The 115,343-nt window shown below is 40.2% G+C and carries 94 protein-coding genes, 3 tRNA genes and 1 other RNA gene; 38 read left to right on the top strand and 60 right to left on the bottom strand.

Translation table 11 applies throughout. The annotated features are described in order from the left end of the window. Positions 1-83 precede the first annotated feature (83 nt). The 7 genes from AB4153_RS06560 to AB4153_RS06530 all read right to left on the bottom strand — a co-directional run bounded on the left by AB4153_RS06560 (position 84) and on the right by AB4153_RS06530 (position 8,966). Entirely contained in the window at positions 84-995 is a 912-nt protein-coding gene (locus AB4153_RS06560) for a DMT family transporter (RefSeq protein WP_371996779.1), read from the bottom strand. Between the two features lie 208 nt (positions 996-1,203). Further along, positions 1,204-1,809, bottom strand: coding sequence for a LysE family translocator (locus tag AB4153_RS06555; protein ID WP_371996778.1), 606 nt, complete (start codon positions 1,807-1,809; stop codon positions 1,204-1,206). A gap of 99 nt (positions 1,810-1,908) precedes the next feature. After that, entirely contained in the window at positions 1,909-3,114 is a 1,206-nt protein-coding gene (gene prpF / locus AB4153_RS06550; RefSeq protein ID WP_371996776.1) for a 2-methylaconitate cis-trans isomerase PrpF, read from the bottom strand. Positions 3,115-3,238: 124 nt separating this feature from the next. Then, entirely contained in the window at positions 3,239-5,848 is a 2,610-nt protein-coding gene (gene acnD, locus AB4153_RS06545; RefSeq protein ID WP_371996775.1) for a Fe/S-dependent 2-methylisocitrate dehydratase AcnD, read from the bottom strand. A 128-nt stretch (positions 5,849-5,976) separates the two neighbouring features. Then, positions 5,977-7,101, bottom strand: a complete 1,125-nt coding sequence (gene prpC / locus AB4153_RS06540; protein WP_102528322.1) for a 2-methylcitrate synthase — start codon at positions 7,099-7,101, stop codon at positions 5,977-5,979. A gap of 191 nt (positions 7,102-7,292) precedes the next feature. Then, complete coding sequence (gene prpB / locus AB4153_RS06535; RefSeq protein ID WP_102528321.1) at positions 7,293-8,171, bottom strand: methylisocitrate lyase; 879 nt, start codon at positions 8,169-8,171, stop codon at positions 7,293-7,295. Positions 8,172-8,291: 120 nt separating this feature from the next. Beyond that, positions 8,292-8,966 (bottom strand): GntR family transcriptional regulator, encoded by a 675-nt coding sequence (locus tag AB4153_RS06530; protein WP_229368397.1) that lies wholly within the window; start codon positions 8,964-8,966, stop codon positions 8,292-8,294. Between the two features lie 246 nt (positions 8,967-9,212). On the opposite strand from AB4153_RS06530, the gene AB4153_RS06525 reads away from it, so the two are divergent. Together AB4153_RS06525 and AB4153_RS06520 are read left to right on the top strand one after the other, a co-directional pair. Continuing rightward, positions 9,213-10,298 (top strand): acyltransferase, encoded by a 1,086-nt coding sequence (locus AB4153_RS06525; RefSeq protein ID WP_371996773.1) that lies wholly within the window; start codon positions 9,213-9,215, stop codon positions 10,296-10,298. Between the two features lie 317 nt (positions 10,299-10,615). Next, positions 10,616-11,617 carry a D-alanine--D-alanine ligase gene (locus tag AB4153_RS06520; RefSeq protein WP_371996771.1) on the top strand — a complete coding sequence of 334 codons (1,002 nt, stop codon included), beginning with the start codon at positions 10,616-10,618 and terminating at the stop codon, positions 11,615-11,617. Here AB4153_RS06520 and AB4153_RS06515 read toward each other — a convergent pair. Then, positions 11,614-11,919 carry a hypothetical protein gene (locus tag AB4153_RS06515; protein WP_102528317.1) on the bottom strand — a complete coding sequence of 102 codons (306 nt, stop codon included), beginning with the start codon at positions 11,917-11,919 and terminating at the stop codon, positions 11,614-11,616. The genes AB4153_RS06520 and AB4153_RS06515 overlap by 4 nt on opposite strands. Positions 11,920-12,356: 437 nt before the next feature. On the opposite strand from AB4153_RS06515, the gene AB4153_RS06510 reads away from it, so the two are divergent. After that, complete coding sequence (locus AB4153_RS06510; protein ID WP_229368400.1) at positions 12,357-12,776, top strand: hypothetical protein; 420 nt, start codon at positions 12,357-12,359, stop codon at positions 12,774-12,776. 21 nt (positions 12,777-12,797) lie between these two features. On the opposite strand, the gene AB4153_RS06505 is transcribed toward AB4153_RS06510, so the two are convergent. From AB4153_RS06505 to AB4153_RS06465, 9 genes are all read right to left on the bottom strand, one after another. Next, entirely contained in the window at positions 12,798-13,535 is a 738-nt protein-coding gene (locus AB4153_RS06505; RefSeq protein ID WP_303516591.1) for an ABC transporter substrate-binding protein, read from the bottom strand. Then, positions 13,525-15,363 (bottom strand): ABC transporter substrate-binding protein, encoded by a 1,839-nt coding sequence (locus AB4153_RS06500; protein ID WP_371996769.1) that lies wholly within the window; start codon positions 15,361-15,363, stop codon positions 13,525-13,527. The genes AB4153_RS06505 and AB4153_RS06500 overlap by 11 nt, the downstream gene beginning before the upstream one ends. A gap of 173 nt (positions 15,364-15,536) precedes the next feature. After that, positions 15,537-16,136, bottom strand: a complete 600-nt coding sequence (locus AB4153_RS06495) for a cytochrome c3 family protein (protein WP_229368403.1) — start codon at positions 16,134-16,136, stop codon at positions 15,537-15,539. A gap of 8 nt (positions 16,137-16,144) precedes the next feature. After that, positions 16,145-16,615 (bottom strand): nitrate reductase cytochrome c-type subunit, encoded by a 471-nt coding sequence (locus AB4153_RS06490; RefSeq protein ID WP_102528768.1) that lies wholly within the window; start codon positions 16,613-16,615, stop codon positions 16,145-16,147. 11 nt (positions 16,616-16,626) lie between these two features. Further along, positions 16,627-19,116 carry a nitrate reductase catalytic subunit NapA gene (napA, locus tag AB4153_RS06485; protein ID WP_229368468.1) on the bottom strand — a complete coding sequence of 830 codons (2,490 nt, stop codon included), beginning with the start codon at positions 19,114-19,116 and terminating at the stop codon, positions 16,627-16,629. A gap of 2 nt (positions 19,117-19,118) precedes the next feature. Next, positions 19,119-19,379, bottom strand: coding sequence for a chaperone NapD (locus AB4153_RS06480; RefSeq protein WP_102528769.1), 261 nt, complete (start codon positions 19,377-19,379; stop codon positions 19,119-19,121). 39 nt (positions 19,380-19,418) lie between these two features. Then, positions 19,419-19,577 (bottom strand): periplasmic nitrate reductase, NapE protein, encoded by a 159-nt coding sequence (locus AB4153_RS06475; RefSeq protein WP_102528770.1) that lies wholly within the window; start codon positions 19,575-19,577, stop codon positions 19,419-19,421. 536 nt (positions 19,578-20,113) lie between these two features. Next, positions 20,114-21,043: a class I SAM-dependent methyltransferase gene (locus AB4153_RS06470; protein WP_371996766.1), complete on the bottom strand. Its 930-nt coding sequence runs from the start codon at positions 21,041-21,043 to the stop codon at positions 20,114-20,116. A gap of 53 nt (positions 21,044-21,096) precedes the next feature. Then, a complete protein-coding gene (locus AB4153_RS06465) occupies positions 21,097-22,263 on the bottom strand; it encodes an AI-2E family transporter (RefSeq protein WP_102528772.1) in 1,167 nt (388 codons plus the stop codon). A gap of 529 nt (positions 22,264-22,792) precedes the next feature. Between AB4153_RS06465 and AB4153_RS06460 the strand changes: the two genes are divergently transcribed. Further along, positions 22,793-23,692, top strand: coding sequence for a TIGR01777 family oxidoreductase (locus tag AB4153_RS06460; protein ID WP_371996764.1), 900 nt, complete (start codon positions 22,793-22,795; stop codon positions 23,690-23,692). A gap of 175 nt (positions 23,693-23,867) precedes the next feature. On the opposite strand, the gene AB4153_RS06455 is transcribed toward AB4153_RS06460, so the two are convergent. The 4 genes from AB4153_RS06455 to AB4153_RS06440 form a co-directional block, all read right to left on the bottom strand. Beyond that, on the bottom strand, positions 23,868-24,746 hold the full coding sequence (locus AB4153_RS06455; protein ID WP_371996763.1) for a LysR family transcriptional regulator: 879 nt from the start codon (positions 24,744-24,746) through the stop codon (positions 23,868-23,870). Positions 24,747-24,968: 222 nt separating this feature from the next. Then, complete coding sequence (locus AB4153_RS06450) at positions 24,969-25,262, bottom strand: antibiotic biosynthesis monooxygenase (protein ID WP_102528775.1); 294 nt, start codon at positions 25,260-25,262, stop codon at positions 24,969-24,971. A gap of 34 nt (positions 25,263-25,296) precedes the next feature. Next, complete coding sequence (locus tag AB4153_RS06445; RefSeq protein ID WP_102528776.1) at positions 25,297-27,780, bottom strand: ABC transporter permease; 2,484 nt, start codon at positions 27,778-27,780, stop codon at positions 25,297-25,299. Further along, positions 27,780-28,511, bottom strand: coding sequence for an ABC transporter ATP-binding protein (locus AB4153_RS06440; RefSeq protein ID WP_102528777.1), 732 nt, complete (start codon positions 28,509-28,511; stop codon positions 27,780-27,782). Before AB4153_RS06440 ends, AB4153_RS06445 begins: the two co-directional genes overlap by 1 nt. 67 nt (positions 28,512-28,578) lie before the next feature. Between AB4153_RS06440 and AB4153_RS06435 the strand changes: the two genes are divergently transcribed. The 4 genes from AB4153_RS06435 (at position 28,579) to AB4153_RS06420 (ending at position 34,681) form a co-directional block, all read left to right on the top strand. Beyond that, positions 28,579-29,142: an arylesterase gene (locus AB4153_RS06435; RefSeq protein ID WP_198589586.1), complete on the top strand. Its 564-nt coding sequence runs from the start codon at positions 28,579-28,581 to the stop codon at positions 29,140-29,142. A gap of 191 nt (positions 29,143-29,333) precedes the next feature. Then, a complete protein-coding gene (locus AB4153_RS06430; protein WP_102528779.1) occupies positions 29,334-30,401 on the top strand; it encodes a DUF3083 family protein in 1,068 nt (355 codons plus the stop codon). A 265-nt stretch (positions 30,402-30,666) separates the two neighbouring features. After that, positions 30,667-33,315 carry a parallel beta-helix domain-containing protein gene (locus AB4153_RS06425; protein ID WP_371996761.1) on the top strand — a complete coding sequence of 883 codons (2,649 nt, stop codon included), beginning with the start codon at positions 30,667-30,669 and terminating at the stop codon, positions 33,313-33,315. Positions 33,316-33,445: 130 nt separating this feature from the next. Further along, a complete protein-coding gene (locus tag AB4153_RS06420; RefSeq protein ID WP_371996760.1) occupies positions 33,446-34,681 on the top strand; it encodes an SO2930 family diheme c-type cytochrome in 1,236 nt (411 codons plus the stop codon). 76 nt (positions 34,682-34,757) lie between these two features. On the opposite strand, the gene AB4153_RS06415 is transcribed toward AB4153_RS06420, so the two are convergent. The 3 genes from AB4153_RS06415 to AB4153_RS06405 form a co-directional block, all read right to left on the bottom strand. Next, positions 34,758-35,786, bottom strand: a complete 1,029-nt coding sequence (locus tag AB4153_RS06415) for a helix-turn-helix domain-containing protein (protein WP_371996758.1) — start codon at positions 35,784-35,786, stop codon at positions 34,758-34,760. A 12-nt stretch (positions 35,787-35,798) separates the two neighbouring features. Further along, a complete protein-coding gene (gene sohB, locus AB4153_RS06410) occupies positions 35,799-36,812 on the bottom strand; it encodes a protease SohB (RefSeq protein ID WP_198589587.1) in 1,014 nt (337 codons plus the stop codon). A 121-nt stretch (positions 36,813-36,933) separates the two neighbouring features. Further along, complete coding sequence (locus tag AB4153_RS06405; RefSeq protein WP_371996757.1) at positions 36,934-39,423, bottom strand: VolA/Pla-1 family phospholipase; 2,490 nt, start codon at positions 39,421-39,423, stop codon at positions 36,934-36,936. Between the two features lie 259 nt (positions 39,424-39,682). Here AB4153_RS06405 and AB4153_RS06400 point away from each other — a divergent pair, with 259 nt between their 5' ends. Continuing rightward, positions 39,683-40,420 carry a YciK family oxidoreductase gene (locus AB4153_RS06400; RefSeq protein ID WP_371996756.1) on the top strand — a complete coding sequence of 246 codons (738 nt, stop codon included), beginning with the start codon at positions 39,683-39,685 and terminating at the stop codon, positions 40,418-40,420. Between the two features lie 114 nt (positions 40,421-40,534). Here the strand turns inward: AB4153_RS06400 and AB4153_RS06395 are convergent, their stop codons facing one another. The 6 genes from AB4153_RS06395 to pspA all read right to left on the bottom strand — a co-directional run bounded on the left by AB4153_RS06395 (position 40,535) and on the right by pspA (position 45,137). After that, on the bottom strand, positions 40,535-40,873 hold the full coding sequence (locus AB4153_RS06395) for a helix-hairpin-helix domain-containing protein (RefSeq protein ID WP_229368416.1): 339 nt from the start codon (positions 40,871-40,873) through the stop codon (positions 40,535-40,537). Between the two features lie 186 nt (positions 40,874-41,059). After that, positions 41,060-42,154 (bottom strand): TIGR01620 family protein, encoded by a 1,095-nt coding sequence (locus AB4153_RS06390; RefSeq protein ID WP_371996755.1) that lies wholly within the window; start codon positions 42,152-42,154, stop codon positions 41,060-41,062. Beyond that, positions 42,154-43,596, bottom strand: a complete 1,443-nt coding sequence (locus AB4153_RS06385; protein ID WP_371996754.1) for a YcjX family protein — start codon at positions 43,594-43,596, stop codon at positions 42,154-42,156. Before AB4153_RS06385 ends, AB4153_RS06390 begins: the two co-directional genes overlap by 1 nt. A gap of 204 nt (positions 43,597-43,800) precedes the next feature. Next, positions 43,801-44,196, bottom strand: a complete 396-nt coding sequence (gene pspC, locus AB4153_RS06380; protein WP_102528789.1) for an envelope stress response membrane protein PspC — start codon at positions 44,194-44,196, stop codon at positions 43,801-43,803. Then, on the bottom strand, positions 44,183-44,422 hold the full coding sequence (gene pspB, locus AB4153_RS06375) for an envelope stress response membrane protein PspB (RefSeq protein ID WP_102528790.1): 240 nt from the start codon (positions 44,420-44,422) through the stop codon (positions 44,183-44,185). Before pspB ends, pspC begins: the two co-directional genes overlap by 14 nt. A gap of 19 nt (positions 44,423-44,441) precedes the next feature. Next, positions 44,442-45,137: a phage shock protein PspA gene (gene pspA / locus AB4153_RS06370; protein ID WP_102528791.1), complete on the bottom strand. Its 696-nt coding sequence runs from the start codon at positions 45,135-45,137 to the stop codon at positions 44,442-44,444. A gap of 178 nt (positions 45,138-45,315) precedes the next feature. On the opposite strand from pspA, the gene pspF reads away from it, so the two are divergent. From pspF to fabV, 7 genes are all read left to right on the top strand, one after another. Beyond that, the gene (gene pspF / locus AB4153_RS06365; protein WP_371996753.1) at positions 45,316-46,443 is read left to right on the top strand and encodes a phage shock protein operon transcriptional activator; all 1,128 of its coding nucleotides are present in this window, start codon (positions 45,316-45,318) and stop codon (positions 46,441-46,443) included. Positions 46,444-46,516: 73 nt separating this feature from the next. Further along, complete coding sequence (locus AB4153_RS06360) at positions 46,517-48,145, top strand: ABC transporter substrate-binding protein (protein ID WP_303516630.1); 1,629 nt, start codon at positions 46,517-46,519, stop codon at positions 48,143-48,145. Continuing rightward, a complete protein-coding gene (locus AB4153_RS06355) occupies positions 48,145-49,173 on the top strand; it encodes an ABC transporter permease (RefSeq protein ID WP_102528794.1) in 1,029 nt (342 codons plus the stop codon). The genes AB4153_RS06360 and AB4153_RS06355 overlap by 1 nt, the downstream gene beginning before the upstream one ends. After that, positions 49,163-50,053: an ABC transporter permease subunit gene (locus AB4153_RS06350; protein WP_102528795.1), complete on the top strand. Its 891-nt coding sequence runs from the start codon at positions 49,163-49,165 to the stop codon at positions 50,051-50,053. Before AB4153_RS06355 ends, AB4153_RS06350 begins: the two co-directional genes overlap by 11 nt. Positions 50,054-50,056: 3 nt before the next feature. After that, positions 50,057-51,064 carry an oligopeptide/dipeptide ABC transporter ATP-binding protein gene (locus AB4153_RS06345; RefSeq protein WP_102528796.1) on the top strand — a complete coding sequence of 336 codons (1,008 nt, stop codon included), beginning with the start codon at positions 50,057-50,059 and terminating at the stop codon, positions 51,062-51,064. After that, positions 51,045-51,830, top strand: coding sequence for an ATP-binding cassette domain-containing protein (locus AB4153_RS06340; RefSeq protein ID WP_303516634.1), 786 nt, complete (start codon positions 51,045-51,047; stop codon positions 51,828-51,830). Before AB4153_RS06345 ends, AB4153_RS06340 begins: the two co-directional genes overlap by 20 nt. 105 nt (positions 51,831-51,935) lie before the next feature. After that, a complete protein-coding gene (gene fabV, locus AB4153_RS06335) occupies positions 51,936-53,138 on the top strand; it encodes an enoyl-ACP reductase FabV (protein WP_371996752.1) in 1,203 nt (400 codons plus the stop codon). A gap of 304 nt (positions 53,139-53,442) precedes the next feature. Here fabV and AB4153_RS06330 read toward each other — a convergent pair whose 3' ends face one another. Continuing rightward, positions 53,443-55,215, bottom strand: coding sequence for a flavocytochrome c (locus AB4153_RS06330; RefSeq protein ID WP_371996751.1), 1,773 nt, complete (start codon positions 55,213-55,215; stop codon positions 53,443-53,445). 377 nt (positions 55,216-55,592) lie between these two features. On the opposite strand from AB4153_RS06330, the gene AB4153_RS06325 reads away from it, so the two are divergent. The 3 genes from AB4153_RS06325 to AB4153_RS06315 all read left to right on the top strand — a co-directional run bounded on the left by AB4153_RS06325 (position 55,593) and on the right by AB4153_RS06315 (position 58,979). Next, positions 55,593-56,657, top strand: coding sequence for a porin (locus AB4153_RS06325; RefSeq protein WP_371996750.1), 1,065 nt, complete (start codon positions 55,593-55,595; stop codon positions 56,655-56,657). A gap of 177 nt (positions 56,658-56,834) precedes the next feature. Continuing rightward, complete coding sequence (locus AB4153_RS06320) at positions 56,835-57,710, top strand: LysR family transcriptional regulator (RefSeq protein WP_371996749.1); 876 nt, start codon at positions 56,835-56,837, stop codon at positions 57,708-57,710. A 36-nt stretch (positions 57,711-57,746) separates the two neighbouring features. Then, the gene (locus tag AB4153_RS06315; protein ID WP_371996747.1) at positions 57,747-58,979 is read left to right on the top strand and encodes a DUF819 domain-containing protein; all 1,233 of its coding nucleotides are present in this window, start codon (positions 57,747-57,749) and stop codon (positions 58,977-58,979) included. Positions 58,980-59,179: 200 nt separating this feature from the next. Here the strand turns inward: AB4153_RS06315 and AB4153_RS06310 are convergent, their stop codons facing one another. The 11 genes from AB4153_RS06310 to AB4153_RS06260 form a co-directional block, all read right to left on the bottom strand. Further along, a complete protein-coding gene (locus tag AB4153_RS06310; protein ID WP_371996745.1) occupies positions 59,180-60,070 on the bottom strand; it encodes a GyrI-like domain-containing protein in 891 nt (296 codons plus the stop codon). A gap of 93 nt (positions 60,071-60,163) precedes the next feature. Then, complete coding sequence (locus AB4153_RS06305; protein WP_102528567.1) at positions 60,164-60,754, bottom strand: HAD-IB family hydrolase; 591 nt, start codon at positions 60,752-60,754, stop codon at positions 60,164-60,166. 121 nt (positions 60,755-60,875) lie between these two features. Further along, complete coding sequence (locus AB4153_RS06300; RefSeq protein WP_371996743.1) at positions 60,876-62,747, bottom strand: SurA N-terminal domain-containing protein; 1,872 nt, start codon at positions 62,745-62,747, stop codon at positions 60,876-60,878. Between the two features lie 219 nt (positions 62,748-62,966). Then, on the bottom strand, positions 62,967-63,239 hold the full coding sequence (locus tag AB4153_RS06295) for an HU family DNA-binding protein (protein ID WP_055023877.1): 273 nt from the start codon (positions 63,237-63,239) through the stop codon (positions 62,967-62,969). A gap of 266 nt (positions 63,240-63,505) precedes the next feature. After that, positions 63,506-65,857 (bottom strand): endopeptidase La, encoded by a 2,352-nt coding sequence (lon, locus tag AB4153_RS06290; RefSeq protein ID WP_102528569.1) that lies wholly within the window; start codon positions 65,855-65,857, stop codon positions 63,506-63,508. A 130-nt stretch (positions 65,858-65,987) separates the two neighbouring features. Next, on the bottom strand, positions 65,988-67,268 hold the full coding sequence (gene clpX / locus AB4153_RS06285; RefSeq protein WP_102528570.1) for an ATP-dependent protease ATP-binding subunit ClpX: 1,281 nt from the start codon (positions 67,266-67,268) through the stop codon (positions 65,988-65,990). Between the two features lie 129 nt (positions 67,269-67,397). Beyond that, positions 67,398-68,009, bottom strand: a complete 612-nt coding sequence (clpP, locus tag AB4153_RS06280) for an ATP-dependent Clp endopeptidase proteolytic subunit ClpP (protein WP_102528571.1) — start codon at positions 68,007-68,009, stop codon at positions 67,398-67,400. Positions 68,010-68,097: 88 nt separating this feature from the next. After that, positions 68,098-69,402: a trigger factor gene (gene tig / locus AB4153_RS06275; RefSeq protein ID WP_303516650.1), complete on the bottom strand. Its 1,305-nt coding sequence runs from the start codon at positions 69,400-69,402 to the stop codon at positions 68,098-68,100. A gap of 284 nt (positions 69,403-69,686) precedes the next feature. Continuing rightward, positions 69,687-69,762, bottom strand: a tRNA-His gene (locus AB4153_RS06270). 7 nt (positions 69,763-69,769) lie between these two features. Further along, positions 69,770-69,846: transfer RNA gene (locus AB4153_RS06265), tRNA-Arg, on the bottom strand. A gap of 108 nt (positions 69,847-69,954) precedes the next feature. After that, positions 69,955-70,031 (bottom strand) — tRNA-Pro (locus AB4153_RS06260). 254 nt (positions 70,032-70,285) lie between these two features. Here AB4153_RS06260 and folD point away from each other — a divergent pair. After that, positions 70,286-71,140, top strand: coding sequence for a bifunctional methylenetetrahydrofolate dehydrogenase/methenyltetrahydrofolate cyclohydrolase FolD (folD, locus tag AB4153_RS06255; RefSeq protein ID WP_102528573.1), 855 nt, complete (start codon positions 70,286-70,288; stop codon positions 71,138-71,140). A gap of 118 nt (positions 71,141-71,258) precedes the next feature. Here the strand turns inward: folD and cysS are convergent, their stop codons facing one another. After that, positions 71,259-72,641: a cysteine--tRNA ligase gene (gene cysS, locus AB4153_RS06250; RefSeq protein ID WP_102528574.1), complete on the bottom strand. Its 1,383-nt coding sequence runs from the start codon at positions 72,639-72,641 to the stop codon at positions 71,259-71,261. 142 nt (positions 72,642-72,783) lie between these two features. On the opposite strand from cysS, the gene AB4153_RS06245 reads away from it, so the two are divergent. Both AB4153_RS06245 and AB4153_RS06240 read left to right on the top strand, forming a co-directional pair. Continuing rightward, complete coding sequence (locus tag AB4153_RS06245) at positions 72,784-73,278, top strand: peptidylprolyl isomerase (RefSeq protein WP_303516654.1); 495 nt, start codon at positions 72,784-72,786, stop codon at positions 73,276-73,278. A gap of 6 nt (positions 73,279-73,284) precedes the next feature. Further along, entirely contained in the window at positions 73,285-74,007 is a 723-nt protein-coding gene (locus AB4153_RS06240) for a UDP-2,3-diacylglucosamine diphosphatase (RefSeq protein WP_229368440.1), read from the top strand. A gap of 102 nt (positions 74,008-74,109) precedes the next feature. Here AB4153_RS06240 and miaE read toward each other — a convergent pair whose 3' ends face one another. Further along, positions 74,110-74,862 carry a tRNA isopentenyl-2-thiomethyl-A-37 hydroxylase MiaE gene (miaE, locus tag AB4153_RS06235; RefSeq protein ID WP_371996738.1) on the bottom strand — a complete coding sequence of 251 codons (753 nt, stop codon included), beginning with the start codon at positions 74,860-74,862 and terminating at the stop codon, positions 74,110-74,112. A 333-nt stretch (positions 74,863-75,195) separates the two neighbouring features. Between miaE and AB4153_RS06230 the strand changes: the two genes are divergently transcribed. After that, entirely contained in the window at positions 75,196-75,792 is a 597-nt protein-coding gene (locus AB4153_RS06230; RefSeq protein WP_102528578.1) for a Yip1 family protein, read from the top strand. Between the two features lie 103 nt (positions 75,793-75,895). Continuing rightward, on the top strand, positions 75,896-76,930 hold the full coding sequence (locus AB4153_RS06225; protein WP_371996737.1) for a glucosaminidase domain-containing protein: 1,035 nt from the start codon (positions 75,896-75,898) through the stop codon (positions 76,928-76,930). Positions 76,931-77,053: 123 nt separating this feature from the next. Here the strand turns inward: AB4153_RS06225 and glnS are convergent, their stop codons facing one another. The 15 genes from glnS to AB4153_RS06150 form a co-directional block, all read right to left on the bottom strand. After that, complete coding sequence (glnS, locus tag AB4153_RS06220; protein WP_102528580.1) at positions 77,054-78,724, bottom strand: glutamine--tRNA ligase; 1,671 nt, start codon at positions 78,722-78,724, stop codon at positions 77,054-77,056. Positions 78,725-78,880: 156 nt separating this feature from the next. Then, positions 78,881-81,175 (bottom strand): Fe(2+) transporter permease subunit FeoB, encoded by a 2,295-nt coding sequence (gene feoB / locus AB4153_RS06215; protein ID WP_371996735.1) that lies wholly within the window; start codon positions 81,173-81,175, stop codon positions 78,881-78,883. Next, positions 81,168-81,407: a FeoA family protein gene (locus AB4153_RS06210; RefSeq protein ID WP_102528582.1), complete on the bottom strand. Its 240-nt coding sequence runs from the start codon at positions 81,405-81,407 to the stop codon at positions 81,168-81,170. The genes feoB and AB4153_RS06210 overlap by 8 nt, the downstream gene beginning before the upstream one ends. Positions 81,408-81,626: 219 nt before the next feature. Next, positions 81,627-82,169 (bottom strand): GNAT family N-acetyltransferase, encoded by a 543-nt coding sequence (locus tag AB4153_RS06205; RefSeq protein ID WP_371996733.1) that lies wholly within the window; start codon positions 82,167-82,169, stop codon positions 81,627-81,629. 75 nt (positions 82,170-82,244) lie between these two features. Then, a complete protein-coding gene (locus tag AB4153_RS06200; protein WP_102528584.1) occupies positions 82,245-82,523 on the bottom strand; it encodes a peptidylprolyl isomerase in 279 nt (92 codons plus the stop codon). 97 nt (positions 82,524-82,620) lie between these two features. Beyond that, positions 82,621-84,456, bottom strand: coding sequence for a DUF885 family protein (locus tag AB4153_RS06195; RefSeq protein WP_303516665.1), 1,836 nt, complete (start codon positions 84,454-84,456; stop codon positions 82,621-82,623). Positions 84,457-84,663: 207 nt separating this feature from the next. After that, positions 84,664-85,914: a tetratricopeptide repeat protein gene (locus AB4153_RS06190; protein WP_303516667.1), complete on the bottom strand. Its 1,251-nt coding sequence runs from the start codon at positions 85,912-85,914 to the stop codon at positions 84,664-84,666. Continuing rightward, positions 85,914-86,534 carry an energy transducer TonB gene (locus tag AB4153_RS06185; RefSeq protein WP_102528587.1) on the bottom strand — a complete coding sequence of 207 codons (621 nt, stop codon included), beginning with the start codon at positions 86,532-86,534 and terminating at the stop codon, positions 85,914-85,916. The genes AB4153_RS06190 and AB4153_RS06185 overlap by 1 nt, the downstream gene beginning before the upstream one ends. Position 86,535: 1 nt before the next feature. Further along, positions 86,536-86,940, bottom strand: a complete 405-nt coding sequence (locus AB4153_RS06180) for a biopolymer transporter ExbD (protein ID WP_102528588.1) — start codon at positions 86,938-86,940, stop codon at positions 86,536-86,538. A 14-nt stretch (positions 86,941-86,954) separates the two neighbouring features. Further along, positions 86,955-87,482 carry a MotA/TolQ/ExbB proton channel family protein gene (locus AB4153_RS06175; protein ID WP_102528589.1) on the bottom strand — a complete coding sequence of 176 codons (528 nt, stop codon included), beginning with the start codon at positions 87,480-87,482 and terminating at the stop codon, positions 86,955-86,957. Beyond that, positions 87,482-88,837 carry a MotA/TolQ/ExbB proton channel family protein gene (locus tag AB4153_RS06170; RefSeq protein ID WP_102528590.1) on the bottom strand — a complete coding sequence of 452 codons (1,356 nt, stop codon included), beginning with the start codon at positions 88,835-88,837 and terminating at the stop codon, positions 87,482-87,484. Before AB4153_RS06170 ends, AB4153_RS06175 begins: the two co-directional genes overlap by 1 nt. After that, positions 88,837-89,619: a DUF3450 domain-containing protein gene (locus AB4153_RS06165; RefSeq protein WP_102528591.1), complete on the bottom strand. Its 783-nt coding sequence runs from the start codon at positions 89,617-89,619 to the stop codon at positions 88,837-88,839. The genes AB4153_RS06170 and AB4153_RS06165 overlap by 1 nt, the downstream gene beginning before the upstream one ends. Before the next feature lie 348 nt (positions 89,620-89,967). After that, the gene (locus tag AB4153_RS06160; protein WP_303516670.1) at positions 89,968-92,832 is read right to left on the bottom strand and encodes a TonB-dependent receptor domain-containing protein; all 2,865 of its coding nucleotides are present in this window, start codon (positions 92,830-92,832) and stop codon (positions 89,968-89,970) included. 455 nt (positions 92,833-93,287) lie between these two features. Continuing rightward, positions 93,288-94,475 (bottom strand): porin, encoded by a 1,188-nt coding sequence (locus AB4153_RS06155; RefSeq protein WP_248955944.1) that lies wholly within the window; start codon positions 94,473-94,475, stop codon positions 93,288-93,290. A gap of 223 nt (positions 94,476-94,698) precedes the next feature. Continuing rightward, complete coding sequence (locus AB4153_RS06150; protein ID WP_371996729.1) at positions 94,699-97,218, bottom strand: DNA polymerase II; 2,520 nt, start codon at positions 97,216-97,218, stop codon at positions 94,699-94,701. A gap of 235 nt (positions 97,219-97,453) precedes the next feature. On the opposite strand from AB4153_RS06150, the gene dinG reads away from it, so the two are divergent. Genes dinG through AB4153_RS06120 form a run of 6 tightly spaced genes read left to right on the top strand, consistent with a single transcriptional unit; the run spans position 97,454 to position 102,999 of the window. After that, positions 97,454-99,529 carry an ATP-dependent DNA helicase DinG gene (gene dinG, locus AB4153_RS06145; protein ID WP_102528596.1) on the top strand — a complete coding sequence of 692 codons (2,076 nt, stop codon included), beginning with the start codon at positions 97,454-97,456 and terminating at the stop codon, positions 99,527-99,529. An 8-nt stretch (positions 99,530-99,537) separates the two neighbouring features. Next, entirely contained in the window at positions 99,538-100,311 is a 774-nt protein-coding gene (locus AB4153_RS06140; protein ID WP_102528597.1) for a TSUP family transporter, read from the top strand. Next, positions 100,308-100,973 (top strand): primosomal replication protein, encoded by a 666-nt coding sequence (locus AB4153_RS06135; RefSeq protein ID WP_102528598.1) that lies wholly within the window; start codon positions 100,308-100,310, stop codon positions 100,971-100,973. Before AB4153_RS06140 ends, AB4153_RS06135 begins: the two co-directional genes overlap by 4 nt. A gap of 9 nt (positions 100,974-100,982) precedes the next feature. Then, positions 100,983-101,690: a DUF2057 domain-containing protein gene (locus tag AB4153_RS06130; protein WP_102528599.1), complete on the top strand. Its 708-nt coding sequence runs from the start codon at positions 100,983-100,985 to the stop codon at positions 101,688-101,690. Between the two features lie 33 nt (positions 101,691-101,723). Then, positions 101,724-102,629 (top strand): histone deacetylase, encoded by a 906-nt coding sequence (locus AB4153_RS06125; protein WP_303516677.1) that lies wholly within the window; start codon positions 101,724-101,726, stop codon positions 102,627-102,629. A gap of 37 nt (positions 102,630-102,666) precedes the next feature. Beyond that, positions 102,667-102,999, top strand: a complete 333-nt coding sequence (locus tag AB4153_RS06120) for a late competence development ComFB family protein (protein WP_102528601.1) — start codon at positions 102,667-102,669, stop codon at positions 102,997-102,999. 119 nt (positions 103,000-103,118) lie between these two features. On the opposite strand, the gene ffs is transcribed toward AB4153_RS06120, so the two are convergent. Further along, an RNA gene (gene ffs, locus AB4153_RS06115) (signal recognition particle sRNA small type) lies at positions 103,119-103,215 on the bottom strand. Positions 103,216-103,911: 696 nt separating this feature from the next. Between ffs and AB4153_RS06110 the strand changes: the two genes are divergently transcribed. The 8 genes from AB4153_RS06110 to AB4153_RS06075 all read left to right on the top strand — a co-directional run. Continuing rightward, positions 103,912-106,044, top strand: a complete 2,133-nt coding sequence (locus AB4153_RS06110) for an OmcA/MtrC family decaheme c-type cytochrome (RefSeq protein ID WP_371996727.1) — start codon at positions 103,912-103,914, stop codon at positions 106,042-106,044. Positions 106,045-106,325: 281 nt separating this feature from the next. Beyond that, positions 106,326-108,305, top strand: a complete 1,980-nt coding sequence (locus AB4153_RS06105; protein WP_324295172.1) for an OmcA/MtrC family decaheme c-type cytochrome — start codon at positions 106,326-106,328, stop codon at positions 108,303-108,305. A 136-nt stretch (positions 108,306-108,441) separates the two neighbouring features. Then, on the top strand, positions 108,442-109,377 hold the full coding sequence (locus tag AB4153_RS06100) for a DmsE family decaheme c-type cytochrome (protein WP_371996804.1): 936 nt from the start codon (positions 108,442-108,444) through the stop codon (positions 109,375-109,377). Positions 109,378-109,389: 12 nt separating this feature from the next. Continuing rightward, positions 109,390-111,477 carry an MtrB/PioB family decaheme-associated outer membrane protein gene (locus AB4153_RS06095; protein WP_303516684.1) on the top strand — a complete coding sequence of 696 codons (2,088 nt, stop codon included), beginning with the start codon at positions 109,390-109,392 and terminating at the stop codon, positions 111,475-111,477. Positions 111,478-111,659: 182 nt separating this feature from the next. Next, on the top strand, positions 111,660-112,238 hold the full coding sequence (locus AB4153_RS06090) for a hypothetical protein (RefSeq protein ID WP_303516686.1): 579 nt from the start codon (positions 111,660-111,662) through the stop codon (positions 112,236-112,238). A gap of 25 nt (positions 112,239-112,263) precedes the next feature. Further along, positions 112,264-113,415 carry a sugar diacid recognition domain-containing protein gene (locus tag AB4153_RS06085; RefSeq protein ID WP_248955953.1) on the top strand — a complete coding sequence of 384 codons (1,152 nt, stop codon included), beginning with the start codon at positions 112,264-112,266 and terminating at the stop codon, positions 113,413-113,415. Positions 113,416-113,628: 213 nt separating this feature from the next. Beyond that, entirely contained in the window at positions 113,629-114,987 is a 1,359-nt protein-coding gene (locus AB4153_RS06080; protein ID WP_102528607.1) for a GntP family permease, read from the top strand. Positions 114,988-115,053: 66 nt separating this feature from the next. Further along, on the top strand, positions 115,054-115,343 hold a 290-nt coding region (locus AB4153_RS06075), incomplete at its 3' end, for a glycerate kinase (protein ID WP_371996726.1).

The raw sequence follows: 115,343 nt of genomic DNA, 5'->3' as shown, positions 1-115,343 counted from the left end.
ACTTAAGATATCAGTTTAGGATGTAAGATTTAGTACTGAGAAATAAATCCTAAGCTATTCAGCTAAGGCCGCTGTTAGCGGCTTTACTTTTTACTCTGACTCTTCCCCTGCACTACCATTAACATCCCCGTCAACACCACAATCGATGCAATCATTAAACGGCTAGTTAGGGTTTCAGCAACAAATATCACCCCACCAAAAGCGGCAATAACGGGTACAGAAAGTTGCACGACGGCAGCTTTAGTGGCGCTAAGTCCATTAAGCGCGACATACCAAATACTGTGACCCATTGCAGAGGTCACGCTGCCCGCGATAATCGCTAGCCATACACCTTTGTCACTTAATTCAAGCTGCCCTAAACTAACTAGAAATAATACCAGAACTAAAGGTATAGACCTGACGAAATTAGCACAAGTATCGCGTAGCGGCTGAGTTGTTTGTTTACCTTTTAGGGTATAAACACCCCAAGCAATACCTGAAATGGTCATAAATAATAAACCATCCATCGAAGGTGAGTTGATATCGGGAACAACTAAATACACAAACCCTACAAATGCCGTAATAACCCCAAGCCATTCAATCAGCTTGAGCCGCGCCCCCTTAATGATTGCAAGCAGGATCATGGTTAATTGCACTGCGGCAAACAAAATCAATGCGCCTGTGGCGGTATCAAGTAGTGTGTAGGCATATGAAAAGCTGGCAGCGTAAACAAACAGCATCACACCACCTAACCAACTCCCAGCTGATTGATGTTGCTTTAGCATTAACTGTTGCTGCTTAATTAAAGATTGTTGATTATTCTTGCCCGTAAGTTGAGCATCTGGATATCGAGGTTTTGTTAAAACCCCATTGATTTTTAAAATCAGTAATAAGGTTAACGCTCCGGATAATAAACGTATAACCGTAAAGCTCACCCAGTCAATGCTACCATCGCCCAGTGCTAAACGGCACAAAACAGAGTTCGCCGCAAAAGCTATCAATGCCAATATTGTCATCGATAAGGTTTTTACATTGGATTGTTGGATAAGGTAAACCTTCTAAGTGTTAATGGATGATTGTTATGACTGATTGCAATAGCTCGCTGCACTTACTTAGATGCAATGGCTGAGTGAAAGCTCGACTTATATTAAACAAGATAACTTGAATCCCCCCAATCCACATAATGTCCTGTCGTCATAAGCTGTAACAAATCGTGATAACGGGTTAACTTGGCAAGCTAAACACCAAAGAAACTAACACAGTAATGACTAATAAGATCGCAAACACTAATCGAATAGCTTTAGCATGCTTTGGCGAAGAAAAAACTGGCTTTACTAAACTGCCAAACACCAACCAAAGACTATCGACCAATGCTGCAACAACAATGCATATCACTGCTGTCATCAAATAACTGATGGAGGTGTGTGAAAGCGGTAGTAGAAACTGAGAGAAAATTGCGATAAAAGCGGCATAGGCTTTAGGGTTAAGTACATTCAACACTAAGCCATCTCTATATTTAGGTGCTAACTGTTCTGCAATGTTTGGCACTACTGAAGCTGTGGCAATTTTAAAGGCAATATAAACCATATACAGCGAAGCAATAATTTGACAGATAATTCTAAAGTTTGGATAAGCAGTAAATAAGGCTGACAAGCCAAGTACCGTAGCCAGGATAACCAACAATAAGCCTGACAATATGCCACACAAAAATGGCAGACCTTGTTTAACACCAAATGTAGCCCCTATTGCAGCGAGCGCAATGGGCACAGGGCCTGGTGAGCCTAATAATAAGCTTGTGGCAATAACTAACGTCATTAAGGATTCGATCAAAATAACATTCCCTATAAAAAAGGCTTATAACGTTATCGTTATAAGCCTTGAAAAATCGATATTTAACATTGTCTCTGATGATTAGGCCGCTTTAAATAATTAAAAGCTATCGCCCGGAACTCTAACCCAGCCTTCCATTAATACTCTTGCACTGCGACTCATACTGGCCTTGTTAACTTGCCAGTTGCCATCAGTTAATGTCGCTTCTGCGCCCACTTTAAGAGTGCCTGAAGGATGACCAAATATCACTTGAGTGCGAGACGTGCCACCAGCAGCTATATTTACCAATGAACCTTTAACCGCAGCGGCAGTGCCAATTGCCACAGCCGCCGTCCCCATCATCGCATGATGCAGTTTACCCATAGATAACGCTCTCACTTGCAAATCGATATCAGTGCGAGCAATGGCTTTACCACTTGATGATGTGTAATCACTGGGGGCAGATACAAATGCAATTTTCGGCGTATGTTGACGGGCTTTAGCCTCATCAATGTGCTCAATTAACCCCATTTTCACTGCACCATGAGCACGTAACATTTCAAAAAAAGCTAATGCATTTTCATCATTGTTAATGTCATCTTGCAGCTCATTCCCCTTGTAGCCAATATCAGCAGCGTTGACAAAAATGGTAGGAATACCCGCATTGATCATTGTCGCCTTTACCGATGAAATACCTTTAGCTTTAAATTCAGGGATAGATTGTGGCAGAATCAACTCATCAACCACATTACCCGTTGGAAACATAGCAGCATTCGCATCTGCTGGCGCCATGAACTCAACTAAGACTTCAGCGGCTGGAAATGTCACCCCATCAAGTTCAAAATCACCGGTTTCTTGCACTTCACCATTCACAATTGGCACATGGGCGATAATGGTTTTATTAATGTTGGCTTGCCAAATACGAACGACAGCAATGCCATTTTCAGGTATACGCTGGGCGTCGATTAAACCATTTGAAATGGCAAATGAGCCCACTGCAGCCGTTAAATTACCGCAGTTGCCACTCCAATCAACAAAGGGTTTATCAATCGCCACTTGGCCAAATAGGTAGTCAACATCATGATCAGCTTGAGTACTTTTAGATAAAATAACCGTTTTACTGGTACTTGAGGTTGCCCCGCCCATACCATCAGTTTGCTTGCCATAAGGGTCTGGGCTACCAATCACTCTTAGTAATAACGCATCTCGCGCCGTCCCCGCGATTTGAGCGGTTTCAGGTAAATCAGTTAACTTGAAAAACACCCCTTTACTGGTGCCGCCACGCATATAGGTTGCAGGGATTTTAATTTGTGGAATATGAGACATATTATTTCCTAGACTATCGATAAGAACCGACAAAATCGGTAAAAACCGATACAAAATCAATACGAAAAGGCCGACGCTTAACTTACTAAAGCGCCGCCTTTTGTTATGAATTTAACACCAATAATTAATGGTTCGCTTCTAAAAAGTCTTGAGCAAAGCGCTGTAAAATGCCGCCCGCTTCATAAACCGACAACTCCTCAGCAGTATCTAAACGACACTTCACCGTCACTTCAGTCTGTGAACCATCACGGCGATGGATAACTAACGTCATCATCGCACCAGGCGTGCGCTCGCCAATAATATCGAAAGTTTCAGTGCCATCAATTTGATAAGTTTGACGCGTTTCACCATTAATAAATTCAACCGGTAACACGCCCATTCCCACAAGGTTTGTGCGGTGAATACGCTCAAAGCCTTCAGCGACAATCACTTCAACGCCCGCTAGGCGAACCCCTTTGGCTGCCCAGTCACGACTTGAACCTTGGCCGTAATCTTTACCAGCAATAATCACCAATGGCTGTTTACGTTCCATATAGGTTTCAATTGCTTCCCACATGCGGCTTTCTTGCCCTTCTGGCTCAATGCGAGCATAAGAGCCTTGTTTGGTTTGGCCGTTGTGTTGCACCATTTCATTAAGCAATTTCGGGTTGGCAAACGTCGCACGTTGAGCTGTTAAATGATCGCCTCGATGGGTCGCATATGAGTTAAAGTCTTCTTCTGGCAAGCCCATTTTATCAAGGTAAGCACCGGCGGCACTATCAAGCATAATCGCGTTTGATGGTGATAAATGATCGGTAGTGATGTTGTCACCTAATACCGCTAATGGACGCATGCCTTTCATGGTGCGCTCACCCGCTAATGCGCCTTCCCAATAAGGAGGGCGACGGATATAGGTGCTCTGAGGACGCCAATCATACTGTGGATCAATCTTTGCTGAAGAGCCATCTTGTAAAGAGCCATAGTCCACTTTAATATCAAACATAGGCTCATACACTTTGCGAAATTGCTCAGGTTTAACGCTTTGAGCTATCACTGCATCGATTTCAGCATCAGATGGCCACAAATCTTTTAAGCGAATGTCATTACCCTCGTTATCTTGACCAAGCACATCTTTTTCAATATCAAAACGAATGGTGCCAGCAATAGCATAGGCAACAACCAGTGGCGGTGATGCTAAAAACGCTTGTTTAGCGTAAGGGTGAATACGACCATCAAAATTTCGGTTACCCGATAACACTGCAGTGGTGTATAAGTCGCGTTCAATCACTTCTTTTTGAATAACTGGATCAAGTGCGCCACTCATACCATTACAAGTGGTACAGGCAAAACCGACAATACCAAAGCCTAGGGCTTCAAGTTCAGTTAATAAGTTGGCATCTTCAAGATAGAGCTGAACCGCTTTAGATCCTGGCGCCAGTGACGTTTTAACCCAAGGTTTACGAGTCAGGCCTTTAGCATTAGCGTTACGGGCTAATAAACCAGCTGCAATGACATTGCGTGGATTTGAAGTATTAGTACAACTGGTAATAGCGGCAATAATACAAGCGCCATCAGGCATCAAACCCGTTTCGTTTTCAACTTTGCCACTAATCCCTTGCTTAGCCAAATCACTCGTAGATACACGGCGATGCGGGTTAGAAGGTCCTGCGATATTGCGGCCAACGCTTGATAAATCAAAACGTAAAACACGCTCGTATTCAGCATTTTCTAGTGAGTCAGCCCATAAACCATTGGCTTTAGCATAGGTTTCCACCAATTTAACTTGGCTATCTTCACGACCTGTTAATGTTAGATAGTCTAATGTTTTGTCATCGATGTAGAACATCGCTGCGGTCGCACCAAACTCTGGGGTCATGTTTGAAATTGTTGCACGATCGCCCAATGTCAGATTAGCAGCACCTTCACCGTAAAACTCAAGATAAGTTGAAACCACTTTTTGTTCACGTAAAAACTCAGTGATAGCTAACACGATATCGGTGGCGGTTATGCCAGCTTGGCGTTTGCCAACTAACTCAACGCCAACGATATCAGGCAGACGCATCCATGATGGACGGCCAAGCATTACGCTTTCAGCTTCTAATCCACCAACACCGATTGCAATGACACCAAGTGCATCTACATGTGGTGTATGACTGTCGGTACCCACTAAGGTATCAGGAAATGCCACGCCTTCACGTGCTTGTATCACAGGTGACATTTTCTCAAGATTGATTTGATGCATGATACCGTTACCCGGCTGGATCACATCAATGTTTTCAAAGGCCGTCTTAGTCCAATTAATAAAATGGAAACGGTCATCGTTACGCCTATCTTCAATGGCGCGGTTTTTCTCAAAAGCATCTTTATCAAAACCTGCGTGTTCCACAGCCAAAGAGTGATCGACAATAAGTTGGGTTGGTACTACAGGGTTAACTTTTGCAGGGTCCCCGCCTTTTTTTGCAATCGCATCACGTAGACCGGCTAAATCGACTAACGCAGTTTGGCCTAAAATATCATGACAGACCACACGTGCAGGATACCAAGGAAAATCTAAATCGCGTTTGCGATGAATAATTTGTTTGAGTGAATCAGTAAGTGTTTCAGGTGAGCAGCGACGTACTAAATTCTCGGCATAAACACGAGAAGTATAAGGCAGTTTTTCAAAAGCCCCTGGCTCAATATCGTTGATTGCAGCTTGTGTATCAAAGTAATCAAGCGATGAACCTGCAAGCGGTTTTCTATAGTTAGCGTTCATAACTACATCCATTGTTATTTGTTTTATGTAGGCAAATCTTAAGTGACAAAGCTGAGCTAAAGGTTAGCGAAAAGATTTGCTAAAAGACTGACGAAAAAGGCTAACGTAGTGTCGTTAGCCTTTAAGGTTTATCTTTCGCTAATTGGCGTTACTGTACGAGGTTCAGCCCCAGTATAATCAGCACTTGGTCTGATAATACGGTTATTAGTGCGCTGCTCCATCACATGCGCAGCCCAGCCTGTTAAGCGTGAACAAACAAAAATAGGCGTAAATAGCTTAGTTGGAATACCCATGAAGTGATATGCCGATGCATGGAAGAAATCTGCATTACAGAATAACTTTTTGCTATCCCACATGAACTCTTCACATGCAACAGAAATATCATAAAGGCTGGTATTGCCAAATTCATCTGCAAGCTTTTCAGACCAGGCTTTAATGATCACATTACGCGGATCTGAGGTGCGGTAAATCGCATGACCAAAGCCCATAATTTTTTCTTTACGCTCAAGCATGCCAGCCATTTGTGTTTTAGCATCGCTTGGTGAAGTAAATTTTTGAATCATATCCATAGCCGCTTCATTCGCGCCGCCATGAAGAGGTCCACGCAGGGTACCGATAGCACCCGTAATACAAGAGTACATGTCTGATAAAGTTGATGCACAAACACGAGCGGTAAAGGTAGAAGCATTAAATTCATGCTCAGCATATAGAATAAGTGACACGTCCATTACTTTACGATGCTGCTCAGAAGGCGTTTCACCGCGTAATAGCTTTAAGAAATGGCCACCAATTGTATCTTCATCGGTCACACAATCAATTTCTACGCCTTCATGGCTGAATTTATACCAGTAGCACATGATGGCTGGGAAAGCGGCAAGCAGACGATTGGCAGCTGTATTTTGCTCTGTAAAATCAACTTCTGGCTCAAGGTTACCTAGGAATGAACAACCCGTACGCATCACATCCATTGGATGTGCATCTGCAGGAATACGCTGCAATACTTCTTTAAGTGCTTGCGGTAAATCACGCTGTGCTTTTAGGCCTGCTTTGTATGTTGCTAACTGGTCTAGGTTAGGTAATTCACCGTTAAATAATAAATATGCGACTTCCTCGAAGGTGGCATTTTCAGATAAATCAGCCACATCATAACCACAATACGTTAAACCAGAACCTGATTTACCCACTGTACATAATGCTGTTTCACCTGCGCTTTGACCGCGAAGGCCTGCGCCACTTAATTTCTTGTCTACCATAATGATGTCCTATTCTTTTATGTTCTATTTCTTATGATCAATTTCTTATGATCTGAGCTTTGTAGGGGGCGGTTAAACCACACTATTTAACCTATCCATTTGCGAGTAACTTACCTTGTCCCAAAACAAGATTTGTGCACTTTTTATACAAACACACTCACAATTGGAGATATTTTATAAATAACTCACGTTTACTTGTTTTTGCCTTCAGCAAATAAGCTATCTAGCTTTTGCTCGTAATCGTGGTAACCCAAGTAATCGTACAAATCCATGCGGGTTTGCATCGTGTCGACAACGGCTTTTTGATCGCCATCTTTTAATATTGCGCTGTAAACATTTTCAGCGGCTTTATTCATCGCACGAAATGCACTTAATGGGTAAAGCACCATGTCAGCGCCCCACTCGCCTAGCTGCTCTTTGTTCCAAAGTTCTGTTTGACCAAACTCAGTGATATTGGCCAAAATCGGCACATCTAATGCTTCAGAAAATGCACGATAATGTTCTTCAGTTTTAACCGCTTCAGCAAAAATGCCGTCAGCACCCGCTGCAACATAAGCTTTAGCACGAGCGATTGCAGCTTCTAAGCCTTCTTGAGCAAATGAGTCTGTACGTGCCATGATGAAAAAATCTGGGTCAATACGCGCATCAACTGCTGCTTTAATGCGATCGACCATTTCATCAGTTGACACGATTTCTTTATTCGGGCGATGACCGCAACGTTTTTGCGCCACTTGATCTTCCATGTGCACTGCTGCTGCGCCGGCTTTTTCCATATCGCGAATGGTTTTAGCGATATTGAAAGCACCGCCCCAACCAGTATCAATATCAACCATCAAAGGCAAATCACATGCTGATGTAATACGTTGTACATCAACAATGACATCATTGAGTGACGTCATTCCTAGATCTGGTAAACCGTATGATGCATTTGCTACGCCGCCACCCGAAAGATAAATGGCTTGATGACCAATTTGCTTTGCCATCATTGCTGAATAAGCATTGATAGTACCGACAATTTGTAATGGTTTATTGTCAGCTAGTGCTTGACGAAATTTTTTGCCTGCGCTCATGACTTCCCTCTCTTTTTTATGCTTTAAGCAGTATGAATTGCTAACTGGTTGATTATTCTTTTTACTATTTACTGTTCGTAATATATTTATTAATTGTTACTTTTAGTTGATAGCTACTTTCTAGTTGATAACTAATTTGGTTTCTAACTTGGTTTCGATATTTGCTTTCGAGTACATGATATGACGACGCATTAGCATTTCTGCCAGCTCTTCATCACGATTCGAAATCGCTTTAACGATATGTTTATGCTCATCAAATGCGGTTGTGACTCTTGGCCCCGCCATACCGAGTTGTACGCGATACATACGAATAAGGTGATACATACCTTCAAGAAGAACTGTAATGAGGTGCTTGTTTTTGCTGCCAATTATGATGCGGTAATGAAAATCGACATCACCCGCTTCTTGGTAATAGGACTCGCCTGTTTGAACTTCATCAAAATGACGGTTAAGTAATCCATTTAAATCTGCAATCTCAGACTCTGTCATATTCTTAGCAGCCAATCTTGCTGCCATGCCTTCTAAAGATTCTCGAACTTGATACAGTTCAATTAAGCCTTCAGGCGTTAACGCCACGACTCTAGCGCCAACATTAGCTTTACGTTCCACCAAATGGCATGACTCTAAGCGATTGATCGCCTCACGAATGATAGCTCTACTGACTTGGTACTTTGTCGACAGCTCAGTTTCACTAAGCTTTGAACCAGCTTGAATCTCACCTTCAACAATATCTTTGCGTAATTCAAAGAAAGTCTTATCGGCTGCAGTTATTGGCTGTTCGTTAAAGAATGTCATTGGAATATGATTGAACTCTACTTCGAATAATTGTCGACAATATAGGCTTATTCATGAGTATGGTCAATATAAAACCTACACATTGTCGACAAAGGTCTAACGTGCACGTCAAGATTTCAATACATTTCGAATGAGCATAAGAGGATTCAAACAAGCAAGGTTAATAGTTGTTATTTATTAACAATAAAAGCACAATGGAGTAACACTGATATTTCTAACTAAATAATAATAGAATCAAGGCTTAATATGTCAGATAGCGCTGAGTCACCAAGGGGAAATCCTGCTGAAAAAAAAGGCTTTTTAAACAGCATTAATCATTTTCGTGGTATAGCGATTATTTTTATCGTTATGGCTCATTGTTATAGGCCTGCAGGTTGGGAAGTTGAAACCCTTGCAGATAAAGCTTGGTTCAACTTAATGATGAATGGCACAGTATTTTTTGTGTTTATTTCTGGTTTTTTATTCCATCACGTGTTTTATCACCGTTGGGACTATAAAAAATACATGAAGAACAAAACCAAATTTGTCTTTTTGCCATACATACTGTTATCGCTACCTTGGATATTCTGGCATTTGACGGTAGGTACTGATCCAGCGCTACATGTGATGTATGCCGGCATTGAAAAGCCTGCAGTAGCAGCAAGCTGGTATGTCATCACAGGTAGGACCCTAACAGCTTACTGGTATATCCCAATGGGAATGATGTTGTTTGCCCTATCTCCTTGGGTCATGCATTTAATTAAACGCCAGCACCTTCTGATAGTTGCTGTACCACTGTTTATTATTGCGATGTTAATTCACCGACCTGAATCAAACCTCAATGCGATACAATCACTTTTTTATTTTTTACCTGTTTATTTATTGGGTGTTTGGGGTTCAGCTCATCGAGACAAACTTTTCCCATTCATCGATAAGTACTGGGTAGTCATGCTGCTGTTAGCCATTGGATTAGCTGTTGCACAAGCTCATTGGTTTGGTGCCGGCACCCTTAATAAAGCGGCGCTAGAGTTCACTGTTCCGGATTTAATGTTGCCACAAAAAATGTTGCTCACATTTGTGATATTGGCCATTTTGAATAAGTTTGAACATATCAGTATTAAACCCCTACAAAAATTAGCAGAAGTCAGCTTTGCCATATATTTCATCCACCCTTGGATAACAACGCCTTGGTGGATGATATATAACAGTCCAGATATTTTCGGTTTTGAAGGAAGTGGCAACTTGCTTACGACATTAGTCGTTACGATGGGAGTAATAATCGTTTCATACTTTATCGCTACCGCTATTAAGACAATATTGAGCAAGAAAAGTCGCTATATTATCGGTTGGTAAGCATCATTAATCGCAGTTTCATGACTTGTATTTGCCTAATAAAAAGCACTTATGAACGAGAATTTCATAAAAGTATCTCGTAAATACAGCTAGCGCAAAAACTAAGCCTTGTTATGAATAATAAGGCTTTTTATTTTACTCTTTGAAGCTCACTGAATCCCGTATAACAATTTATGACCCCTGTGTAAGAATTAATGACTGCGATTGTTGATTTGATAAGCAGTTATCTAAAACCTTGCTTGCACTAAACCTTCTCAGTTCATTATCATGAGTACACAACAAACCAGTTTTACACGGTCAACTTCTCTCGGGGCTTTATGACAATTATCAATGTACTTCTAATCTGCGGCGGCGGCAGCACTGAACATGACGTTTCAGTATTGTCAGCAAACTATTTTGAATCGTCATTAGCTAAGTCAGATAGAATAAACCTACTGAGACTAGAGCTTGATGGTAATGGCCATTACTTTGATCAAGATGGTTACCGCTGCGAGTTAATCAGTCGCCGTGAAGTGCGTTTTGATGACCAAAACAAACCCGCTTGGCCTGTTGATTATGCTATTCCTTGTATTCATGGTTTCCCAGGTGAAACCGGTGATATTCAATCGTATTTTAATCTTATTCAACTGCCTTATTTTGGCTGTGAATCTGAAGCATCAAGCAACTGCTTTAATAAAATCACCGCCAAAATGTGGTTCACAGCGCTCGGCATTCCGAACACGCCATATATCTTCCTAAATGATATGAACCAAGGTGCCATTGAGCAGACTCAAACGGCACTCAATGAGTGGGGTTCGGTATTTGTAAAAGCGGCATCTCAAGGTTCATCTGTTGGCTGCTACAAAGTGGATAATGTGTCGCAAGTTGAGCAAGTTTTAAAAGACGCATTCAGTTTCGCACCCTCAGTGGTGGTTGAAAAAACCATTGTTGCTCGAGAATTAGAAGTTGCGGTGTATGAGTATCAAGGAAAAGTGATTGCCACACTGCCAGGGGAAATTATTTGCGCCAGCAATACGTTTTACACTTTTGAAGAAAAGTATAATGCCAGTAGCAAAGCCAGAACCGATGTTGTAGCCCAAAACTTATCTAAAGAAGTGGCAGAGCAAATCAGAGAGTACGCGATTAAAGCATTTAAAGGGATGAAGTTAAGACACTTATCAAGAATTGATTTCTTTTTGACTGATAAAAATGAGATTTTGTTAAACGAAATTAATACCTTCCCTGGCTCGACTCCTATTTCGATGTTCCCCAAAATGCTCCAAAATCACGGTGAGGATTTTACCGCTTACCTTGTAGATAGCATCGAAAGTCAGCTTTAGCGCGACATATTAATAGAAATGATATTGGAAAATGTTTGCTGATGGCCAGCATTTTCTAATTCATCTCGCCAAGGGTTATCCTGCACTTTTACCATATAAAAATGCTGCCTGTATGTGTCTGTCACAAACGCAATACCGTGCTGCATCAACTCATAATGAATATCATTGATAAACACCAACGAGAAGCCTTGTCTTCCAGTTAATTGATTAATATCTTCTCTTGTTAAACTGACACCAGACTCTAATTGATCAAATTGCAGCTTAAGCCAATTAGCAAAATCTTTAGAACTCACCATAGACATAATACCCCTCCAAACAAAGCTCATATTGTTATCAGCGGATATCTCATCCGTTGAGAGCTGGCTGAATATGATAAGTATAGCTTGTTATAAAATAGTCAAAGCTAGTGAAGACTATTTATAGACTAAACCAATAGTGAATTAGTACTTTCGAACTATATCAAGAGAGGTTTTTAGATGAATTTTTTAAGACATTCATCGTTTTAATTTAAAAAACTGAAGTTCCAAGACTTACCAATAACAATATTATCAACCACTTAAAATAACAAGTAGCAACTAATATCACAATGACGTCAATATCACACTATTTGTCAAAAAAATGACTTAACACTTGATTTTAACATTAAATCAATAGAGTATTCAGTTGCAACGAAAGTGCCACATAAAATTGACATAATGCATAAGCTCAATTTTAAATTGTTCAAAAATTAGGAAATAAAATGTATAAGCAATTTTGTTTAATTCTGATGCTTAGTTTAATTGGGTGTAGTAGTTTCCAATCTTCAGATAATCGTCAAGAAATAGACACATCTATGGTCAGCGGGAAATATTTTAACAACGATGGATTTGGTAATAACATTCATTTAATTCTACATGAAGATGGACGTTACGAGTCAAATCTTGAAGGTCCGATTGGGATCGCTAGTTATTCTAACGGTGCTTGGTCAAAAGTAGATGATAAGATATCATTTTTACCAGAAGGAGATTCCGGATTCTTAAGAAGAGCATTATCACCAATGACTATTCTTAAAAATGACAATGATGTGTTATTAGTACCTTCAAAAAAAGTAGAAATGCATCAACAACTAATGGCAGATTTTGGAAAATCTACTTATAAATACTCACGTATAACGTTCTAGAGTAATACCCCCATGGCCTACCTACAGGGAAGCTCCGTAGGCTAAATTGATTTTCGCCATAAAGCCATCTTGATACATTTCATTTAGTGCATTGACCAACGCCTGATGTTTAGATACATCTAAAGCCTCATTACACGCCATAGCCCGTAAAGATGTGTGGAATATAAGTTCAGGTTCACCTAATTGCGTTTTTGATTGCGTCATTAATGCCTTAGCACTAATCAACTCCGCGGCCCATAGGTCAATTCGGCCTCTATCAAGTTTCTTAATATTTAATCCATCTTCGTTTGTAAGCTGAACCTGGTAACGAAACGAATCTAAATATTCACTAATGCCACTGCCTAAATAAGTGCCGATAGACAAATGCTTAGCATCTTGAAGCGTTACCAAAGGGATTGATTTACTTTTCGCACTGAATAAACCATATCTTGAAATTAAAATAGGTCCAACCCAGCGATATTCACTTTCTATCTGTTGGGTGCGAACTATAGGTAACACACAAACATTTTGGTCTCTTGCGGTCATCGTTAAACCACGTTTAAGTGGGTTAAATATCACTTTGTATTCCATATTTGCACGAGTAAATAACTCATCAATGATGTCAATAATCATGCCTTGATGATGAGCATCAGTTTGCTCTGCAAAAGGTACGTGCTGATAGGTATATACTGTGATTTCAGAAGCAGATACAGAAGTGACAGCATTGATTGATAAATACCAAACACACAACAATAAATAAGCTAGCTTTTTACCAAGCATTTATTGCCTCCTCAAAAGGTAAGCTTTTCCCTTTTACTTCTTCTGGCATTAACTGCTTTGGCGAGCCAGGTTTATTTAACCAAATAGAAGGTTTTACCTGCTTATTCACTTTTGGCCCGCAAATTAAATCTTGATCTTGCAAACGAATTAAATGCTGATCTATTTGCTCAGCTAAAGCATTCATTCCATCAGTAACAGATAGCTCACCTTCAATAATAAGACTAATAGCTTGCCACCAATAACCTGCCATACCGGGGTAATCTGGCACATTGGTGCCTGTTGGTGTCCAAACATCCCTTGCATGGCTTCGATAAAACTCTACTAGCCCACCAAGATAAGGAGCTTGTTCAGTCATAATATCTGATGCGATGTCCGATTGACGTATTGGCGTTGCGCCGACTAACGTTTTCTTTAATGAAACCGTTTTAGACACAACAAACTGTGCATATAGCCAAGCTGCAATTTGATTTTCATCTGGAGTGTGATTTAAAAAAGTCCAAGCACCAGTATCTTGATAACCTGATTTCATGCCTTTTTGCCAATACTTGCCTACAGGTGAAGGTGCAACACGCCACTTAGGGGTGCCATCTTTATTCATCACCGATAAACCCTTTTTTGTGTAATCTGGCACAAAGGCGGTATACCAAAATATTTGTTGGGCAATATTGCCTTTGGCAGCCCAATCCCCAGACTCTGAGAACGTTAACTGTTTCGCTTCAGGAGGCGCGTATTTTATTAGCCACTCTTTATACTTCTCTATGGCATAAATCGCTGCTGGACTATTTAGTGCTCCACCTCGCTCAACACTAGCGCCCACTGGACGGCAATCTTCAACACGGATGCCCCACTCATCTACAGGAAGTCCATTAGGTAAGCCTTTGTCACCTACTCCAGCCATAGACAACCATGCATCCGAAATACGCCACCCTAAAGAAGGATCAGATTTAGCGTAATCCATATGACCATATACTTTGGTACCTGCGATTTCGCCAATATCATTGGTAAAAAAGTTGGCAATATCTTCATAGGCTTGCCAGTTCTGAGGAATTCCTAAGGGGTAACCATATTTTGATTCAAATCGCTTTTGATAATCTGAATTAGCAAACCAATCACTCCTATACCAATATAAGTTTGCAAACTGCTGATCAGGTAGTTGATAAATTTTCCCGTCAGGTCCTGTAGTAAAAGCAAGCCCAATGAAGTCGCTTAAATCGAGCGTTGGTAAGGTGAAATCTTTTGCGTGATGATTGATTAGATCAGTAATCGACATTACATGCTGCTGCCTAAACTGACTGCCAATTAGATCACTATCACTGATGTAAGCATCATAAAGTCGCTGACCTGTCATCAATTGAGCTGAAAACTTTTTAATCACATCATTTTCATTGGTCAACTCATGAATAACGTGAATACCTGTAATGTCGAAGAAAGCTTTAGCTAGCACATTGGCTTCGTATTGATGAGTATTTATTCGCTCCGACACCACCCGAATTTCCATTCCCTTAAAAGCTTGTGCTTTATGCTGAAACCACAGCATCTCTTGTTTCTGTTCAGCTAAAGATAAAGTAGATGGTTGAAATTCAGATTTTAGCCATTGAAGCTGCTGAGGGTTAAGCTGCTGTTCATAGGTATCTTGTTGAGTATGGTCAAGCTGCGAGTTTACGAGAAGTTTGCCTTGAGGATCAGCTTTATCAAATATTTGAGGTTCGGCAGCACTAACAGTAGTAGCGACAACAGCCGTACTAAGCGTGACTGAGACTACAACTCTCAGTAAGACTTTAGTGATGATTACAATACTAGTGTTCAATAATGGTATCAATTTCTGCATGCATCCTGCTTCAGTGTTCGATTCAAGATAAGTTAGCCAAATTAAGTCTTTATTACTACTGAATTATTTATCTATTTAATATAGCCCTATATGTATGAAAAAGGCCAGCTAATGCTGGCCTTTTATTGTTAATTTAAAATCTAGTTAAGATAAAATTTTAACGTTAAATTTATTTAAAAACCTTCTACGCCTGCCATGTCAGGTAATTGATGTGCAATACCTTTATGACAATCAATACAGGTTTTCTCACCACTGGCGAGTGAAGTTGAATGCATTTGTGATGCACGTTTAGATTGACGCGTAAAATCCATGTAGTCGAAGTTATGACAATTACGACACTCTAATGAATCATTCGCTTTTAATCTATTCCACTCATTCTCGGCCAGGTGGCGACGTTTAGCTTCAAACTTTTCACGAGTATTAATGGTGCCAAATACCTTACCCCAAACCTCTTTAGATGCTTGCATTTTACGGGCAATTTTATCAGTCCAATTATGGGGAACATGACAATCAGGACACGTAGCGCGCACACCACTTCGGTTAGTGAAATGAATGGTCGTTTTTAGCTCTTCGTAAACGTTATTTTCCATCTCATGGCAACCAATACAAAACTGTTCTTGGTTAGTTACTTCTAAGGCAGTGTTAAAGCCCCCCCAGAAAATCACACCAGCAACAAAGCCACCAAGAGTTAGAAAACCTAGACTGTAGTGAACACTTGGACGATTAAGTACCTTCCAAATTAACTTCAGGTTTTCTAGTAATTTTGAAATCATAAACGCTCCTAGTGCTCAGTTGTTGAAGAATGTTTCATTAACTCTTTAACATCAACGAAATCATTCTCGACAAGTATCTTGGCATCTAATTGAGATACATGGCATTGAGTACAGTAATAACGACGCGGCGATAAAGATGCCAAGAAGTTATTTTCTCTATCCATATAATGCGTCACACTCACCATAGGTGCTTGTGAGTGCCCAGTACTATTACGCGCATGGCACTGCATACATTTGTTTACTTTCAAATCAATCTGGTAACCATCAATGCGATGCGGAATAACCGGTGGTTGCATTGGATAATTGCGCACCTGTTTTACGTCAGAGTTAATCACCTTTTGCATCGCTGGCGGTGTTGGCTCAACTTCAATTGGTGCTAAACGCAACGTGGCAATTTTTTCTTCAGGTACTGATGCAGCCATCAAACTAAAAGAGAAGCCCAATAACGCAATCATTGATAAAATTTTACCTGCTTTCATGGTCGTTCTCCTTAGGCTTTGACAATCTTAACCGCACACTTTTTAAAGTCAGTTTGTTTCGACAATGGATCTGTCGCATCAAGTGTAACTTTATTAATCAGCTGGCTAGCATCAAACCATGGTACGAAAACCAATCCAACAGGCGGCTTGTTACGACCTCTAGTTTCAACGCGGGTTTTAATCTCACCACGACGTGAAATGACTTTAACTTCATCACCTCGACGTAAACCACGCTTTTTAGCATCATCTGGATGCATGAAACACACAGCATCAGGGAAGGCTTTATAAAGCTCAGGAACACGTTGAGTCATTGAACCTGAGTGCCAATGTTCTAATACGCGTCCTGTGGATAACCAAATATCAAATTCTTCATCTGGCATTTCAGGCGCTGGCTCATATGGCAAGGCAAAAATCACTGCTTTTCCATCTGGCTTACCGTAGAACTCGAATCCTTTACCGGCTTTAACATAAGGATCAGCACCTTCTCGGAAACGCCATTTAGTTTCTTTACCATCAACCACAGGCCAGCGAAGACCATGCTCAGTATGATAGCGATCAAAGTCAGCTAAATCATGACCATGACCACGGCCAAATTCAGCATATTCTTCAAATAACCCTTTTTGAACATAGAAGCCAAAGTGCTTAGCTTCGTTATTCATAAACTTAGGATCAGTGTCACTTAACGGGAATTTCTCTACGTTGCCATTTTGGTAAAGGACTTCAAATAACGTTTTTCCTTTAAACTCAGGGTTAGCATCAAGCACATCTTTTGACCACACTTCGTCAGTCGTAAAACGCTTAGAAAATTCCATCAACTGCCATAAGTCAGACATTGACTCGCCTGGAGCTTGAACCATTTGATGCCAGAACTGAGTACGACGTTCAGCGTTACCGTATGCCCCTTCTTTCTCTACCCACATGGCAGAAGGAAGAATCAAATCACCCGCTTGAGTCGTGACTGTTGGGTATGCATCTGACACCACAATGAAGTTGTCAGGGTTACGGTAGCCCGGTAAGCCTTCTTCATTCATGTTCGCAGCAGCCTGCATATTGTTATTCACTTGCACCCAATAACAGTTTAAATCTCCATCTTTAAGACGTCGATTTTGCTCAACAGCGTGATAGCCCGGTTTAGGTGGGATAATGCCACTTGGAATATTCCAAATATCTTCCGCAAGCTTACGGTGCTTAGGATTAGTCACAACCATATCTGCAGGTAAACGATGTGAGAATGTACCCACTTCACGAGCGGTACCACATGCAGAAGGCTGACCGGTTAACGAGAAAGGACTGTTACCTGGCGTCGAAATCTTACCGACTAACAAGTGAATGTTATAAATCAGGTTGTTACACCACACACCACGTGTGTGCTGGTTAAAGCCCATGGTCCAGAATGACGTGACTTTCTTCTTAGGATCAGCGTATAACTCAGCAAGTTCAATCAGTTTATGCTCTGGCACACCCGATAATTTACTGACACTTTCAACATCGTAATCAGCAACAAACTTTTTGAATTCTTCAAAATCGATTGGGGTTGAATCACCAGCAGTATCAACATTCTTGGCTTTTTTCTGCAACGGGTGTGATGCACGTAAACCGTAACCAATATCCGTTTCACCTTTACGGAAATTAACATGCTTACTGATAAAGTCTTTGTCGACTTTGTCATTTTGAATAATGTAATTCGCAATAAAGTTAAGCATTGCTAAATCTGTTTGCGGGGTAAATACAATCGGTAAATCAGCCAAATCAAATGAACGATGTTGGAAAGTCGACAGTACTGCCACTTTTACATGTGGTGCACTTAAACGGCGGTCAGTAACGCGAGTCCAAAGAATGGGATGCATTTCAGCCATGTTTGAGCCCCATAATACAAATGCGTCAGCCGCTTCCATATCATCGTAACAGCCCATTGGCTCATCAATACCAAAGGTACGCATGAACCCACCTACCGCTGATGCCATACAGTGACGCGCATTAGGGTCAATATTATTTGAACCAAAACCCGCCTTCATAAGCTTAACGGCTGCATAACCTTCCCAAACGGTCCATTGGCCCGAACCAAACATACCTACTGCAGTCGGCCCTTTAGCTTTAATGGTCTTTTTCCATTTTTCAGCCATGGTGTCGAACGCCATATCCCAGCTAACTGGGGTAAATTCACCATTTTTGTCGTATTTACCGTCAGTCATACGTAACATCGGGGTTTGCAGGCGATCACGGCCGTACATAATTTTTGAAAGGAAGTAACCTTTGACACAGTTAAGGCCTTTGTTAACTTCACTTTTTGCATCGCCATGAGTAGCAACCACTTTACCGTCTCTGGTGGCTACGATAACTGAACAGCCCGTACCACAAAAACGACAAGGCGCTTTATTCCACTCTAATTTTGTCTGTTCTGAACTCGTAATCAGGTTACTTGCTGTTGCGGGTAATGCCATACCGGCTACGCCAGCTGCTGCTATAGCAGCATTGGCTTTCATAAATTCACGTCTGTTCATACTCATTCTTCACCCTCTTCTAGCTCTTCGCTTTGGTGATAAACCATAGTGGCTGTTAACACACCAGGGATAGCATTTATGGTAGAGATGTCATCCATTAAAGAACGCTGAGTCGGTCCTTCAATCACCACTACAATCTTCATTTCGTTGTTTACTGATAGTTCAGCATTTTCCATCGCCATAATCTTTTCACGCACATCACCCATTTGATCAGGATGGACTTGGACGATTAGGCTGGTTACATGAATTTCTTTTTTGCTCATCAAGAATACTTCTCTTTTATTTTTGTTATTAATTAATGGCTAACCAGCACCCGGTGGGCCTGAAAGGATTTGACTGAACCATATGGTAAAACCGAGTGCACTGACTAATAGTGCCGATAAGATTGGCGCTAAAAAAACCGTCAAGAAGATAAAAATCTTAAATTCCAGGCTTTTTTCGCTTTGCGGATCTGTACTCATGGAGCCTCCAGTAGAGGTTTAGAATAAAAGTGATGTAACTTAGTTGTTACATACTAAGATTTGCGAGAATTTTATCTTTAATCAAAGACTAAACTATATACTCACAAATTGGTAAAACGTATCTTTGTTGATCTAGATCATAAAAACAGATTAAACACTTGCAATACAAAGGTATCTTTTTGACTTATTCAACTAGAACTGATGGAAGGGAAAAGCATTAGCATGCTTACAACAATCACAAAGGTTTGTTCAAATCAGAATATAATACTTAAGTATATATAGTCGCTTCCAGAGAAGTTATCAACTTGTTAAGTTGTAATTTGCTAATATAGGAGAGTAAAAAGAGTTATTTTGAGTGTTTAAAGCTTCAGCGATTTCCATTTACGCAGCTTGAACTCGCTTGCTTTGGTTCAATTGCTTTAGTTCAATTGCTTTGGTTCAAAATTAAACGACAAGTAAACGTATTTTCATAAAAAAGCACAACTGAATATATATTCAATTGTGCTGTTAAATTTCCAGTTTATTGATAATTATAATTACGGATTAACACTATATCGAAGTACTTTTAGCGACTTCTGCTCATCGATATCAGCAAAGACTGGTGGATTTTCAATACGCTCAACAAATGTCAAACTTGGCGCGGTTTCAGCAACCTGTTGCATCAAAAAATCACAACCTAATTCAGGCGCATTCAAACACAGCAGCACCTCACCATCTACAGCAAGTAACTCAGGTAGCCTACGTAAAAGTCTTACATAGTCTTTAGTTGCCACAAAACTGCCTTTTTGATTACTCGGTGGATCGGCAACAATTAAATCATAAGGGCCTAATTTAGTTAGCTTGCCCCATGACCTAAAAATATCATGACCTAAAAATCTGGCTCCTGATTCAAATCCGTTAAGCAAATGATTTTGTTTGCCAATGCTAAGCGCGCCTTTACTCATATCCATGTTAACAACTTCGGTAGCGCCGCCTTGTAAACCAACCACTGAGAATGCGCAAGTATATGCAAAAAGGTTTAATACTTTTTTATCTTTTGCATGCTCCTTAACCCAGCGACGTCCATTCGCCATATCAAGAAAAATACCGTGGTTTTGACCACGCAACAGATGCACTAAAAAATCTGCGCCATTTTCTGAGACAATGTGCTTTTCAGGCACTTCACCTACCACAATTTCAGTAACCGTTTTACCTGCATTACGGTATTGGAATACCAAGTTAAAGCTCAATTCACTATGATGTTGTTGCCAAACAGCTGCAACGGCATCAGTCAACATTAAGCGCTCACCTTCAGACAGCTCTTTAAAGCTGGTTAATAACAGTACAGGCTTAAACCAATCCAAACATAGGTGCTCTAAACCTGCAAAACGACCGCCTCGGCCATGGAAAATGCGGCTAAGTTCATCAGTTAATTGTACTTGGGCAAGTGCTTGACCAAGTGGAAATTCATCACTATCAAAATTCATTTTTTACTTTCACAATATTCAATTTTTTAATTAATTTATCGACGATTTGCTGTTTAAGATTTTTCAGCCGTCTTAACAGCTTCTGCTTGTTGCAATTCAGATGAGTCAGAATTTAAATCTATGCCATCAGCTGAGTCGTTTTTATCAGTCTGGCTTTCACTTGCTACATAATCACTTGCTACTGTATCAGTAGACACTTCATCAGAAAGCAAAATAGCAAACCATTTACCGTCTTCACTGGACTCAAGTGCAATTTTGACAACCATGGTTAACGGTACAGATAGCAGCATACCAACAGAGCCTAGTAACCAGCCCCAAAAGATCAACGACAGGAATACCACTAATGTAGATAAACCTAGGCCTCTCCCCATGAATCTCGGTTCGACAGCGTTGCCCATAACCGTATTAGTCCCAAGATATAAAAGTGCAGTTACCCCTGCAGCACCTGGACCCATTTGAATAAACGCTAATAATACCGCCGGAATAGCCGCAATGATTGAGCCGATATTCGGAATATAGTTGAATAAGAAAGCCACTACAGCCCACAACAAAGCGTAATCAACACCAATAATAGATAAGCCAATGCCAATGATAATACCCGTAGCGATACTCACTAACGTTTTTATCACCATGTATTGATTTACAGAATGTAAAAATTTATCGATTTGCTTTAGACGCATATCTGGATCATCTAACGCAAAATGCAGCTTCTTCGGTAAAGACTGAGCTTCAAATAACATAAAGATAATAGTCAGTATGATTAAGAATAAGTTGGCCATCACATTGCCAACACCAGACAACATATTAGTTGTCATGCTCAACGCCATACCAGGGTCAAAATATTCAAGAACTTTGTCTTTCGAAATATTGATATTCATTGAATTGAGTTTTTCTAACACCCAAGAAAACTGCTCAATTAATTGTTGACGATAGAATGGCATTTGTTGAGAGAACTCGTTTATCGAACTCCCTACCAAACTTGCAAGCCATAGCCCCATCATGACAATAAACATCATCAATAAAATAACAGAAAGCCATTTAGGTACACGATAGCGTGTCATGAATTGAATCGCTGGATTACAGATTACGGCTAAAAATGCAGATAATACAAACGGCACGACAATGGGGCTTGCTGTTTTAATTCCCGCTAAAATCACCACTAAACACGCCATGATAGCGAAACCACGAAACGCCATCGATGAAGAATTGCCGCCACTCATATTTAAACCCTTTGGTAATATTGGAATATCACATAGAAGTGCGCATGTATTTATAAGCTCGATTTAGAAGCATGATGGAAAACACAAGACACTTAATGTTGTTTTAAAATGGATTAAAAGACGTTTGCATTAATCCTGATGATTAAATCTACTATTAAACTAGCACAATAATAATAACTTACGCATTATACTCACAATCCTTAGTCTATGAATGACTATATTACGGCTATTTTATTAAATGTGCTTCACAAAGAATAATCACATTACAGCGACTCTTCTGTCGTGAGTTTAACTTAGATTAACTGAACCAATACTAAATACGAACCCAATGAAGCAGAAATGCGTTTAGTAAACCTTATTACCCTTAGAGGTTTATAATTAGAGGTTTATAAGTAGAGGTTTATAAGATTTGCATGACAGCTGATCTACTGATGCTTTTATATCGTATCAAACTGTGTAAAAGAGTGGGTTTTATTGATTTTTAGCAACTGAGCTGTAGTTTCAACTGACAATTTAAAGTGGTGAGAATATGAAAATATTAATAACAGGTGCAACTGGGTTTGTCGGTAAACAGCTAGTCGCATTATTAAGCCAACAATCACATCAGCTCACCATTGTGACTCGAAATATCACTCAAGCAACACAGACTTTAGGTGCTGAACATCAGTATTTAGATGACCTCAATCAACTAAAAAACTTAAATGATTTTGATAGCGTGATAAATCTTGCTGGCGAGCCTATTGTAGGTAAAAGATGGAATAACCAACAAAAACAGCAAATTTGCGACAGTCGCTGGAATATCACCGCATTGCTAACTCAGTTAATAAAACAAAGTGACACACCACCAGCAAGCTTTATTAGTGCATCTGCGATTGGTTTTTACGGACGACAAGGTACTATCCCTGTAGATGAAGATAGCCAAGCTCACGATGAATTTAGCCATCAAGTGTGCAGTGAATGGGAGCATCTTGCCTTACAAGCACAATCTGAGAAAACGCGAGTTTGTGTGCTCAGAATTGGGATTGTGCTGGGTAAAAATGGCGGCGCATTAGCTAAGATGTTACCGCCATTTAAGTTGGGTTTGGGCGGTCCTATTGGCAAAGGGGTACATGGTGTAAGCTGGATACACATAGACGATTTAACTCAATTAATTTTGCATTTACTGACAACAGAACAAGCCCATGGGGTATTTAATGCAACGGCGCCTAATCCAATAAACCATAAGCAATTCGCCGAATCCATTGGCTCAAGCTTAAACCGTCCTGCCTGCATTCCGACTCCAGTCATTGCACTAAGACTTGCTATGGGTGAAATGGCTGATTTAATTGTAGAAGGTCAATTTGTACTGCCTAAAAGAACATTGGCATCTGGTTTTAACTTTAAATACCCAGATATCTCACCCGCACTAGATTCGATACTTAAAGCTTAAGGTCGATAAACGCTTTAATGAGTTCACTATAACGCTAAGGCAATCAATGGTTATTAAACCCATTGATTGCGCTTTCCATTACCTTATTAAGCCAATAACTTTTCGTTTACAGCCTCGTATATCAGAAGCTATACCAAGCCATATCAGTATATCAATGTAGAAATATATCAATAACTCACTTGTTCACTAACGCTGTCGTGGTTTCAATAAACCAATCATAACGTTTAGGTAATGGACGAAATTTTTTGCGGATCATAAACAGTGGCTCTTTAACTTGATGAGTTAACTTGGCCACAAAAATACATTCTGGTTGACTAAAACTGTTTACCGCAAACTCTGGTAATACGGTAAATCCAAGCCCTTTTGCAACCGGGAGTAATATTTGATTCAACTGATTGACATAGCTTGCAATTGGAATGCTACCAGCTTGCTCAGTTTTAAAATTACTGTTGATCAATAATTGCAGGTAATGCTTGGCATCAGGGTGAGAAATCAGCCCCAGTGAGGTAAGTTGTTCAAATGAAATTTCCTTGTCTTTATAAGCTGCCGGCACAATTAAACAAAAGTTATCATCACCTATTGGCGTCACTTCCAACTCAGGGTTAGAGACAAACTGAGTCACAATACCAATGTCGATATCGTTATTAAATACTTGCTCAATCACTCTTTTATTCGGCCCAGCTTCTATTGACACAGATAACTCAGGATGCAATATCTGGTAATCGATAAAGTGTGGATACAGCCACAAAGCAAGAGAGCCTGAACAACCAAAGCGACATTCTCCTATAAAAGGTGAATCCAGTTGAATATCACTGAGGAACTGCTCTTGTTGTTTTAACGCTTGCTCGCCATATTGCTGTAGTTGCATGCCAGCATCTGTAAGTTCAAACCTTTTTCCAAAGCGCTGAATAAGTTGCACATTTAACTGCTGTTCTAACTTCTGAACATGTTGACTAACACCGGGTTGGGTCATAAACAATTGTTCTGCTGTTTGAGTAAAATGCCCGACTTCAGCAAGTTTAAGGAAGGTCGTTAGCCATTTTTGATTAATCATAAAATCCACTGAGTCGCATCTGACAATGCCGCTACTATAACAATAAACCCATATAACAATAAATTATTATAAATTTCATTTTTGATAAATATAGATACAAAAATGCCGTTAAGCTGACTTAACGGCATTTAATTAACGGATGAATATGATGAGTTCAACAAGCTAAATTAATCATCCAAGCTTTACTCATTCACCAAAGAAAATTTATTAACTGAAACTAATTTATTCACCGAAGCTGTATTTTCTTTTTACCTCGACAACCTCAACGGTATAGGACGCATACCACTTATCTTGGCCTAGTTTCTGCGCAACGCTATGCTTTGAATCCTGATGCCAGCGTTTGATGTCATCTTCTGACTGCCAGTAAGAAATTGCAATTTCTTGCTCCCCTTCTGACACGGCAATAAAATCAATACAGCCATATTGCTCAAATGCTAAATCACGCATAATCGCGACAGTATCAAGATAATGTTGATTTTGCTCGCCCACTTTAGCCTTAAAGATAACCGCAAACATATCCAAATCCTTTAGATGTTAATGGGTTTTATTACTAACCCGCTTTGAGCAATTCACTGCATGACTGATTCAGTAATTGACGACAGCGCCACATGCCTAAAAAAGCCACCACTGCAGCACCAGCTAACGGCGCAATCCCCCACCACGGCCAATGCATATATACCACTAATTCAAACACTTGAGTTTTCAGCATATACAATGCAAATTCAGCCACGATTACCGCTAGGATACCCGCTATTGCACCTAATAAAGCAAACTCTAGCCCAGTCGCTGAGCGTAGCAGCCAACCAGATGCACCAAAGGTTCTAAGCACTGCGAGTTCGCGCTGCCTGGTTGCCATTCCAGCTTCTGTTTGTGCTATCAATACTAATGCACTTGCTAGCAGTACTAGCGCCAGCACCAGTGACAAGGATAGTGAAACTTGCTCAATAATTTGTCGTAACTGTCCTACCATAGCACCAACATCAATCACAGATATTGTTGGGAATTGTTGGATGAGTTGTAGCACCACACCATTGGCAGTCAAATCACTCCCCGCTTGCTTTAAATCTTGATCATTTAAATGGAAGCTGGCCATCGAAGTATACGAAAATGGTTCCAAAGCTTTAGGCTTAAAAATCATGAAAAAGTTAGGTTGCAGGGTTTCCCACTGCACTTGTCTAAAGCTTGTTACCTTAACGCTTACACTTTGATTATCGATGCTAAACGTCATCGTATCGTTGAGTGATAACCCTAAACGCTCAGCCACTTCAGCTTCAACCGAGACTTCATCATCCGCCTGATTAAAAGTCCCTTGGGTAATTTCATTATTCGGCGGCAGTGTTTCTCTGTACGTAAGGTTTAGCTCTCTTGAAATACCCACTCGGCCTTCTGCGCCATCTTTCTCTTCTCGACGAGAAATCAACTCTTCATCATTAATGTGAGTTAATCGGCCTCGGATCACGGGATAAATATCAGTTGCGATAATCTTGTTACTATCAAGAAAATCATCCAATGGTTTGGTATCTTCTGGGGCAATATTGACCAAGAAATAATTTGGCGCATCTTCAGGTAGTTGCTTTTGCCACTCATTCAATAAGTCTTGTCTAAGTGCAAGAATCGTCAATAACAACACTAAGGCACTACTAAAACCAACCAGTTGCACCGCATTTTGTCTCGCTCGGCGACGAAGTCCTGCCAAGGCTAGCTGAAATGGATTGGTGGTTTTCATGCCGACGCTATGACCTAAACGGATCATGGCAAAGCCTAAAATACTCAGTAATACACCCAGTAATAACACAGCCAGTACAACGGTCATGGTTAACGCGATACTGCGTGAATACAAATAGCCTAACAACGCCATTGCGCCAAGGCTTAACAATAAGTGTAACCACATGCCGAACTGTAGCCCTTCAAGCTGTCGCTGCAATACTCGTAAAGGTGGAATAGCCAGCAAACGCATTAAAGGATACGCAGAGAACATAAAGGCGCTGATTAAACCTGTGCTGACACCTAAGAGTAATGGTCTTGAATAAGGTGGTGAATAGGCTGCTATTTCAGCAGGTAAAAATTGGTTAATACCTATATCCAGTAGCAAGCCACCGATTAGACCTAATACAATACCCAATACTGTGACTAACATTAAGTGAATGCCAAACAAGGTGCGAATTTGTTTTGAAGATGCGCCAAAGGTTTTGAGCATTGCCACAACATCATAATGTCGTTGGCAATAACGCTGCGCAGCAATACCTATCGCAGCACACGCTAAGGCAATACCCAGTAAACTGGCTAATAATAAAAATCGTTCTGCACGTTTCACCGCTGAGGCAATTGGTGAATCACCTGACTGCACATCAGTCCAACGTTGGCTGTTATTTAATAGCGGCTTAGCTTGAGTTTCAAATTCAGTTAACGCAGCAGCTTCACCTGCGAATTGATAGACGTAACTTACCCGGCTACCTGGTTGAATAATTCCAGTCGCATCGACATCATCTAAACGCATTAATAACACTGGCGATGAAGCAAACGGGTTAAAGCCAGCATCAGGTAATCGACTAATCTCAGCAGATAAATTTAATTCAGTATTACCTAACTCCAAGGTTGTTGGATAACCTAATAACCCACCTAGTCTGTTTTCATACCATGCTTCACCTGTTAGTGGTAATGCTTGTGTAATGCCAGATGATAATTCGATTTCACCACGTAGTGGATAGCCATCACCCACGGCTTTTATTGTCACTAATTGAAAATTATCACCCGAATAAACCATCGAGTTAAATTTCATATTGGTCACATGCTTAATATCAAGTGACTCTGCGAGTATCAGTACTTGCTCATCTAGCGGCGCAGGGGAATCAATGATTCTATCTGCCGCAATAAAATTGGCCGCCTCACCGTTAATTGCCACTTGTAAGCGCTCGCTCACTCTCGCAAGCCCACTGACCGATAACACAGCTAAAGTGATAGCAAGTACAATCAGTAATAACTGACCCTGCATCAATTCGCGCTTAAATAAACGCCACGCTAATTGTAATTCCATTAACACGCCTCCTCTGAGACGTTTTGCTCTTCACTGACAGCAGGCTCAGATAAGTGGCCATTTTCCATCACTAACTGTCTTTTGCAGCGTTTGGCCAGCTCTAAATCATGCGTCACTAATACCAATGTAGTATCGCTTTCTTGGTTCAAAGCAAACAACATATCGGCAATTTTATCGCCGTTGGCACTATCAAGGTTACCAGTCGGCTCATCAGCAAATAGCACTTTGGGCTCGCAAATAAAGGCACGTGCAATAGCAACACGTTGCTGCTCACCACCAGATAATTGCTTAGGTAAATGGGTTAAGCGATGTGATAACCCCACACGTTCAAGCATGATTTCAGCTTTCTCTCGAGCATTCACGACACCTGCAAGTTCAGCTGGTAACATGACATTTTCCAGCGCGGTTAAGGTATCAACTAACATGAAAGACTGAAAAATAAAGCTGACTTTTTGTTTTCTCAGCGCCGCTTTTTGTTCTTCATTAAGCCCTGACAGGGCTTGACCATCCAGTAATATCTCACCAGAGGTTGGTGTATCGAGCGCAGCTAACAAACCCAGTAACGTTGACTTGCCAGAACCTGACGGGCCGAGAATAGCAATACTGTCACCCTGCTTGACATCCATATTAATGCCATTGAGGATAGTAAGCTCTCCCTCTTGGGTCACTACAGTTTTATTGAGGTTAGTAACATTAATGGCACTTGAATTATTTGCAAAATTAGTCGACATACGATCCTTCTTATATTTACCGGCTAAACGCCTGCTTACTGCGGCATTTTTGTTTGTAGCAACTACAATGTTTGTTTCCACTTCTAGCTATGCTGCCACGATTTTGATCTTAGGTGATAGTCTAAGTGCAGGTTATGGCATGTCAGAAGAGCAAGGTTGGGTACAATTGTTACGTGATAAGCACCCTGAACATGACATTATCAATGGCTCAGTCAGCGGTGAAACTACCGCAGGTGGTTTGCGTAGACTCCCGAATTTACTGGCTTCAACCCAATTTGACCTAGTCGTAGTTGAGCTGGGTGGCAATGATGGTCTTCGTGGTTTCCCGCCTAACAAACTGAAATCAAATCTTACAAAAATCATTAGCTTGTCTCAAGACAGTGGCGCTGATGTATTACTGACTGAAATTATGGTGCCACCTAATTACGGTCCAAGATACACTAAAATGTTCAACGATGTTTACCATCAACTTGCTGATGACTTCGACATTGCATTAGTGCCTTTCTTTATGCTGGACATTGCACCAAACCCTGACTTAATGCAACGAGATGGTATTCATCCAAATGTCGAGGCTCAACCACAAATTACGCAATGGATGGCACCGTGGATCATAGATGCGTTAAAAAAGTAATCAAGGTTAAAATATTTCACTAGAAATGAGCAAAAAAGCGCAAATAGTAATTTTATTTTAAGGTTTTAAGATTAAACTAAACAAAATGGATTTGTTTAAAACGTTTCAATAATACCAATGATATGAAGAACAAGACTGAATTGTTCTTTTCGAGTTTTAATTGGTACACCCTATGGCTAAAAGGAAAAATTATGTCCGTCAGTCGTCAAAAGAAAGTGTATTTACCGACAGCTACACGTAAAAACCAGTACATCACAGTTGGATTTACGTTAACCGATGATTTATTAGGGTCATACAGTGACTTAGATAATTGCTATCAAGAGTTTAGTAAGCTGGTTTTCCAAGTTGCAGATAAACTAGAACTCTACAATGTTCATGTTATCGCGACTGATAAGCTACCGATGGTACGTTTCCATAGTGAAGCTTATTGTTTATCTACAGAAGAACAACTGCGCTTTTTCTACAACCCTGCTCATCATGAAGCCAATCGTTTACACACGCTTCCAGGGTATCGAGCGAAGAAGTTAAAAGTCGTTTTTCTGGCTACTGGTAATGAACTGCGTAGTAATTCAGCAGAGTTTCATGCCAAGGTTCAAAATTTCTTAGCTGAAATAAAGCCGTTACTCCCCAATAAAGAAGTACCGACAAAAATTCGCGATCATCAGCATATTTCTTATGACTTTTTCGCAAAAGCAAAAGGACTTAAAGAAACCTATGGTTACAAGTTACGTGCCGTAGATAGTCGCTATAAGCGCCGTGAATGTAACTTACCTGAATCGGTCAGTGCACTTAACTATGTCACTGTTAGCTTACCGATGGGCCGTCGTATTAAGAAGCAATTAGCTGCTGAAAATGCTACCTCATTTGGAGAGAAGTATCAGCGGGTTGCAGATCACTTTATTAAAGCCACCAGTGACAACAAATTACACCGAGTTGCAATGGTTGCGAATGGAAAAGTGCCGTTAGTCCGTAACAGTAAATATGAGCAATTAAACAGTACTGCTGAATTTCAGATGGTAGGGTTTGACCCAAGCGACGCAGCTCCAGCACCTATTTGCCACTGGGACGATACTAAATTAGCTGAAGCCATTCGCTTTGTGATTGTTGCAGCCAAAGACGATCGATATGATGAAGGCTATGGCCGCTTTATGAATCAAGTTCAGGATGCTGTGCGTCAATTCACCAGCCAATTTGATATTGATAAAGAACATATTGATGTCATTGTTCGCTTTCACCAGCACTTAAGTTACAAAGCCTAAACCAGTACTTTAATATACTAATTTTACGAAGTTTCTACCGCACAATTAGTTAGTACTCAATCAACGACAGCTTAGGCTGTCGTTTTTTTTCTCTGAAAAATATCTCCCTTATAACCAAAAACGCATGTTAAGGAAATGTGGCCAGATCTCACATTGATTAACAATTAACAAACAAGGCATGTTGGAGTCATACGAAATAAATCGTATCCACTCCACTGGCGGAACTTTAGGAGTAGGAAATAAATAATAAAAAGCAGGAGATGCTATGTTCAACAAGAAGATGCCATGGCTGGTGCCTACCATTGTAGCAACAGCTGTCACTATGAGTTTATCAGGTTGTGGTTCAGATGATGATAACACCACAGTTACCGAAACCCCACCAGTCGTTCAACCACCCGCAGAAACCGGCCCAACCTTTCCTGAAGGTGCGATAATGGTCGAAGCTGGCGATAACCTTACTATCAGTATTCAAGAAGCCCTAATTAACGCACAAAGTAATGATGTTATTGTGCTGCCTAAAGGTAACTTCAAAATCGAATCCACTTTATTGTTTGATGGTGATGTCGACGGCGATGGTAGCTTTGCTAAAAATATTACCATCATGGGGTATGGCCAAGATGATACCGTACTCGATTTCTCTGAAGCTAACTCTGGTGATGGCATATTCGTGCAAAATGCGATTAATATTATTATTCAGGATTTATCGGTTAACGAAGCAAAAAATAATGGTATTAAGCTAAAAAACACCAATGGCATCATCTTAAGACGCCTTGCGACAGTGTGGGAAGGCGAACTTGATGAAGGTAATGGCGCTTATGGCCTATACCCTGTTGAATGTGAGAATATCCTGATTGAAGATACCTATGTTCGCGGTAGCGCCGATGCGGGTATTTATGTGGGCCAATCTGAGTACATAGTGGTTCGACGTAATATCGCTAAAGAAAACGTCGCAGGCATTGAGATCGAAAACTCAAAATATGCCGATGTATATGATAACGAAGCTGTGGGTAACACAGGTGGTATTTTAGTCTTCGATTTACCGATTAATAATCACCGCTATGGCTCTAGTGTGCGTATCTTTAATAACAAAGTTTATGACAATAATACCCTGAACTTTGCCAATGCATCGTCAAATCCTGCTGGGGTTCATATTGTACCACCTGGGACTGGGGTGATTGTTTTATCGACTGATGATGTAGAGATTTTTAATAACGAAATTACTAATCACGACACTGTTGGCTTAACCATTTCAAGTTTCTTTATTGCCGAGCCAGATATTAGTACATTTGTGGGTAATTACGGTCAACCAGGTCAAGCGATTGCAGATGGTTGGCGCCCTACTCCGCGCAATATTTCGATTCACGATAACGTCATCTCAGGATATGGCCAAAAGCCTAAAGGTTATTTAATCGAAGACATCATTAAAGCCTATGTATTAACCCATGGCTCACTCCCCGGGATTTTATATGATGGCTTAGGGGAAATGTTGTCTAATAATGGCACAGCGGCATATCTAGGTTTACAAGAATTGCCGTTTAATCCTGATGGCAGTGACAATATTTGTGCGCAAAATAATGGTGATGTCAGTATTGGTCAATTATATGCCAACAATAATACCGATATGAATATTGCTGATGTGCTGTATGAAAAAACACAAGCTGAATTAATGAATTGTGCTCAAGTCAGTTTGCCTGTCCATACCGTGACCTTTGGCGATGAAATCTTTGGCTGTGGCGTCGACGATGATACCGCAGGTTGTGATGGTGGCACCTTAGTCGGTGGCGGAGGCTCTATTGGTGAAGGCGAAGGTGGCCTTGAAGGAGATGGCGACTTAAGTTTATGTGAAGCATCAGGAAGTAATGTTAGTTGGGATGCACTATTAAAAGCTAACTGCCCAAATTTGTCTGACTATAATCTATTTACCGACATGGCAAACCCTACCGATGCACCAAACTCTGGTGGATTACCTTACGATCTCAATACACCATTATTTACCGATCATGCTAGCAAATATCGTTTTGTTTATTTACCCGATGGAACGAAAGCCGACTACAGTGAGAATGAGTCATTCGACTTCCCTGTTGGCACAGTGATCAGTAAAACCTTCGCACTTCCAGAAAACACTAATGCACGCGGCTTCGCTAATGAAGATTTAATCGAAACACGGTTATTAATCCATCGTGAAACTGGCTGGAGTGCGCTTCCTTATGTGTGGAAAGCAGACAAGTCAGATGCTGTGTTAGCTAAAGCTGGCGCGATTCAAGGTAAGCAAGTCACCCATAAAGGTGAAATGCTCAGCTTTGATTATGTGGTACCCAACATGAACCAATGTAAACAATGCCACCAGTTTAAAGCTGATGAGGACAGTAATGCGGTATTCATGCCTATCGGACCTAAAGCACGTCATTTAAATCGTGATTATGCTTATGTAGATGGCAGCATGAACCAGTTAACCAAATGGCAATCTGCAGGCATATTACAAGGACTTCCGAACCTAACAGATGTTGATATGGTACCTGAGTATCAAGATGGCGATGAAGATAGTATTAGTTCAATGTCAGATACTGAACTAATGGCTGCTGCAAAGGGCTATTTAGATATTAACTGCGCTCATTGTCATCGCCCTGAAGGCAACGCGTCTAACACAGGCTTAAAGCTTGAGTATTGGCGTAGCTATGCTGAAGATGCAGGTTTCTCCCACGGAACATGTAAGTCACCAGTCGCTTATGGTGGTGGTAGCTTAGGCTTTGATGTTGTACCAGGTAACCCTGAAGAGTCTATTTTACACTTTAGAATGGAAACTAATGATCCTGGAGATAGAATGCCAGAGATTGGCCGAAGTCTGTCTCACGATGAAGGTGTTGCCTTGATCAGTGAATGGATTAAGCGATTACCAGCGGCGTCTTGTTCATAGAATGCCACTTTAGAGGATGAACCTAGGTTCATCCTCTTTCATTTCACTAACCAATCATGACCACCAATCATAACGACCAAAATTTATTCAAAGTTTGGGGGGAATAATTATAAAATGCAGGATACTGTTGATGACTCATTACGCTGAAATCAAAACTAACTTTCTAATACCGCTACTCATCTTACTATTAAGCTCAGTATTAATGGCTTGTGGTGGATCAGACAGTAATGATTCAAATACGTCAACAGCACCCTCTGCTCCTTCAACACCTAGTACGCCAGCCACGCCAACAACACCTGAACAGCCAGAAGGTTCAGATGATGTTTGTCAGTTAACCAATACAGAAGTAAATTGGCAGGCGTTAATGAGCAAAGACTGCCCTAATTTAAGTGATTATGGCTTGTTTATCGACCCTTCAATACCAACTCATGCACCACAAGAGCCAGGCCGTGGTTATCAGTTGTCCACGGAATTATTTTCAAATTATGCCAGTAAGTATCGATTCATATATTTACCCGAAAGTCAGTCGATGGTTTTTAACCCACAACAGGCTTTTTCACTTCCTATTGGCAGCGTGTTAGTAAAAACATTTGCGCTGCCATTTGACACTCAGTTAACCGGAACCAGCAACGAAAAGCTGATTGAAACCCGACTGATGATCCACAGAGAAACGGGCTGGACTGCGCTAACATATCAGTGGCAACAAGACATTGCCTCACTGATTATCGCCGGCGCCAATGTCACTCATACCTTAAATAATCAAGGCGAGTCCATTACCTTTGATTACCATATCCCCAGTAAAGTGGAGTGCAAAATTTGCCACCAAATCAATGAAGAGGATATTAGTAGAATTAATCCAATTGGTTTAAAAGCACACCTATTGAATCGGAATATAGTTCAAGAAAATGGTAATAAAGTGAATCAATTGAGTTTTTGGCAAGATAGGCAAATGCTGTCTGGATTACCTGAATTAGATACTGTTGATCAATCTTATGCTCTAGACAATAGTGATGCAGATTTAACAAATCGCGCGAAAGGATATTTAGATATTAACTGCGCACATTGTCATAATGAACAGGGCTTTGCGAGTATTTCAGGGCTGCGGTTAAGCTACTTTGTCGACCACACATCTTTTGAATATGGCGTTTGTAAACAACCTCCGGGCTGGGATGGTGGCCCTAATGGTTTAGCTTATGACATTGTGCCAGGAAACGCGGAGCGCTCAATAGTTCATTATCGCCAAATCTTATCTTCCCCAAAAGACAAAATGCCGCCAATTGGTCGAGAAATAATTCATTCTGAAGGCACTGAGTTAGTTAAACGTTGGATTGATAGTATGTCGGCAACCATAGCAACTTGCCAATAATGCAAAGCGAGTAACACCAAGCTAATATACAGGAGATAATTGTTAACAACGGACTCCCTGCTTTTTACTCAAAAAATTACTGTTTTGAGGCTTGATTGAGTCTTAGGAAATGTCCAGGAGGATAACCGATCCAGTGTTTAAAGCTTTGCCTAAAGTGAGATACATCGCCATAACCCAAAGTCTCAGCAATATCCTCAATGGATAGCTTATCAGTCAAAATTAAATTAATTGACGCTTGGCAGCGGACTTGGTCGATTAACTTCTGATATGTCGTGCCAGCAGCAGATAACTTCCTACGTAAACTGCGATCGCTCATGTGCATACTTAACGCAAATTGCTCTAATTTAGGTGGGTTTGGCATAGAGTGCCGAATATTTGTTAACACTTTATCAATAAAAGAAGTGGCCTCTGGCACCGATTTATTGTGTTTAACTTGCGAAAATTGAAATGCTAAGGGAGAATTTAGCACTTCCATTTTGATGCCCCACTCAAAAAAGTCGCAGTCAAATACCATGGTCGCACCGGTCTCTTGGCTGAGAAAGTCGGTATTGCAACATGGGCAAGCAAAATGGATCTCATCAATATAGACTGGGTCATCAACGAGTTGCCTCGCAGCGCCAAGTAAAGCGCAAACACTATGATGAAACTGAAAGGCAAACTTGTCTTCGCTGACTTTACCGGTATTGAGCCAACGCACCCATAGAGTGTCACCCTCAATTAGAACTAAGGTATCAGCAAAACTGCCAGCTAAATCAGGGTTTTGAATCACAAATTTAAGACATTCCCCCAAAGTTGTGAATTGATCAAAGAAGGGTAAAAGAACATCGAGGGTGGCAACTTGATAACTGGCACCCAAGCGGGCACCAATCTCTTTATCTGGACTGAGAGTGCGTAGTTGCTCCATCGCGAACTCAACTTGCCATACATAAACAAACTGCATTGCCTTAAGTTCTAATGGCCCTAAGCCCAGTTTTTGGTAGATATCAGCAGCAACCGTTTCACCTAGGTGAATATCGATAAAATTGAGTAAATTACGTAATTCAAAGGCAGGATAACATTGATCACCTACCATCATATTCGCTTTATAACCCGACTCTTGCTGCATCCATATCCTTAATTATTTAACTGCGTTTTCACGCTCCATCAAACGATTTAAAACCCCATCAACAGATAGCGAAGCACCATGTGCTATCTTATCTGCTAACTTCTTTTTCATTTGATATTTAATTTTGATCACTTGATGTTCTTTAGCTAGGCCTAAAATAACATCATCGCTGGTAGAAATAGCATCGACTAAACCCAGTTCAATCGCTTGCTGACCGTACCAATGCTCACCGGTTGCGACTTTAGCAATATCCATATCAGGACGATATTTGCTGACGAACTCTTTAAACAACACGTGCGTTTCTTCAAGTTCTTCCTGAAACTTCTCACGACCTTCATCCGTGTTTTCACCAAACACAGTCAATGTACGCTTAAAGTCGCCAGCAGTGTGCTGTTCGTAATCAATATCATGCTTTTTCAATAGTCGACTAAAGTTCGGTAATTGCGCAACAACCCCAATTGAACCTACAATAGCAAAAGGTGCTGCATACACTTTATCAGCCACACATGCCATCATATAACCACCACTAGCAGCGACTTTATCGATACAGATAGTCAAAGGAATTTGGGCTTGTTTTAGTCTATCTAATTGGCTTGATGCTAAACCGTAGCCATGCACCATACCGCCACCACTTTCAACATTAACCAACACTTGGTCATCTTTATCAGCAACGGTTAAAATAGCAGTAATTTCTTCACGTAAAGAAGCAACTTCACCGGCATCAATGCTACCTTTAAAGTCGATAACAAAAACTTTTGATGGAGAAGTGTCATCTTTCTCAGCCGCTTTATCATCAGCTTTTAATTGCTTTTCATAAGCCTTAAATTGCTTCTTAGTAAACAGCTCTTCTTTTAACTCTTTTTCAAGCTGCTTTAACTCGTCAGTGACATCCGTTAGCTTAAGCTCACCTTTGTCTGCTTTTTGCTTCATGCTGCTAGCAAGCACAACAATCACAACGGCAAGAATTGCAACGACAATCGTGACGGCTTTAGCTAAAAACATGCCGTACTCAGATAAAAACTCCAAAATACACTCCGTAAAGAAAAACATAATTGTGGGTTATCTTAGCAGGAAGTTGAAGCTAGTAGACAATAAAAAACCCAGCAAATGCTGGGTTTTTAGTCAATTAACAATTAAACATCATTAATTAGCTACAAGGTACAATAACATCTGCATTATCAACAAGAATCGTTGCTGCACCTAAGCCTGCTGACTTAGCAAATGCCGCTACTTGAGATTGCATTTCAACTGTAGCTTGCGCAGCCATACCATCTGTTACGCCATCAATTTCATCAGGGCTAACAATCGAGCTGTGATGACCTTTAGCAAATCTCACCGCGCCAGAACCTGCATTAGTTGAACTAACGCAACCTAAACCTAGTGCAGAGATAAGAGGCTCTGTCCCTGATAGTGGGAAGCCTTCAACACTATTAGGTAATACTTGATCCGGTAAGTTACCAGCACCATCACCCGCCACTTCAATTAAATGAACAGGCAATTGGGTTTCAGCTAACATTGCACCATGGTTAATTGGGTCTGCTGAATCAACCGCGGTTTGCACTGCGAATGCAAAGGTAGGAATAAATTCAGCGTAAACCGCTTGCACAAGTGCAGCATACTCAGGCGTACCAGGTTCAAATCCACCTGTATTAGCCGCATCAACCAATGCTTGGAAATCTGCTGTAGCTGTTACTGTTTCAAACAAAACAGGACCAAATGTTGGTGAGCCTGCAAATGAGCCAGCTAAACCACCAGCCGGCGCAACAAGTGAAGCAGCATTAATACCGTAAGCATTAGGTAATTCAGTACCTGTTGTTGGGTCAACTAAACCAGTAGATGCATAAGTTGATAATGTAGTACCAACAATGCCACCTAAGCTTAAACCTTGAGCACTGATTTTACTGATATCAAATACTTGTTGCCCACCAGCCTGCGCGATTTGTGTGTACATACCGGTTAGTAACAAACGAAGACCTAAATGATCTAATGTTGCTTGGCGGAAATTATCACGAACGGTTAAAGTGCTTGCCACGTTAACAAACACTAATGGGTTACCGTTAGCGTATGCAGGACCAAATACATCACTGGTTGCTGAGATATCATAAACACCGTTGCCAGTAGCATCGTATGAACGGTCACCATGTAAAGGCATATCGATGGCAATCGTTGCAATACCTGCCGCAGCATATGTACCTGCATAAGCTAATGCCATTTGCTTAGTACCGCCAAGACCATGCAGCGCCATCGTCGTTGGCCAACCATTTGTTGGTGCGACAAAAGGCAATCCCGCTTGCGCGCTGAATGCTGCTAATTTAGCTGCGTTAGGCAAAGTAATTTGAACATTAACATTTTCATAACCCATGATCGCTGGGATTGGGTTGAACTTGGTCAAATGCTTTGTGGTATCGGCATCTGTGCCATCATCAAGCATCCAAGACTTACCTGCCATTAATGCTGGGTTTTGCAATGCGGCGGCTGGGTCAACCCCCTGCGCAACTGCTTGTGAGCTGAAGTTTGCAACACTCATCGTACCCGCTTCAAGTGCGAGTAATACAGATACAGGGCTATCACCTTGAGCAAACCAACGGCCATTTGGCGCAGTAGGCGCACCATCAACAATTGGAATAACACAACTAACAGATGAACAATCACCAAATATAGGCAGACGAATAACTGCGGTATAAATTTCAGCAATATCTGAAACCACATACGCTAAGCCGTCAGCCTCAGTTAAGCCAGCTGCTTGTGCAACAGTCACCACACCACCGAAACCATTATCCATCGGCATTGGCAGTTGAACAAATGCAGGCTTATAAGGATCGCTTGAAGCCATTAACAATTTAGAGGTTTCATAAACATCAGCAACTGACTGAGTGGTAAACAAACCTGAATAAGAAACCGTTTCTGGATCAACGCCGTGTTCGGCAGCAATACCTTTTTCGTAGCTGTTAACTAAACCTTGAAGCAATAACTGCTCGTCGGTTGCAAGCGGATCGGTATCAATATCTAATTTAAGTAAGTTATAAGTACTTGATGGCTCTATCGCACGACCAGCAGAATCTTGGATCAGGCTGGTAGTGGCATAAATATAAGATTGGTTTGATTTAAGCGGTTTAATTGGCACGATAGCGATGCTATTACCAGAAGCCTGTGCGACAAAATCAACCCCAAATTGAAGTTCATCGCCAACTTTACACGCTGAAAGCGTTAATTCTGCAGCACATTCTGGATCGGTTGATAATGCTCCACCAACTGTTGATTCAAACATGCGCACAGCACCTGGTTGGAACACAGAAGCTGCATCTAAAGTGAGCATGACACCATTATTATCTTCTGGCAGATCGACTGAAATCGATATTGGAGAGCTAGTAGACCAGCCATCTAATGCGCCAAGAGCTAATGAAGGGTCGACATAATCAACACCGTCTTCACCAGGAATATTTAACGTGCCATCTGTAGTGCCGTTAAATAAAAGGTCATTTGGCAGTGGCACATCACCCGCTGCAGGGTCGAAAACCACTTGAGAGAATGGAATGAGTGGCTCGACTGAATCCTTCGCTTCATTTGAACTATCTTCACTACAGCCGCTAAGCCCAAGAGCAGATGCAATTGCAACACCCAATATGAGTCTTTTCATCTTTTTTCCCCAAATCTTGTTGTAATAATTTTAATTTCCCCAAAAATTGGTCACAATAGCGTAAACACATGACCATAAGGACTTATTTTTGTCCTTAACTCATCTCAAGTTAACGTAAAACTATTGAGTTAGCTACATATTTGTTACATGCAAAAGTACTACACGTTAACATTTATCAGTCATTTGTTTAAAACGATCGTTTATCTTTTGTTCGAATCTAGAATTGACGTGCTTTTGCAGCCGAAGGAAAAATAGAACCATGTTGGAATATCAAGCTAAAAAAGATTCATTAAATAATAAAACAATTCTTGTCACAGGTGCTGGCGCTGGCATCGGCCGTGTTGCAGCAATTACTTTTGCTAAACATGGCGCTACAGTCATTTTGCTCGGTAAAACAGTTAACAAGTTAGAAGCCGTTTATGATGAAATAGAACAAGCGGGTTATCCAAAACCTGCCATCGTGCCATTGGATTTAAAAGGTGCCACTGAGCAAAATTATAAAGACATGGCTGATACCATTGCAGAGCAATTCGGTCACCTAGATGGCGTTTTACATAACGCTAGTTTATTAGGCGCATTAGGCCCATTCGAACACATTGATTTGGAATCTTTAGAAGATGTAATGAAAATCAATGTAACTGCGCAAGTGATCCTTACTAAAGCACTACTGCCTATTATGCGAGCAGCACCTTCTGCTTCATTAGTGTTTACATCAAGTAGTGTCGGCAGACAAGGTCGTGCTTACTGGGGCCCATATGCGTTTTCAAAATTCGCAACTGAAGGCATGATGCAAGTTTTAGCTCACGAGTGTGAAGGCACAAGTGTTCGCGTTAATAGCATCAACCCAGGTGCAACGCGCACAGAAATGCGCGCAAAAGCGTATCCAGGCGAAGATCCTGCAACATTAAAAACAGCTGAAGACATCATGCCAACCTATCTTTATTTGATGAGCGATGATGCAGCTGACATAAATGGACAGCAGTTAAATGCGCAATAGTCGTTTTTGAGTTTTGTGAAAATTAGATTTGAAATCATTTGATTTTAAATGAGTATAAAAAAGGAGCCACTGGCTCCTTTTTGTTAATTGATACTTTGCGAATTAATCAGTTGATTAAAAGCTAATCTGTTTCGCATTTTGTTCAATTAATTTATCACCGACACCCGATACTTGGCTAAGTTGTTTAAGGTTACTGAATTTGCCATGCTTTGCACGATAATCAACAATCGCTTTAGCTTTAGATTCACCAATGCCTTTTAATTGCTGTAATTCAGCAGCACTGGCTTTATTAATATTAACTTTGGTCAGTTTGATATCATTAACTGCTTTTGTCGTTTTAGCTTGAGTTTGAGCTTGTTTGGCTACAGTCGCTTCCTTTGCAAAGCTTGGCTGTGAAATCCCAATAGATAAAACGCAGGCGCACATCACGCCCATTAGAAATGGATGTTTCATTGTTAACTCCTTTAAGTCCTATTTAAAACCGATCTTCTTCCCTATCCGTGATCGGTCAATTCAGTAAAGTTTCAAAGCGACAAAGCCACTTTAAGATGCCCCTGAAAAATCACTGTCATAAAACTGTAGTCAACAATCTAAATAGTTCAAATATTAATCAACTTTTATTATCAAACTCAATTTAACTTAGTCTTTATGGGTCTCTGACGCAGACTTAACTTTACTCTTTTGCATCATGGATGCAGAAAACGTTTTCAATTCAGTTAATAATTGTTGATGGATCTGGCCAAGTTTAGGTCTATTTTGTTCTTTAAAACTTAAAGGACGACATAACGTCATTGCTTGATAACCCAATCTTGCAGTCAGTAAACCGCCACCAAGACCTTGTGCAAGTCTTGCAGATAACTTGCCTGTCATTTCAACAGATAGTAGTTGGGTACCGAGATCGGCAACCACTTCAGTTGTCCCAGCATAAACGATATTAACAATAATACTTTTAATCAGCTTAATTCGGCTCCAATACCCTAATTCGATACCATAAATATCAGCGATAGCATTAATCATTCGTTGGTTACGCCATAGAATAATCGCCATATCTAAAACAGCCAATGGACTAGCAGCCAGTAATAACGCTGACTCTGCAGCATACCGGCTAACAATTTGTTTAGCTTTTTCATCAAGCTCAGAAACAACTAAATCATCAAACAGCAGCACCATTTCAGCATCGTTATGCTCACTGGTATTCATTGCGCTATATTGCTGTTTCCCCGCACTTTCTGGGTACTGAGATAATAAAGGCGATATAAACTTTTCCGCCTCTCCTCGCTGCATACTTTGTGATAATCGCTCGCCAGTAACTTGAGTATCGGCAACATGTTTTAATTTTACTAATTTTCGCCATTCAGCCAACGTAATCGTAGAGACCCAAGCAAGGATCACACCTGTCACCGAGGCATAAAAACCAAATAACCACGGGCTTTGTAAAAAAGCAGCATGCAGCCCTAGTAAGGTTTGTACAATCACAGCTAAACTTATGCCAACTAAAGAAAGCTTCGCCAATGGCGACCAACGTTTAGCTGACCTTGCAGGCTCAATAACATCAATGTCCTCTACTATCTCAGCTAAGGCTAATTCACACTGAAACTCAACCTCGTCGTAAGACTGACTCGGTTTGACTTGAGGCTCTTCTGTAGTTTCAGACGCAAATACTTGCTGCTGCTTTAATTTAGTTTGCTGCATTGATTCGTTATCACTTGAATGGTTCGATTGAGATGGCTTCATTATTGTAATTTATCCCCCAGTAAAAACTGCAGTAAGTGATCTAATCGAATATGTTCAAAGCGTGGATCTGACGTCGCGTTGTTATTCAATTTAGGCGGATTAAACGAAACAAAGTTGAAGCCCTGCTTTTGCCAAAATGCATTTTCTGGTAATGATTGCGGTACTTCACCAGGAAAAATAGTCAACATATTATGATTTTCATCGATACCGCGAACCACTTCTTGCTCGCCAGATGAGGTATTTACCATACCGTGCTGTGTTGCTTTAATTGCACTAATAGCCATGGTCTCTACTTCACAGCCTTCATAATTGGCGAAATGTTGACTATGTTTAAGCATATCGGTCAATAAGCTCAGTACTTGGCTTTGTTGATCGCGCGTCACCCTATCCACTTTACTTGCCGCAAATAATAATTTATCGATTTTCGGCGAGAACAAACGCTTTAATAAGCTCGATTGACCAAAATGAAAACTTTCAACAATGCTATTTAACGCATTCCCCATATCTTCAAATTGTTCTTTACCGCTATTTAGCCCATTGAAGCAATCCACCAGCACCAATTGACGGTCAAAGCTTGCAAAATAATCGCGATAAAAAGGCTTAACCACGACTGTTACATATTCCTGATAGCGTTTTTTTAATACTTGGTAATAACTGTCATCTGGTGACGTTTCAAGCTCAGTGAGTTGCTCTAAAGATAAATTAACCAATGGGAAAAAGGCTAACAATGGCGTATCAGCAAACTCGCCTGGTAATAACATTCTCCCTGGCTGAGCAAGGTAGAAACCTTGCTTGTTCACCATATCAATGAGTAAAGTTTGATATAAATCGGCAACTTGCTTTAACTTATGTTCATCTGCCACCTCCGCTAAATTAAGTGCGTTAATCGCGTCCTCAAAAGCAGAAAAATATGGCGAATGTCTTAAGCGGTTTTTCACTTCAAGTTGGCCCGCTACCCATTCAACGTAGCTTTGCTTCAACATAGGTAAATCCAACAACCATTCACCTGGGTAGTCAACAATATCGACATATAAAGTCGCCGTATCTGATATTTTGGCTAATATGCCCTTTCTGGGACGATATTTTATCGCTAAACGGAGCTCGGAAATATTACGTGTTGAAGCTGGCCAAGTCGCAGGAGATGAAGTCAGAGCATTCATCCCACCTTGATAATCAAAACTTGCTATGGCTAGGTCTGGCTGCATAGTGCGTTTAATACCAATAAGCCGATTATCCCTTGAGACTTGCCATAGCGGTAAAGGGTTTTGTTTAACGTTACTGCCAGCATGAAGCATTTGATTGACCAGCCCAGTAATAAAAGCAGTTTTACCCGCGCCAGATAACCCCGTTACAGCTAAACGCACATGTCTATCGGTGCTACGATGCACTAATTGATGCGTTTTTTTGGAAATTTTACTGATTGAACGATCAATAAAGCTCATAATTTATCTCAAGTTATCTGTTAAAAACCAACTCTTATACAAAAAGTATTTCAAAAAAGTGTTGGTGATCATTTTGGGGAGTTATTGCTGTGCTGATTACTATAACATTTAGGCAGGAAAGGAAAAAATCAAGGGCGGGATACCGCCCATTGGATTTTAGTTGCTCTGGTTAGAAAGAGCCTACTTACAGCAGATTGAACAAGATTACAGATTATTAATTTCATGTTTCAAATCGAAATTATCTGAAGTCACGTGGCGCTCTAAACGTTGTAATCTAATCTCAAGCGCATAGAACTGACTGTTTACTTCATGAAGTGCGCGTTTAGCTGGCTCACCTGCTTGCCAAACTTTTTTCTTCACTTCAATATCTTTATGGTGCGGTTTTGTCGTCACCTCCTCAACCTTGCTGTCCAAAATTAACCATAATGCAATGTAGATGATTAATATTGGTCCAGAACCACCCACTAAAAAGATTGATACCGCAATAACACGTACTAACCAGGTTTCAAAATTAAAGTAGTCGGCAATCCCTGCGCAAACTCCTGAAATTTTACCCGCTTTGGGGATTCGGTATAATGTACGACCGTTAGCCTTGCTCATGTTTTCCCCTCCACTCTGGTGCTTCCGTGTCTAAAATAGCTTCCAATGTTTCGATTCGCTGGCCCATTTTATCAGCTTGGGCAATCAGTTCGTTCAGTTGTGTAAACTCTGCCTCAGTGAGCCCCTGGCTCACTTGTCGCTTACTGCGATAATGAAGAACCAACCAGATAGGCGCCACAATCACAAGAAAAATAATAATTGGGGCAATAAGAAGATCCATATCCATAACTCACCTCTGAAAAAGTTTACTTACTTGATTTAGTAGTTGTTTTAGTTGTTGATTTAGCTTTAACTTTTGCTTTTAAAGCCTCTAATTCTTCGTTGACTGAGTCTTCAGCTTCTAATGCAGCAAACTCATCTGCAAGATTATTTTTCTTACCGATATCATAAGCTTCAACTTGTGACTCTAAGCCTTCAACACGACGCTCATAATTCTCAAACTTCACCATCGCGTCATCAATTTTGCTTGAATCTAACTGCTTTTTCACTTCTAAACGTGAAGTTGCAGTTTGCTTACGCATAATGATGGTTTTCTGACGAGCTCTAGCATCATTAAGCTTTTCTTGTAGTTGCTCAACTTCTTGCTTAAGACGGGCAATATGCTCTTCAACTACTTGCAGTTCCATTTCTAATGTTTCTAGAATGGTGACTGTTTTCTGTTTTTCAATTAATGCAGCTTTTGCTAAATCTTCTCTATCTTTCGATAAAGCTAATTCTGCTTTTGCTTGCCAATCGATAACTTGCTCTTGCACTCGGCTAATACGACGCAGTAGTTCTTTCTTTTCTGCTAACACTTTGGCAGAAGTTGAACGAACCTCAACTAACGTGTCTTCCATTTCCTGAATAATCAGACGAACCATTTTTTCTGGATCTTCAGCTTTATCTAGTAAAGCACTGATGTTCGAATTAATGATGTCTGCAAAGCGTGAGAAGATTCCCATAATGTGTCCCTCAAATATTTTGTTAATGTCGAATATTACTATTCACAAGCCGTGCCAACTTTTCATATATGTTTATTTTCAACAAGTTAACCAAAATATTAACTTTTTCTTTATTTTAAAGCGCTAGCCAACTATTATGATTTTCACCACTTGTTAGCGTATTAGACTAAAAATTACAGTGACTAGACAATTTGAGCAAGACAATCTTATCGGACAATCCAATGCTTTATTAGAAGTACTGGAACATGTGTCTAAAGTTGCCCCACTATCTAAGCCGGTTTTAATCATCGGCGAACGTGGTACTGGTAAAGAACTTATCGCAGAACGTCTACATTATCTATCTGCCAGATGGGATCAAGAGTTTATTAAGCTCAATTGTTCATCCTTAAGTGAATCTTTACTAGAAAGCGAATTATTTGGCCATGAGTCTGGCGCTTTTACTGGCGCGAAAGGAAAACATGAAGGTCGATTTGAACGTGCAGATGACGGCACACTATTTTTAGACGAACTTGCTAACACTTCAGGGTTAATTCAAGAAAAGTTATTACGTGTCATTGAATATGGTGAGTTTGAACGTGTTGGCGGCAGTAAAACAGTACAAACTAATGTTCGACTCGTCTGTGCTGCCAATGAAGATTTACCTTCACTCGCTGAAAATGGTGAGTTCCGCGCCGATTTACTCGATAGACTTGCATTCGATGTAATCACGCTACCGCCGCTTAGATGCAGAACAGAAGACATTATGCCTTTAGCTGAATATTTTGCTATCAGTATGGCAAGACAGCTGAATTTAGATTTTTTCGGTGGATTTAGTCCCATCGCAATTGAGCAATTAATGTCGCACCGCTGGCCGGGTAATATTCGTGAACTTAAAAACGTGGTTGAGCGAAGCGTTTATCGCCGAGGATCTGACGGTGATGAAATTGACCATATTATTCTCGATCCATTTGCCTCCCCTTATCGACCAACTGGTCGAGTAAAAACCCGAGAAAGACAAGCCCCAGCGACTTCTAGTGCAGAATCACATGGCAGTGCAGCGCCAAATGAAAGTAATAGCCCTGAGGACAGTAATACAAGCTCAGCAAGCAGTGCAGAAGGAACTCAACATCAAACAAGCCAACTCAATAGCCAGTTTAGTTTCCCTATCAACTTTAAAGATCATACAGAAAACTATGAAGTTGAACTATTAAAGAAAGCCTTGGCGGAGAGTCAATATAATCAAAAGAAAACCGCAGAGTTACTCGGATTAAGCTATCACCAGTTGCGCGGTATTTTGAAAAAGTACAACTTATTGGAAAAGGCTTAAGATGATATTTGCTCCTAAGTTATTAACACTGCTAAAATAGTCGTTTACAGCCTAAAAATTGAATGATAAAAAAATGCGTGTGATTAGAGAACGTTGGAATCCCTTAGCATTACTTTGCTTACTATCTTTTTTAGTAACAGCTTGTGGTGAGCTCAATGTTCCATCTGGGATTGTGTATTGCTCAGAAGGTAATCCTGAAACCTTTAATCCGCAGCTCATTACATCTGGCACCACCATCGATGCTAGCTCTAATCAACTCTATAATCGTTTAATTGATTACAATGATGACTCATCTGACTATAGCGCCGCACTCGCGACAAATTGGGCGGTATCAGATGATGGGCTGCAATATCGATTCACACTGCGCCAAGATGTACAATTCCACTACAACAGTTTGTTTAGTCCATCTCGCAACTTTAACGCTGATGATGTCATCTTTTCTTTTGCACGCATTATCAATACAGAACATCCATATCATTTAGTAAGCAGAACCGGTTATCCTTTTTTTCAAAGTATTGATTTTGCTAATTTAGTAAGCAAAATTGAAAAAATTAATGATTACGAAGTTGTGTTCCATCTTGCCAATAAAGATGCGTCATTTTTATCTAACCTTGCCACCGACTTTGCCGTTATATTATCCGCTGAATACGCTGCACAACAACTGGCAGCTGGCACACCTGAAAATATCGACTACTTTGCCATTGGTACAGGGCCATTTTATTTAGCTGAATATGCTAAAAACGAATATATACGCTTCAAACGTAATCAGTACTATTGGGGGGAACAAGCCAAGATTGATTTACTCGTTTTTGATATCACTCGTAAAAGTGAAGCAAGACTGGCTAAAATCATTACTCGAGATTGCCAAGTCTCCGCACTACCCAAAGCCAATGAACTTGCTGTCATAAACAAACATAAGCACCTTGAGTTACGTACTAAGCCAGGTTTAAACGTAGCATTTTGGGCATTCAACACCCAAAAACCACCGTTGGATGATGTCAGAGTGCGTCATGCTTTGGCCCACGCTGTAGACAAACAAAACATTCTCAATGTGGTTTATCATGACACTGCCGTTGCCGCTTCGGGCATGTTGCCACCCGCATCTTGGGCTTATACAGAAACAGAAGACGCCAAGCATTACGATCCCGAAGAAGCTAAACGTTTGTTAAAAGAAGCTGGCGTCACAAATTTAAGCTTTGATATTTGGGCGATGCCTGTCGTCAGAATTTATAACCCTAATGCGCTTAAAACCGCTGAGCTCATTCAAGCGGATTTAGCGAATATCGGCGTAACGGTTAACATCGTCAGTTACGATTGGAGTGTATTCACGCAGAAACTTATTTCCAGTGAATACGACTCTGTACTCATTGGTTGGAATGCTGACAACACCGACCCAGATAACTTTTTTACGCCACTGTTAAGTTGCAGCGCACTTGAGTCCAATAACAATCGCTCCCGCTGGTGTTCTACAGAACTTGATACTTTGTTATCACAAGCTAAAGAGACGCTTTCCAAGCCAGAACGAAAAAAGCTTTACAAACAGGCCGAGAAAATCATTCATGAGCAAGTACCTTTGGTCAATATCGCGCACGCCCAAAAGCTACTGCTGAAAAATACCAACGTGAGCATTAAAAATGTCAATCCATACGGTGGTATGTCATTTTCCGGTGTTGAGCTGATTAAACAGGAGGTTCAACCTTAATGTGGCGCTATCTTATAAGACGACTGAACCTTTTTATTGCTACATCCATAGTAATGATGGCGGTATTATTTTTTGCAACGGGCATGTTTCCTGTAGAAAAAGGCTATGCGCTTACCGGTATTCAGTTCCCTACCGAAGAACAACAAGTTCAAACTGTTGAAGACTACAAATTAGATAAAAACCAGTTCAGTCAGTTTTATGCCTATGTAACACAAAGATTATCAGGAAATTTAGGTATTTCAGTTAACTCACAGCAAGATGTGGCTGAAGAGTTAAGTGCCGTATTACCTGCATCATTTGAACTATCATTATTTGCTGGCTGTATTGCAGTCTTCTTCGGCGTACCGTTAGGGGTGTTAGCCTCGCTTAGTTCCAGTAAATCAGTGCAGCGTAGTATTTTAGCCATTACCTTAACCGGCTATTCCATTCCAGTATTTTGGCTTGGGTTAACCCTCGCTCTTTGGTTTGGTGTGCAATTAGAATGGTTACCGATTTCTGGTCAAATTAACCTATTATATGAAATAGAGCCCGTCACTCGTATTATGTTGATAGATACATTGTTATCTGAGTCAAGTTACAGCATGTCGGCGTTTAAAGATGCTTTACTGCATATCATACTGCCTGCTGTCACCTTAGCCGTATTGCCTTTTACTGTGGTTATCCGGATCACCCGCCAAGCTATGGTGACCGTCATGACTCAAACCTATATCCGTGCTGCAGAGGCCAGAGGGTTAAGTACATACCGTATTCTAATCAGACATGCCCTGCCCAATGCGCTTATTCCAGTGTTAAAAGCATTCGGTTTAATGCTTGGCTCATTTGCAAGTTACGGCATTATTGTCGAAGTAATATTTGCTTGGCCTGGAGTCGGTTCTTGGTTGATTAATGCTATATATCAACGAGATTACACCGTGATCCAAGCAGGTATCTTGTCGGTTTCATTATTAATTATCTTTTTGAGTATTATGATTGAATTACTGCATACCACTATTAATCCCATTAATAGGAAAGAACTGTATGCCGATTAAAAAACTCTACCAAGAAGAACAAATAGACTCACCGCTTGGGCAGTTATGGCATGCTTTTGCATCTAACCCTTTTGCAGTTGCAGGTTTATGGGCGGTGATATTTCTATTACTTCTGGTTATTTTAGGTCCATTGCTCGCCCCTTTTCAGCCAGAGTTACAAAATCCAGATGCGATTTTACTGCCCCCATCTTGGGATCAAGCAGGTCATGTTTCGCACTTTTTAGGCACCGACGATTTAGGCCGTGATTTATTTAGTCGAATTTTACATGGCGTCAGGCTCACTTTTGGGATGTCATTAATCGTCGTGGTATGCGCCCTTGTTGTTGGTTTCATTATTGGCTCGTTGTCAGGAATGATGCGCGGCTTAAAGTCGAGTATTTTAGGCCATTTATTAGATGCATTGCTGTCAATTCCATCTCTATTGTTAGCTATTTTAGTGGTCGCAGTCACAGGTCCAGGGCTATCAAATGTGTTTTGGGCTGTGGGTATTGCCTTAACCCCACAATTTGTTCGCGCGATTCATCAAGCTGTGCATGAAGAGTTACAAAAAGAATACGTTACAGCCGCTAAACTTGATGGTGCTAGCCAAATCCAGATATTTTGGTATGTGATCATGCCTAATGTGTGGGATGTGGTTATCATTCAAACCACCATTGCTATTTCAGTTGCGATTTTGGATATTGCAGCCTTAGGCTTCTTGAATTTAGGTGCACAAGCACCCAGTTCTGAGTGGGGGTCAATGATTTATCAAGGTTTAAGTAGCCTGCTTATTGCACCTTGGACAATTACAATTCCAGGGCTTGCCATTTTATTTACGGTGTTATCCATCAATTTAGTGGGTGACGGATTACGCTCGGCGTTAGCGCCGATAAGAAATTAACCTATGCCATTACTTGATATCAGAAACCTCACCATTGAGCTGGATACTCCACAAGGCACAGTCAAAGTGCTTGAAAAAGTCAGCTTAACCATTAACCCAGGTGAAGTGCATGGGCTAGTCGGTGAATCAGGTTCTGGCCGCAGTTTATTAGCGAAAGCGGTACTCGGTGTTTTAGGGCCAAACTGGAATATCATCGCAGACCGTATGATGTGGGATGGGCAAAACCTACTTGAAATGACATCTAAACAGCGCCGAAACTTAATGGGCACTGATATGACGATGATTTTTCAAGACCCTTCAGGCAGTTTAGACCCGGTTAAAACCATCGGCAGTCAGCTAATAGAGTCTTTAACGCCAAATAAAGCGGTGCCTTTTTGGCGTCGTTCTAAAGATACCCATTTAACCGCTCAAAAATGGCTTCATAAAGTGGGGATTAAAAAACCTAAAGCCATTATGAAAAGCTACCCATGGGAACTCACTGAAGGCGAGTGCCAAAAAGTCATGATTGCTATGGCTGTTGCAAACCATCCAAGACTATTAATTGCCGATGAACCGACTAATTCCATGGAACTGAGTACTCAAGCGCAAATTTTTCGGTTACTGTCACAACTCAATCAATTGCAAAACGTGTCTATTTTACTTGTGAGTCATGAATTAGAAACCTTGGTTAAATGGTGTGATCGCATCAGTATTTTATATAGCGGTCAAATTATGGAGTCTGGCCCAGTTTCGGAGCTACTGACAAAACCTTATCACCCTTATACCAAGGCCCTATTTAAAAACTTACCTGAACACACTGGTAAAATGCGCCATAAATCCTATTTGCCTTCTTTGCAGGGTTCCTCGCCGTCATTGCAACATTTACCAGCGGGTTGTCGCTTAGGCCCTCGTTGTCCTGATGCGCAAAGAGAATGTGTTATTCAGCCCAATTTAGCCCATGAAAAAGATCGCTATTTTGCTTGCCACTTCCCATATAACAATGAGATAGAAGATGACGACGCCATTACTTAATGTCACTGAGCTCAGCAAGCGATACTTTATTGGTTATAAGCGTTTTAAAGCGCAGTATAATCAAGCGCTTTCAACTGTATCTTTTGAGCTTGAACGAGGCCAAACCTTAGCTATTGTTGGCCAAGTAAGTTCAGGAAAAAGTACCTTGGCAAGAATTCTAGTTGGTGCAGAGTCTCGTTCTACTGGTACGATCGAATATGAAGGCGAAGAGCTAGAAGCGCGTAATTTAAAGCAACGCTGTCATTTAATTCGTATGATTTTCCAAGACCCTAACACCTCCCTCAATCCACGATTGACCATTGGTGCATTACTTGAAGAACCTTTACGCTTTAATACCGATATGACAAGTGCTGAACGAAAAGCACAAGTGACTGATATCCTACGTAAAGTGGGCTTACTTCCAGAACATGCCAGCTTTTATCCGCATATGATATCGGAAGGACAAAAACAACGTGTCGCTGTGGGACGCGCTTTAATGTTAAACCCCAAGATTATTATTGCTGATGAAGCGCTAACATCACTAGATTTATCAGTACGGTCGCAAATTTTAAATTTATTGCTCAAATTACAAAAAGAAATGGGCTTATCTTATATTTTTGTGACTCACAATTTAAATGTGGTCAGACACTTCAGTGACAAAGTTATGGTGCTTAAAAAAGGGGTCATGGTTGAGAAAAACACCACTGAAGAGCTGTTCGAAAATCCACAACATGAATACACTCGCAGATTAATTGCAGAGCAAACTCAGCTCTCGGCAAAACGCTAAACTGCTCCAACCACTGAGTTAAATGGCCATTTTTAACAAAAATGAGTGCCATTTCGGCGGCTAACTATTTATCCTAGGGCCATTGTTAAAGGAAGAAACGAAATTATGATTATTAAACCAAAGACACGTGGCTTTATTTGTACCACTACGCATCCAGTTGGCTGTGAAGCTAACGTAAAAGAACAAATTGAATTAACTAAAGCGAAAGGCAAAATTGCTAATGGCCCTAAAAAGGTCCTTGTAGTGGGTTCTTCAAGTGGTTATGGCTTATCTTCGCGCATCGCATCTGCGTTTGGTAGCGATGCTGCCACTATTGGTGTTTTCTTCGAAAAACCAAGCACTGAAACTAAGCCTGGTACTGCGGGTTGGTATAACTCAGCTTATTTTGACAAGTTTGCTAAAGCTGAAGGGTTATATTCTAAAAGTATTAATTGTGACGCCTTTAGCCATGAAGCTAAGCAAAAAGTGATTGAGTTGATTAAGGAAGACCTTGGTCAAATCGATATGGTAGTTTACTCACTAGCATCACCTGTTCGTAAACTGCCTGATACGGGTGAAGTTATCCGCTCAAGTCTTAAGCCAATCGGCGAGACTTACACTGCGACAGCTGTAGATACGAATAAAAACACTATCATCGAAACATCAGTTGAGCCTGCAAGTGAGCAAGAAATTGCTGACACAGTCACTGTAATGGGCGGTGAAGATTGGGAATTATGGATGAGCGCCTTAAGTGAAGCTGGCGTATTAACCGACAACTGTAAAACAGTCGCTTATAGCTACATTGGAACTGAAATCACTTGGCCGATCTACTGGCACGGTGCGCTTGGTAAAGCCAAAATGGATTTAGACCGTGCAGCACATGCATTAAACACTAAGTTATCAGCAACTGGCGGTTCAGCTAATGTTGCAGTGCTTAAGAGTGTGGTAACGCAAGCCAGTTCTGCTATTCCTGTTATGCCACTGTATATTGCAATGGTGTTCAAGAAAATGCGTGAAGAAGGTGTTCATGAAGGTTGTATGGACCAAATTTACCGCATGTTCAGCGAGCGTTTATTCCGTGAAGATGGAACAGCTGCAGAAACTGATGCTGATAACCGCTTACGTTTAGATGACTGGGAGTTACGTGAAGAAATTCAGAAGCATTGCCGTGAGCTTTGGGCTGAAGTGACCACTGAAAATTTAGCTGAATTGACCGATTACAATGAATACAAAGAAGAGTTCTTAAAACTGTTTGGGTTCGGTATTGACGGCATTGATTATGAAGCGGACGTTAACCCTAACGTGACGTTTGATGTTGTAAGTTTATAAGAAGAAACTAATAACATATCAATTAAAACCAAGTCTGATGACTTGGTTTTTTTATGTCTGTAGTTCTTATTAACGCCAAGCATGAGATTAAATATTTTCAACCTCCCTCTTCAAAACTCCCCCTTACTAATCAGTGTTAGCAGAGTGAAACTCTAAATTTAATAAAATTATTATTTAACGATGTAATGGGTATCAAAACTAAAAATGAGTTGAAATCTATTGCGATGAACAAACAATAAAAAGGCCAAGTAGAAGATACTTGGCCTTTGTGGGGATATTAGTGATGATGAATTTTAATTACAGCTTATTTCTTTAAAGCATGTTTCGCTGCATTTTCGCCAGCTTTACGGCCGAATACCACTGTATCAGCAATCGCATTACCGCCTAGACGGTTATAACCATGAACACCACCAGTCACTTCACCAGCAGCAAATAAACCAGGCATTTTCCAGCTTTGCAAGTTTAAGATGTTCGAGTCAGTATCGACTGCAATTCCGCCCATGGTGTGATGGATACCTGGAGCTACTTTTACAGCGTAGTAAGGTGGCGTACTTAGGCTTAATGGTAAATTAGCTCGGCCGAATGCATCGTCTTTACCTGCTGCTTGATATTTGTTGTAATCAACCGCTGTTTTAGGTAAATCGCTCATGCCAGTGATTTGGGCTAACTCTTCGATGGTGTTCGCTTTACTCAACATACCTAAATGCTCGTAACCACGTACCATTTTCTTTTTCTCAACCAATTGCTCATCAAACACTAACCAAGCATATTGATCTTTTTGCTTAAGAATTGCATCAGATGCGCGGTCACGGGTGGTTAATTCATTAATGAAACGCTGACCATCTGTATTAACCATGATTGCACCAACACCACGTACAGTTTCAGAGATTAAGATACGGCTATCTTTTCCTACTGTTGGATGCGCCTGAACCCAATCAATATCAGTCATAGAAGCACCGATTTCTTTAGCAAGTAACACACCATCACCCGTTGCTGTAACGTTGTTTGAGCTAGACATGTCTTTCATCGTTGGGCGGTAGTAAGCAACCATCTGCTTATTCATACCATAACCGCCTGTCGCAAGTACAATAGAGTCAGCTGCAACCATGTTGTAACCAGAATGACGGCCGTGAACCACCACTCCTGCAACTGATTGGTCATCGTTTAAGACGATTTTTTCAATTCTTGAGTTAACGCGAACTGGGATATCACGTTCAACTGCCGCTTTACGCAAGGTATCAATTAAATGTGGACCAATTGACGAGCCACCAGAAGGAGCGTGAGTACGCTCAGCTCTTGCGCCGCCTGAACGTTTAAGCTCTGACATATCTGCGCCTAAAGACTCAAGCCATGCCACTGCGCCAGCAGACTCTTCCGCCATTGTTTGCACAAGCTTAGGGTCATTTTGATAACGGCCCCCTTTCATGGCATCTTCAGCATACCAATCAACAGTGTCTTCAATGCCTTTGGCTTTTTGTTGCGGTGTGCCTACAGCGTTAATACCACCAGCAGCTAACATTGAGTTACCGCCTGTGTATGGTGCTTTTTCAAATAACACCACATTAGCGCCCGCCATTTTTGCAGAAATAGCAGCGTTAAAACCAGCAGAACCACCACCAACAACAATCACATCAACCGTTTCTACAGGGCCTTTAGCAATCGCTTGTTGGATTTTGTCTTGATTCCAATCACCATCCCACTTCTTCTTCGCTTTTGAATCAGCAAAAGGCATCTCCATCTCAAAGTTGTGACAGTTATTACAAGTCAACTCTGGTTTAGCATGGGCTGTATGACATGAAGTACAGTTGATTTCACCCAAGTGAGATGCATGAGGGTCAAACGCAAGTTCATCGTTAACTAAATCAGCATAACCACCATGACAGTCCTGACACTGGGCGTTCTCATGAGTTTGGCTATCAGTCATGCTTTTCTTGATGTCTTTCATTTTGCCAGTTACGTGACAAGTTTGGCAGTCGCCCATTTCTGTATGGAATGACGCTAAGTCATTTTTTGCCATTACGCTGCCAGAAGTAAGCATCATCACTGCTACTGCCGAAGCCAAATATTTAAGTTTCATGTGTTCGATCCTTTATAAGTGTTTTTTATGTCTCTTTGTTGAGAGCAAGATTACTCATTAAGGAGTATCAAAACTTAGACCTTTGTCATGTTTAAGCTTCGGTTAAGTTTTAATGAAAACCTATTCAATTTTCTTTAATCAGCAACATAAAACAAACAGCTGTGACTCATGTTCATTTTATCAATAACCAAAATCACTACGATGTGAACCATCAAATCTAGTTACCTATCTAGATAGATAGACAATGAATCTACATAAATTTTTAGCCTAGAACGTTAATAAATAACCATTTGAAAAAGTGGCACATTAATCCAGTTAAGATTTTTACACCAATAATAAATAAGACAAAATTTATAATTAAAACAATGGGATTGAACATGAAAAAATCACTACTATCGCTATCAGTTATAACACTGCTTTCTGCAAACTCTTATTCAGCACTTGCCGATTCACCGCAGTTTTATGGCCGTTTAGAAATGGCAGTCACCAATTCAGATAACGGTACGACAACTCAAAATGGTAAGTCAGGAACGGTATTGGAGAATAACTTCTCACGACTTGGTGTACGTGGCAGTGAAACAATTACTAACGATATTGAGTTACTTTATCGCGTTGAAGTTCAGGTCAACTCAGCAACAAATGAAGGTAACGATGACGTATTCAAAGCAAGAAATACCTATTTAGGTTTAAAAACAAATCTAGGTACGGTTTTGGTGGGACGTAATGACACTGTGATGAAAACATCAAAAGGGACTGCTGAAGCGTTTGCTTTAACCAATGCAGCATACAACCGTATGATAGCTGGTCAAGTTCGTAAAGCTGACGGTATTACGTATTACTCGCCAAAAATCGCTGATTTAATTACTTTCAACGCCACTTATTTAATGGATGATAACTACGCAGAATATGATGACAACGGTGAGCGCAGCGATTATGACGAACAGCAGTATGCTGTCAGTATTATTGCTGGTGATAAAAAGCTAAAAAAACAACCTTATTACCTAGCTGCAGCCTATAACACTATCGGTGGGGTCGATGCTTATCGCGGTGTGGCTCAAGTTAAGTTCGGCAACTTAAAATTAGGTGGTTTATTCCAAAACACTGAAAGCCAAGAATACAGCTATAAAGAAGGTAATTCATACTTCTTGAGTGCAGTTTATAATTTAAATGGCGTTAATTTAAAAGCTGAAATAGGTAAAGATGAGGCTGGTTTTGGTAAGTATTTCAAAAATAGCGCAATGTCTTCAAGTGACTATAAGCAAGCAACAGATGTTGATATTAACTCTTTAGTAATCGGCGCAGATTACCGTCTTTCAAAATCAACGATGGTATTCGCTCATTACGCCAAATACGAAGGTGAATATAGAGTCGAAAACGCTGGCCCTGTTATCGATTTAGATGAAGATAATATCTTTAGTATTGGTGTTCGTTACGACTTCTAAAAAGATTAGGATGTAAGGTTATTTCTCTTTAATAGCCTTACATCCACTTGCAAGGTTACACTTTTACTAAAAATATGAACAAGGTTACAAAAAAAGGAAGTTAAACAATGATTTTAACGTTGTTTATTCATATTTCGCTATAATCCCAAACATCATTAAAAAAACCTTTGTTTCATTATGAAAATCACCCTTAAACAACTTACTATTTTTAAAGCGATACATGATAACGGACAGATCTCAAAAGCTGCGCAGCAGCTTCATATGTCTGTTCCAGCTGTCAGTATGGCGCTAAAAGAGTTGGAAGGTTCTTTAGGCACACGCTTATTTGAACGAAGCAGCAATGGGTTAACCACCAATGATAATGGCGAAGTTATTCTCCCTTATGCCAATGAGATGTTGTCTAAAGGGACTCAGCTTGAACAAATGTTTGCTGAGCGAAATGCAGTTGGCGGTACGATAAAGATTGGTAGTAGTAAAACAGCAGGTAATTATATTTTATCGCGTAAGATCCCCCAGTTTAAAAAATCCCACCCACTGGTAGATATCAAGTTAGTCATTAATAATAGCCTGACAATTGAAAAGATGGTCTCAGAAAAAGAGCTGAATTTGGGTTTTGTTGATGCAAAACCAGGGCTGAACAACCTTAAGTATGAGCAATGGATTAAAGATAAGATTTGCCTTGTCACCAGTTGCGATAACCCGATACTAGAACAAACGATTACCGCTGAGTTATTGTCTGAACAATTATGGGTGCTGGATTCTACCATGTCAGTTTCAAGGCTCAGAAATACCCAATTATTACGCAGTGCTAAAATCAACATCAATAATGAATTATCGATGAATACCATGGGCGCAATTAAACGTGCCATAGGTACAGGCATTGGCGTTAGTGTTCTGCCATATCTTGCAGTAAAAGAAGAAATTCGTCGTGGTGAGATAGTTGAATTAGAATTAGCAGGCTGGGATTTTCAACGTAAATATTGGTCAATTAGCCGAAATGACGAAGCTTTATCGCCATTATTAGAAGAGTTCATTCGTTTTTGTAACGCATAATGCGTCACTTAACACTGTAAGGTAGCCAAAGCGTTTATGATCAACCAAGATCCTGTCATATTTGGCTTACTCACCACCATCATTGGTTTAGTGTTTTATACTAGCCAGTCCTCTCATCCAGTGTGGAAACAGGTTTACCGCTTCGTCCCTGTCATGGTGATGTGCTACGTACTCCCTTCTTTACTTAATACCTTCAATATTGTCGATGCCAGTCAAAGTGAATTAAATACGATTACATCCAAATTTTTAATGCCAGCTTGCTTAACCCTATTAATTATTAGTGTCGATATAAAATCTATGCTGTTACTTGGGCCCAAAATAATCATTTTATTTCTATTAGGCAGTTTTGGGGTGATCATTGGCGGCCCATTGACCTTACTGTTGTTTGCAAAAATAGCACCTGAAACGATAAGTTGGGTTGGCGCTGATGCGGCTTGGAAAGGAATGGCAACCTTAGCCGCTAATTGGGTTGGTGGTACTGCAAATCAAATCGCCATGAAAGAGATTTATCAGGTCGAAGAAAACCTTTTTGCGATTATGATTTCTGTCAATGTCATATACTCGGCTATTTGGATGTCATTCCTACTGATTTGCGCTAATAACGCAAACTTCATTGATAAGAAAATAGGCGCTGATGCCAGCCAGTTTAAAAAACTCATTGAAGTGACCGACAGAGGCATATCAAACCAACAAGGTTTACCCACACTGAAGAGTTACATGTTGATGTTCAGCGTTGCCTTTGGCGTTACTGGTTTTGCTCACTTCGGGGCTGACATCATCGCGCCTTTTTTTGCCGAAAATTACCCCCAAACTGAAAAATATAGCTTAACCTCAACGTTCTTCTGGATTGTTATCATTGTCACCACAACCAGTATTGTCCTATCCAATACCAAAATATGGGAACTTGAATCAGTAGGTGCTTCTAAAGTATCAACAGTAATGTTGTATTGCTTAATTGCAAATATGGGTCTGCAGATGGATCTGTCTATGGTTGATGATTTTCCTATCTATTTTGCTATCGGATTTGTCTGGCTTTCTATTCATGTCATCGTGGTGGTTGTAACAGGGTTGCTGATAAAGGCGCCTGTCGCTTATATGGCTTTAGCCAGTCAATGTTGTATTGGCGGAGCGGCATCATCACCAGTCGTAGCAATGGCATTTCACCGCTCACTGGCTCCTGTGGCAATTCTGTTTTCGGTATTTGGCTATGCTTGGGCAACTTATATGGCTTGGATATGCGCAGAATTGATGAGAATGACAGCTCAATAGCTGTCATTTAAAGTTGAGGCTAAAGGTTACGTAACGCTGTTACAATTACGCTACCTCCGCTGCCTTAATTATTAGCTCTAAATACCTTTTTTAAGCGCTAGTTTTGTAAACGCTTGTTTTGTAGTACCTGTTTTTGTAAGCGCCTGAATGAGCGACGATTCGAGATTTAAAGACTTCATTTTGATCGATAAAGACAATAGTTAAACTAACCCTAAATAGACTCTGGTTTTTATCTGTTGGGGTTGAGTTATGTTTAGCTTTTCAAAAATCAGCGGTAGGTTTTTTAATTGGATAGCTTTATTCTGGCTTTGCTCATTAAGCCAAGTACCGTACAAGTATTTCACTTTCTTATTTAAATCTTCATCCGAGCCTGAATGTAAAAAAGTTACATAACGCCCTTCTGATATCATTGACTCCATAAAGTAGTCTGAAACATCAATGACAGAGCGTAAATCAGCTTTTTGCGTTTGAGTAACGCTGACTGCAATATCAATATTAAATTGCTGCAAAGGTTCAGCTGCAGATTGATAAATAAAATTAAACGTACGACTTGTATCGGGTGAAAGTTGATGAGCTTGTCTAAAAGCCCTCATGGCCTCAATCGTTTGTGGGAAATATTGAGCTTGTGTCCGATGCTCAATAGCAATTAGAGGAATAGCTTCAAGTTCAACCAATTCTATATTCACTTGATCTGCCATTAATTCGTCATGGCCTTCTGACAAGGTTTTTAATGGCTGCTGTTTCTCGAAAAAATTCCCCCAGTCAGGCGTTAACTGGAACTGACTTGGACTTTGACCTATTGCTTTAGTAAACGCCTCAGTAAAACTTGCTTCACTACCAAAGCCGGCAGACTCAGCCACTGTTGAAATAGGTATCGTTTTATCAAAACCCAGTTGTTGCGCCGCTTCAAGATTACGTAATAAGCCAATATAATCTTCAGTCCTTGTATGAAATAAACTATGAAAGATAAAATCGAAATGACACTCAGGAACCTGAGCGATGCTTGCCAAAAGTTTACAATCTAAACGAGATGTTAAATTGTTATCGATATGGCTTAGAACGTGCTCAAAGCGTTGGCTGATTTTTTCCACTGCAATTAACCTTAAATAAATGATCTTGAATTAAAAACTTATACGACAAATAATGCACTCAAAACGTTCGCGGTGATTTTTACAAACCAGTCGTTAACTGACTTTATTCCAACAAAAATAAGCTTCATCAGCCAGCGCTAACAACTGCTTATCCTCTGTCGTGTCACCGTAGGCATAAACTTTTTCGAATGAATCCAGTTGATATGATTGCTTTACTCTACGCGCTTTTTCATCGGCGCTGCAATCGCCATTTAAATAAGCTCCTGTTAACAGTCCATTTCTTGATGCTAATGTTGCACAAATTAATTCGTATTGGTGCTTTTCACACCATGGCGTTAAATAGGCATCGAGTGATGCAGATACGATGACAATCACATCTCCTTGCGCTTTATGCCAAGCTAGCCTTTGTTTGGCTTCCGGTTTGATGATTGAATCAAGCGTCGAAGCATATTCTTTACCTTGGGCCCAAACGGCTTTATGTGAACGTCTAAAGAAACAAAAATAACTGACAACAGTGCGGATCCTTGAGCCGCCAATAAGCTTCAATTTATAAAGCAAAATCAATGGCACTAGCAAGGGGTAACAAATCACTATGCGCCATTTAGGCGCACTAAAGTATATGAATGGTGTGTAGGAGTCTGTTTCTGTGATGGTGCCATCGAAGTCAAAAAGCGCAATATTCATGAAGATCCTTCTGCATGAGCCAATAAATGATTAATCATAATTGACTGACTTTGTTAAAAAAACAAATATAAAAAAGCCAAGGTTTCCCTTGGCTATTTAATCTATCTAGTGTGCTAAAAAATTATTCAGCTACAGGATATTCAATTTTAGCTTTTGCTTTCAACGCTTCAATAATAGAGCGGTAATCAGCTTCACTGTACTGAGGAGCTAAACGTTGTTTGATGCTATCAACAACATTGCTATCAATACCTTCAGCGGCATTCACTTTATCAAGTGCAATAACGGCAAAACCATTGGCTAATGCAGCTGTATCAAATGCAACTGCACCTGATTCTGGCGCTGGCATTTGGAATGCTTTAGTTGTAATAGCTTGGTCGATATCTTGACTGAAACGAGGTAATTGCGCTTTAGTTGCAATAGTCACTTCAGTGATTTCATTACCCGCTTTTAACTCAGCTAATAACTCGTTAGCTTTCTCACTGGCTTCAAGGTTAGCCTGGTCTTGCACTAAACGTGCTTCGATACCTGCTTTTACTTCACTCAGTGGTAAAGTACCTGCATCTTGGTGTTTCAATAAACGAATAACAACAACATGATTAGGCTCAAGCTCAATCACTTCGCTGTTCATACCGCTACCGATAATATCATCAGAGAAAGCAGCACGGATCAAGTCTGGCTTGTTTAGGTTAGCAGGTGCATTATTACGTGAGAATAACTCAGTCGACTGAACTTCAACATTAAGTGCTTGCGCAGTTTCATCTAACGTATCAGGCACTTCGTAACTAGTATCAGCTAAGATGCTTTGTAAGCTGTAGAATTCATCTACTGCTTTCTTATTCTTTAGATCAGCCACAATTTTGTCTTGAACATCTTCAAATGGCGCAGCAGCACCAGATTGAACGTCAAGTAACTTAACGATGTGATATCCGAATTCACTTTTAACCACTTGAGAATATTCATCTTGGTTAAGTGAGAATAATGCAGTATCAAATTCAGGATCCATTACGCCTTGTTCAAACCAGTCTAATTGACCGCCTTGTTCTGCACTAAATTGATCATCTGAATCAGTTTTAGCAACGTCAGCAAAATCTTCACCTGCATTGAGTTTAGCAAGACTGGCTTCAGCTTTCGCTTCGTCTGCACTGTCATCGCCTGATGCAAATAGAATGTGCGCAGCTAAACGTTTTTCAGGAGTTTGGTACTGTTGCTTATTTTCTTCGTAAAAGTCTCGTGCATCTTCAACAGAAGCGTCAACACCTTCAGCAATGTTCGCAACATTTAGCTCTACATACTGCAAGCTCACTTTTTCTTGATCCATAAATTGCATCAAGTTGCTGTCGTAGTAATTTTTAATCGCTTCATCAGATACTGTAGCTGTTGCTAAGTATGGTTCTGAATCAACAACTAAATAGCGAATATCACGAGTTTGTCCTTGGACTTCAGCTAATTGTTTAGCTTCGCCATCTAATACAAATTCAGTGCCGACTAACGAAGTCAGTAACTGACGACGCGTCATGTCAGTGCGCATCATATTTCTGAAGCTAGCAGTTTGGTAGCCTAGCTGACGTAAAACAGCTAAGTAACGCTCATTATCAAACACACCATCCGTTTGGAAAGCAGGTTCATTAACAATCGTTTGTCTAATTTGGTCATCTGAAACACGTAGGCCTAAATCGTCAGCAGCTTGACTCATTAATTTGTCAGCAATAAGACGGTCTAATACATTCTGCTTGATACCATTCATGTAGTTATCGTCAGCAGATAATGCATCAAACATTTCACCCAGTTGTTGCTCTAGGCGGCCACGTTCGTTTTGGTAAGCTTGTTCTAGTTCATTTGCAGTAATATCGTCACCGTTAACTACGGCGACAGCAACATCAGTTGAAGTCCCTAGGTAACTACTTACACCAGCAAATGCGAACGAAAGAATCACTAGCACTAAAATACTTTTAGCAATAACGCCTTGTGAACCTTCGCGAATTTTTTCTAACATCTGAATTCTCGCTTGTTGCGATTAAAAATAAAAAGGCGCACCACTTCGGGATGCGCCTTCTTGTAATTTATATGGAGTTATCAGACGCTACCTCGGGTATGACCCAATTCCTCCGAATATCAAAACTAACTGTGTTCTTTCTGATATTTTTTTCGCAAAAAGCACTGTTAAAACAGTGCTTTCTACAAATGCCTTACAAAAGGCAACGATATTAACTATTTAGTTAACAGCGTCTTTTAGAGCTTTACCAGCTTTGAAAGCAGGAATATTTGCTGCTGCAATTTTGATTTCCGCACCAGTTTGTGGGTTACGGCCAGTACGTTCTGCACGTTGACGTACTTCAAAAGTACCAAAACCAACTAGAGAAATTTTGTCGCCTTCTTTAAGTGCTTCAGTAACAGCACCAATGAAAGAATCTAATGCACGGCCAGCGCCTGCTTTAGAAATGTCAGCACCAGAAGCGATTTTCTCGATTAGTTCAGATTTGTTCATGTCATCCCCTTGAATGTTTATTTTCGCGCCGCAACCAAATCCGTCTTTAGAGCGGTCTGCGGAGGCTTTTTTGTTATAAGTTTGATACCACACCAAACTTAATTGGAAAACCATAAAAAATGTACTTGGATACAGCTCAAAGTCAGTTGCGCCAAGGGTTTGGTGCTAACTGACTCTCCACTTATCTAGGCTACCACAGCTTTCGCGTTTGTTAAGCCCCTTTTTTCACTTTTTTTAGGTTCAAAGCAACTTTTTTTGCTATTTAGCTACTTTTTGACCACTTCAAAGCCCTTTACAGGTCTCTCTAAGGCCAATTCAAGCACTTCATCAACCCATCTAACTGGGTGGATTTTAAGATCTGCAATAACATTCGCAGGAATTTCTTCTAAGTCGCGTTCATTTTCTTTAGGAATAAGAACAACTTTTATACCGCCACGGTGTGCTGCAAGTAACTTTTCTTTCAAGCCACCGATAGGCAACACTTCACCACGAAGGGTAATTTCACCTGTCATTGCCACATCACTTTTAACAGGGTTACCTGTTAAGCTTGAGACTAATGCAGTACACATCGCTGCACCGGCTGAAGGACCATCTTTAGGTGTTGCCCCTTCAGGTACGTGAACGTGAATATCACGTTTCTCGTAAAAGTCGCCATTAATGCCTAATTGCTCTGCTCGCGCTCTAACAACAGTCATAGCAGCTTGAATTGACTCTTGCATTACGTCGCCAAGAGAACCGGTATAAGCAAGCTTGCCTTTACCTGATACTGAAGTTGCTTCAATTGTTAGCAAATCGCCGCCAACTTGAGTCCATGCTAAACCTGTGACTTGGCCAATCTGGTTATTTGACTCAGCTTTACCATAATCAAATCGCTGCACACCTAGGAATGATTTCAAGTTATCTTGATTCACTTTTACGGTTTTAACAGACTTATCTAATAAAATCATTTTAACGACTTTACGACACACTTTAGACAGTTCACGTTCCAATGAACGTACACCGGCTTCACGAGTGTAATAACGGATCATGCCAATAATGGCACTATCTTCGATATTGATTTCTTTAGGCTTAAGTCCATTACGCTCAATTTGCTTAGTCAGCAAATGCTTTTTAGCGATATTGAGTTTCTCATCTTCGGTATAGCCCGATAGACGAATCACTTCCATACGGTCAAGTAACGGTCCAGGAATATCCATTGAGTTAGATGTCGCAACGAACATCACATCAGATAAGTCATAATCAACTTCTAGATAATGGTCGTTAAATGCTGCGTTCTGCTCTGGGTCAAGGACTTCAAGTAATGCTGATGATGGGTCACCGCGCATATCTGAACTCATCTTATCAATTTCATCTAATAGGAATAATGGGTTTTTAACGCCCACTTTCGCCATTTTCTGAATGACTTTACCAGGCATAGAACCGATATAGGTACGACGATGACCACGGATCTCAGCTTCATCACGCACGCCGCCTAGTGCCACACGTACATACTTACGACCAGTAGCTTTAGCAATTGACTGACCCAGTGACGTTTTACCGACGCCTGGAGGCCCTACTAAACATAAAATAGGCCCTTTAAGCTGCTTAACTCTGCTTTGAACCGCAAGATACTCAAGAATGCGTTCTTTCACTTTCTCTAAGCCGTGATGATCGGTATCTAAAATTTCTTCAGCTTTAGATAAGTCACGTTTGATTTTAGAACGTTGGCTCCAAGGCACTGACGTCATCCAATCAACATAGCTTCTCACCACTGTCGCTTCTGCTGACATTGGTGACATCATTTTTAATTTGTTTAGCTCAGCTTCAGCTTTTTCTTTGGCTTCTGCTGGCATTTTCGCTTCTTCAATCTTGCGAGCGAGTACTTCAAACTCGTCTTGACCTTCATCAAGATCGCCAAGTTCTTTTTGAATGGCTTTCATTTGCTCATTCAAATAGTACTCGCGTTGGCTTTTTTCCATCTGCTTTTTAACGCGGCCACGAATGCGTTTTTCAACTTGTAATAAGTCGATTTCGCCTTCCATCATCGCCATTAAATATTCAAGACGCTCGCCGACGTTAATCATTTCAAGTACAGACTGTTTGTCTTCTAACTTCAGCGGCATATGTGCAGCCATAGTGTCAGCAAGACGAGCCGCTTCTTCTATTCCTGTTAACGACGTCAGTACTTCTGGCGGGATCTTTTTATTAAGCTTAATGTAACCTTCAAACTGACTGATAGCGCTGCGAACAAGCACCTCTTCTTCTTTTTCAGCAAGTTCTTCAGATTCTAAGTATTGTGCTGTTGCAACAAAGAACTCTTCTTCTTGGGTGTATTTGTCAACTTTTGCACGCTGACCACCTTCAACTAATACTTTTACTGTGCCGTCAGGCAATTTAAGTAATTGCAGAATTGACGCCACTGTACCAATTTCGAAAATATCGTCTTTTGTTGGTTCGTCTAAATCAGCTTCTTTCTGTGCGACCAATAAAATTTGTTTATCTTGTTCCATTGCCGATTCTAAACATCGAATTGATTTCTCTCGTCCGACGAATAACGGAATTACCATATGGGGATAAACCACTACATCTCGAAGTGGCAGCACGGGGAGTTCGATATGCGCTTCACGCTCTTGGGTCATAGTTCGATTCCGTTTGATGAATGGATTTTATAATCAGTATATTGGGATGTTTCTTGAACTTTCAATGGCTAATACGAAAAAAGGAGCCCAATGGACTCCTTATTTTTCATAAACGGCTAAAAGCGTCTATTTATTGTTCGCCACCAGCGACTTGATTGTCGGTGTTTTCATAAATCAATATAGGTGCAGACTCACCTTTTACTACTGATTCATCAACTACAGCCTTAATCACACCTTCTACAGAAGGGATGTCATACATGGTATCTAACAAGATATCTTCGATGATTGAGCGTAGACCACGAGCACCTGTTTTACGCGTCATTGCTTTATGGGCAATCGCTTTAAGTGCATCTTCACGGAACTCTAACTCTACCTCTTCCATCTCAAATAACGCACCATATTGTTTCGTCAGTGCATTTTTAGGTTGAGATAAAATTTGTACCAAAGCTGCTTCATCTAACTCTGTTAGCGTTGCAACAACAGGTAAACGGCCGATGAACTCAGGGATCAAACCAAATTTGATTAAATCTTCTGGCTCAACTTTACCTAGCGTTTGTGAAATCGTCGTTTTGTCAGCTTCGCCTTTGACTTCAGCGCCAAAGCCAATCCCTGTTCCTGTTAAGCCGCGTTGCTCAATCACTTTTTCAAGTCCAGCAAACGCACCACCACAGATAAATAAGATCTTAGAGGTATCAACCTGTAAAAACTCTTGCTGTGGATGCTTACGACCGCCTTGCGGAGGAACAGAAGCAACAGTACCTTCAATTAATTTCAATAAGGCCTGCTGAACACCTTCACCTGACACATCACGTGTTATTGAAGGGTTATCAGATTTACGGCTGATCTTATCGATTTCATCGATGTAAACAATACCACGTTCCGCTTTTTCAACGTCGTAGTCACACTTTTGTAGTAGTTTCTGAATGATGTTCTCGACATCTTCACCCACATAACCGGCTTCAGTTAACGTAGTCGCATCGGCCATCGTGAATGGCACATCTAAAGAGCGCGCTAACGTTTCAGCAAGTAACGTTTTACCACTACCGGTTGGACCGATAAGTAGAATATTACTTTTACCTAATTCAACACCTTCAATCGGTGTGCCATTACGCAAACGTTTATAGTGGTTATAAACTGCTACCGACAACACTTTCTTGGCCTGATTTTGACCGATTACGTAATCATCTAGATGAGTTCGTAATTCATGTGGTGTTGGTAATTTATCATGATCGCGCTTAGGCGATATTTCTTTAATTTCTTCGCGAATGATGTCATTACAAAGCTCGACACACTCGTCACAAACATATACTGAAGGTCCAGCGATTAGCTTTCTAACTTCATGTTGGCTTTTTCCGCAAAAAGAGCAGTACAGTAGTTTGCCACTGTCACCGGTACTTTTGTTATCGCCCATTACCCTACCTCTGTTGCAGCCTGTTCACTGTTTTTAGAAAACCATCTGTACAATTAATAACCTGCACAGGAACAGTCAAATATTTTTTATACGCTATTCATCACAGAATAGCCTACTCAGGCCTAAAGATCAGCTACGCTTTTCAAAAACTGAATCAACTAATCCATAATCAGCAGCTTCTTGCGCACTCATAAAGTTATCACGGTCTGTATCACGCTCAATAACTTCAATCGGTTGACCAGTATGCTCAGCTAACATTTCGTTTAATTTATTCTTAATGCCTAAGATTTCTTGAGCATGAATTGCGATATCCGATGCTTGACCTTGGAAACCACCAAGTGGTTGATGGATCATCACACGTGAATTAGGTAAACAATGACGCTTACCTTCTGCTCCGCCTGCTAATAAAAACGCACCCATGCTACATGCTTGGCCAATACATACAGTACTTACATTCGGCTTAATGAATTGCATAGTATCGTAAATTGCCATACCGGCAGTAACTGAGCCGCCAGGTGAATTAATATAGATAGATATATCTTTGTCTGGGCTTTCTGATTCTAGGAACAATAGTTGCGCCACGATCAAGTTAGCCATGTGCTCTTCCACTTGGCCAACCAAGAAAATTACTCGCTCTTTTAATAAACGAGAGTAAATATCATATGAACGCTCACCTTTAGCCGTTTGTTCAACAACCATAGGTACAAGAGCATTGAGTACAGATTCTGGCGCTTTATGCATTTTATGCTTCCCTAAAATAAAAATGGCTCGTATGAGGAACCTCATACGAGCCATTAAATGGCGAACCGCCAATCAAGTCAAGCGAAGGTTACGCTTTACCTGTTGCCTTGTTCATAAATTCTTCAAATTCGACATCTTTAAGTGTCACTTTTGCAGATTTTAATAAAACTTCAACAGCTTGCTCTTCAAGCGCTACGTTGCGCATGTTTTGCATAAGCTCTTTGTTGCCATTGTAATATTCAACAACTTCACTTGGATCTTCGTAAGCAGAAGCCATTGAAGCGATCAAACCTTGAACACGTTCGTCTTCAGCTTGAAGTTCATTAGTCTTAATAACTTCACCTAAAAGTAAACCTACTTTTACACGACGCTCAGCTTGTTCAGTGAACAAATCAGCTGGAAGCTCAGGCATGTTTTCAGTTTGACCACCAAAACGCTGCATTGCTTGTTGACGAAGTACATTCACTTCACCATCAACTAATGCTGAAGGAATTGTGATTTCGTTAGCTGATAATAAGCCTTCGATAACTTGTTCTTTAACATTTGCTTTAAGCGCTTGTTCAAGTTCACGAGTCATGTTTTTACGGATTTCAGCTTTAAGCGCTTCTAAGCCACCTTCAGCGATACCGAATAAAGAAGCGAACTCATCGTTAACTTCTGGTAATTCTGCAGCTTGAACTTCAGTAAGGGTAATAACGAACTTAGCCGCTTTACCTTTTAAGTTTTCAGCATGGTAATCTTCAGGGAAAGTCACTTCGATTTCGAATTCATCACCGGCTTTATGACCAATAACACCAGCTTCAAAACCTGGGATCATACGGTTGCTACCAAGCTCTAGTTCGAAGTCGTCAGCTTTGCCGCCTTCAAATTCTTCACCGTCTACTGAACCTACGAAGTTCATTTTAGCTTTGTTGCCTTCTTCAGCAGCAGTTTCAACTACAGCGAACGTGGCGTGTTGCTTGCGAAGCGTTTCAATCATTGTATCAACGTCAGCGTCATTAACTTCAGCTTGTGGTTGCTCAACTGCGATTGCATCTAAACCAGTTAACTCAACTTCTGGGTAGATTTCGAAAGTCGCAACGAAGACGAAGTTTTCGCCTTCATTTTCGCCTGGAGCGAAAACAGGTGCGCCAGCTGGGTTTAACTTCTCAGCCATGATCGCTTCAATGAAGTTGCGTTGCATTACTTCACCAGTCACATCTTGACGGATAGCTGCACCGTAACGTTGGTTGATCACAGATACAGGTACTTTACCTGGACGGAAACCTGAAATTTTTGCACGTTTCGCTTCACGTAATAAGTTGTCTTTAACTAATTTCTCAATTTGTTCAGCAGGAACAGAAATTGTTAGGCGACGTTCTAGGCCTTGAGTTGTTTCAACAGAAACTTGCATTGTTTTACCTCGAAATATGTCTGACGTCCTTTGTAATAGTCGAAAGCTCAACTATTAAATATTCATTTCTTGATGATTAATGTTTACTAATAAAAGTGCGATACAGCAGCTTTTCAGCGCCATTACCCGTAGTAATTCGTATTAGATATTTATCAAGACGCGACATTATAGCGACGGTTTACTGCTGAGTCGAGTGTGAAAACGGGGTAAAATGGGGATTTTAGACATAAAAAAAGCGACCTAAGGTCGCTTTCTCTACAATCGTGCATTTTTAATGCAAAATTTGGGGTGACTGATGGGGCTCGAACCCACGACAACCGGAATCACAATCCGGGGCTCTACCAACTGAGCTACAATCACCATAATATGGTACGCCACTCAGGATTCGAACCTGAGACCCACGCCTTAGAAGGGCGTTGCTCTATCCAGCTGAGCTAGTGGCGCATGGTTTACAAATATTATCTGTATAACCTGTAAGCTTAATAAATTGATTTGGTCTTCAACTTATGTTTCAAGCTTATTCGCAAAGCCTATGCTTTACAAATATAAAATTGGTCGGTGATAGAGGATTCGAACCTCTGACCCTCTCGTCCCAAACGAGATGCGCTACCGGGCTGCGCTAATCACCGAGATGTCTACTGCAAATAATTATTAAGTTGCCCTAATCGGCTTATCTGTGAGAACGGAGCGCATATTAGCGAGTCACTTTAATATCGTCAACGACTTTTTTTACAAACTGGTTCATCTGCTGTTTTTACAAACAAAAAATTCTGTTTTTAATAAATCGTTTAGCCATTATTCATGACATGCCTATGCCTGACTGGTAGAATACGCCACGTTAAATTTTACCTCAATCGCGCCATATAAAGGAAACTATACACACATGACAGCCCAAAACATTGATGGCAAAGCGATAGCTCAATCTATAAGAACCACATTAAAAGAAAAAGTATTGACGCGCAAAGCAGCTGGAAAACGTGTTCCTGGTCTTGCTGTAATTTTAGTTGGCGCTGATGCGGCATCACAGGTTTATGTTGGCAGTAAACGTCGCGCCTGTGAAGAAGTTGGGTTTGAGTCATACTCTTATGACCTTGAAACCACCACAACAGAAGCAGAACTGCTTGCACTGATTGATCAATGTAATGACGATCCAAAAATCGATGGCATATTAGTACAGTTGCCATTACCTGATCATATTGAAGACTCGAAAGTCATTGAGCGTATCAGACCTGATAAAGACGTTGATGGTTTCCACCCATACAATGTAGGGCGCTTAGCTCAGCGTATCCCAGTACTTCGCTCATGCACGCCAAAAGGCATTATCACCTTAATCAAATCGACAGGAATTGACACCTACGGTTTAGATGCAACCATTGTAGGTGCATCAAATATTGTCGGTCGTCCAATGACACTAGAGTTATTACTTGCAGGGTGTACAACCACAACATGTCATCGCTTTACTCAAAACCTTGAACAGAAAGTACGTCAGGCCGATTTACTGGTTGTTGCAGTGGGTAAACCTGGGTTTATCCCTGGTGATTGGATTAAGCCTGGCGCTATTGTTATCGATGTTGGTATTAACCGACTTGAAAACGGCAAACTTGTTGGTGATGTAGAGTTTGATATAGCAGCTGAAAAAGCCGCATTTATAACGCCAGTCCCGGGTGGTGTAGGCCCGATGACGATTGCAAGCTTACTTGAAAATACCTTGTATGCCGCTGAGCAATATCACGACTAATCAATTTACTGTGCTCATCTGAATCAACTGATTATTCGTTTATTCGTTTATTCGCCCCCACAAAAAAGCCTGCTCAATGAGCAGGCTTTGTTATTTAAGACTTAACTTTCAGTTTGGATTACGACTTTTTACGCCAAGTCGTGCCTTCTTCGCCATCTTCTAAAACAACATTTAATGCGTTTAGTCTATCGCGCGCCGCATCTGCTGCAGGCCAGTCTTTTTCTGTACGAGCACGATTACGCTCAACAATAAGCGCTTCAATCTCTGCAACTTCATCATCACTTCCTTCACCTTGGAAGAAAGTATCAACGTCGCGATTGATTAAGCCTAATACATCAGTCAAGGATTTTAGGCTCACACCTAACGCACTTGCTTGTGTCATATCGACTAATTTCAAACGATTAATTTCGCGTACCATTTCAAAAATAACTGAATAGGCTTCAGGCGTATTAAAATCATCATCCATCGCTGTGTTAAATTTGGCAATAAATTCTTGTGCAGGCGCTGCGGCAACAGTTAAATCTAACCCTTTAAGCGAAGTATAAATGCGCTCAAGTGCAGACTTTGCCTGCTTCAAGTTATCTTCAGAGTAATTTAACTGGCTACGGTAATGACCAGACAGTAAGAAATAACGAACCGTTTCAGGGTCGTAATGCGCTAATACATCACGAATAGTAAAGAAATTGCCTAATGACTTAGACATTTTTTCTTTATCAACCATGACCATACCTGTATGCATCCAGTAGTTCACATATTGTGAACCATGGGCACAGCAGGATTGAGCGATTTCATTTTCATGATGGGGGAACTGTAAATCACTACCGCCGCCATGAATATCAAAATGCTCGCCTAAATGCTTACTGTTCATTGCTGAACATTCGATGTGCCAGCCCGGACGACCTGGTCCCCATGGCGATTCCCATGTTGGCTCACCTGGTTTAGACATTTTCCATAATACAAAATCCATAGGATCGCGCTTAGTATCTTCTACTTCTACACGCGCACCAGCTTGAAGTTGCTCAAGGTTTTGCCCTGATAGGCGTCCGTATTGCGCATAAGAAGACACACTGAATAACACATCGCCATTATCAGAGACATAAGCATGCTCTTTGGCAATTAATGTTTCAACCATTTCGATAATTTCATCGATATGTAATGTCGCGCGAGGTTCGAAATCTGGGCGCATCATGTTTAATGAATCGAAATCATTATGCATTTCGCCAATCAAACGCTCTGTTAACGTATCGCAACTTTCTTTGTTTTCAGCAGCACGTTTAATGATTTTGTCATCAACGTCAGTAATATTACGAAGGTAATTCACGTCATAACCACGGTAACGTAAGTAACGAACAATCATATCGAAAGAAACAAAAGTACGACCATGACCAATGTGACATAAATCGTATATGGTGATCCCACATACATACATGTCAATTTTGCCTGGATTAATCGGCTTAAATTCTTGCTTTTCACGACTCATACTATTGTAAATTTTCAACATCGATGGTTCTCTTTTACTCGTTTTAATACCAATATAATGGGAACAAAGTCTATCATGAGCAACACTGTTTTGAACACTGCACTTTAAGCCTCAAGTTAGATAAGTTAGAATCGCGCAACAATTTTTATCTAGGTATTTAAATATGATCACTTTGCACACAAACATGGGCGACATCAAAATTGCTCTAAATGCTGAAAAAGCGCCTCTTACTGTTGAAAATTTCATCAAGTACGTTAAAGACGGTTTTTACGACGGTACCGTTTTTCACCGTGTGATTGATGGTTTTATGGTTCAAGGTGGTGGTTTCACTGAAGATATGGTTCAGAAAACACCTAACGCTGCTGTAAAGAATGAAGCGAATAACGGCCTATCAAACAAAGTTGGCACATTAGCAATGGCGCGTACTTCTGATCCGCATTCGGCGACTGCGCAGTTCTTCATTAACGTTAGCGACAACACTTTCTTAGATCACAAAGCAGAAACTGGCCAAGGTTGGGGTTACTGTGTATTTGCTGAAGTAGTTGAAGGCATGGACATCGTAGAAAAAATTAAAGGTGTTAGCACGGGTAACCGTGGTATGCATCAAGATGTACCACTGGAAGCAGTAGTCATCAACAGTGCGTCTATTGCTGAATAATCAATAGTGCATACTGTATTTATGGGCGATTTGCACTTAAGTGCAGATCGTCCTGATATCTCACAAGCCTTTATCGATTACCTCGATTCAGATTTATCTGACGTTGAGGCGATGTATATCATTGGTGATTTGTTTGAAGTTTGGACCAGTGATGACATTGCTGAACCATTTACTGACGTCATAGCGGCGCACATCAAACAAGTGTCTGAAAACATGCCAGTGTTTTTTATTCATGGTAATCGTGATTTCATGATAGGCAAAGAATTTGCTGCTAAATCTGGCATGCAATTGCTACCAGAAATTAAAATACTCGATTTATATGGCATCAAAACGGTTGTGCTGCATGGTGATAGCTTATGTACTCTTGATAAGTCTTATCAGCGTTTTCGCCGCTTTAGAAATTCGGCCATTGTGAAATGGATATATTGCCACTTACCTAAGTCAACTAGACAAAAAATTGCAGCTGATATCAGGCACAAAAGTCAAAATGGCAATAAAGATAAAAGCTATGTGATTATGGATGTTGAGCAAACAGCGGTTGATGCATTACTCAGTGACACTGATTGCCAAAGAATGATCCACGGCCACACTCATCGCCCAGCCATTCATGAGTTAAACAATAATAAACAACGTATCGTTGTCGGTGATTGGTACGATCAAGGCAGCATTTTAATTGTAAAAAAAGACAGTGCTGAATTACAGCAACTGCCCTTCTCTGCTAAAAAATAATCAGCTCTAGTTGCTGATAACTTTTATTCAGCCAACCAATAATCGCACTAAATCATCCTATGGTTAACAATCACGCTCTGATTAAACTGATTGTCTTGAGGTTTAAACTGGTAAGCCACTATGAAACTTAAAGTCTTCGTCGGGCAATAAAATCAAATCTGCTTCTACAGTGGCAAAAAAAGCGACCCTTTCACTGATATCTTTGCCTGAAATAGACTCTGCAAGTGATAAGTAGTCTTTGTAATGCCGCGCTTCTGATCGAAGTAAAGAGATATAAAACTTTTCTAAATCAGCATCAAGGTGTGGAGCAAGTTTCGCAAAACGCTCACACGACCGAGCTTCAATAAACGCTCCAATAATTAACTTATCGACTAATGCATCAGGTTCAAACGTTTTAACGTGCTTCATCATGCCTTTAGCATAGCGACCCGCTTCAAGAAGTTCATAAGGGACATTCTTTTTTTCCATCAGCTCCATGACTTGATAGAAATGATGTAATTCTTCTTTAATCAGCAGCACCATTTTATCAACGAGATCTTGTCCATAAGGACAGTTTTCTCTCACAATAACTTGCTTGGTAATATTACTTTTACCTTTTAAAGAGCTTAGATCGCCAATACGTTTGTAAGCAAACTCTTCATAAGGTTTAACCCACTCAGTTAATCTATTAGCACTTTCTTTATCTACAGCGTATTTCCGAATAAGGAACATCGCACTTTGCGCCGCTTTAAGCTCACAAAGTAAATGGTCGCGTAATATAACCGATAGATTATCAGAATGGCTCGCTTTTTTAATCCAACTATCTGGTGTCTCACACTTTAAAAAACGATAAATGGGCGCCAATAATTGCTGCATGTACTTAAACTTTTGTTAGGGTTTGAACGTATTTTACCTTCGTTGAGGATATTTCTACAGATAAAACACGATTAACCCTTGACGAATCGATGCTTATGTTCAATAAATAGTCTATACATCTTCGTAACAATAGTTGCTAAAGTTGTATTTCGATTGCCTTTAATGGATAAACTTCTATAGGGATGAAGTTATTACTGTGATTAAATCGCTCAAAAAGCAGAGCATTTAAGACAGTATGTGTTGGACTGATTAAGGCGGTTGATATATGGGGCTATGATCAGTTCGTCTGAAGTTTGGCGAGCTATGTATGAATGCTAAACAAGGATAATAACAATGATACTAAATCACTTAATGGGGCTATACACTCATCCGAAGGAAGAGTGGAAAACAATTGAACGCAACCATGAGGCTGTCAAAAGCAGTCTCAGTCACATCTTACTTATCGCATTAATTCCTGCAGTATGCAGCTTTATCGCAACAGCTTATATTGGATGGCACCCTGCAAATGGTGAACCATTATTTTTAACCCCACAAAGTGCAATGTTTATGTCTGTGGGCATGTATTTCGGATTGATTGGCGGTGTTTTAGCGCTAGCTTATTTATCTTATTGGATGGCTAAGACCTTCGACGCCTCTCCAACATTCACTCAAGCCTTAGAATTAGCAGCTTACACAGCGACACCATTATTCATGGTCGGTATTTCAGTTTTATATCCAGTGTTATGGTTTATCATGCTGGTTGGACTTGCTGGTTTAGCCTACTCAGTATATTTACTCTATGCAGGCGTACCTATCATCATGAATATTCCCGAAGAAAAAGGCTTTATTTATGCCAGCTCTGTAGTGACTGCAGGACTCGTGTTATTAGTCGGCTTAATGGGAAGTAGCGTTATTTTATGGAGCTTAGGCTTTGGACCTATGATGCAATAAATATTTATATACTATAATTAAAGGCGCTTTCAGCGCCTTTTTTATTGCGTAAATGATTTAGCCTTTTTCGCTCAGTTTGAAATAATTATGTTTAGGATAAAATATGACCAAAAACACCTACCAAAAAATACTCTTTGTTGTATTACTCCTAGCCAGTCTTTTTGCCATTAATTACTGGGTAAAATCTCCTCCTTCGCCAGTTGAGCAAGAGAATAATTCATATGTTGCAAAGTCACCTAGCAAATCTGCTAATACCGAACCTTCAAATACCAAGCTTGCTAATGCAAAACCTAAACCTGTAATAAACAAGAGTAGCCAACCACCTGCTAAAGACATTAGTTTGAACTCTTTAGATGAACTAATCGAATTGTTTAACTCACTTAATTACAACACAGAAAACTGGGCCGCTGGAGTTAGAGAGGTCCCTCGCTTAACGTTTGAAAGTGTCAGCGAGAAATGGCAACAAACATCTAATGAAATACCGGTACAACTAAAAAAAATGGTATTTTTTAGGTTAATGGCGCCACTTATTCTTATCAGCAATGAGAACATAACAATAGAAAGAGAAACAGTTAAAGAGGCTTCCTTAAATGATGAGCAACTGATCACTATTGCTCGTAAATACCGAGTCATTAATGATCACCTTGAGGCAATAACCGAAGAACAACGCCAGCAGCTATTAAAACGTGTTGATATCATGCCACCTTCTCTAGTATTGGCTCAGGCGGCAGAAGAAAGCGGCTGGGCAACCTCGAGGTTTACTCTTGAAGGTAATGCTTTCTTTGGCCAATGGGACTTCAGTGGTAATGGCATGATCCCAAAACAACAACGAAAAGAGTTAGGCAATTATGGCTTAGCTCGTTTTGACACGCCTCAAGCTTCTGTTGAAGGCTATATGCTCAATATCAACACTAATGCTGCCTATTTGAAATTACGTGAGCTACGAAGAGATTTAAGAGCAAATAATCAGCCAATTACAGGTTTAGAGTTAGCCAATACATTGGATAAATACTCGGAACGAGGCCAGGCATATATTGATGGAATTCAACAAATGATTCGATTCAATAAACTTGAACAAGTAGATGAAGCTTATCTCAGCGAAAGTGCTCCGCTACATTTGATAACAGCTAATCAATAACTTATTTTCAATTCGCTTTTGAGCTTTCAAATGCTAATAAAAAAATGCCAGAGTATTCACTCTGGCATTATTTATTTTAAATCCCGTTTTAAGCAACGAGGCATTAACTGCTATATTAACTGATTATGCGAAAGAGTCACGCAATGGCACAGTCAAATTGAACACTAAATGCTCTTTACTAGAATCTTTATTGTCCGCACAGAAGTAGCCTTCACGCTCAAACTGATAAGCTTTTTCAGCTTCAGCATTCACTAGGCCTGCTTCTGCAACTCCCTGTAAGACAACCAATGATTCACTATTGATAACTTCATCAATAGTATCGAATGCCGCTGGGGTTGCATCAGTAAATAAACGATTATAAATGCGGAACTCAGCAGGTTTAGCAGTACTTGCTTCGACCCAATGAATCACACCTTTTACTTTACGACCGTCACTTGGGTTCTTACCCAAGGTTTCGTTATCGTAAGTACAATAAACCGTTGTGACATTACCTTCGTCATCTTGTTCAAAGCGCTCAGCTTTAATCACATAAGCATTACGTAAACGAACTTCTTTGCCTAATACTAGGCGTTTGAAATGCTTATTTGCTGATTCACGAAAATCTTCCGCATCTATAAATAGCTCTTTACCAAAAGCTAATTCGCGCGTACCCATTTCTGGTTTATTAGGGTGCATTGGTGCATTGATCGTTTCAGGCGTTGCTGAAGGATAATTCTCAATAACCACTTTAATTGGTCTCAATACAGCCATTGCTCTCGGTGCATGTTCGTTTAATTCTTCACGAATACAAGCATCTAGAACACCACCTTCAATCAAGTTTTCTTGCTTGGTCACACCAATGCGTTGACAGAATTCTCGAATCGATGCAGGTGTATAACCTCTACGACGTAACCCTGCAATAGTAGGCATGCGAGGATCATCCCAGCCGTTAACTAAATTATTAGTCACTAGGTCGTTCAATTTACGTTTCGACATCAAAGTGTACTCAAGATTCAATCTTGAAAACTCATATTGACGAGTACGGTTAGGCTGATTGAAATCATCCAAATGATCTAATACCCAATCGTACAAACGACGGTTATCTTGAAACTCTAAGGTACATAATGAATGCGTAATATTTTCAATGGCATCAGAAATACAATGAGTAAAGTCGTACATTGGGTAAATACACCACTTATCACCGGTTTGGTGATGATGTGCAAAGCGAATACGATAAATGACAGGGTCGCGCATACACATGAACGGCGAAGCCATGTCAATTTTAGCTCTTAGTGCACATTCACCTTCTTTGAATTCTCCTAAACGCATTTTCTCAAATAACGCTAAGTTTTCTTCAACAGAAGTGTCGCGATAAGGACTGTTCTTACCAGGCTCTTTTAATGTGCCACGGTACTCACGCGTTTCTTCTGCATTTAAGAAACAGACATAAGCCAGACCTTTAGTGATTAACTCCACCGCATACTGGTGTAGTTGATCAAAATAATTAGACGAATAACGAATTTCACCAGACCAATCGAAACCTAACCAACGAACGTCATCCTGAATTGAATGAACATAATCGATATCTTCTTTTTCAGGATTGGTATCATCAAAGCGCAAGTTACACTGACCTTGATAATCTTGTGCAATACCAAAATTCAAACAAATAGACTTCGCATGACCAATATGTAAAAAACCATTTGGCTCTGGCGGGAAACGGGTTTGCACACTAGTGTGCTTGCCACTTTTTAAGTCTTCATCAATGATATTACGTATGAAGTTACTTGGACGTACTTCGTTGTCCACTTGACTCATGGAGTTCCTCTTAGTGCACGATGGTAAAATTTTCAGACCTTCGATGATCCTACAGTTTTACGCGAGTTACAATGCCTGTTTGATAAAAATAATAGTCTAAAAACAAAAAACCAGCATTTATCAAAATGCTGGTTTTAATTTGAACATTAAAAAGGCTTATTCAGTGATAACTCTTACACCTGGAATAATCTGTTGGTTCTTCTTACCTTGTTTCTTAAGCCAGAAATAATAGCCCACTAAAGCAATAGTAAAGAATGAAATCCAGCTGACCGATTGCACTGGGTGTTTGGCAATATTAGCACCTTGATACACCACGGTAGCACTGCCGTAAGCTAAAGCAAATGTCCATAAAGCCGCGAATCGAGCCCACTTGTTACCGAACTCATTCACTAATGCACCCATTGCAGCAACACAAGGCGTATATAGCAATACGAATAATAGGTAAGAAAATGCAGCCACCTTAGTGGTAAAGCCAGCTTGAAGTGCGCTAAACGTTGAGCGATCCACGCCCTGCTCCTCAGCAGCTTCTTCAATACTTTCAACATTACCCACATCTAATGACAATGGATCCTCAGGTGCAATACCAAATAGGTTCTCAGGAATTGTACCTAATGCTTCTGAGAAGCTTTCAGAAAGGCTTGCAAGCTCTTCATCACCATCAGATGGATCTGAATAAAGACTGTTTAATGTGCCTACAACAGCTTCTTTCGCAAAAATACCTGTAATAATGCCTACTGTTGCTGGCCAGTTATCTTGCTCAACACCCATTGGCGAGAATAACGGAGTGACTTTTTGGCTTAATACACTTAGTACAGATTCTTTACTGTCTTCATGGCCAAAGCTACCATCAGTACCAATAGCATTTACAAAGTTAAGCAAGGTCACCACAATCACAATGGTTTTACCTGCACCTAAAATAAAACTTTTTGTACGCTTAGTTGTACGGGAAAACACTGCTTTAAGCTTAGGCATTTCATAGCTAGGCAATTCCATTACAACCGCGCTGCTACTTCCTGGTAATACTGTGCTTCTTAGTAATAAACCTGTACCCACTGCAGCAATAATACCGATGATATAAAGTAAAAAGACTAAGTTTTGTCCTGACTCAGGAAAAAACGCAGCAGCAAACAATGCGTAAACCGGTAAACGTGCACCACAAGACATGAATGGCGCCATCATGCCTGTCACGATTCTTTCTCTTTCACTGCCTAAAGTACGGGTAGCCATAATCGCTGGTACTGAACAACCAAAACCAACAATCATTGGAACGAATGCTTTACCCGGAAGACCGATACGACGCATCAAACCGTCGACCACAAAAGCGGCTCTAGACATGTAACCCGACGCTTCTAATACTGACAAGGCTAAAAAGAGCGCTGCAATGACAGGAATAAAAGTCGCTACTGTTTGGATACCCTGGCCAATACCGCCTGCAAGGATTGTTACAAGCCAAACTGGCGAACCAATCGACTCTAGTAGTGCACCGAACTGATCAACAAATACAGCACCTGCAGCGATATCGAAGAAATCGATAAATGCACTACCAACATTGATACTGAACATGAACATCAAGTACATAACAAATAAGAATACTGGCACCCCTAAAACCGGGTGTAATAATACTTTATCTAACTTGTCACTGGCACTTTCGTGCCCTGCAATATCAACTGAACCATCGAAAACTTTTTGAACGAAATCAAACCGTGTTGTAGCTACCAATACTTCAATATCAGTACCTGATTGTTCTGCTATTTGGGTGCATTCTTTGACAACATCTTTAAGGTTAGTGCTATCACATTGACCGCAACCATTACCATTGCCCAACATAGCTAATGCACGACCGCGGCTGAGCTCTTCTGAATGGCGCTGTAAAGTTTTTACGCCTGACTCAATACTTTCATCGTATTGAAGCATAAGCGGTGATTCAGTTATTTCACCATTTAATAATCTTAATACTTGATCTTGCACTTGCTTTACGTCTGCTTCTTTTCGTGAGCAAACAGCAATGACAGGACAACCTAACTCTTTACTCATTAACGCTAAATCAGTATTGATACCCAATTTTTTGGCAGCGTCGATTTTATTAAGCACCACAACCATAGGAACACCAAGCTCTCTAAGTTGTACGGTTAAGTAAAGGTGTCTTTCAATGTTTGTCGCATCAACTAAATTAATGATGCCGTCAACACGTTGCTCAGCGAGATATTGTTGTGCTATTTGCTCATCTAAAGAACAGTCACAACTATTGCCAGCTGGTAGTAAATCATATATTCCCGGTAAATCTGTTAAATGAACATCTGTATTATCTAGGGTGAAATAACCTGTTTTTTTCTCAACAGTCACGCCAGACCAGTTCCCCACTTGCTGGTTAGAACCTGTCAAAGCATTAAATAAAGTAGACTTACCTGCATTTGGGTTGCCTACTGTTACGCAATGGAATTCTTTAGTCATTTGTTACTACCACCTCAATAATATCCGCTAAATCACGGCGCATACATAAACGGCTGCCTCGTAACTCTAATTCAACGCCTGATCCCATCGGTGCACGGCGGAGCATTTTGAACGCTGTATGAGGTGTAATCCCCATTGATAACAATTTACGCTTTACCGTTTGAGGTAAAGAGAGTTGACCGATTTCAGCAATCTTCGCCGTGTCTCCGGGGTTGAGTTCACTGAGCTTCATTAGACATTCACCTTGCGTTCAAAAATTTTGTTATGGGCTGATTTTATATGAGCCATGTAAGCAATACCTTTACCTAGATCATGTTTTGTAAGTGGAAACGAGAATAGTTTTCAATTGTATTGGTAATTATGTGATAAATATCCATGTTTAAGAAGATATTTTGTGTATTAATTTTGTAAATTTACAGATAAAAGAAATTCGTGTTGTCTTTCGTGTTATCTAGGCTAATGAACGTATGTCAGATTGAAGCAAGCCAAATACGTGTTCATCAATTTTCACATCACCGATTCTATGGTTTTCTCTAAGCAAACCTTCCTCAATGAAACCACACTTTTTCATGACTTGTGCTGAAGCATTATTCTTTACCGCGCAATGACCAATAAACTTTTCAATATTAAACTGGAAAATTCCCCAATCAATTACCGCTTTAAGACTTTCTGTACCATAACCAAATCCCTGCTTACTCGGTGTGATCAAGTAACCCACTTCAGCCCTATTCATTATTTCACAATCACGAATAAATCCCGTCAACCCTACAAATTCATGAGTATCAACAGTTTCAATAACCAATGTTAGCCATTTACCTGATTGAAAATCCCAAGGTAATAAGCGTTGCTCAAAAGTAGTTTTAATATCTTCTTCTGAAGTAAATTCCCTAATATATTTCAAAACCGATGGGTCTGAATTTATGGCGAAAACATTAGCCCAATCTTCCTTTTTAATTGTTCTGATCACTAACCTATCCGTATACAGTTCAACCATTTCACATTCCTTATGCGCTTCATATTTTAAAGACAAAAAAGGCAGCCGAAGCTGCCTTCAACGATTAATGTTGAATTAACCGCGGCTAGTCACCTCAAGCAGGTGATAACCAAATTGAGTTTTTACAGGACCCTGCACTTCATTTAATGGAGCACTAAATACCACTTCATCAAATTCACGAACCATCATTCCAGGACCAAATGAACCCAATTCACCGCCTTGCGCACCTGAAGGACAAGAAGAGTTCGCTTTTGCGATTTCAGCGAAATCAGCACCTGCAACGATTTGTTGCTTCAATTGTTCACACTGCTCTTCTGAACTAACTAAAAGGTGTCTTGCTGTTGCCTGTACCATGGTGAACCCCTACTTTTAAATAATAAAACGTAAAATATTAGGGAGCATCAATTGCTCCCTAAATTTAAATAACAATCGCTAAGCTAACAGTAATTAACTATTTTGCCAATTCAGTTTCAACCCAACGTGCAATCTTTTTCTCCATAACCGCCATTGGTAATGAACCAGTGGTTAATATTTGGTCATGAAAACCTTTCAGATCAAATTTCTCACCCAGTTGCTCTTCAGCATCAGCTCTTAGCTTCAAAATCGTAAGTTGACCGATTTTATAAGATAAGGCTTGGCCTGGAATTGCCATATACCGTTCAACCTCGGCGACAATATCTGACTCCGCCATTGGCGAGTTATCTTTCATGTATTGAATTGCCTGCTCTCGACTCCAACCTTTAGCATGCAGACCAGTATCGACCACTAAGCGCATTGCACGTAACATTTCATCTGACAGCTTACCGAAATATTGGTAAGGGTCATTAAATAGGCCCATTTCGATCCCTAAATATTCCGCATATAACGCCCAACCTTCTTCAAATGCCGTGTAACCTTGAAAGCGTTGAAATTCAGGTATACCAGTAAGCTCTTGCTTGATGGCAATTTGAAAATGATGACCAGGAGCGGCTTCATGTAAAGAGAGCGTCGTCATGCCCCACTTTGGTTGAGCTTTTAGGTTATAAGTGTTGATGTAAAACACACCAGGGCGAGACCCATCCACAGCTGGAGATTGATAAGAAGCGCCTGCTGCTGATTGTTCTCTAAAGCTTTCAACAGGTTTTACTACATAATCTGCTTTGGGCATAACATTGAAGTATTTTGGTAACTCTTTATTAATGTCATCTTTCAACGACATATAACCATCAATAAGCCCCTGTCTTTCACTGAAGAAGTATTCAGGTTCACTCCCTAATGATGCAAAAAACGCAGTTAAATCGCCTTCAAATTTTACTTGTTCTCTCACCACATCCATTTCAGTTAAAATACGTTTTACTTCAGACAAACCAATTTGATGAATTTCATCTACTGACATTTTTGTTGTTGTATGGCTATTGGCTAGAGATTGGTACCATTCTTTACCATTAGGAAGTCCCCACCAACCGTCAGATGCTCTAGCATGAGGTAAATACGTCTCATTAAAGTAATTTCGTAATTGTGTTAATGCTGGTAATAAATCAGCTTCAATTAACACACTATATTCATCTGTTATGGCTTTCTTTTCAGCTTCGCTAAAATCATCTGGTAGTGCATTAACTGGCGCATAAAATAAGCTTTCACTTGGTGATGAAACTAATTGAGCATCTAATTGAGGAATAATACGTTCAACTAACACTTTAGGCAGCACAACTTTGCTCTTAATACCTTCATCCATTTGAGATTGGGCTAAAACAGTCCAATTAATAAAACCTTTTAGACGACCTAACCAATTTTGATAGTCTTCAACTGTTTTGAATGGTTGAGCGCTCTCACCGCTGCCTAACTGAATCATACTAATGACAGTGCTATAAAACTGATTCATAGGCATCAAGTATTCAGGATAAGACTCAGCAACTAAATCCATGTGACGATCATAGATAAACATGTCAAAACTCAGCGCTAAGTTTTCAGGTAGTTGCTCGACATCAATTGATTTAGCTTGCTTTAAATAGCGAGAATTAAGCTCATGTCTTTGCTTAAGGTAGGCCGGTGTTAATGAACCACCAAACTGATCGTTGTAATCATTAACCCCTACATATGTGGCATAAATGGGTTCTAAAGCCAATAAATCTTTAAAATAGCTATCAGCCATTTGGTTATATCGCTCTGCTTCTGATTGTGTTGCAGATTCAGGTGCTTCTGTAGTCGAAGTATTTTTGTTACTAACATTATTAGTAATATTTTTATCGTTACAAGCTGATAAGGCAACAACAGCTGCAATAGCTACTGCTAGAATATTTTTGTTCATTGGTATTTCCCTATTTGCGGCAACAAGTTTACCGAAATCAATTGTTAATCTAGTTTTAATTTTTATGAGTAATTTATGGAATTTAGCGACTAAAAGCCAGTAGAAAACTGTAACAGAGGATAACAAAGAAAACTGATTATTACAGATAACTATAAGATTAACAGGCATAAAAAAAGCCCCATAAAGGGGCTTTTTTATTAACAAATATTATAACGTAATATTGTTAATACGTGCTTTTTCTTTAATATAAGAAATATAGCTATTAGCACTACGCTTCGTCTTGCTGTACTTAGCAGCTCGATTTGCACGTTTGTAAGCAGACTTATACTGCTTCAAACTTAAATGCGCTAATGTTAACTCAAGTTCTGCTTCACCTGGCTCATCTAAACCAATTGACAGTGCCTTTTCAAACACAGGAATTGCAGATTTTGGCTTTTCAGCTATTGCTAAAATCTTACCTTGTTTAAGGTAAAGATCAGCGTCACCTGACAACTCAGCGGCTTGGCCATAAAGTTTAGCAGCTTTCGTGAAGTCCTTAGCATTATGATAGAAACCGGCTAAAATCTTAATTGTCTTTTCAGACTCTTTGATTAAACCAGATTTCATATGCTTTTCATAAAGCTTAGCAGCATTAATTGGAGCACCGTTTTGCGACATAAGCTGAGCTAGACGAGTAATGTTACCGTCAGACTCAAGAAAACCATTTTTATAAGCTAAATCATAAGTTGCTAATGACTTAGTGTAATCTTCAGTCATCAAATAAAATTGAGCAAGCTGAACCCAAAGACGTTTGTCGTCTTGGAATAAAGGCACCATAACTTCTAGTATCTTTACAGCTTCTTTATACTTCTTCTGGTTGAAGAAAGCAGTCAACTTCATTTGGTAAAGGCCTTTATCAGGCTTTTCAACTAACGAAAGACCTTTATCGGCTACTTCAAGGACTTTATCCCACTGTTTAAGTTCACTGTAGGCAATACCGACACGACGGTATACTACTGGGTCAACTTTACAAGTGAAATCCATCCACTTGTAGTAGTAAGGAATAGCGTCTTTGAACTTCTTTTCCTGAAGTAACAAATCAGCATAGAGACGTAATGTCGCAGCATGATCTGTACCACCAAGAATATCAGCATCAACAGCAGTTTTTAAGTATTTAACTGCTGTCGCCATTTGACCCTTTTCAGCATAAAACGAACCGATCATACGATCGATATACGCTTTATCGAAATCATTTTTAGTATTAACTTCTAATAAGATTTCAATCGCTTGGTCAAGACGGCCTTCTGTATATTCTTCAAAAGCTTTTTGAACTTTTTTACCAGCACTTGCACCAACAGCTCTAGATTGACGGTCATCAATCGGACACTTTTCAGCGGCTTGAGCTGTTGAAACAGCAAGTAGAGAGCTAGATGATAAAGTCAGTAATAACGCACTAGCTAGTGTAGATATCTTACGCATTAGTTACCTCCTTTATCCAATGAGAAATCAAGCTGTACTGTCATATTAGGAACTTTCATTGCTTTTCCATCAATGATCTTAGGCTTATATTTCCATTTCTTTAGTGCTCTAACTGCTTCGCGGTTAAATAAACGTTTAGGTTCAGCTTTAATAACTTTAACATCTTCGATTCCGCCGAGTTCATTAATAGTAAATGAAAGTTGAACATAACCTTCTTTACCATCACGTGCTGCAGCAATTGGGTATTGAGGATCAATACGTACAATTGGTGTTGCATCACCGTCTCGCGTCATCATGTTGCCAAGTTTAAAACCTGTGCTAGCACCGCCTGCCACAACACCACTCATATTAAATGCCATATTCGTATCAATATCTGATGACGTGTCAGGCGGAGTCGTATCCGGCTTTGGTGGTTGCTCAGGTGGCGCTGGTGGCTTCGGTTTAACCCTTGGCTTGTCCTGAACTTTCGTATCCTGCTTATCCATACTGATCTCAATAATAGGAGAATCAGTTTTGGTATCGGCGCGCTTGGCGCCGCCACCGACCAAGAAGGCCATGAAGACAAACAGGGCGAAAGTAACAGCAGCACCTAAAATGAGTGATACTATTGCTCTCAGCATATTAGTCTTTCCCCGCTGAAATCGAAATTTTATCGATACCCGCTTTCTTAACGTTGTCCATAACCTTAACTACAAGGCCATGCTCGGCTTCTTGGTCTGCTTCGATTAATACAGCCGCTTCAGGTGATTCAGCTAACATACGTTCTACGTTTGCTGTTACACGCTCGATGTCAACCTGACGGTTTTCCATCTTAATTACGCCTGTCTTACTCACACCAATAAAGATGTTTGCAGATTTCTGTTGTGTCGCTGTAGAAGCTTCAGGTTTCTTATAATCAAGACCTGAAGGCTTAATGAACGAAGTCGTCACAATAAAGAAGATAAGCATAATGAACACGATATCTAGCATCGGAGTCATATCTACTTGTGCTTCTTCTTCTACATTTAAATGCTTTTTACGTGCCATTTTAAATACTCTCTCTAGTGGTGTGGCAAGCTATCTTTAAGCTTTTCGAGACTGATTTTCATTTTTGCATCTAATCGAGTGCTAAAAAATACACCAGATAATGCTGCAACCATTCCTGCCATTGTCGGCATGGTTGCCATTGAAATACCAGCCGCCATCATACGAGCGTTACTCGTACCATGAACTGCCATCACATCGAACACTGCAATCATTCCGGTTACGGTACCAAGTAGACCAATCATAGGACAGATGGCTACCAAGGTTTTGATCATCAGCATACGAGCATTCATATCTTGTTTTGCTTGGGACATCCAAGCTTCACGGATACGGTGCGCATACCAAGAGGTTGAATCCTCTCGATTATTCCATAAGTTAATAATACCTTTATGCTCTTTTGGTGCTACCCAATTGACATACCAAAAGCGCTCTAGCATCAATACCCACATTAGGAATAGTACAGCCGCTACCAGCCAGAGGATATCTCCTCCGGTGGCCATGAAGCCCCTGACAGAGTCCCAAACATCCATCAGGATTAGCATCATTAGTCAGCCCTCTTCTCAGCATGCTCTGCAATAATACCAGCGCTTTGCTCTTCAAGAACTTGAACCACTGTTTTACTACGTGCTACTACGATTGCATGCATAAGCATTAATGGTAGTGCAGCAACTAGACCTTGAACAGTTGTCATCAATGCCATTGAAATACCACCAGCCATTAAGCGTGGGTCACCTGTACCGAACAATTGAATTGTTTGGAAGGTTGCAATCATACCCGTTACTGTACCTAGTAGACCCATCATTGGAGCGATAGCTGCTAGTACTTTAATGATTGAGATACGAGCTTCAAGAGCAGGTGTTTCTTTCAAAATTGCTTCGTCAAGTTTCAACTCAAGTGTTTCAACATCAACATCTTTGTTCTCTTGGTAAACCTTAAGAACACGACCTAATGCATTGTTACCTGGATTATTGATATCTTTACGTTGCGCTTTAACTTTAGCACCAACAACATATAGCGTTACTAGACGTTCAATCGAAATTAAAGCACCAAGAACAAGTAAGCCAATAATGATGTAACCAATTGGTCCACCCGCTTCAATACGTTCTTCGATTGTCGCTTTTTGAGTGAATACGCTAAGTAATACGCCACGTGCAGGGTCAACAAATAATTTTTCGTAACCTGAAGTTGCACTAGTGAATGACTTAACACTTGAAACCTGAGCGCCACCCGGTTGTTGTGATAGTTGTTGAATTAAACCAAGGTCTGCGTTGTAAACAACATATTGACCGTCAGCTAATAAGTTATATGCACCAACACGAATAACAGAGGTGTTCTGAACACTACCGTCTAAACCTGTAACGTCTGCATCAAAACTAACAACTTTGCCAGATTCAACCATTTCGAAAAGCTGTGCTTCCCAAAACTGCTCTAGTTCGTTAATTTTAGGTAATTCTTTACGAGCACCTAGTTCTGCAATAAATGCATCACGACCTGGGAACTGTGCAGTAATGTTAGATGAAACTAACTTACCAGCAAAATCACCGGCTTCACCTTTAACAACACCAAACATTTCGCCTAAATCACCAGAAGCAATCTTACGATCTTCTTCTAGTTGTGCAATTTTACGTTCGTTGTCAGTAAAAGCTTGAGCTAAATCTTTACCACGTTGAGTTTCAGCAGCTAAAGCTGATTTTTCACGCTTTAAAAGAGCCGCTTTATCGCCACGCTCATTCAAAAACTCTGCTTCACGCTTTTTGTTTGTTTTACTTGCGTTTGCACGATCTGTCTGTACTTGTTTCAACAATTGTTCAATCGTCTTTGGTGCATCAGCAGCACTAACCATTCCAGACGTTAGTGACAGAGTTGCAGCAACGATTGCTGTAGTAATAAACTTTTTCATTATTGCGCAGCCTCCGCAGCAGGGATTGGTAAGGCGAATAGATCAGGAGCACCTTGACCACGAGCCTGTTTAATTGCTTTGCTTAAGTTACGAAGATAGCTATCTTCTAACTTATCCCAGCTTTTAGAATCTTCGTTATACATCCAAGCCGACTTTTGATCTTGGCTTTGAGCATATAAACTTACTCGACCGAAATTTAAGAAATCAACTAGGATTTCTTTACCGTCAAGTTCTAATTGGCCTGTTTCTGCAATAAGTTTTGAACCGTATTCACGTTCAATATTATATGCATCAAGGATTAAACGGTACTTTTCAGCTAATGTAACTTCAGCACTGTTTAATGTATCTTTTAAGCGTTGAACACGAGTTTCACGCGCTTCAAGATTGAATGGTAGGTCTAAAGCAATGAATTGCTCTAGTGCATCAACCATTTTAAACATTAAAGGAACAACACCTTGTCTAAGAGCATCAACACCGTCGATATCATCTTGAATTAGTTTCATAGTTGCTTCTTGATCTGCAACTAAGCCTGCAACGTAATCGTTGTATGATTTAAGAGACTCACGTTCATCAGCAACTGAGCCATACTCAAATAGCATGTCTTGTGCTTGATCAAAATATTTGTCTACTTTGTTTTGCGACGCAGCAGCATCTGTATGAATCTTAGTATCTGCTTTTTGTACATCGCTTAGAGGATCTGCAATCACGAAGTTGCTGCTAGCTAATGCAAGCGCGCCAACAAGTGCAGTAGCGATTTTTGTTCTATTGCTTACCTTGGACATAGTTCCCAACCAATTTATAGTGAATTAGAAAGCTTAACTAATGAGTAACAACCAAGATTAATTTGTTAATCTTTGTTGCTGCTACTAAGTCTATCTTTCTCTTGTGATTGTTAGTTTTTTCTTCCCTATTCTATACCTGCTAAGGTATAGACCCGCTCGCATCATTTCACAAAATGTTGACCTGTGTCAACAATTGAGAACATCTAAAATACTTGGAAAGACCAGTTAGGTGCTCAAAGTCAAACGAAAGCCTAATTTATAATCATTAAACAATCTATTGGATCATTTGTATCATATAAAGGACAAAAAAAAAGCACCTAGAAGGTGCTTTTTAACTAAGTTTTCAATTTAGAACTTTTGAGAGATTCGAGCAAACCAACTTGCTCCAAATAGACGATAAGTACTTTCATCAGTATTACCGTTAAATGCAGGCTCGATGTATGGAGGCTCTTCATCAGTAAAGTTCTCAACACCTACACTGATTTTAGTACCAGTGTCGAAATTGTAGGTTGCTGAAATATCATGGTAAAAATACGAATCAACTTCATATTGGTGGTTACCTGAATTTGGATCGTTCGGATCATTTAAGGTAGTGCCCCAATATAATAAATCATCATACTGTAAACTTGAGATATAATTTGCAGCATACGCAATGGTTAAATCTTCCCAAGTATAGTTTGCAGTAAAATTAGCTTTATCTGTCGCATAACTAACGTCATTTTCAAAACGACCATTCAAGTCTTCCATCTCAAATGCGAAAGTATCTGAGTTATAAACTTGGTTTTCACGTTCTAAGAAATGAGTCCAAGATAAGTTTAGATTAAAGTCACCAGCTAATGCACTAAATGCATAGTTAGCGTCGAAATCTACACCTTTTGCAGTCATTCTGCTTAAATTGGTGTCTTTTTCACTAATGTAAGATAGTTCACCGTTAGTACGTTCAATGTTTGCACATAGAGATTCGATACCACCGTAATAACAACCTTTAAGCGAATCATCAGCACCAATTGAGTCAATAACATCATCAATTTCAATAGACCAGTAATCAACTGTTAAACCAAAACCTTCGAGGAAATCTGGTGAATAAGCAAAACCAACTGTGAATGTATCACCTTCTTCAGGCTGTAAATCTTCATTACCACCGACCTGAGCCAGTTGTTGAGCATCTAAGTTATTAGAACCACCAGTTGGAACTCCATCAGCCATACAGTAACCTTGTTGAGCTGCTGATAGGGTAGCCCAGTTTGCTGTGCTACATGGATCTGTTGCCGATGGGAATGAATCACTTTCTGGTGAATACAGGTTTGAAATGGTTGGAGCACGGAATACTGTGCCATAAGTAGATCGAACCATTAATCCATCAATGACTTTCCACTCTGCACCTAATTGATAAGTAGTGCTTCCACCAAATGCTGAGAAGTCATCGTAACGAACACCAACTGGCAACTCTAAACTTTCAACTAATGGTAAATCACTTAATACAGGAATTCGGAATTCTGCAAATAAGCTGTTTACGTTGAATCGACCTTGAGTTCCTTTTGATTTATTACCAGTTACTTCACCCATAAACTTACCAGAATCTCTACGGGCTTTATATTCCTCATCGCGATATTCATAACCAACACCACCAGTCATGATACCTGCAGGCAATTCAAATAAATCACCACCAATAAATGCTGTAACAGTTTGAAGAGTATAAATATCAGAATCGACAAGAGGAGCAGTTACATAGTCTAACATTTCTTGTGTAACAGAACCTGGGCCACCAAATACGTTCATTGAAACACAATCGGAAATTGGTGAGGCAGCTGTACCACATACAATATTACCTTCTGCATCTTGGAAAGATGGTCCCATAGCCTTAGCTAAGTTTGGTCCATATAGTTGTCCAAAATCGGTAGAAATTGTTTGGCTATGACCATAGTTATAATTCACATCATAATAGTAGTTATCGCCTAACTCACCTTCAAACCCAATGACTTGTTGGTATCGAGTGATGTCTTGTTCAAAACTACGACCACCTTCTAGCATACGACGTCTTGAACGAACAACATCTTCACCAAACGGGTTGTAGAAGTTATCAACAGAAACACCGTTAAATTCAGTTCCATCTGGAGTAACACCTGAGTATCCAGGGTCAAAACGAGTATCATAAGGTACTGCAGCTAATTCTTGACGAGATTCACGTTTGTTAATGCGAGTCTCTGTGTAAGCACGCATATTATCTGTAAGATCAAACTTCCCTTCAACAAATATGTTTAATTTTTCATAAGGAGTTTGAAGGTAGTTAACTGGTGCGTAGTTATAAGTATCATTGTTTGGGCCACCGCCAACAAAATCTCTCATATCATCGATTGTAGCAATGCCACCATCACAGGTACCATTTGTTTGGCTTGCACCACCAGATGCTAAATAAAAGTTACCACATGGAACAGAACCTGAACCGACTTCAATAACGTTAGCATTGTCTCCAGTACCAATTAATCCATTTTTCCAGAAAGATTCTTCAGCATCTTCACCCCAAACTTGCCAAGGGTAATTTAGGTAATCAATACTTGTATCACCTTGGTATACTTCATCCTGTTTAACCCAGTCAACACCAAAAACTAAATGGCCATCATCAAATGCTTTACCAGCTACAAGGCTGAAGCTAGTTTGAGAGTTTTCGTCTACATCAAATGAATTTTTAGCTTGAGCAGTAATTTCAAGACCTTCAAAATCACTTCGTGTAATAATGTTAACTACACCAGCTACAGCATCTGCACCGTAAGTTGCAGAAGCGCCATCTTTTAATACTTCAATACGTTCAATCATTGAGCTTGGAATATTTTGGAAGTCTGAGCTTACTGGGCGGCGACCATTAACCAAAACAAGTGTTCTAGAAGTACCTAAACCACGAAGCTCAACAAATGTTCCACCATTACCACCATTGTTTGTTGTGGTCATGGCTGGAGAACCAGACATTACTGAGCTATTTTGTAAAAATTGACCTACGTCCTGAATACCTTGTAGGTTCATCTGTTCTGCTGTCACTACCGTAATAGGCGAAGCAGTTTCCATATCAGTTCTCTTGATACGAGAACCAGTTACAGAAATACGCTCAACTTTAGCGCCTTCTTCAGCAGCAAAAGCTACCGGTGAACTAAGTGCTGCCGCAGCTGCACCGCTAATCATTGCTAGACGCACTGATTTCGCTAATAAATTCTTATGCATTGTCAATCTCCCTGGACTTATATCTTTCTTATTTTTCCAACTGAACAAAATCAAGTTGGTGAATGTGTGCGAGTTACACCGCTACTACATTTCAAGAGCAATAAAATCACAAATAAAACATTTATTCAACATATGTTTCATTAACATAACGAGAGATTGAGGCATTAACGCAGTTGATCTGTTCAAATATATGAACACAAACAGAGTTATACTCTGCAGTGTTCATGCAAGCATCTGAAAGAAAACAATTAATTTAATTACCATCAAAAACGCTTAATGTTAAAAATTTGTTTCTATCTGGTTCTTTTTTAAGCTCTAACAAGTAGAAGATATGCCTAATAAAAGCACAAAGCATGTACAAGTAATTAACATCTGTTGTTTCGTTCATAAAAAAAAGGCCAAAAAAAACACCCTAAATAGGGTGTTTTTCAATTTAAAAACGGCTTGTGAAATTATTAAAGCACGTAACGAATACCGAAACCAATTCCGTCATCGTCAGATAACTTCATTGCAGCTTCTTCACTTCCACTAAAGTCGCTGTTATCAACACGACCTTCTAAGTAGATAACTGTATTAGCATCCCAGATGTAATGTAGGCCAGCAACTGTGAATTGACGCTTAAACGTATCACCGTTGTAATCTGCTTTATATTCATCACCAGCATCTAAGATGTTGTATGAAAGGAACGCACGAATGTTGTTATCAAAACGGTATGATAAAAGCGTTTCCACGCCATAAGCTTCTGAAATCAGACGACCTAGGTTATCTGTATCATGGAATTCTTGTTTGCTGTAGTTAGCCGCTGCGTATAGGCCTTCAGCATCCCAACCACCGTAAGTTAAACCGAAGCCATAAATGATATCAGTTTCTTCGATTTTTTCATTTTCAACTGTAGAACCTTTAAACTCACCTACGTTAACACCTGCAGTAACAACAAAGTTGTCAGTGGCTTGGTAAGTTAATGCTAAGCCGTAAGTGTTGTTGTATTCAACGGTCGCAACAGTTTGTTGAGCACTGATCAATGGCGCTGTAGGATTTTCAGGGTTGATACTGCCATCTGAAAGCACATCGAATTCATCTTGTTTAAGCTGTGCTTGGACTGCAAAACTAAAATCACCGAATGCATTACGGTATTGAACTGTTTTGTCACCACGACCGGTACCGTTTACAGAACCATCACCTTTGTTGTACGTGTAAGTACCAGATGCATCACCATCCCATACAAAGCCATAGTTAGTGTTGTAAACTACGTCGTACCAAGCACCCCACTGCTTACCAATTGTCACTGAACCGTAAGTGTCATGATTCACACCAACATAACCTAAACGGTTAGCTAGGAAGTCACCATTTTCATAAGACAATTGGTCATTGTTGTACTGGATTTTACTGTCACCGAAAGGATTTACGCCCCACTCTAATTTAGCAAATGCATTCCAGCCATCACCCATTTGGCGATCGAAACCGAAATTAATACGTGAAGCGCCATTTACAACTTCAGTATCACCTTGTCCGTGATATACACGCGCATCAATAAATCCGCCGATTTCTACAGCGTTTTTATCATCTTTATAGATTTCGATAGCTGAAGCTGCAGGTACGAACATAACAGTTGCAAGTGCTGAAGCGATTAAAGTCTTTTTCATTAAGCTAAACCTTCCCATTTTATTTTCATCATAATTTCTGATAACAGTCCATTTTGTTTGTATTATCCTTTCATCAAAGGCTAGCATGCTGAAATATATCAAAACAAAGAAATGCGTGCTTTTTACGCCTGAATAAACTAAAACAACACATCAAACAGCACAATCAACTACCAAACCACTCAAAAATAGTAACGATTTACCACAAATGCAATATTAAGTAACACTAAATTAACATCATCTGATTACTGCTTAGACTTTCAAACCCTTCTCCAAGTAACGCTAAAACAGGTTCAGCAATCGGTTTTATCTGTTTTTCAACATAATATTGATAATCAATTTTTTCAGCGGTGGCCTCTATGGGCTGAGCGCCATTTAATGTCATACGGTATTCAATCATAGTGCCCCGCTTGCCCGCTTTATCATTTCCTGTTAATTGACAAAGTCTAATCGCAGCTTTTACATGAGGTGACGATTTCGCAGTGTATTCTTCAACATGTCTTTTTAATCTTTTTCTAAATATAAGTTCATCATCCAATTTACCGTCATCAAGATCTTGCAGCTCTTGTTGCAAATACGCCTTCACGTCACCTTTAGTAAAAAGTAAAAAATACAAGCGATATTGAATCCTTCTCGCAACAGGGCTCCAATCACTTCGCACCTGCTCCATTCCTTTAAAGGTAAGTTCAATTTGTCCTTCTTTATCTTCTGTTGCGCCTACATAACGTTTTTTACTGCCCGCATCAGAGCCTCTTAAAGTCGGCATCACAAATTGATTAAAATGACTTTCAAATTCTAACTCAAGATAGCTTTCAATTCGGTATTGCTCTTTACAGGTTTTTGTCCACTTGTCAGTGACCATTTTTGCAAGTTTATTTCCTAGCTTGGCGATATTTTCAATTTGATGATGTTGACCAAGCCATACAAAAGTTGAGTCAGTATCGCCATAAATCACTTTATAACCTTCTGCTTCAATCCATGTTTTGGTTTGCTTCATTATCTGATGGCCACGCATCGTAATTGAGCTTGCGAGTTTTGCATCATGAAACACACAACCTTTGGAGCCTAAAACCCCATATAAAGAGTTCATGATTATCTTTATAGCTTGAGAAAGAGGTTTATCATGATTAAGTTTAGCTAACTCTCTTTGCGCAGCGAGCTGAGCAATAAGTTTTGGTAAAATGGGATTGTCACGACTAAATTGAGCCTCTAAAAAACCTGGGACCGTATGCTCCTTAAGTTGATTTTCCGCTTCTATTAATCCTTTGGGGTCGATTAAAAAAGTACGAATAATTGAAGGGTATAAACTCTTAAAATCGAGAACTAATACATCCTTATAAAAACCAGGAATAGAGTCCATCACATAACCACCTGGTGATTCTAAGCCATGACTTGTTGCTCTTGCAGGGGCAACATAGCCACTTCGATGTAAATGCGGAAGGTAGAGATTATTAAAAGCCGCAACCGATGCTCCAACTCGGCCAAATTCTAACCCCGTCAACTTTGCTCTTTCTAAGGCAAAAGCCAATAATTGTGTTTTTTGAAAAATATCCCAAACCAGTCGGCAATCTGTCAGGTTATAAAAAGCGAGTGCTTTTTTGTCATTAGCAAATAAATGGCAAATCTCTTGCCCTCTATTTTCAACATGATCAATGGCTTTACCTTCTTCTAATAAATGTTGCGAGACATGTTCGAGTGAATAACGCTCAAATTGATAAAATGCCGCTTTTATCCAGTCAATACCATCCAAAACAACCCTTCCTGGTAAAGACAGCGTTTCTGGTCTGAATTTATCTTCAACTTTCCATGACAATTCTGTACCGCCACGACCAATTAACAAAGGAATTCGATGATACTGACAACGCCTATATAGAAGTGCTAAATCAAAGGTAACCACTGCCCAGCCAATAATAATGTCAGGATCATATTCATTGAACCAATGAATTAACTGATGGATTAATGCCACTTCGTCATCAACCCATTGAATATATTCAACGCTATCATCAGACTCATTAATCTCATCAGCGTCAAAATCAGGTCGACCAAGCATAATGACTTTTTTATATAAGGGGCTTTGATTATCAAGTGCTGATTGAGAGCCATATAATCCAACTGAGTACAACTCTCCAGATGGGCTGCATTCAAAATCCAGTGAAATCATTGATAATGGAATGGCTAAATCTGCCTTTCTTGTTTTGAATGCTGCATAGCATGCTAGTGGGTCATTCGAATGGCTAGCACTTGCAAAAGTAGCCCCCTCAGTCAGTGATAAAGGTGTTTCTGCATTGCTTGAGTCAGCAGAAACAATGAACTCTCCATCTAACGCAATAAATCGCTCAATAAGATAACGTTGCTCTGCCCTTATATCGGCTTCATAGATCTCGATTCCTGCATCATTGGCAATTCTGAGCAATTGCTTCTGTACTGTCGTTGACTTTAAATAGATGCATGAAACAGCTTGATGCTTAAAGTTTTTTAAACTGATAGGCTCAATACGTATACCTGAATTGAAATGACCGAGAATCAATTCACTGTCACTTTGTTTACAAAAACAGATAACTTCAGCTTGTTCTAGTTCAATGAGTGCCGGTCCTGTTTCTGTTTTTATATAATATTGCAGCATTAATCGGCCGTGACGATAAGTCGCATGTCTAGTCAGCACCCTTCCTTTGATCGAAAGTAAAGCATCATTGTTAGTTTTAGTGCTAGTGCTAGTATCAGTGCCTATTGAATTTTGTATTGTCATCTACAATGTTGCCCTGAAATCGTCTGTTTATGCATGATTAACCTATCGTTGGGGCAAATAAGTATTTTCAGTTAACTAAATAAACTTATCTTTACCACTAAATTACTTACCTGTGTCGCTAAAGACGCTATAAACGTTCGATTATTTATTCCGAACATTTAAAATCACTGTTATTATGTACAGCATATACCAGCAAATAAAGAATTAGTAAGTAAAGATTACTAATGGGCCATACATGTTAACGGATCATATTAAAACTCAGATCCGCACTATCTATAAAGATATTGCGACTGCGATGCCAAATTTTCGTTCTCGTAGAGAGCAAAACTACATGGTGGCTGAAATATCTAAAACATTAGCTGGTGATTATGATAAACATCGCAGGATCATGGTTTGTGAAGCTGGTACCGGTATTGGTAAATCTCTTTCTTATATCTTAGGTACTATTCCACTTGCATTAGCCAGCAAGAAAAAAGTATGTATTGCCACCGCAACTGTGGCCCTTCAAGAACAATTATTGCACAAAGACCTGCCCTTCTTTTTACAGCAATCAGGTGTCGACTTTAAATTTGGTCTCGTAAAAGGAAGACAGCGCTACGTTTGCCTAGCAAAACTTGCAGCAATGATTGGTCCAGAAGACACATCACAATTAGCAATGTGGCAAACCAAACCTGACCAAAGCCAAATTGACTTACTAAAAGTACTGCATCAAGATTTTCAGGCAGGTAAATGGAATGGCGAAATTGATACTTTAGAGCAACCATTACCAGACTTCTTATGGCAACAAATCTGTTGTGACAAGCACAGCTGCCATCGTCAAATGTCCAGTCACCACAACTGTCCATTTCATAAAGCGCGCGAAGACGTCGAAACTTGGGACGTATTAATTGTAAACCACAGTCTATTATTTGCTGACTTAGAGCTTGGCGGCGGGGTGATTTTACCTGAGCCTGAAGATATGTTTTACGTTATTGATGAAGCCCATCACCTGCCAACCGTTGCCAGAGACTTTTCCAGTGCGCAAGCCACACTAAGAGGAGCCAGTGACTGGTTAGAAAAAGCCTCGAAAACTTGCTCAAAACTGCAAAATCAACTTAAAACGACTCATATCATTGCGCCAGTACAAGCCATGCTTGACCATATTGGCGATTTAGTGACTCAACTTAATCAAGTGGCGCATTTTTGCGATACACAACCTAAATTATTTGCTAACCCAGAAACTCGATTACGTTTTGAAAATGGCAAATTACCAGAGTCATTACTAATACAGGCCGAAAATTTAGCGACCACCTCAAATCTAGCCGTCAAACAGTTTAACAAAATTCAATCAGTGCTCAGTGAAGCCATTAAAGATGGTGAATTGCCTAAACATCAATCTGAAGCCGTTCTCTCAGAAGCGGGATTTATCCTGCAGCGACTTGAGAACTTAAGTAAGCTTTGGAAAATGTTAGCTAAAGAGGATTCGAAAAAAGGTGCTCCGATGGCACGTTGGGCAGAATTAATTACCGGAAAACAACAGGATTACTTATTCTGCGCCTCCCCTATTGAAGTTGGCTTTATGCTTGAGCACATGCTGTGGCAAAAAGCAGCGGGGGTCGTATTATGTAGTGCAACGCTTCGAGCATTAAATAATTTCAATCATTTTGCTCATCAAGTTGGTCTATCCCTTAATGATGGCAGTCGCTTCTTAGCACTACTATCGCCATTTGATTACGAAAATAATGCCACTTTATTTATCCCACAGATGAATAACGAGCCAACAGAAGATGCCTATACTGACGAACTAGCTGAACAAATCATTGCACTAGTTGAAGATGAAATGGCGACATTGGTTTTATTTGCCTCATATTGGCAAATGGAAAAGGTCACAGATCAAGTCAGTGGCAAAATACCTAAAGAGCAACTTTTTGTTCAAGGAACCATGCCAAGACAACAAATATTGCAACAACACAAACAACGCTGTGATGAAGGTAAACCAAGCATAATTTTTGGTACTGGCAGTTTCTCAGAAGGGTTAGATTTACCGGGAGATTATTTAACTAACTTAATCGTGACTAAATTGCCGTTTGCGGTGCCAACCTCACCCGTTGAACAAGCACATGCTGAATACATAAAGAGTAAAGGTGGCAATCCATTCCTGCAGCTAACTATTCCAGATGCTTCACGCAAATTAATCCAGAGTTGTGGTAGATTACTCCGTAAAGAAGATGACTATGGTCGCGTAACCATTTTAGATAGACGTCTTATTACTAAGCGTTATGGCAAATCATTACTTGATGCCCTTCCGCCATTTCGTAAAGTTATAGAATAGGTAATTATTTGGAATTCTTGTTAGATCCAAGCCACTGGGTAATCTTGGCCGTTATTGGTCTTGTGGCCGGTTTTATTGATGCTGTAGTGGGTGGTGGTGGATTATTATCTATTCCTGCATTATTAACAATGGGAATACCGCCCCATTTAGCACTTGGTACCAATAAACTAGCAGCTTGCTTTGGTTCAATGACTGCTGGGTATACTTATTATAAGCAACAGCTTATTAACTTAAGATTTTGGCGAACCGCCTTTATCGCGACTTTTTTCGGTGCAATTTTAGGCAGTATTTTTGTATATCTTATAGATGCAGCTTGGCTCGAGAAAATCTTACCTTTAGTTATTATCAGTATCGCCATCTATACCTTATTTAGCCCCAAAGCAATGGGCGAGAATTTAAAAGCCGCTCCGATGACATCCCCATGCAAACAAAAACAAACTGCTCAAGGTGTACTATTAGGTGGATACGATGGCTTTGCAGGTCCTGGGATTGGTGCATTTTGGACGGTATCAAGCATAAGACTATACAAATTGCCACTGCTAAATAGTTGTGCATTAGCGCGTGTAATGACTTCTGTTAGTAATGTCACTGCATTAGTCATCTTCGCTTTACTAGGAGAAGTCGACTGGGTTCTAGGGTTATGGATGGGGGTTTGCATGATGGCAGGCTCATTCATTGGCGCTAAATCGGCTATTAGATTCGGTATTCCCTTTGTAAAACCTCTGTTTATTATTACTGTTTTATCAATTGCAGCACATCTTGCTTGGACAGCCTGGTTATGAGAAATACCAACCAACTTATTTATCAATTAAAGCAGCAGCTCAGCTCACTTGAACAAGATGCACTGCATCATGATCAACAATTGCCAGCCCAGCAAAAGAAAATGCTCCAAGATATTGAACGTTTTAACTCACAACTATTTATTCAACAAGGAGCGCAACTTAGCCCTTGTATTCAGCAACTGAAAAAAGACATTCAACAATTAGAAAAGCAACTTTCTCTTAAACTCGATGTCAAAATAATCGAACTGAGTTGTCAACGTATTCAAGATCGCTTTACCGCATTGCGCCGCGCACTCGTTACAACCAATATCAATGTTAAGACTGCAGAGCAGAAACGTGCCAACAGTCGCGCAAGGTATGCTAAGAAACAACAGCAACAACATTCAGACAGTGGTTTTGGCTGGATAGCCAGTAATGTGATGAAGAATAGCCACCAAATATATCAAGAGTTAAATAAACATTTGAATTGGGCTACAACTTTTGAACAAAAAATTGCAGAAATGGAAACTAAGCTTGCAAACTGCCACAGTACTGACAAAATCATGATACAAAATGAAATACTTTCTCTACATCGTCGATTAGGGAAATGTCGTCAAGCAATCAGTTATATTGAAGAAAGAATTCAAATGTTTGAACGACCGCATCGAAATAACAATCGTTAAGGAGCAACAATGAAATTTACCCTTCCGCTCAGTGCAGCGTTATTAGCTTTAGCGACTTCAACGTCAGCTATGGCGGCTAACCTAACTATCCCAATGTCATTTGAATATCTTGCACTTGACGGTAAAGAAATCGATACCAACATGTTTACTCATAAGACTGACCTTGAACTTGATAACGGCAGCCATAAAATTGCTATTCGCTATCATGACATGGTTGATGATGATTTTAGTGACAGTCAAAGCTTTGTAAAGTCATCACCTTTTATTGTGGCTATCAATGTTGATGGTGATCATGAGTATCAGCTCAAGCCAATTGACGGTGAATTTGTTAAAAAGCCAAAGTCATTTGCTAAAGACCCGCAAATCGTTATTTCTCGTAAAGACAACGGTGCTGTTGATTACAAAGTGACGCAAACTGATTATGAAGAGAGTACTTTTATCAGTAATTTGTTTAGCGGTAATAAAGGTGAAGATATTGATACGCTAGCAGCTTCTGCGACTGACAGTAATACGAAAACGCTACCAGTTGCTGCAGTAGCAACAAGCGCAACAGTTACAGCAACGGCCCCTGCGGCTTCAAAACCTGCAGTAAAAGCTGCAACTCCAGCTGCAGGTGAGACAGCAACACACCCAGAACAAATGCTTCAATATTGGTGGTTACAAGCAGATGAAGAAACAAGAAAAGAATTCATGAGCTGGGCAATCAAGCAATTGTAAATTGAATATCAAAATAAGCGTGTAAATTTCACATTGAGTATTCCACTTGTTTATCACGCCAGCTATTCTAAGCTGGCGTTACCTTCTACCCACCGATTTCCAACAAGTAAATATCAGTTGCTGCAGCAATATTTGCTGAACAATCAAATAGCTAAACCCTCCGATTTTCATTCACCGGAAATGATTCAAGTTGAAGTACTCAAGCAAGTGCATCAAGACAAGTATGTTGATGATTTCATCGACAATAAACTTGACCTTAAAGTCATGCGCCGAATTGGATTCCCTTGGAGTGAAGCACTATTAAATAGAACCTTACACGCCGTTAGTGGTACAAGCTTATGTGCAAATTTAGCCATCGAACATGGCGTTTCTTTACATCTCAGCGGTGGATACCATCATGCCCACTATGATTTTGGCAGTGGATTTTGCATATTTAATGACTTAATAGTCGCTGCCAATGGCATGATTACTAATGCTAAAGCGACTAAAGTGCTTATTATTGATTGTGATGTTCATCAAGGAGATGGCACCGCAACCCTATCATCACAATTCGACAATATTATCAGTTGCTCTTTTCATTGCTTAAAAAACTTTCCTTCAAGAAAACCTCATTCAGACCATGACATAGAATTTGATAAAGGAATTGATGACCGCCACTTTCTTCATTCACTCGAACAAGTGGTTCCTTACCTCATCAATATTCACCAGCCAGACCTAATTTTATATGATGCTGGCGTCGATATTCATAGAGATGACGATTTAGGCTATCTCAACATTTCGACAGCAGGTATTTTAGCGCGTGATAAGTTTATATTTAAAACCGCTAAACAAGCTAATATCCCTATTGCAGCAGTCATAGGCGGTGGTTACAGCCGAAATGAAGCCGAATTAACTCATCGTCATAGTCAACTTTTTATTGCAGCCAATTCAATCTGGTAGCAAACTGATATAAAAATTCATTCTCTTGGAGTAAAACATGCAAGTTGATATTCGTAATTACTATGAAGTGCTATTAATGGAAATATTAAGAGATGAAGGTTTATTAGAAGAACTGCCAGAAGAGTATTTAGCGGATCTATGTTGCGTAACCTTAAACCAGCTTCCAGTGCGTTACATCAGGCATTTAGTCGATACGTATTTTTTCGAAGATTACAACGAACTGCAAAGCATGAAAAATGAAATACAACTCGCATTAGAGAAATCTCGTGAATTTTTGAAAGCCAACTTAAAAAGACGTATTGCGGAAGAAGAAGCTGAAGCAAAGGCAAAACTTGAATCGATACCGAGAATTGAAAGTACTGAAAATTAAAAGTACTAAAATTAAACAGATCTAAACTGAGAAAATTGAATACAAAAATTTTCTATATAAAATATGTATGAGTAAGACATTAAGAATTTTGATGGTAAAACAAGAAGAATTTGGAGGTTCCCCTAGAGCCACACCCCGGCACACGAGTCACTTGCTGCGGTTGCTCCCTTCCAGGCCTGGCCGAGTTCACAAGTTATCATTGCGGGGGGACCCTAAGGTCACCATAGATTTCACATAAAACCTGTTTTACGTGAACGGCAGGATTATCCCCCACACCTGTGACATGATCAAGTTAAATCGCCATACTTTCATCATCTTTATGTTTGTTTGAACAATGATTACTCAATTGAATGCTTTTTCGTACATTGCCAAAATCAATAAAGCCATTCATAAGTCACTTTTCTCTGCTTTAGATTAATTAGAACAACCTTTAATTTAATCAAAAGCCATCAAAGCCGATCTAGATCACATTTTTTAACAAAAGTGAGATTTTAACGCTAAAAACCACATAAAAAGTCATTCAAATACAAACAAAAGTCACACAATTCACTTATTATTAGTAATGGTAATTTTAGCAGTAAGTAATGTATTGGATGGTACGTTAGTTAATGATTCTATTAATTAAGTTTACTCTAATTAAATAATCCATATAGTTTAGTGAAAAACACTACAGCAACGCTCAAGCAACAATTGCGACGCAAGCGCTTTTCACATTTTACAATTTCAACATTTTAACTTTCAAATTGTAGAATTAAGTAATACCTCTTTCGGAATAGTAAGATCTAAATCACAGTGATTTTAGCCCTAACTAAATAGAATAAAAGAGCTTTACATAGACTTGGATATTATCCATACACTTGATTTTATGATGAAGAATCAAGTTTAAAACAAAATCTCTTGCAGGGAACAATGATGAAAAAATTCAATTTTAATACTACTGCTAAAGCGGTATTTAGTGCTGGGCTTTTAGCCTTCGCGCTAACCGGCTGTGGCAGCGACGGAACTGACGGCGAAGATGGCGAAGATGGCACCGTTGGTAAGCCAATCGGCTCTGTAACCACTCTAACGAGCACGATTACCACTGCTAGTGTTGATGAAAGCCAATTTCTAACTGTTGATTTTAAGCTTGCTGACGCCAATGGCGTAGCTGTAACTGGTTTAACTCAAGCAGATATCGCCACTATTTCTTTTGGCCGCGTCGGTTCTGCTAATGAACCAGGTGAAGACGAAATCGTTAATCCAAGTATTGATAGACAAATCTGGTTAAGCTATTTCAATAAAGATAAAGGCGACGGTTATTTTACTGGTTCAAATTACTTTGATGGCAGTAAAAGTGAGTGTGAGGATTGTTTCGTTGATAATAATGATGGCAGTTACTCAATCACAATCGACCAAGCAATTGATACTTTAGAAAAGTATGAATACATGGCTGACGCTACCAATGGCGTTTACATGTCAATCAAAACATCCAACAACAATGCTCAAACTATTGTAGACAATAGTTTTTTCTACTGGGTACCAGCTACTGATGTTGAAGTTGAAAAGCCACTTCAAATTTTAGCAAATTCTGATTGTCAAACTTGTCATAGAGCAGATCAAGCAGGCGAACTCTCTATGCATGGCAGTAAACACGTAACGGAAGAAGCTTGTTCTTTCTGTCATACAGATTATAACAGTTATAGTAAGCAAGACACTGATGCAGATGGAACCCCAATTGGTGATGCTTACGAATATGATGGTTCGATTAAAGGTATGGTTCATAGTATTCATACTACGGCTAACTTCTCAGATGACGGTGTATACCCGCAAATGACGTCAAACTGTTTGACTTGTCATAATCCGAATGAAGATTTTAACCTAACTGATAGCTGGAAAGCTGATATTGATACCACTGCATGTTGGAGCTGTCACAGCCCTAGCCCTGCTGCTGAAGCCGCTGGTGTTCCAAAATCACATAGGCAAGGAAATAATTGTCTAGATTGTCATACAAGTGAAGGAAGTGGTCGCAGTACAGAAGAAGCTCATTATGATTTGAACAGTAACTTCTTAGCAACTGCGCTAAAAGTTGAGTTTTCATCGATGACAGTTGCTGATGATGAATCAGAAATTAAAGTTAATTTCACCGTTAAAAATGGTGATGAATTAGTAGCAATAAATCAAATTGATCCACGCCCTTACCAATACGGTGGCTTTAATAGTGCAATCGTTATCAATGGTGTACTGACTGATGACTTCTTGGTTAATTACCAAAAAGTAGGTTATGACACATTTGCTGAAGAAGCTGATGGCTCAATTACAGCGACTATTAGTGCTGCTGACTTTGAAATCGCGACATTAATAGATGCTGGATCTACTATTGTACTAAGCAGCCAATTACATGTTTGTTCTGGCAAAGGTGTGGTTGAATATTGTGATGCTGATGATTTAGATGCGGGTGACCAAGATGCTCCATACGTAACGTCTGATACTTACTACTTCAATTTAGATGGTAGTTCAGTGGCTGAATCTCCACGTATGCAGCATGCTGAAATGGCTGATTGTCAACAATGTCATACAACGCAAATTACGCATCGTTATACCAATGATATTGATGGTTGTGCATCATGTCATAATGGAACACGTGCAACATCAGGTGGCGAAGCATCTAACTTAGCAACTAAAGTTCATGATAAACATTATGTCTATGACTCAAGTGGAACTTTATTCTTTAAGAAAACTGAGTGTCAAGCTTGTCACGGCGATGATGGTTTCTCTATCCAAGGCATTGCTACTGATGCAGCTCCCGTAGCATTTGGTAAAGATGATGTTGGCCTGTTAGTTGTGTCTCCTCAATCAGCAGCTTGTTTAAGTTGTCACGTACCTCCTTACGGATTAAGTGAATCAACAATTAGCCACATTGAAACTAATGGCGGTGTAGTTGGAACAATCGACAGTCTAGGTGTACCAGAGGCGGATTATGACGCATTAAATGTGATAGAGGCTTGCTCTACTTGTCACAACGATAGTCAGATCCTTGAAGCACACTCCGACTGGGGTGGACAGTAAAGGTTAGCTAGCAATACAAAGAGTCGCCACCGTGCGGCTCTTTTTTGCTTTAAGCCAATAAAAACAAGGTTTACTTGAGAAAATGTATACCTCTTTAGAAATAGACTGATCTGCTTCACAGTATCAGTCTAGGTTTAAAGATTTTTCTCTGATTGTGGATTAACCTTGTATTTGATGAATTTAAAACCCAAAAAGCTAAATTGACTCAAGAGACTACGTATCTCGGCAATACAAATAGCCAAGTCAAATTTATGCAATGTCTTATTACGCAGGGACAAATGATGAACAAGAAAAATTCTAAAATAGCACTGATGCTTGTAGCAAGTGCAGTCAGCGTAGCCTTAACAGGCTGTGGCAGTGACGGTGATGATGGTAAAGATGGTAACCCTGGTCTTCCAGGCGGTACTCCAGCTGAAGCAATTGAGCAGCTAAAATTAGAAGTGCTGTCAGTTTCTTACGCTGACAACATCCCTACTGTAAAAGTTTATGCGACTAATGAAGATGATGAAGCAGTAGTCGGCCTTAAAGACTTTTCAATCGAAAATGCAGCTCAGCTTATCCCAGTTGGCGCTAGCGGCGCTGGTAATAGCGCAAACTGGCAGAAACTCGGCTCTACATCGACTTTCGTTGATAACAAAAACGGTAGCTATGAGTTTAGTTTTGACAGTTTCGATACTGATACATTCAACGCTGAATTAACTCAACGCTTCAACATTGTCGCTGAGGCTTCGACGTTACTGGATGGTGTAACGTCTGTTCCTGTCAGCGAAATCGTTGCAGACTTCGACGGTGAAGGCTACCAAGCTCTATACACCAAAAATATCGTTTCTCATGAAGTATGTGCAAGTTGTCACGCTGAAGGTGAAAAGATTTATCACAAAGCAACTACTGTAGAAACTTGTATCACTTGTCACACTCAAGAGTGGGCAGATGGTCGTGGTAAACCTGAAGTTGCTTTTGCTCACTTAGTTCATAACGTTCATAACTCTAATAAAGTTTGGGGTCGTAACGATTACACTGCAGAAACTGCACACGCAATTGTTCAAGACAACTGTCAATCTTGTCACGTTGAGTCAGAAGAACTAACTGAATGGGGCAACTGGACTCGTATTCCAACAATGGAAACCTGTACAAGTTGTCACACTGGCATCGATTTCGTCGCTGGTGAAGGTCACTCTCAACAGTCAGATAACTCAAACTGTATTGCATGTCATAACGCGAGCTGGACTGAAGAAATCCACACAGGTGGTTTCGAACAGAAGAAAGCATTTATCGACATGTATGGTTTAACTTCTACCTTGATGGTTAACTCAGACAAAACAGCCACTATCTCAGTGACGATTACTGATGCTGCTGGCAGCGCTGTTGATGCATCAACATTAGTAAGCAAGATTCAACGTATTGAAACGATCACTAACGTTGGTCCTAACTTCCCAATAATGGGTTACAACGCAAGCCCAGGAAATGGACAAGCAAAAGTTGCTTACGATTTAGTACGTAATGGCGAACTTGGCGAAAACGTTTCTGTTGAAGCTGGTGCACTACAGTACACCTTACCGGTTCTTCCATTTGGAGAATACTCACCTGCTGGCATCCAAGACACAGATACCGCCTTTACCTTCATTGGTTTAGAAATGTGTAACGATGGCACTGCTGCAGTTGATTGTGGCGATGATATCGCAACTACAAGTATGAAAGCTGACTTAGTATTCGGTACGCTTTCAGGTGAAGCAGCTAGTATGCGTCACACTGATTCAGTTGCATTCAATACGTGTGAAAACTGTCACGGCGAAACATTTGAGATACACAAAGGCTACCATGCAGGCTTCATCATGACTGAGCAATTAGGTCGTGAAAATGCAGATGGTGAAGTGATTGTCGGTGTTGATGGTTGTGTGACTTGTCATACTCCAGACGGTACTTACGCTTCAGGTGGAAACCAAGGTGCACTTGAAATGAAACTTCACAGTGTTCATGGTGAGCAAGATATCATCAGTGATTGTACCCAGTGTCATAATGACTTCAATCTTGATGCGTTCAAACTGAAAGGTGCATTAGCGACTTCAGCTGGTGAATACACCACTCCAATCACTGCTACTTGTGCTTCTTGTCACGGTTTTGACGAAATTAAAGCGCATGCTGAAGGCCAAGGTGGCGTTGTGAACGGTACTTACGAAGATGCAAATGCTTCAGCTCAAGTCGAGTTCTGTATGGGTTGTCATAAACCTACCATTTTCGATCACACCGCGGTGAACATGTAATTTACTGTTAAGGGAGGAGCTTGCTTCTCCCTTTCATTACATAAATCACATCTACATCATGGATAGATTGGGAAGCCATACTATGAAAATCAAAATGAAACTAAATTCTATAATCCCGACATTTGTAGCAGTTGTTATGCTATCTCTTGGGATGTCTCACTCGGCTTATGCGTCGAAGTGGGATGCTAAAATGACCCCTGACGAAGTTGAAGCTGTTCTAGATAAGAAATTTGAAGAAGGCAGCTACTCTCCAAAAGGTGCCGACTCTTGTTTAATGTGTCACAGACGTTCTGAAAAAGTCATGGATATCTTTAAAGGTGTTCACGGTGCTATTGAATCGTCAAAGAGTCCAATGGCAGGCCTTCAATGTGAAGCATGTCACGGCCCAATGGGTAAACATAACCGTGGTGGTAACGAGCCAGTTATCGCTTTTGGTCCTGATTCTACCCTAGCGCCAGAGAAACAAAACAGTGTTTGTATGGGGTGTCACTTAGACGATGACCGCATGTCTTGGAATACTAGCCATCATGATAATGCCGATGTTGCTTGTGCTTCTTGTCACAGTGTCCATACCGCTAACGACCCTATTCTGTCTAAAAAGACAGAAATGGAAGTGTGTACTAGCTGTCATACAAAACAAAAAACAGATATGAATAAGCGCTCAAGTCATCCAATGCAATGGAATCAAATGACTTGTAGTGATTGTCATAATCCACATGGAAGCATGGCTGATTCAGACTTGGTTAAACCAAGCGTGAACGAGACTTGTTATACATGTCACGCTGAAAAACGTGGACCTAAACTTTGGGAGCACGCACCAGTAACTGAAAACTGTGTAACGTGTCATAACCCACATGGTTCAGTGAATGAAGGAATGCTTAAGACTCGTGCTCCACAACTATGTCAGCAATGTCATGCCAGTGATGGCCATGCAAGCAATGCTTACTTAGGGAACACAGGAATGGGTTCTAATGTTGGTGATAATGCCTTTACTGGTGGACGCAGTTGCTTAAATTGTCATAGCCAAGTACATGGTTCTAACCACCCTTCTGGCAAATTACTTCAGCGTTAAGGATGTACGACTATGAAATTTAAACTGAATATAATCACCTTAGCGTTAGTTGCCAATGCAGGATTTGCAATGGCAGCTGATGGTTACGGTGTAGGCAGTGCCAATACTGACAAAGTCAAATTCGACAAGTGGGTTTGTAAAGGTTGTGCAGTAGAAACTGGCGTAACAGGTAGTGTTGGCGTGGGTGTTGGTTACAACAGCGAAGATGACATTCATTCAGCTAACGCATTTGGCAGCGACAATGAGTTTGCACCTAAGCTAGATGCTGATGTGAATTACATTGGCGAGTCTGGTTACCGTGCAAAAGTTGAAGCGACTGACTTAGGTCTTGATAACGGTCGTTTAGACGTGAATGTCGGTAAGCTTGGTCAGTACAACCTGAACCTAAACTACCGCTCTATTGCAACGTACGACTCAAATAGTGTTGTATCACCGTACAGTGGTATTGGAGGCTCAGACTTAACTTTACCCGATAACTGGCAAACAGCGGGTTCAACTGACGGTATGACTGAGTTATACAGCAGCCTTAACCCATTTGAGCTTTCGCTTAAACGTGAACGTGCAGGTTTGGGTTTTGAATACCAAACAGAATCAATGTTCACTACTTACGTGAATTATCAGCGTGAAGAAAAAACTGGTGTTAAGACAGCATCAGGTAGCTTCTTCAATCAGTCAATGATGATTGCTGAACCAGTTGATTACACCACTGATACCATTAATGCTGGTATTAAGTTTAGCGGTAAAAACTGGTTTACGAGCTTGAATTACGATGGCTCTATCTTTAAAAATGATAATGCCCAATTAAGTTACGATAATGCTTTTAACCCGACGTTTGGTGCACAAACCCGTGGTTATATGGCACTTGATCCAGACAATGAGTCACATATTGTGTCTCTGCTTGGTCAATATACTGAAAACGGCACAGCAGTCAGTGGCCGTTTGATGTTTGGACAGATGAGTCAAGATCAAGACGTTGTCACTTCAGGTTATGGTTACAGTGTGCCAACAGAATCTGTTGATGCAAAAGTTGACCTAACTGGCATGACGTTAAAAGCCGTGTCCCGAATCAATCGCAGTGTGCGCGTATCTGGTAGTTACGACTACTCAGATCGCGAAAACAACACCAATATTGAAGAGTGGACACAAATCAGCATTAACGATGTTAATGGTCAAGTGGCTTACAACACCCCTTATGATCAAACAACTCATCGCGCTAAGTTAGCAGCTGATTACCGCATTAGCCGCGGAATGAAGCTTGATGGTGGTGTCGATTACAAGCGTGATGAACGTAGTTACTCAGAGCGTGAAGTGACCGAAGAAAGCACCCTTTGGGCTCGTTACCGCGTCAACAGTTTTGAAAACTGGGATATGTGGGTAAAAGGGAGTTACGGTAACCGTGACGGTTCTGATTACCAAGCATCTGAGTGGACATCATCTGAAAATAACGACCTATTACGTAAATATTACCTAGCAGATCGTGATCGCAGCATGGTAGAAGCGCGCGTAAGCCATACCCCTATTGAAGCATTAACTGTTGATTTAGGCGTGCGCTATGCACTAGATGACTATACTGATACTGAAATTGGCTTAACTGAGTCAAAAGACACCAGTTACGATATCAATGTAAACTACATGTTCAATAAAGATGTCATGTTGAATGCGTTCTATAACCACCAGGTTATTGAATCACAACAATCAGGTAGCAGCACTTTCTCAGGTCCAACTTGGCAAGCTGATATCGAAGACACTGTTGATGTAGTAGGCGCTAACTTAAGTTATAACAACTTAATGGATAGCCGCTTACGTTTAGGTTTAGATTACACCTATTCAGAATCTGACAGTAACACTCAAGTTCGCCAAGGCGTGACGGGTGATTACGGTGATTACTTTGCCAAAGTACATAATGTTAATTTATATGGTCAATACCAAGCCACTGAAAAAATGGCTGTACGTTTAGATTATAAAATTGAAAAGTACTTAGACAATGATGCAGCAAATGATATCGCACCTGATAATATTTGGAATGTCATGACCTTTGGCAGCAATAGCCATGATTATACTGCTCACATGATAATGCTAAGCGTTAACTACAAGTTATAAGCAACGCATTAATTGATTAAAAGCCTGCATTTTTGCAGGCTTTTTTGTTGTAAAACACTTTCTATTTGTGCCCTCTTTCGCAAATACCAACAAATAACTCGATATTGCTAAATTAACAAAAGCTATTCTAAGCGATGTCTATTAAAATTTATTTTTAAGTGACTTAGTAGACTCAAGATATCATGCAAAAAAAACACCTTATTCTATCAGGCTTAGCAGGTTCTTTATTGGCTATGCCAGCCTATGCTTCAACCACATCAATGGCAAATGACAGTATTCTCATTTTGATTGCCTTAATGGCTTTCTCATTTATTAATGCCATCGTACAAGCCTGTTGTTACTTCTCTGGTCAATATGTGCAATCTTCATTTAGTCAAAAACATGTCACAGTTTCGTTATTGTTTCCACTTGCTGCCCTTATAGGCTTTGTAAGCCAGTACGAATCATTTGCACAATTTGTACTGTATTTGGGCGCGGTTGTGCTGTCTATTGGTACTGCACTTATCCCTATGCCATTAACGAATAAGAAGTCCCCATCGCGTCTCTCGACGTTAATTTTACTGACTGGGGCCATTGTCATATTACCCTTGAGCATTATCGTCGCACCTATCAGCATTTTTTCTATTGCTTTGTGTCATATTGGGCTTAAACAAACTGACATACCGCCTTTCGCTAAGTTCGCGACTGTATTGACTTTATTAACCAGTTACGGTTTATTGTTTTACTGGCTTTATCAATTAATAACTCAGGTAATGAGTTAATTTTGCAACTTCTCTGAGTGGACATATGTATGTAATTGACAGTGCAATCGCCAACAGGATTGTAGACAGAACAATGAAAATTATTGGGCATAATATCAATGTGATGAATGCCCAGGGCGTTATTTTAGGTTCTGGCTCTAATGAGCGAATAGGCTCAATACATGAAGGTGCATTACTGGCAATTAGTCAAAACCGAAATGTTGAAATTAATCAAGACATTGCCCCAAGCTTACACGGGGTAAAGTCAGGGCTGAATTTACCTCTGCACTATCAAGGTCAGATAGTGGGTGTCATTGGCATTACAGGTCAGCCTTGTGAATTAGCCCAATATGGCGAGTTATTAAAAATGACCGCTGAAATGATTGTTGAACAAGCTAACTTGCAAGATCAATTACAATGGCAAAATAGACAGAAAGAAGAGTTCATTCTTCAACTGATTCGAGATGAAGATAAAGATGTCGATCAATTAACTCATTGGGGACATCAGTTAGGCATAGATATTACCGTTGAGCGTGTTGTCGCCATTATTGAAATAGAATCAGTCAAGCAGCAACAAGTTCACAATAATCAAGCGTTGAAACAAATCGTCCACTTACTGCAGCACCCAGATCGTAATAACCTGATTGCGATGACATCACTTAATCAGCTGGTCATTCTAAAACCCGCATACCTTAATGGTAAACAATGGGATCCGGAACTTGAGAGCCATCGAATAGATAAGTTGTTAAAGCGTATTCCTGCCAATATGGAATTAAACCTCAATATTTCACTTGGCCACTTTTTTATCGGTATTGAAGGCATTGCAAAATCGTATCGTACCGCGAAAGAGACCTTGGCTATTGGTAAAAGCTTAAACCCTGAATCCAGTAAGTATTTATATGAAGACTATGCCCTTCAAGTGATATTTACCGGCTTAAAACAACATTGGCGCGGTGATGCCTTGTCTGCACCTTATTTAAAATTAGTTGAAGCAGACAAAAATGGTGTACTTCAAAAAACACTATCTGTTTATATTCAACATATTGGCGATCATAAACAGTGTGCAGAAGTGCTGTTTATTCATCGCAATACGCTCCGCTATCGATTAGATAAAATTCAGCAAATCACCGGAACAAATTTGCAAGAGTTCCATCACTTACTTAATTTGTACCTTGGTCAAATCATGCATCAAGCTTAATGACTGCAAAGTTAACACGTTAGCTTATTTCGTCAGTAAAACAGTCCAGTCCTTTTATTAACCATCTACATGTCAAAAATATGTGCATATGCACATGTTTAAATCTTTATATCCATAAAAATCTGTTCAATTGAACAAAGCATATATTGTGCAACTTTTTAATAATACGCATACAAAAACAACTATCTTTATACCCTGACCAGAGACGTTATCATGAGCATGATCTTGATATTAATTGGCGTAATTGCATTTATCGTTATTGCGACTTCAAAATTTAAGCTACACCCCTTTTTGACATTAATTTTGGCTTCTTTTTTAGCCGCATTTGCCTATGGCTTACCTAGTGCCGACATTGCTAAAACCATTACCAGTGGCTTTGGCGGTATTTTAGGTTACATAGGGCTTGTTATTGTACTCGGTACCATCATAGGCACGATTTTGGAAAAAAGCGGTGCCGCTATCACCATGGCCGATGTAGTCATTAAAGTGCTGGGTAAACGTTTCCCAACGCTCACCATGTCGATAATCGGTTACATCGTCTCTATTCCTGTATTTTGTGATTCAGGTTTTGTCATTTTGAACTCGTTAAAACAGTCAATGGCAAATCGAATGAAAGTTTCAAGTGTTTCCATGAGTGTTGCTCTTGCAACGGGTTTATACGCAACTCATACTTTTGTGCCACCCACACCTGGTCCTATTGCTGCGGCCGGTAACCTAGGCCTTGAAAATCAATTAGGCTTAGTCATTGCTATTGGTGTATTTATCGCTGCAATAGCCGCGCTTGCTGGCACATTATGGGCAAATCGTTTTGCCAATGAGCAACCTGATGGTGAAGGCGCTGAAGAGCTCAATAATAAAGTTGAAGATTATGAAACCTTAAAGCAAAGCTACGGTGCACTACCTAGCCCAACAAAAGCTTTCGCACCAATCTTTGTACCAATATTGTTGATTTGCTTAGGCTCTATAGCCAACTTCCCTTCTGCGCCACTGGGTAAAGAAGTCATATTTGATACCTTGATGTTTTTAGGTCAACCCGTTAACGCCTTAATGATTGGTCTGTTACTCGCCATTCCTTTGTTAAAAAGCGCTGACAAAATTAAAGAGTTCAGCGAACGTATTAGCCAAGGCTTAATTGTTGCCGCGCCTATTTTATTAATCACTGGTGCAGGCGGCGCATTCGGTGCTGTTCTCAAAGCTACTGAAATCGGTACTTTCCTTGGAAGTAGCTTGTCGGCATTAGGTGTCGGGATATTTATGCCGTTCATTGTGGCTGCAGCATTAAAATCAGCACAAGGTTCGTCAACGGTTGCATTAGTGGCTACATCAGCTTTAGTCGCGCCACTGCTGGGTGATATTGGTCTTGCAAGTGATATGGGACGTGTATTAACCGTTATGGCCATTGGCGCGGGTGCTATGACCGTATCACACGCTAATGACAGCTTCTTCTGGGTGGTTACCCAGTTTAGTCGCATGAGCGTTAAACAAGCATATCGTGCGCAAACCATGGCAACACTGGTTCAAGGTGTTACAGCCATGACACTGGTTTACCTTTTAAGCTTAGTTTTGCTTTAACCCGCTATTGTTATCCATTATAGCCACCCTTAAGTAGGTGGCTCTTTTAAACCCAAGAGAGACAATATGAAAATAGTCATTGCCCCTGATTCGTTTAAAGAAAGCTTGAGTGCATTAGGTGTTGCTAATGCTATTGAAGAAGGTTTTAAGCGTGTGTTTCCTGATGCTGAATATTGCAAAGTACCCATGGCCGATGGCGGTGAAGGTACTGTACAAGCCATGGTAGATGCCACTGGCGGCAAAATGCAAATGCTTCAAGTCACAGGGCCTGATGGACAACCAGTTAACGCACATTATGGCATTTTGGGTGCAAACAATAATGACTCAGGCACTAGCACTGGCACTGGCACTGGCAC

The sequence above is a fragment of the Shewanella sp. 10N.286.52.E4 genome, from assembly GCF_041468785.1.
GTDB classification, from domain to species: Bacteria; Pseudomonadota; Gammaproteobacteria; order Enterobacterales; family Shewanellaceae; genus Shewanella; species Shewanella electrodiphila.
This window is presented reverse-complemented; position numbering and strand designations above follow the sequence as displayed.

What these genes read in the sequence shown, in the direction of transcription:
- AB4153_RS06455 (WP_371996763.1), bottom strand. Translation starts at nt 24,746, where the DNA reads ATGATTAATCAAAAATGGCTAACGACCTTCCTTAAACTTGCTGAAGTC.
- AB4153_RS06120 (WP_102528601.1), top strand. Translation starts at nt 102,667, where the DNA reads ATGCAAGTTGATATTCGTAATTACTATGAAGTGCTATTAATGGAAATA.
- AB4153_RS06465 (WP_102528772.1), bottom strand. Translation starts at nt 22,263, where the DNA reads ATGAGTGGCGGCAATTCTTCATCGATGGCGTTTCGTGGTTTCGCTATC.
- prpC (WP_102528322.1), bottom strand. Translation starts at nt 7,101, where the DNA reads ATGGTAGACAAGAAATTAAGTGGCGCAGGCCTTCGCGGTCAAAGCGCA.
- AB4153_RS06475 (WP_102528770.1), bottom strand. Translation starts at nt 19,577, where the DNA reads ATGAGTACAGATCCGCAAAGCGAAAAAAGCCTGGAATTTAAGATTTTT.
- pspC (WP_102528789.1), bottom strand. Translation starts at nt 44,196, where the DNA reads ATGAGCAAGGCTAACGGTCGTACATTATACCGAATCCCCAAAGCGGGT.
- AB4153_RS06100 (WP_371996804.1), top strand. Translation starts at nt 108,442, where the DNA reads ATGCTATCTCTTGGGATGTCTCACTCGGCTTATGCGTCGAAGTGGGAT.
- cysS (WP_102528574.1), bottom strand. Translation starts at nt 72,641, where the DNA reads ATGTTGAAAATTTACAATAGTATGAGTCGTGAAAAGCAAGAATTTAAG.
- AB4153_RS06400 (WP_371996756.1), top strand. Translation starts at nt 39,683, where the DNA reads ATGTTGGAATATCAAGCTAAAAAAGATTCATTAAATAATAAAACAATT.
- AB4153_RS06460 (WP_371996764.1), top strand. Translation starts at nt 22,793, where the DNA reads ATGAAAATATTAATAACAGGTGCAACTGGGTTTGTCGGTAAACAGCTA.
- AB4153_RS06190 (WP_303516667.1), bottom strand. Translation starts at nt 85,914, where the DNA reads ATGCGTAAGATATCTACACTAGCTAGTGCGTTATTACTGACTTTATCA.
- glnS (WP_102528580.1), bottom strand. Translation starts at nt 78,724, where the DNA reads ATGAGTCAAGTGGACAACGAAGTACGTCCAAGTAACTTCATACGTAAT.
- tig (WP_303516650.1), bottom strand. Translation starts at nt 69,402, where the DNA reads ATGCAAGTTTCTGTTGAAACAACTCAAGGCCTAGAACGTCGCCTAACA.
- AB4153_RS06420 (WP_371996760.1), top strand. Translation starts at nt 33,446, where the DNA reads ATGACTCATTACGCTGAAATCAAAACTAACTTTCTAATACCGCTACTC.
- folD (WP_102528573.1), top strand. Translation starts at nt 70,286, where the DNA reads ATGACAGCCCAAAACATTGATGGCAAAGCGATAGCTCAATCTATAAGA.
- AB4153_RS06165 (WP_102528591.1), bottom strand. Translation starts at nt 89,619, where the DNA reads ATGTCCAAGGTAAGCAATAGAACAAAAATCGCTACTGCACTTGTTGGC.
- AB4153_RS06530 (WP_229368397.1), bottom strand. Translation starts at nt 8,966, where the DNA reads ATGACATTCTTTAACGAACAGCCAATAACTGCAGCCGATAAGACTTTC.
- AB4153_RS06425 (WP_371996761.1), top strand. Translation starts at nt 30,667, where the DNA reads ATGTTCAACAAGAAGATGCCATGGCTGGTGCCTACCATTGTAGCAACA.
- AB4153_RS06110 (WP_371996727.1), top strand. Translation starts at nt 103,912, where the DNA reads ATGAAAAAATTCAATTTTAATACTACTGCTAAAGCGGTATTTAGTGCT.
- AB4153_RS06430 (WP_102528779.1), top strand. Translation starts at nt 29,334, where the DNA reads ATGTCCGTCAGTCGTCAAAAGAAAGTGTATTTACCGACAGCTACACGT.
- AB4153_RS06080 (WP_102528607.1), top strand. Translation starts at nt 113,629, where the DNA reads ATGAGCATGATCTTGATATTAATTGGCGTAATTGCATTTATCGTTATT.
- AB4153_RS06385 (WP_371996754.1), bottom strand. Translation starts at nt 43,596, where the DNA reads ATGAGCTTTATTGATCGTTCAATCAGTAAAATTTCCAAAAAAACGCAT.
- clpX (WP_102528570.1), bottom strand. Translation starts at nt 67,268, where the DNA reads ATGGGCGATAACAAAAGTACCGGTGACAGTGGCAAACTACTGTACTGC.
- acnD (WP_371996775.1), bottom strand. Translation starts at nt 5,848, where the DNA reads ATGAACGCTAACTATAGAAAACCGCTTGCAGGTTCATCGCTTGATTAC.
- AB4153_RS06470 (WP_371996766.1), bottom strand. Translation starts at nt 21,043, where the DNA reads ATGAATTTTGATAGTGATGAATTTCCACTTGGTCAAGCACTTGCCCAA.
- AB4153_RS06360 (WP_303516630.1), top strand. Translation starts at nt 46,517, where the DNA reads ATGCGTGTGATTAGAGAACGTTGGAATCCCTTAGCATTACTTTGCTTA.
- AB4153_RS06230 (WP_102528578.1), top strand. Translation starts at nt 75,196, where the DNA reads ATGATACTAAATCACTTAATGGGGCTATACACTCATCCGAAGGAAGAG.
- AB4153_RS06395 (WP_229368416.1), bottom strand. Translation starts at nt 40,873, where the DNA reads ATGAAACATCCATTTCTAATGGGCGTGATGTGCGCCTGCGTTTTATCT.
- pspB (WP_102528790.1), bottom strand. Translation starts at nt 44,422, where the DNA reads ATGGATATGGATCTTCTTATTGCCCCAATTATTATTTTTCTTGTGATT.
- AB4153_RS06490 (WP_102528768.1), bottom strand. Translation starts at nt 16,615, where the DNA reads ATGAAAGCAGGTAAAATTTTATCAATGATTGCGTTATTGGGCTTCTCT.
- feoB (WP_371996735.1), bottom strand. Translation starts at nt 81,175, where the DNA reads ATGACTAAAGAATTCCATTGCGTAACAGTAGGCAACCCAAATGCAGGT.
- AB4153_RS06170 (WP_102528590.1), bottom strand. Translation starts at nt 88,837, where the DNA reads ATGAAAAAGTTTATTACTACAGCAATCGTTGCTGCAACTCTGTCACTA.
- napA (WP_229368468.1), bottom strand. Translation starts at nt 19,116, where the DNA reads ATGAACAGACGTGAATTTATGAAAGCCAATGCTGCTATAGCAGCAGCT.
- AB4153_RS06450 (WP_102528775.1), bottom strand. Translation starts at nt 25,262, where the DNA reads ATGTTTGCGGTTATCTTTAAGGCTAAAGTGGGCGAGCAAAATCAACAT.
- AB4153_RS06510 (WP_229368400.1), top strand. Translation starts at nt 12,357, where the DNA reads ATGTATAAGCAATTTTGTTTAATTCTGATGCTTAGTTTAATTGGGTGT.
- AB4153_RS06520 (WP_371996771.1), top strand. Translation starts at nt 10,616, where the DNA reads ATGACAATTATCAATGTACTTCTAATCTGCGGCGGCGGCAGCACTGAA.
- AB4153_RS06435 (WP_198589586.1), top strand. Translation starts at nt 28,579, where the DNA reads ATGTTTGTTTCCACTTCTAGCTATGCTGCCACGATTTTGATCTTAGGT.
- AB4153_RS06350 (WP_102528795.1), top strand. Translation starts at nt 49,163, where the DNA reads ATGCCGATTAAAAAACTCTACCAAGAAGAACAAATAGACTCACCGCTT.
- AB4153_RS06180 (WP_102528588.1), bottom strand. Translation starts at nt 86,940, where the DNA reads ATGGCACGTAAAAAGCATTTAAATGTAGAAGAAGAAGCACAAGTAGAT.
- AB4153_RS06150 (WP_371996729.1), bottom strand. Translation starts at nt 97,218, where the DNA reads ATGACAATACAAAATTCAATAGGCACTGATACTAGCACTAGCACTAAA.
- AB4153_RS06500 (WP_371996769.1), bottom strand. Translation starts at nt 15,363, where the DNA reads ATGCAGAAATTGATACCATTATTGAACACTAGTATTGTAATCATCACT.
- AB4153_RS06560 (WP_371996779.1), bottom strand. Translation starts at nt 995, where the DNA reads ATGACAATATTGGCATTGATAGCTTTTGCGGCGAACTCTGTTTTGTGC.
- AB4153_RS06295 (WP_055023877.1), bottom strand. Translation starts at nt 63,239, where the DNA reads ATGAACAAATCTGAACTAATCGAGAAAATCGCTTCTGGTGCTGACATT.
- AB4153_RS06210 (WP_102528582.1), bottom strand. Translation starts at nt 81,407, where the DNA reads ATGAAGCTCAGTGAACTCAACCCCGGAGACACGGCGAAGATTGCTGAA.
- AB4153_RS06355 (WP_102528794.1), top strand. Translation starts at nt 48,145, where the DNA reads ATGTGGCGCTATCTTATAAGACGACTGAACCTTTTTATTGCTACATCC.
- AB4153_RS06415 (WP_371996758.1), bottom strand. Translation starts at nt 35,786, where the DNA reads ATGCAGCAAGAGTCGGGTTATAAAGCGAATATGATGGTAGGTGATCAA.
- AB4153_RS06315 (WP_371996747.1), top strand. Translation starts at nt 57,747, where the DNA reads ATGATCAACCAAGATCCTGTCATATTTGGCTTACTCACCACCATCATT.
- AB4153_RS06095 (WP_303516684.1), top strand. Translation starts at nt 109,390, where the DNA reads ATGAAATTTAAACTGAATATAATCACCTTAGCGTTAGTTGCCAATGCA.
- AB4153_RS06305 (WP_102528567.1), bottom strand. Translation starts at nt 60,754, where the DNA reads ATGAATATTGCGCTTTTTGACTTCGATGGCACCATCACAGAAACAGAC.
- AB4153_RS06515 (WP_102528317.1), bottom strand. Translation starts at nt 11,919, where the DNA reads ATGTCTATGGTGAGTTCTAAAGATTTTGCTAATTGGCTTAAGCTGCAA.
- AB4153_RS06195 (WP_303516665.1), bottom strand. Translation starts at nt 84,456, where the DNA reads ATGAACAAAAATATTCTAGCAGTAGCTATTGCAGCTGTTGTTGCCTTA.
- AB4153_RS06175 (WP_102528589.1), bottom strand. Translation starts at nt 87,482, where the DNA reads ATGATGCTAATCCTGATGGATGTTTGGGACTCTGTCAGGGGCTTCATG.
- AB4153_RS06330 (WP_371996751.1), bottom strand. Translation starts at nt 55,215, where the DNA reads ATGAAACTTAAATATTTGGCTTCGGCAGTAGCAGTGATGATGCTTACT.
- AB4153_RS06345 (WP_102528796.1), top strand. Translation starts at nt 50,057, where the DNA reads ATGCCATTACTTGATATCAGAAACCTCACCATTGAGCTGGATACTCCA.
- AB4153_RS06480 (WP_102528769.1), bottom strand. Translation starts at nt 19,379, where the DNA reads ATGAGCAAAAAAGAAATTCATGTAACCAGCCTAATCGTCCAAGTCCAT.
- AB4153_RS06445 (WP_102528776.1), bottom strand. Translation starts at nt 27,780, where the DNA reads ATGGAATTACAATTAGCGTGGCGTTTATTTAAGCGCGAATTGATGCAG.
- dinG (WP_102528596.1), top strand. Translation starts at nt 97,454, where the DNA reads ATGTTAACGGATCATATTAAAACTCAGATCCGCACTATCTATAAAGAT.
- AB4153_RS06135 (WP_102528598.1), top strand. Translation starts at nt 100,308, where the DNA reads ATGAGAAATACCAACCAACTTATTTATCAATTAAAGCAGCAGCTCAGC.
- AB4153_RS06320 (WP_371996749.1), top strand. Translation starts at nt 56,835, where the DNA reads ATGAAAATCACCCTTAAACAACTTACTATTTTTAAAGCGATACATGAT.
- AB4153_RS06085 (WP_248955953.1), top strand. Translation starts at nt 112,264, where the DNA reads ATGTATGTAATTGACAGTGCAATCGCCAACAGGATTGTAGACAGAACA.
- AB4153_RS06405 (WP_371996757.1), bottom strand. Translation starts at nt 39,423, where the DNA reads ATGAAAAGACTCATATTGGGTGTTGCAATTGCATCTGCTCTTGGGCTT.
- AB4153_RS06525 (WP_371996773.1), top strand. Translation starts at nt 9,213, where the DNA reads ATGTCAGATAGCGCTGAGTCACCAAGGGGAAATCCTGCTGAAAAAAAA.
- AB4153_RS06155 (WP_248955944.1), bottom strand. Translation starts at nt 94,475, where the DNA reads ATGAAAAAGACTTTAATCGCTTCAGCACTTGCAACTGTTATGTTCGTA.
- AB4153_RS06300 (WP_371996743.1), bottom strand. Translation starts at nt 62,747, where the DNA reads ATGTTAGAAAAAATTCGCGAAGGTTCACAAGGCGTTATTGCTAAAAGT.
- AB4153_RS06340 (WP_303516634.1), top strand. Translation starts at nt 51,045, where the DNA reads ATGACGACGCCATTACTTAATGTCACTGAGCTCAGCAAGCGATACTTT.
- pspA (WP_102528791.1), bottom strand. Translation starts at nt 45,137, where the DNA reads ATGGGAATCTTCTCACGCTTTGCAGACATCATTAATTCGAACATCAGT.
- AB4153_RS06245 (WP_303516654.1), top strand. Translation starts at nt 72,784, where the DNA reads ATGATCACTTTGCACACAAACATGGGCGACATCAAAATTGCTCTAAAT.
- AB4153_RS06160 (WP_303516670.1), bottom strand. Translation starts at nt 92,832, where the DNA reads ATGCATAAGAATTTATTAGCGAAATCAGTGCGTCTAGCAATGATTAGC.
- AB4153_RS06225 (WP_371996737.1), top strand. Translation starts at nt 75,896, where the DNA reads ATGACCAAAAACACCTACCAAAAAATACTCTTTGTTGTATTACTCCTA.
- lon (WP_102528569.1), bottom strand. Translation starts at nt 65,857, where the DNA reads ATGACCCAAGAGCGTGAAGCGCATATCGAACTCCCCGTGCTGCCACTT.
- prpB (WP_102528321.1), bottom strand. Translation starts at nt 8,171, where the DNA reads ATGAGCGCAGGCAAAAAATTTCGTCAAGCACTAGCTGACAATAAACCA.
- AB4153_RS06495 (WP_229368403.1), bottom strand. Translation starts at nt 16,136, where the DNA reads ATGATTTCAAAATTACTAGAAAACCTGAAGTTAATTTGGAAGGTACTT.
- AB4153_RS06390 (WP_371996755.1), bottom strand. Translation starts at nt 42,154, where the DNA reads ATGAAGCCATCTCAATCGAACCATTCAAGTGATAACGAATCAATGCAG.
- AB4153_RS06185 (WP_102528587.1), bottom strand. Translation starts at nt 86,534, where the DNA reads ATGCTGAGAGCAATAGTATCACTCATTTTAGGTGCTGCTGTTACTTTC.
- AB4153_RS06130 (WP_102528599.1), top strand. Translation starts at nt 100,983, where the DNA reads ATGAAATTTACCCTTCCGCTCAGTGCAGCGTTATTAGCTTTAGCGACT.
- AB4153_RS06105 (WP_324295172.1), top strand. Translation starts at nt 106,326, where the DNA reads ATGAACAAGAAAAATTCTAAAATAGCACTGATGCTTGTAGCAAGTGCA.
- miaE (WP_371996738.1), bottom strand. Translation starts at nt 74,862, where the DNA reads ATGCAGCAATTATTGGCGCCCATTTATCGTTTTTTAAAGTGTGAGACA.
- AB4153_RS06505 (WP_303516591.1), bottom strand. Translation starts at nt 13,535, where the DNA reads ATGCTTGGTAAAAAGCTAGCTTATTTATTGTTGTGTGTTTGGTATTTA.
- AB4153_RS06090 (WP_303516686.1), top strand. Translation starts at nt 111,660, where the DNA reads ATGCAAAAAAAACACCTTATTCTATCAGGCTTAGCAGGTTCTTTATTG.
- fabV (WP_371996752.1), top strand. Translation starts at nt 51,936, where the DNA reads ATGATTATTAAACCAAAGACACGTGGCTTTATTTGTACCACTACGCAT.
- AB4153_RS06440 (WP_102528777.1), bottom strand. Translation starts at nt 28,511, where the DNA reads ATGTCGACTAATTTTGCAAATAATTCAAGTGCCATTAATGTTACTAAC.
- AB4153_RS06205 (WP_371996733.1), bottom strand. Translation starts at nt 82,169, where the DNA reads ATGGTTGAACTGTATACGGATAGGTTAGTGATCAGAACAATTAAAAAG.
- AB4153_RS06200 (WP_102528584.1), bottom strand. Translation starts at nt 82,523, where the DNA reads ATGGTACAGGCAACAGCAAGACACCTTTTAGTTAGTTCAGAAGAGCAG.
- AB4153_RS06325 (WP_371996750.1), top strand. Translation starts at nt 55,593, where the DNA reads ATGAAAAAATCACTACTATCGCTATCAGTTATAACACTGCTTTCTGCA.
- clpP (WP_102528571.1), bottom strand. Translation starts at nt 68,009, where the DNA reads ATGCATAAAGCGCCAGAATCTGTACTCAATGCTCTTGTACCTATGGTT.
- prpF (WP_371996776.1), bottom strand. Translation starts at nt 3,114, where the DNA reads ATGTCTCATATTCCACAAATTAAAATCCCTGCAACCTATATGCGTGGC.